The sequence below is a fragment of the Streptomyces sp. NPDC050161 genome (assembly GCF_044460025.1).
Classification (GTDB): domain Bacteria; phylum Actinomycetota; class Actinomycetes; order Streptomycetales; family Streptomycetaceae; genus Streptomyces.
Genome location: NZ_JBITJM010000001.1, coordinates 114137 through 226416, shown reverse-complemented (window position 1 = coordinate 226416; position 112280 = coordinate 114137). Strand labels below are relative to the sequence as shown.

The window sequence follows — 112280 nt, the reverse complement described above, 5'->3', positions numbered from 1 at the left end:
GCGACCCGGTCGCTGGCCGCACGGACGACCGCCAGGTCGTGGGCGATGAACACCATGGAGAGGCCCAGGTCACGGCGGAGTTCGCCGAGCAGGGCCATCACCTGGGCCTGGGTCGTCACGTCGAGCGCGGAGACCGGTTCGTCGCAGACCAGCAGCCGGGGCGAGGGGGCCAGGGCGCGGGCGATGCCGACGCGCTGGCGCTGGCCGCCGCTGAACTCGTGCGGGTAGCGGTGGTACCACGCCGGGTCGAGGCCGACCCGCTCCAGCAGTTCCCGTGCCCGGCGCCTGATCTCGGCGTCGTCGGTGCCGCCCGCCGCGCGCAGCGGGTCGGCGACCGATTCGCCGATGGTGCGCCGGGGGTTGAGCGAGGAGACCGGGTCCTGGAAGACCATCTGGAGGTCGCCGCGGAGCGGGCGCAGGGCGCGCTCGCCGAGACCGCCGATGTCGCGGCCTTCGTAGTGCAGTGTGCCAGCCGTGGGGTCCAGGAGGCGGACCAGCATCCGGCCGACGGTGGTCTTGCCGCTGCCGGATTCGCCGACGAGCCCGAGGGTCTCGCCCGCCCGTACCGTCAGCGAGACGTCCGCGACGGCGGTGGTGCGGTGGCCCCGGCGGCCGAACTCCCGGCGCAGCCCGGCCGCTTCGAGCAGCGGCAGGGCGGCGTCGGGGGTGCCGGGGCCGGGAGCCGCGGCCGGCCGGTCGGTGGCCCGCAGGGTGGCGGTGCGCGGCGCGGGCACCGCCGCCGGTGGCCGCGCCCCGGCATCCGCTCCCCCGCGCGCCGTCTCGATGCGGGGCACGGCGGCGAGCAGGTCCTTGGTGTACGGCTCCCGGGGCGCGCCCAGCACCTCGCCGACCGGGCCGCGTTCGACGGCCCGCCCGCCCCGCATCACCAGGACCTCGTCGACGCTGCCCGCGACCACGCCGAGGTCGTGGGTGACCAGCAGCAGTCCCATGCCGGTCTCGGCCCGCAGGGTGTGCAGCAGGTCGAGGATCTGGGCCTGGACGGTGACGTCGAGCGCGGTGGTCGGCTCGTCGGCGATCAGCAGGCGCGGCTCGCAGGCCAGCGCCATCGCGATCAGGGCGCGCTGCCGCATCCCGCCGCTGAACTCGTGCGGCCTGCTGCGGGCGCGCCGGGCGGCGTCCGGGATGCCGACCCGGTCGAGTGCGGCGGTCGCGCGGGCCCGTGCGGCGCGGCGTGAGGTGCCGGGCCGGTGGATCCGGTGCACCTCGGCGATCTGGTCGCCGATGGCGTAGTAGGGGTCGAGCGAGGACAGCGGGTCCTGGAAGATCATCGCCGCGGTGCCGCCGCGCAGCGTGCGCAGGGCGGCGTCCGGGGCCGTGAGGACGTCGGTGCCGTCGACCCGTACGGTGCCTTCGACCCGGGCGCCGGTGCCCCGGTGCAGGTCGAGCAGGGCCGCGGCGGCGGTCGATTTGCCGGAGCCCGACTCCCCCACGATGCCCAGGGCGGCGCCGGGCGCGAGGGTGAACGACAGGCCGTCGACGGCCCGTACGCCGTCGCCGGTGTCCCCGGGGAAGGTGATCGCGAGGTCGCGGACCTCGACCAGGTCGGCGGTCATGACAGGGTCACCCTTCGGTCGGCGAGTGCGTACAGGACGTCGGCGATGGCGCCCGCGATGACGACGGCGGCGCCGATGCCGAGGACCGCGCCGACCACCACCGGGAGGTCCACGGTGCGCACCGACTGGACGGTGAGCCGGCCGATGCCCGGCAGGCCGAAGAGGGTCTCGGTGAGCATCGCGCCGCCGAACATGGTGCCGAGGTCGATGGCGTTGAGCGCGATGACCGGGGGCAGGGCGCCGCGCAGCGCGTGCTTGCCGATGACCGTGCGCTCGCGCAGACCGTAGGCGCGGAAGGTGCGGATGTGGTCTTCGGCCAGCGTCTCCAGGGTGGCGGAGCGGGTCAGCCTGGCGTACTTGGCGGATTCGAGCAGGGCCAGCGCCGTCCAGGGGAGCAGCAGGTTCCAGGCCCACTGTTCGGGGTCTTCGGTCAGCGGCACGTACGTGGGGAACGGCAGCCACTGGAGGGCGGCGCAGAACACCATCAGGAGCAGCAGTCCGGTGATGAAGACGGGGGTGGCGGTGCCGGCCAGCGTCAGCACGGTCAGGACCCGTTCGGTGGTGCCGCCGCGGCGCAGGGCGGAGAGCAGTCCGGTGCCGACGCCGAGCAGCAGCCACAGCACCATGGCGCCGAGCGCGAGGGATGCGGTGACCGGCAGCCGGGACGCGAGGAGCGTGGTGACCGGCTGGTCGTTCTGGTACGAGAGGCCGAGGCAGGGTGCCTGGCAGTGCAGGACGCCGGTGCCGGTGGAGTAGTCGCGGCCGGCGACGATGCCCTGGAGGAAGTGCAGGTACTGCTGGAGCAGCGGTTCGCCGAGGTGCAGTTGTTCGCGGACCTGGCGGATCTGTTCGACGTTGCAGCGGGGCCCGCAGGCGAGCTTGGCGGGGTCGCCGGGCGCGACGTAGAAGAGGAGGTAGACCAGGGCGGAGAGCAGGAAGAGGACGATCAGTGCGCCGCCCAGTCGGCGCAGCACGTAGCCGGTCATCGGGCGGCTCCCTTCGTCGTGTCCGGTGCCGCGGCGGCGGCCGGTTTGCGGGTCCGGCGCGGGCCGGGGCCGCGGACGCCCACCCGCAGGCGGGAGCGCTCGCGCGGGTCGAGTGCGCCGCGCACCGCGTCGCCCAGCACGGTGAACGCGAGCACGGTCACGAACAGGCAGGCGGCGGGCAGCAGGACGTACGTCGGGTCGGCGCGGAACCACGTGGTGGCGGTGGACAGCATCTGTCCCCAGGAGGAGGTGGGGGGTTTGACGCCGATGCCGAGGAACGACAGGGACGCCTCGACGACGATGTTGGACGGCACCAGGATCGCCGCGTAGGTGATCACCGGCGCGGCGAGCGCGGGCAGCAGTTCGCGGCGGGCCACCCGCCAGGGCCCCGAGCCGCCGAGCCGGGCCGCCGCGACATGGTCGAGCTTCTTCAGGGACAGCGTCTGGGCCCGCACGATCCGGGACATGCCGCCCCAGTTGAGCAGTCCGATGACGACGATCAGCAGCAGCGGGCGGGGGAATTCCGCGGGGACGACGGCGGTCAGCCCGACGGCGAAGACCAGCATCGGCAGCGCCACCAGCACGTCGGTGAAGCGGCTGAGGACGGAGTCGAGGAACCGGTTGCCGAGGCCGGCGGCCAGGCCGACAACGACGCCGATCACCACCTGCACGACGGTGGCGCCGAGCGCGACCAGCAGGGAGACCTGGGCGCCGTACAGCAGCCGGGAGAACAGGTCGCGGCCGGTGCCGGGTTCGACACCCAGCCAGTGGTCGGCGCTGATCCCGCCCAAGGAGCCGGTCGGGACGCCGCCGCGGGCGGAGTCGATGAGCTGGTCGTGGTAGGTGGTGGGGTCCTGGCCCTCCAGCGCCGACAGCAGCGGTGCGCCGATGGCGAGGAGGGCGAGGACCGCGAGCACGGCGGCGGCCACGACGGCCGACGGGCGGGCGCGCAGCCGCCGCCATGCTCCGGATTCCTGGGTGTCGCTCACGTTCTTCCTGCCGGCCTTACTTGACCGCGACCTGCGAGATGTCGAGGACGCCATCCCAGTCGCTGATCACGATGTTCTTGATGTTCTTGCCGTAGAGCCGCTTGTAGACGGGGTGGAAGAGCGGTACGGACAGCGCCTGTTCGCCGATCTTCTTGTCCAGGGCGCCCCAGCGCCCGGCCGCCGCGTCGAGGTCGGTGAGCTTGTTGATCTCGTCGATCTCGTGGTTGACCGCCGGGTCGTCGAGCCGCGCGTGGTTGAAGTTGTAGGCGTCCTTGACGATCTGCCGGCCGTCGTAGATGGGCGCGAGGAACGGGCCGCCGGAGGGCCAGTCGGCGCCCCAGCCGCCGATGAACAGGCCGGGTTCGTCCTTGAGGGTGTGGACCTTGTCCTGGTAGTCGTTGTCCTCAAGACCGGCGAGTTTGACGGTGATGCCGGCCTTTTTGAGGGCTTCCTGGACGGCGGTGGCGATTTCCGGGCTGGTTTCGAAGTTCTTGGCCGTGGAGTGGGTGAGGGTGATGCTCAGCCCGTTCTTGTAGCCCGCTTCCTTGAGGAGTTCCCTGGCCTTTTCCGGATTTCCGGTCTTCCCCGCGGGGAAGGGGTCGGCTCCGGTGTAGCCGAAGGTCTTCTGGTTCGGCAGGAAGGTGGTGGCGGGCTCGGCGAGCGAGGAGCCGCCCGCCGCGTTGACGACGCTCTGCCGGTTGACCGCGTAGGAGATCGCCTGCCGGACCTTCGGATTGTCGAAGGGCTTCACCTTCGGGTTGAAGGCCAGGTAATTGGTGTAGCCGAAGTGGCCGGTGCCGACCCGCTTCTGGAGGTCCTTGTCCCCGGCGATCTGGGCGAGTTCGGCGGGCCCGAGGTTGGTGTCGGTGGTGACCGCGGCGGCGTCGGCGCCGGCTCCGGTGGACAGCCGCTGGTTGATGACGGCGGAGTCGAGACCGGACTTCACGTCGATGGTGTCCGGGTAGGCGTGCCGTTCCTTGTCGGTCTTCTCCGACCAGTGCTCGTTGCGCTTCAGCAGAATGCGCTCGCCGTCCCCGGTGTTCTTGACGACCTTGTAGGGGCCGGATGAGATGGGGTGTTCCTCGTATTTCGTGCCGGTGTCCTTCTTCTTCGGCACCGGTGCGAACTGAGTCTGCGTCGCCAGCAGCGGGAATTCACCTTCGGGCTTCTTCAGGTGGAACACCAGGGTCTTGTCGTCCGGCGTCTCGATGGACTTCAGACCGTCCTTCGACGTGTCCTTGTAAGGCCCCTGGTATTTCTCGCCGCCGACCAGCCAGTCCCGCAAATAGGGCGCGCCGCCCGACAGTTCGGCGGCGAAGGACCGCTCGATGCCGTATTTGATGTCCGCGCTGGTGATCGGCGACCCGTCCTCGAACTTCAGGCCGTCCTTGAGGGTGTACGTCCACACGGTGGCGTTCTTGCTGGGCCGCCCGGTGTCGGTGGCGAGGTCGGGTACGGCCTTGGCGCCCGCCGCGCCGTTCTCGCGGTGGCGGGTGGTGAGCGTGCGGAACACCAGGGTCGGGACCTTGCCGCCGCCCGATGTGTACTGCCGGGCGGGGTCGAAGTTGCTCTGCGGCTTGGAGTTGAGGACGGTCAGCGTGCCGCCCTTCTGCGGCGCTCCTGCCTGCGCGCCACCGTCCTCGGGGCCGCAGGCCACGGCACCGCCGGCCAGCGCGACACCCACCGCGGCCGCGGTGACACGGCGCGCGGTGCGGGGGGCACGGCGGGGCCTGGGTTCGGGATGGGAGTGGGCCGCTTCGGCCATGACGGGTTTCGCCTTTCACAGCGGGGCACCCGCAGAAGGCGGCAGGGAAGGCGCGTGACGCGCGAGGCCGCCCCTGCGGAGGCGTGGACGGATCGGTCACGCGGATACGCGGGGAAGGGGCCCGGCCACAGAGGTGCCCGCCGCCGCGCAGGGTGAACTGCGTGGTTGCTGCGGTGCTCTGCGGAACCGGGGAGGGCCTCAGCGACAGTCGATGTCGGCGACGGACTGCACGGACACGCCGATCAGCGCCAGTTCTATGGCGGCGAGGGTGACGGCGTGACGGTGCGGCATGGGCAGATCATTGAACGAATTTGCGATTCCTGGCAAGGCATCTCGCCATGAGAGACACCTCGTCTCATACCCGCCCGGATGCCACTCCACGGCGCGCCCCGCCGCCTGACGCCCGGCCGCTCAACGGACCCGGCACACCCGCCCGTCGGCTCACTTCCCGGTGGGATACGGCCAGGCGTTGGGCCGGCAGGTCACACCGTCCGTCGTCAGGAACTTCGTCTGCTGCATCATCACCGGCGCCAGTGCGCCCGGCGCGCCGCAGACCTCGTGATCGTGCCCGAGCCGGTGGCCGACCTCGTGGTTGATCAGCATCTGCCGGTAGGCGAACAGCTTGTCCGGGCCGTACGTCTTCGCGCCCTGCGCCCAGCGGTAGGCGTTGATCATCACGCGGTCCGTCGCCGCCGAGTCGCAGGAGACGTTCTCCTCGGACGTGTCGAGGCCGGACTTCGCGCACCACTTCGCGGTGGTACCCGGGCTCGCCAGCGAGATCACGAAATCGGCGTCGCCGGACGCGACCCGCTCGAAGGTCCGCGTCCCGCCGTGCGCCCAACTCCGGTCGTCGTTGAGGGTCTTGTGCACCGCGTCGGCGAACAGCGCGCCGTCCAGCGGCATGCCGTCCTCGACGTCCACGCGGTAGCGGAGCACCTTGCCGCGCCCGGGGGCCTTCGCGGCGCCACCGGCCGGCGTGAAGTGCCCCGAAGCGGTCAGCTGCGCGTCCAGCGGCAGGGGCTTGGCCATCCGCTGCTCGTACGAGGCGGGCTTGGCGTCCTGCGGCGGGCGGGCCTGCGACCGCGATCCCGACGGGTCGGCCGGATCCTGGCCGCTGTTCGCCTGGGGACCGCCGCCGTCCCGCTGGTCGGCGACCTGGCCCGCGACGACCACGGCGAGCACCGTCGTCACGGCCGCAGCCGCCACACCGGTGAGCGTACGGCCCATACCGCCCTTCCTGCCTTCCTCGGTCCGCGCGGCCTCCCCCGCGCCGGCCGGTACCGCGACCCGCTCCGCTTCCTCGCCTTCGCCCCCGGGCCCCCCGTCCTGCGCCGTTCCGCCGTCCACGGCCCCGTCCCCCGGCCGGGGCGCGCCGGGCGCCTCCCGGTCGAAGACCACCGAACGCCCGGTGAACCGCCCGCCGTCCGGTATCCCGCCCGCCGGCAGCCGGCCGCCCGGCGCCGCCTCGTCCGGCTCCGCGCCGTCCGGCTCCGCCGCCGCTCCCCGGCCGCCGCCCGCGGCGTCCGTGCCCTCGTCGGCGGGGAACGCCTCCAGGTACTCGCGCCGCGGTCCGGGTGTCGCCCCGTCCGCGCCCGGCGGCGTACCGAGCACAGGGCACCCGCCGACATCGTCCGAACTCCCGCTCACCGCACCGGTGTTGACCGTCCCCGCCGCGGGCGCGCCGGGCCTGCCGTCCGGTTCCGCGGCACGCGGGCGCGGCACCCTCGGGGCGCCCTGCACGGACCCCCGGCGGGCGGCGGGCGGCCCCGGCGCCGAGGCACCTGGCACCGAAGGGGGCAGCCCCCAGCCGCCGCCCGGCTCACGCTGTTCGGGATGGCCGCCGCGCACCGTCTCGCGCCACGGCCCGCGGGGTGCCCGCACCGCGCTCTGCGGCCGGCCGCCTCCGGGGCGCGGCTGCTCGGCGTCGTCGGGCCCGCGCCTGCGGCGGCCGGTGCCAGGACCCGCCGCCGGCGCGTGGTCCTGCGGACCCGCCGCCGCGGCGCCGTGCGGCCCGGCCGTCCCCGTGGTGTCGTCCCCGTTCTGTGCCCCTGTGCGGCTGTGGCGTCCCACCGGTCGTGTCAGCTCCTGCCCGCGTCGGCGGTCGTCTCGTCGAGCAGCTCGCGGATGGCACGGGCCACCGTCTTCGGGTATTCCATCATCGCCACGTGGCCCGCCTCCGGAAGTGTCAGCAGCCGCGAGCCGCCGAACGCCCTGGCCGCCCGTCGCGCCATCCGGCAGGAGACCAGACGGTCGCGCCCACCGTAGACGAGAAGGGTGGGCGCCATTACCCGCTCGGCCTGACGCCACAGATTGTGCTGCCCGCCGAGCGTGTACGCGTTCACCAGGCCGCGCGCGGAACGCTCCATCACGTCCCAGAAGTAGGGGAGTTCGAGCCGCCTGGCGTACTCGGTGACGGCGGCGCGGAACCCGTCGGGCGTGATCCGCGCGGGGTCGCCGTAGCAGAGCGCCAGCACTTCGCGGGTGCGGCGCTCGGGTGTCCATTCCCGGGTGAGGCGGCAGAACAGACCGGCCGCGCCGGGGACCGCGAGCAGCGCGGTGGGCACGGCCGTCAGCTGCGGTCGCAGCTCGGGCAGCGCGGGCGAGATCAGCGTCAGGGTGCGGACCAGGTCGGGGCGGGCCGCCGCCACCCGGGTCGCCGCCGCGCCGCCCATGGAGTTGCCGACGAGGTGGACGGGGCCGCGCCCGGAGGCGTCGAGGTAGCGGATGACGGCGCGCGCCTGCGCGAAGACGGAGTAGTTGCCGTCGTCCGGCGGCGGGGCCTCGCCGAAGCCCGGCAGATCGAGCGCCTCGCCGTCCAGCCGGTCGGCGAGCAGCGGCATCAGCGCCGACCAGTTCTGCGAGGAGCCGCCGAGACCGTGGAGGTAGAGGGCGGGCTCCCGCTCGCCGCCGCCCGCGCCGGCCGTCTGCGGCGGGCCGTCCCCCGGGGTCGCGACCGGCGCGCGGACGGTCAGCGTCAGCCCCGGCAGGGTCACGGTGCGCACCGCCTCGTCGGCCTCATCCGGTCCGCCGGGGCCAACTGGCGGCACCGGGAGGGCGGCGGTCCCGGTGCCCGGCGACTCGGTCGAAGACATGCCGTCGATGTTACGAGATGATCACGCACGTGCCCGTGTGTCCGCCGTCACACATCGCATCGCGCCCGGGGGGCCACTCTCCTACGCTCATACCAAGGGCGTTCCCGGCCCCTGACGCGCACCAGGCGCCGCCCGGCAGTGCCGGCCGGCGGGAAAGGGAGCGATCATGCCCGTCGACCCGACAGATCCGGACACCTTCGAGGACGAGGAGACCGCACAGAACGGCACGGAGTCCGGCATGGAATCACCGGAGGCCGACACCGCCGAGCAGCACGCGGACGTCACACAGCACCGCGACATCACCCCGGCGGGCTCCGACCCGGACTCCGCGAACGAGGCGGACCGCGCCGAACAGTCCCGCATCGTGGACCTCAACGAAGACGAATACCGATGAGCTGGGGGGTTATGTCAGCTTCTGACAAGGGTCCGGACCAGATTTTCTCGGCTCCGACCACGCACAGCCGGGTTACCCAAAAGTACGATGGCGGGCGCGGTGCACCATCTTGCGCGTGCCGCGTACGGAACGACTTCTGGGAGGCAGCGTGAGCGCCATCGAGCAGACCGAGGCGGCACGCCCGCGGGGCACACGCCTGCCACGCCGAGCACGGCGCAACCAGCTTCTCGGCGCGGCACAGGAAGTGTTCGTCGCGCAGGGCTACCACGCCGCCGCGATGGACGACATCGCCGAACGGGCCGGGGTGAGCAAGCCGGTCCTCTACCAGCACTTCCCCGGCAAGCTCGACCTCTATCTCGCGCTCCTCGACCAGCACTGCGAATCGCTGCTGCACTCGGTGCGCACGGCGCTGGCGTCGACGACCGACAACAAGCAGCGCGTCGCGGCGACGATGGACGCCTACTTCGCGTACGTCGAGGACCCGGGCGGCGCGTTCCGGCTGGTCTTCGAGTCGGACCTGACCAACGAGCCGGCCGTGCGCGAGCGGGTGGACAAGGTCTCGCTGGAGTGCGCCGAGGCGATCAGCGCGGTGATCGCCGAGGACACCGGCCTCTCGCGCGACGAGTCGATGCTGCTGGCCGTGGGCCTGGGCGGGGTCTCGCAGGTGGTGGCCCGCTACTGGCTGTCGTCCGAGAGCAAGGTGCCGCGCGACACCGCGGTCGGCCTGCTGACCTCGCTCGCCTGGAAGGGCATCGCGGGATTCCCGCTGCACGGCATCGACACACACTGACCGTGTTCGCTCCCGGCGTGCTCCGGGGTGCCCTGCGCGTCCCCGTGCCGGGCTAATGTGGCTGCGTACGGCGCGGATGGCCGCGCACCCAACTGACCGTCGGAGGGACATCAGCCGTGGAGGTCAAGATCGGCGTGCAGCACGCGCCCCGCGAGATCGTTCTGGAGAGCGCGCAGTCTGCCGAAGAGGTGGAGGGCGCCGTAGCCGACGCCCTGGGCGGCAAGTCGCCGCTGCTGAGCCTGGTGGACGAGCACGGCCGTAAGGTTCTGGTCCCGTCGGACCGGCTGGCCTACGTGGAGATCGGCGAGCAGTCGGTCCGCAAGGTCGGTTTCGGGGCGCTCTGAACCGGGGCGCCGTACAGGCGCCCGCAGGACACCGGCGGCGGCCGGGAGGATTTCCTCCCGGCCGCCGCTCGCTGCTGTTCAGGCCCGCTCCCGCCGCCCGGCCGGGATCCAGGACACAGGCTCTGCTCCGATCAGGCAGCCGATCGTGGCCATGAGGGTTGCTCTGGGTGGCCCCTGGGTACGACCGCCTACGACCGGATTTGTTCGTCCGATCGGCCTTGTCACGCGGGAGGGAACAGCATGATCTGGGAAGCGCTCGGCGCCTTGATCGCCGGATTCGCCATCGCCCTGGTCGCCACGCGCCGTCTGCCGGACCGCTTTCCCTCGCGCACCCTGACGCTGGCCACCGGACCCGGTGCCGCACTCCTCGGCGCACTGCTGACCCGGTCGATCCTCGGCCCCGGTCACCCCGTCCAGGTGATGGCCGCCGCGCTCGCCGTGGGCGCGGCGCTGCTCTCGGTCCTGGTGCGCCCGCCGCGCAGCGGGCTCGGCAGATCCGCCGCCGTCTGAAACGCAGCGGCGCGGCCCCGGACCTTGAAGGTCCGGGGCCGCGCCGTGTGCCGTGCCGTCACCGCTACGCGGCGAGCCCCAGGGCCGCCATCCGCTTGGTGTGCGCCTCGGTGATCCGCGAGAACATCCGGCCGACCTCGGCCAGGTCGAAGCCGTCGGCCACCCCGCCGACCAGCATCGTGGAGAGCGCGTCACGGTCCGCGACCACCCGCTGCGCCTGCGACAGCGCCTCCCCCATCAGCCGCCGCGCCCACAGCGCGAGCCGCCCGCCGACCCGCGGCTCCGCCTCGATCGCGGCCCGCACCTTCTCGACGGCGAACGACGCGTGCCCGGTGTCGTCGAGGACGGCCAGCACCAGATCCCGGGTGTCGGAGTCCAGCCGGGCCGCGACCTCCCGGTAGAAGTCACTGGCGATCGAGTCGCCGACGTACGCCTTGACCAGGCCCTCAAGCCAGTCCGACGGCGCGGTCTGGCGGTGGAACTCGTCCAGCGCGGCGGCGAACGGCTCCATCGCCTCGTTCGGCTCCGCCTCGATGTCGGCGAGGCGCTGCCGCAACCGCTCGAAGTGGTGGAATTCCGCCGATGCCATCTTGGCCAGTTCGGCCTTGTCGTCCATCGTCGGCGCGAGCTTGGCGTCCTCGGCCAGCCGCTCGAAGGCGGACAGCTCGCCGTACGCGAGCGCGCCCAGCAGGTCGATCACGGCGGCGCGGTAATGCGGCTCGGCGGATGCCTGCGCCCAGTTCTGGGCGGCGATACCGGTCGGTTCCTGCGCGTCGGCAGCGGCGTTGTCTGGCGTCTCCATGACCGGCACAATAGCCCGCCGCGCGGCCCGGGAAAGCCCTGGGCAGCCGCCCGGTACCAGCCGTCGGGCGGCTCCGGCGACCCGGCTCGCCGGGGCAACCAGGGGGCGTGTTCCGTTTGTCACTCATACAAGCCTTCGGATGCCACGCCGCATCCGGGGTACAGTGGTATTGGGCCCGCCGAGTATCGGTGGGTCGTTCCACGAATGCGGATGCCCGGTCGGTGGCCCGATCGGCTCCAAACCGACCGCCCTCCCCTGTGGCGCGTAGCGAGAAGACGTACGCGCAAGCAGGAGGGACACCGCTCGCGGCAGGAGTGCCTGAGCGTTGGCAGTGGTCCCGCGCCATCCGGCTGTGTCAGGCCGGTCCCGTACGAACCCGTACGACGGTGCGGTACGACCCCCTTCGCCGCCTCACGCCGCGTCTCACAGAAGAGGCAAGATTCTGTCTACGTTCCGAGACCTCGGGATTTTCCCCGAGACCGCCGAGGCCCTTGAAGCCGTCGGCATCGTTTCCCCCTTTCCCATTCAGGAGCTGACGCTCCCCGTCGCCCTCTCCGGCAGCGACGTCATCGGCCAGGCCAAGACCGGCACCGGCAAGACCCTGGGCTTCGGCCTGCCGCTCCTGGAGCGCGTCACGGTCCCGGCGGACGTCGAGGCCGGCCGGTCCAGGCCCGAGCAGCTGACCGAGGCGCCGCAGGCCCTCGTCGTCGTCCCCACCCGCGAGCTGTGCCAGCAGGTCACCAACGACCTGCTCACCGCCGGCAAGGTGCGCAACGTCCGGGTCCTGGCGATCTACGGCGGCCGTGCCTACGAGCCGCAGGTCGAGGCGCTGAAGAAGGGCGTCGACGTCGTCGTCGGCACCCCGGGCCGGCTGCTCGACCTCGCGGGCCAGAAGAAGCTCGACCTCTCGCAGGTCAAGAGCCTGGTCCTGGACGAGGCCGACGAAATGCTCGACCTCGGCTTCCTGCCGGACGTCGAGAAGATCATCCAGCTGCTGCCGGCGAAGCGGCAGACGATGCTGTTCTCCGCGACGATGCCGGGCCAGGTCATCTCGCTGGCCCGCCGCTACATGTCGCAGCCCACGCACATCCGCGCCACCGCGCCGGACGACGAGGGCCAGACCGTCGCCAACACCGAGCAGCACGTCTTCCGCGCGCACTCCATGGACAAGCCGGAGATGGTCGCCCGCATCCTCCAGGCCGACGGCCGTGGCCTGGCCATGGTCTTCTGCCGCACGAAGCGGACCGCGGCGGACATCGCCGACCAGCTCGCCCGGCGCGGCTTCGCGTCCGGCGCGGTGCACGGCGACCTCGGCCAGGGCGCCCGCGAGCAGGCGCTGCGCGCCTTCCGCAACGGCAAGGTCGACGTCCTGGTCTGCACCGACGTCGCCGCCCGCGGCATCGACGTCGAGGGCGTGACGCACGTCATCAACTACCAGTCCCCCGAGGACGAGAAGACCTACCTGCACCGCATCGGCCGCACCGGCCGCGCGGGCGCCAAGGGCACCGCGGTCACCCTCGTCGACTGGGACGACATCCCGCGCTGGAAGCTGATCAACAAGGCGCTCGACCTGCCGTTCGACGAGCCGGAGGAGACGTACTCCACCTCCCCGCACCTCTACGAGCAGTTGCACATTCCGGCGGGCACCAAGGGTGTCCTGCCGCGCGCCGAGCGCACCCGCGCCGGGCTCGCCGCCGAAGAGGTCGAGGACCTGGGCGAGACCGGGGGCCGCGGGCGCGGTGCCCGGGGGCCCGCGGCGGCGGTCGTCGAGGAGCGCCCGCAGCGGACCAGGACCCCGCGGCAGCGGCGGCGGACCCGTGGCGGCGCGTCGGTGGACGGCACGGCCGTTCCCGCGGCGCGGGCCGATGACGCGCTGGACGCGGCGGAGGGCTCGGCGCCCGCCGAAGGCACCGACGGGCCGCGCCAGCCGCGGCGCCGGCGTCGCACCAGGTCCGGCCAGGGGAACGCGGCGGCCCGCCCGGCCGCCAGGTCCGACGAGGCGCGGGACACCGCGGCCGGGACGGCGGAAGCGGACCGTGCCCTGGACGCTCCGGCCGATGACGCTCCGGCCGCCGAGGCCAAGCCGCGCCGTCGGCGTACCCGGGGCACCAAGGCGGCTGCCGACAGCGCGGTCGTGGCGGATGCCGTGACGGACGCGGCGCCCGCGGCGGATGCGGTGGCCGCGGTCGACACCGCGGAGACCGTGACCAAGCCGCGTCGGCGTACCCGGAGCACGGCCAAGGCCGCTGCGGAGCCGGCCACCGTGGCGGAGGCCGCGCCGGTCGCGCCGTCCGTGGCGGATGCCCCGGCGGACGAGGCCCCGGCCGTGAAGCCGAAGCGGGTCCGCAAGACCGCGGCGCCCAAGAAGACCGCGGCGGCGGACGCCCTGGACACCGCCGAGGGCGCGGACGCCGCTCCCGCCAAGCCGAAGCGGGTCCGCAAGACGGCCGCCGCGAAGGCCGCAGCGGACACCGCCCCGGCCGCCGATGCGGCCGAGGTCAAGCCGAAGCGGACGCGGAAGGCGGCCACCAAGGCCGTCGCGGCGGGCGCCGAAGCCGCCGCCGACGAGGCACCGGCCGCCAAGCCGAAGCGGGTCCGCAAGACCGCGGCGAAGAAGGCCGCGCCCGCCGAGGCCGCGCCGGAGAGCTGATCCGTTGCCGGTGGCCCGGTCCCTGCCCGAGTGGCGGGGGCCGGGCCATCGGCATGCCGGGGACGGGCGCCGCCCCGGCCGGCCGCCCGCCGGTGGAGTGCCTGCCGGGGGCGGGTGGCGGGTGTCCGGCTGCCGGGCGGATAGCCTCGGGGCATGAGCAGGCCCCCCACGTTGACGTTGCCCCGGTGCGCCGAGGCGTACCGACTCTCCACCCGGCGCGGGGAGTTCGCCGTGCACGAGGCCGGGCCGGACGGTGCACCCGTGGGGGTGGCGCTGCTGGTGCCCGGGTTCACCGGCAGCAAGGAGGACTTCATCGGGCTGCTCGCTCCGCTCGCCGCCGCCGGGTTCCGGGTGGTCGCCGTCGACGGGCGCGGGCAGCACGAGACCGGCGGGCCGCGCGCCGAACCGGCTTACGCGCAGGCCGAGTTGGCGCAGGACGTACTGGCGCAGGCGCGGGCCCTGGACGCGTCGCGCGGGGTGCATCTGCTGGGGCATTCGTTCGGCGGTCTGGTGAGCCGGGCCGCCGTGCTGGAGGATCCGTCGCTCTTCGGGTCGCTGACGGTGCTCAGCTCGGGGCCCGCCGCCATCGACGCGGCGCAGCAGGTCCGGGTGCAGATGCTCATCGACGCGCTCGGCAGCATGGCGATGGAGGAGGTCTGGCAGGCGATGCAGCTGCTGGACCCGCCGGAGGCGCCGGAGGCGCAGACCCCCGCGGAGATCGGCGCGTTCCTGCGCCGTCGATGGCTGAACACCGTCCCCGAGCAGCTGATCGCCACCGGGCGGCAGATGATCGAGGAGCCGGACCGGGTCGACGAGCTGGCCGGTGTTCCGCTGCCCAAGCACATCGTGTCCGGCGCGGTCGACTACGCCTGGCCGGTGCCGCTGATCGACAAGATGGCCGTCAGGCTGTCCGCGCGCCGTACGGTCATCGACGGCGCGGAGCACTCTCCCAACGCGCAGCGCCCGGAGCGGACCGCCGCCGCGCTGGCCGATTTCTGGCGCACGCTGCCCGAGGGGTGACCTGCGCGCTCAGCACTGCGGCTGTACGGACTCCCAGAAGCCGTCCCGCAGGGAGCGGCGCAGTCCTGAGTGGCCGCGCAGGGAGTGGTGCAGCAGGGCCTCGGCCGCGGTCAGGAGTTCCTGGTCGACGGCGGCGGGCAGGTAGGGGTGGTGCGGAAGGATCCCGGCGCCCCAGGCGTGGCCGCGTTCGGCGAGCCACTGGGCGGCGACCTGCGCGCCGATGAGGCGCACCTGATCGCGGGTGGGCACGGGACCGCCTTCGCCCGGCGCTTCGGACGGTTCCACGCCGGCCCGTCGGGTGACGTACGGCTTGCAGAATTCGCGGTCGAAGGTGCGCTGGCTGTCGACCTCCCACAGCAGGGGTTCGGCCTGGTTGCGGCCACCGGGGGCCTCGATGCCCCACAGGTGGACGCGGGCGCCGTAGCCCTGTGCGGCTTCGACGGCGGACACCAGGTCCTCGTCGCCGCCGATGAGGACGGCGTCGCTGATGGCGCGGTGCCTGGCGAGTGACTCCAGGTCGGTGCGGATGAGGGAGTCGACGCCCTTCTGCTGGTTGTTGGCGTTGAGGTTGCCGAGCCTGACCTTGACGTCCGGCAGTTCCGCGATGCGCTGCTGTTCGGCGGTGTGGATGCGGCGGCGGGCGCCGTCGTACCAGTAGACGCGGAGCAGCCTGCTGTCCGGGAAGATCGTCCGGGCCTTGTCGATGAAGGCTTCGATGATGCCCTCGGCGTCGAGTCCGAACGTCCTGCGGTCCTCGGTCCCGGTGACCAGCCGCCCGGCGGCGGCGTAGACGTAGCCGGCGTCGACGAACGCGGCGTGGGTGGACGGGGTCGTGGCGACCTCGGCGAGCACCCGGGTCAGCAGTTCGTTGGTGCGCGCGATACCGGCGGCGAGGACGGCGAGGTCTGAGGGGCCCGGGGGCTGGAGGTCGTTCATACCCGGCCCATTCTTCCGGCGGCCACTCGGCGGGGACAACCGCGCTCCCACCAGGCAATATTTAGACCGTCGAAAGTTTTCTTTAGCGTAGGGAATGTTTGCACCCTGCCATGACGTTCTTCCAGAGGAACGCCGGCCACCGTCGCCTGGCGTTCGCCATCCATCAGTTCTCCGCAGGAGGATCAGACGAAGGGAGAAGCCGTATGCGCTTCGAGATCATGCGCCTGGACGACGTCGACGGCAACGCCGTGGACAGCACCGTCGTGGACGCCGCCTCCGTCAACCGGATCGTGCAGCAGGCCGCCGCAATCGGCCAGCGCATCTACATCCGCCCGGCCGACACCGCCGCCCGGTAACGCCATGACCGCCGCCTGAGTCACACCGCGGCACGCACGGAACGCCCCCGTACGGACATGCCGTACGGGGGCGCTCATATGCCCTGGTCAGGAGCCCTGCACGACCTGGGTGACGCCGTTGATGATCTGCTGCACGGCCAGCGCGGAGAGCATCATGCCCGCCAGCCGCGTCACCAGCACCACTCCCCCGTCCTTGATGACGCGGATGATCACCAGCGAGAACCGCATCACCAGGTAGAGCACGACATGGATCGCGACGATCGCCGTCCAGACGGAGAACTGCGCGGTGAATCCGTGCGCGTGCTGCACCGCGAGGATCACCGACACGATCGCGCCGGGACCGGCCAGCAAGGGCATCCCGAGCGGCACCAGCGCGACGTTGACGTCCTTGGTCTGGGTCGGCTCCTCCGACTTCCCGGTGAGCAGATCCAGCGCGACGAGCAGCAGCAGCAACCCGCCCGCGATCATCAGTGCGGGGGTGGAGATGTGCAGGCGCCCCAGGATCTGGCGGCCGAAGATCCCGAAGACGGCGATGACACAGAAGGCGACGGTGGCCGCCTGCCAGGCCATCCGGCGCTGGACCTTGGCGGGGCGCCCTGAGGTCAGCGCAAGGAAGATCGGGGTGATCCCCGGGGGATCCATGATCACAAAAAGCGTGACAAAGAGGGTACTGAAGACAGCGACGTCGAACACGGTGATGAGTGGCCTTGCAGGAGGAGCGGAGCGGAGGGCAGGGCGGTCCCGTCACGGCAGCGCCAGGGCGCGGACGCACCGCGGTGTGCGGTACGCCGGACGGGGCCGCCGGGGTGGGCGGGCGGACTCAGCCGCCCGCGCCGGGTACGGGGAAGGCGCCGGTGGCCCGGCGCACGATCTCGCCGTAGATCTCGGGGTCGGTGGTGTACTCACCGAGCCGGCAGGTCTTGCGGCTGCCGTGGTAGTCGCTGGATCCGGTGGCCAGCAGCCCGAGGTCGGCGGCGAGGCCGCGCAGCCTGGCGCGGGTGGGACCGTCGTGGTCCATGTGGTCGACCTCGATGCCGTCGAGGCCGGCGGCGGCCAGTTCGGCTATGGCGCTCTCCGGCACGCAGGCACCGCGCTTGACGGCCTGCGGGTGCGCGAAGACGGTGACCCCGCCGGCGGCCTTGACCAGCCGCAGCGCGTCGAACGGGTCGAGTTCGTGCTTGTCGACGTAGGCCCGGCCGTCGTTGGCCAGCCACTGCGGGGTGAAGGCGTCGGACACCGTCGGGACGACACCCAGCTCGACCAGGGCGCTGGCGATGTGCGGCCGTCCGACGGCGCCGTCCCCGGCGATCGCGGCGACCCGTTCCCAGGTGACCGGCACCCCCAGCTCCTGGAGCTTGGCGACCATGCCCTGCGCGCGCGGCACCCGGTCGTCGCGGACCAGCTCCCGCTCACGGGCCAGCTCGGGCTCATCGGGGTCGAAGAGGTAGGCGAGCAGATGCAGGCTCACGCCGTCGATACGGCAGGAGAGTTCGGCTCCGGTGACCAGCGTCAGCCCGTCGGGCAGCGCCGCACGCGCCTCGGCGTGGCCGCCGACGGTGTCGTGGTCGGTCAGCGCGACGACGTCGAGGCCGCAGGCTGCGGCGTTGCGCACCAGCTCGGCGGGGGTGTCCGTGCCGTCGGACGCGGTGGAGTGGGTGTGCAGATCGATGCGCACGACGCTGACTCCCAACTGCGGTGGCGGTGACGGGTGGACCGGACGGCGCCCCCGCGGCGGCCGTGGCGCACCGTCAAGGGGGTCATCAGAAGGATACCGGCCGCCGGAGGCCCGCCCGCCGGACCGTCCGCGCGGGCGGCCTGGCACCCCGCGTCAGGACAGGATCCGCGGCGACAGCGCGCCGCACGGCAGCAGGTCCACCTCGGCGCCCGCCTCTCGCAGATCGGTGAGCACCAGGTGGTCGTACATGATCAGGCCGGTCGGCTCGGGCCAGACGATCGCCCACAGCCACAGCCCGCGCGCCTCGCCCGCGAAGACCGCGCGGTCGTCGGGTGCGCCCCCGACGTGCCACAGGGGCGTCGGCCGGCCGGCGGCCAGGACCTTGGTGTGCGGCGCGCGGTCCACCCGCATGCCGGGGCCGGGGTCGGGCCCCTCGATACCCGCGTAGTGGGCGCCGAGCCCGACCCCCGGCTCCTCGGCGACCAGCAGGAGTTCACCGGGCCCGCCCAGCGGCCCCGGCCCGGAACAGGCCACCGCGGTGGCCCGGCCGCCGCTGCGCTCGTCGCCCGCGCAGGCCACGCCGGTGAAGAGCCAGCCCACCGGGAGGGGCCAGGGCATCCACACGGGCACCTGCGCGCGGTGCACGACGACGCCGAGCGCCTCGACGCTCGGCGGGACGACCGGCTGGAGTGGCTGCACGGTGCCGTGCACGGCGCACTGCCAGGAGTCGGAGAAGAGACCGGGCGCCCGGACCCGGCCACCGCACTTCGGGCAACTGGGTTCGCCCCTCATAAGGACCAACGGTCCTCCGTACACGCCGCCGCGTCAAGGACGATCACCCGACCGGTGGGGCCGCGGAACGCGCACAACTGCCGGGCCCCCGTGGGGCGGTAGGTCACCCCGGCAGGTCAGGCACAACTAGTTGTAACTTGCATTCTTTAGGTCGGCTAACTTAATGTGTGTATACATCAACGATCTCGCGGATCGCGGAACCGGCAACGGAAGGGGCTGCGGCATGCAGAACAGCGGACACGGCAGAAGTGTCGACGACGACCCGTTCGACGAGGGCGCGGGCGGCCTGCTGCGCCAGCCGAAGGCGGTATGGGCCACGGCGGGCGCCTCGGTCGTGGCCTTCATGGGCATCGGACTCGTCGACCCGATCCTCCCCTCGATCGCCAAGGGCCTGAACGCCTCCAACAGCCAGGTCTCCCTCCTCTTCACCTCCTACTTCCTGATCACCGCCGTCGCGATGCTGGTCACCGGCTTCGTCTCCAGCCGGATCGGCGGGCGCAAGACGCTGCTGGCCGGCCTCGCGCTCGTGGTGGTCTTCGCCGCGCTCTCCGGCACGTCCTCGTCGGTCGGCGAACTCGTCGGCTTCCGCGCCGGCTGGGGCCTGGGCAACGCGCTCTTCGTCTCCACCGCGCTCGCGGTGATCGTCGGAGCGGCAGCCGGAGGCAGTGCGGCGGCGATCCTGCTCTACGAGTCCGCGCTCGGCCTCGGCATGGCCTGCGGGCCGCTGCTCGGCGCGATACTCGGCGACCTGAAGTGGCGCTACCCCTTCTTCGGCACCGCCGCCCTGATGGCCATCGGCTTCATCGCCATCACCGTCTTCCTCAAGGAACAGCCGAAGCCGGCCCGCAGGACCTCACTGCTCGACCCGCTCAAGGCGCTCGGGCACGGCGGTCTGGCCTCCGCCGCCGTCTCCGCGTTCTTCTACAACTACGCGTTCTTCACGGTGCTGGCCTTCACCCCGTTCGTGCTGAACATGTCGCCCTACAAGTCGGGCGGCGTCTTCTTCGCCTGGGGTGTGCTGCTGGCGGTCTTCTCGGTGATCGTGGCGCCCCGGCTCCAGCGCCGCTTCGGCTCGCTGAAGGTGCTCGGCGGCTCACTGCTGCTGCTCGCCGCCGACCTGCTCGTCCTGGGCTACGGCGACCACACCACCGCGATCGTCTGCACCGTCCTGTCCGGCGCCTTCATCGGCCTGAACAACACCGTCTTCACCGAACTGGCGCTGGGCGTGTCCGACGCACCGCGGCCGGTGGCCAGCGCGGGCTACAACTTCGTACGGTGGTTCGCCGCGGCAGCCGCGCCGTTCCTCGCGCCGAAGATCGAGGAGTGGACGGACCTCCACATGCCGTTCGTGGTCGCGGCGGTGGCCGCGGCGATCGGCGCCGTGATCGTCGCCGTCCGCCGCCGGGCGCTGACCGTCCGGGCCGGGGAGTTGGAGCCGCAGCACGCCACGGAGGACGGTGTCACGGTCTTCGCCGGCTGACCGCCGCGCGCTCCGCACGGCGCCGCGCCCGCCCTCTCCCGTGGAGGGCGGGCGCGGACGCGGCGGTCAGGCGTCGAGCGGCACGCCCTTGCGCAGCGGGTCGCGCAGGTCCGTGCCGTGCTGGAGCCAGCGGTCCTGCAACGCCTCGGCGCCGTGCACCCGCTTCCAGGCCGCCTCGTTGGGTGTCATCGGCAGCAGCGGCAGGAAACGGACCGGCTCCATGGGGGCGTCCAGATCCAGGTCTTCGACGAGGCCGCCGGACGCCGCGACCAGCACGGAGGTGAAGGCGGCGCCGGGCCACAGCGGCTCGCCGACGTCCAGGGAGGCGCCCGGCGCCACAACAAGCCCCTCGACCTGCGGGGACGCGGCGAGCACGGCGAGCGGCCTGAGCATCTTGTCGGTGTCGGCGAGCCCGGCGCGCACGGAGAGGACCAGTTCGGCCCGGGGCCCGGTGAGCGGGTCGGCGATCACCGCGGCCGGATCGGTCATCGGCTGACCTGACATCCCGAGCGTGGCGTAGCGCACCACCCCGCCGTCGATGAAGCGGAGGACCTCGATACGGTCGGTCCCGAGGAAGGTGACGGCGGCGCGTGCGTCCGGCTCGCCCAGGCTCGTGCGCAACCGGGCTTCGACCAGCTCAAGAACGTCAGACATGCCGCGAGCATAAAGCCGGCCCCGTGCCCGGCCGCCACCTGTCGGCGGGCGGCTGTGCGGCGTCCGGCACGTTCCGTATCGAACGGGCAAAAGGGTGCCGTGGGACCGCACGGCCCTTCGTATCGAACAGGCAAAGCGGCACTGCAGGACCACAGGCGGCTGATAGCCTTGCCGTCTGGTCAGGGAATGACGTCGTCCCCCAACGGGGACCGGCCGGAGGAGGTGGGGCTGCGGTGGATCCGAGTCGACCGTGCAGTACCGATAGTTCTCCTGTCATCCCTCTCGCGCAGCGAATCTTCTGAGCCGAAGGCTTCCGTACCCCGCCGCATTGCGGCGAAACCCGTGAAGTGCCTTTGCGCCGGATGGAGATGACGGAAGAGCGCCTTCGCCTCTTTGTTCCGTGTCTTCTGCGTTATCCGCGAACTGCCGTCAGCACCACCGCACGGAGCGCCGCCCGCTTTGCGGACGTACGGCCAACGACGCCTCGTACGCCCACGTTCCGGGCAGCGTTGCGCCCCGCGCCCGCTGCTGACGGCCGGCCCGTGAAGGAGCCAGCCATGTCGATGATCCGCGACCTGCGCGCCGCCGTCCGCCCCTCCCGCCGCCGCGACGGCGATCCGTACAGCTACGAGAAGTCCGCTCCCGCCTGCGTCAACAGCGCCATCGTCGACTGCGGCGTCTACCGCGAGGGCCGCCGGGTGCGCGCGCACCTCACCCCCGCCGAGGCGATGGCGAGCGTGCGGGAGGAGGGCGGCTTCGCCTGGATCGGCCTGCACGAGCCGTCCGAGTCCGAATTCGCCGGTATCGCCGCGGAGTTCGGGCTGCACCCGCTCGCCGTCGAGGACGCGGTCCACGCCCACCAGCGGCCCAAGCTGGAGCGCTACGACGACACGCTGTTCACCGTCTTCAAGACGGTGCACTACGTCGAGCACGCCGAACTGACCGCGACCAGCGAGGTCGTGGAGACCGGCGAGGTGATGTGCTTCACCGGCCGGGACTTCATCGTGACCGTCAGGCACGGCGGCCAGGGCTCGCTGCGCGCGCTGCGGCACCGCCTCCAGGACGACCCGGAGCTGCTGGCCAAGGGCCCGTCCGCGGTGCTGCACGCCATCGCCGACCAGGTCGTGGACGGCTACATCGCGGTGGCCGGCGCGGTCCAGGACGACATCGACGAGGTGGAGATCGACGTCTTCAGCTCGGGCACCAACGGCAAGGCGTCGGCCAAGGGCGGCGACGCCGGCCGGATCTACCAACTCAAGCGCGAGGTCCTGGAGTTCAAGCGCGCGGTGTCCCCGCTGCTGCGGCCGATGCAGCTGCTGAGCGAGCGCCCGATGCGGCTGGTCGACTCGGACATCCAGAAGTACTTCCGCGACGTCGCCGACCACCTGGCGCGCGTCAACGAACAGGTGCTCTCCTTCGACGACCTGCTGAACTCCATCCTCCAGGCCAACCTCGCGCAGGCGACCGTCGCGCAGAACGAGGACATGCGCAAGATCACGTCGTGGGCCGCGATCTTCGCCGTGCCGACGATGATCGCCGGGATCTACGGCATGAACTTCAAGTACATGCCCGAACTCAACTGGAAGTACGGCTACCCGGCGGTGCTGCTGCTGACGGTCACCATCTGCTTCGGCATCCACCGGGGCTTCAAGCGCAACGGCTGGCTGTAGGGGCCGTCCCGGAGGCCGTCCCGCGCCGCCCATTAGGCTGAGCGGCATGACTCAGGACGTGCCGCAGGCCCTGCAGGATCGGGCGCTCATCGAAGAGGCCACCAAGAAGTCCGGCCTGATCTGGGTGCGGGGCACGGCCGGTCCCGCGCGGGCGCTGTGGCACCTGTGGGTGGACGGCGCGGCCTGCCTCGTCGGCGACGGACCCGACGAACAGCCGCTGGCCGACCTCGGGCTCACTGACGGCGGCACCGCGACGGTCACCGTACGCAGCAAGGACAAGGGCGGCCGGCTGGCCGCCTGGACGGCCCGGGTCGTCGAGCCCGAGCCGCGGAGCGAGGCGTGGCAGACCGCCGTCGACGAGCTGAAGGGCAAGCGGCTCAACGCGCCGGACGCGGAGACGATCACGGAGCGCTGGGCCCGCGAGTGCCGGGTGCTGCGCCTGGAGCCCACCGGGGAGACGGCGCAGCGGCCCGGCGCCATGCCGGACGGCGCGCACGCCGCGCCGCCACTGCCGAGCCCCGCGATCACCCGCAGGCCGGTCCCCGCCGGACTGCCGAAGCTGCTGCGCCGCGGGCGCAAGGGCTGAGCCGGGCGGGCCTCAGCCCTTGCCCGACACCTGCTTTCCGTAGTCGACGACCTGGCTCTTGTCCGGGGCCTTGAGGTCCACGGCCTTGTCCCAGTCGGCGAGCGTGACGGTGCCCGCGTCGCCGGCCCGCTGGAGCCGCAGCGGATACGGCGTGCCCTCCAGGGAGACGTCGAGGGTGCCGCCCGAACCCGCGCCCGCGGTGAGGCGGACGGTGCGGACGCCGTCGACGGTGTTGCGGCCACCGGTGGCGAGCTTGCCGTGCAGACCGAGCACGCTGCCGAGCAGGACGTCCTTGTCGGTGAAGCCGCTGAAGCGCTTGTAGACGGGGTCGGCGGCGGGCACCTTGACGTATTTGCCGCCGAGCTTCTCGGCGGCGGACGCGTCGTGGCCCGAGCCCGAGCCGTCCTTCTCGCCGGCCCAGAAGGCGGCGTCCGCCTTGAGGTAGAGCGCGTCGTCGACCCGCAGGAGGCCGAAAGCCGACTGCTTGGTGGTGAGCCGGCCCTTGGCGCCGTTCGCGGCAAGACGCATGTCGAGCTTGTACGTACCGCCCTGGCTGACGACGCTGCCGGAGAGCCGGACGGTACGGGCCTGCGCGGCGGCGGCCCGCGCCTTGGACTCGATCTTCGCGGCGGGCAGCTTGCCGACGCCGTTGGTACCGGCGTCCGGATCCCCCTCGGAGCAGCCGGCCAGCGCCGCGGCGAGGCCCGCGCACGCCGCCCCCACGGCGAGCACCCGTCCCGCGCGACGGGGTACGGCCAGGGTTCGGGGGCTGGTCCCCGAGGGGATTGCACTCACGTCGGCTCTGCCTCCTGATACGGGTGACCTCGACAGCAGTCGGCAGCGTACCCGGATCGCGCGCCCCGCTCGGCGCCCCGTCGGCGGACGCCATACGGGCGTCCCCGCCGGGGCGCGGGAGAGCCGGGCGGGTTAGCCTGAACCCGAAATCAGCCCTCATATCGGGTATTTCAGGCACGCCGCGAGGAAGGGAGGCGCGCCGCATGGCAGTGGTGACCCCCCGGGTCTTCGTCTCGCATCTCTCCGGCGTCGCCGTCTTCGACCCCAACGGCGACCAGGTCGGCCGGGTACGCGATCTCGTCGCGATGCTGCGCACCAAGGGCAGCGGGACCGGCGCGGGCGGCGAACGGCAGGTGGGGCGACCGCCGCGGCTGCTCGGTCTGGTCGTCGAGGTGGTCAGCAGGCGGCGGATCTTCCTGCCCATGACCCGGGTGACGGGCGTGGAATCCGGCCAGGTCATCACCACCGGCGTGGTCAACATGCGGCGCTTCGAGCAGCGCGCGTCCGAGACGCTGGTGCTCGGCGAGCTGCTCGACCGGCGGGTGCGGCTGGTCGAGACCGACGAGGAGGTCACCGTCCTCGACATCGGCATCACCCAGCTCCCCGCCCGCCGCGACTGGGAGATCGACAAGGTCTTCGTCCGCAAGGGCAAGGGCGGGGCGCTGCGCCGCAAGGGAGAGGTGCTGACCGTCGAGTGGTCGGCGGTGACCGGCTTCTCGCTGGAGGAGCACGGGCAGGGCGCCGAGAACCTGCTGGCCACCTTCGAGCAGCTGCGCCCCGCCGACCTCGCCGGTGTCCTGCACCACCTGTCGGCCAAGCGGCGCGCCGAGGTCGCCGCGGCGCTGGACGACGACCGGCTGGCCGACGTCCTGGAGGAGCTGCCCGAGGACGACCAGGTCGAGATCCTCGGCAAACTCAAGGAGGAGCGGGCCGCCGACGTCCTGGAGGCGATGGACCCGGACGACGCCGCCGACCTGCTCTCCGAACTGCCCGAGGAGGAGAAGGAGCGCCTGCTGGCCCTGATGCGCCCCGAGGAGGCCGCCGACGTCCGCCGGCTGATGGCGTACGAGGAGCGCACCGCGGGCGGCTTGATGACCACCGAGCCGATCGTGCTGCGCCCGGACGCGACGGTCGCCTACGCGCTCGCCCGGGTGCGCGACCCCGACCTCTCCCCCGCGCTGGCCGCCCAGGTGTACGTCTGCCGCCCGCCCGACGAGACGCCGACCGGCAAGTTCCTCGGCCTGGTGCACTTCCAACGGCTGCTGCGCGACCCGCCGTTCACCCTCGTCAGCTCGATCGCCGACACCGATCTGCCGCCGCTGCCCCCGGACACCCCGCTGCCCGATGTGACCCGCTATCTGGCGACGTACAACCTCGTGTCCGCGCCCGTCGTCGACGAGAGCGGCGCGCTGCTGGGCGCGGTCACCGTCGACGACGTGCTCGACCACCTGCTGCCCGACGACTGGCGGGAGACGGAGATGCACGGCGCCCCGGAGGCGGGCGGCGATGCCTGAGGAGCGGGAGGGCGGTAGGGAGCGGTCGCGGGCGAACGGCGCGTCGGCGCTGCGGCGGTCCGCGCCGGAACGCCCGCGGGTGCGCCTGGACCAGCCGCGGGCGCCGCGCCGCACGTTCCTGCCGGAGTACGACCCGGACGCGTTCGGGCGGCTGTCGGAGAAGATCGCCCGCTTCCTGGGGACCGGCAGGTTCATCGTCTGGATGACGGTGATCATCATCCTGTGGATCGCCTGGAACATCGCGGCGCCCGGCAGCCTGAAGTTCGACGAGTACCCGTTCATCTTCCTGACCCTCGCGCTGTCCCTCCAGGCGTCGTACGCGGCACCGCTGATCCTGCTGGCGCAGAACCGGCAGGACGACCGCGACCGGGTCACCCACGAACAGGACCGCTCGCAGAACGAACGGTCCATCGCCGACACCGAATACCTGACCCGGGAGATCGCGGCGCTGCGGCTCGGCCTGGGCGAGGTCGCCACCCGTGACTGGATCAGGGCCGAGCTGGCGGACCTCATCAGGGATCTGGAGCCGCGGCAGCCGGATGCGGAGGCCGCGGAACGCGACCGCTGAGGGTGTTTCCGGAGGCCGCCTCACCCGCTGTGGTGCCTGGCCACCGCCCCTTGGGGACGCGCTCGGCACGGCCGTAGTATCTGAGGCATGGCTACCGACACGCACCGAGGCGCCGCGCCGAGCGAGGACGCGATCCGCGACGCGCTCGCGACGGTGAACGACCCCGAGATCCACCGCCCCATCACCGAACTGGGGATGGTCAAATCGGTGGACATCGCGGCGGACGGCACGGTGGCGGTCGTGGTCTACCTCACCGTTTCCGGCTGCCCGATGCGCGAGACCATCACCAGCAACGTGCGCGAGGCCGTCGCACGCGTCGAGGGTGTCACCGCCGTCACCGTCGAACTGGACGTGATGAGCGACGAGCAGCGCAAGGAGCTGGCGGCTTCGCTGCGCGGCGGCACCGCCGAGCGTGAGGTCCCGTTCGCCCGGCCCGGCTCGCTGACCCGGGTCTACGCCGTGGCCTCCGGCAAGGGCGGCGTCGGCAAGTCGTCGGTGACGGTCAACCTCGCGGCGGCGATGGCGGCGGACGGCCTGAAGGTCGGTGTCGTGGACGCCGACATCTACGGCCACTCCGTGCCCCGGATGCTGGGCGCCCACGGCAAGCCCACCCAGGTCGAGAACATGATCATGCCGCCGTCGGCGAACGGCGTGAAGGTCATCTCCATCGGCATGTTCACGCCGGGCAACACCCCCGTCGTCTGGCGCGGCCCGATGCTGCACCGCGCCCTCCAGCAGTTCCTCGCCGACGTCTACTGGGGCGACCTCGACGTCCTGCTCCTGGACCTGCCGCCCGGCACCGGCGACATCGCCATCTCGGTGGCGCAGCTCGTCCCCAACGCCGAGATCCTGGTCGTGACGACGCCCCAGCAGGCCGCGGCCGAGGTCGCCGAGCGCGCCGGTTCGATCGCCGTGCAGACCCACCAGAAGATCGTCGGCGTGGTCGAGAACATGTCGGGGCTGCCCTGCCCGCACTGCGACGAGCTGGTCGACGTGTTCGGCACCGGCGGCGGCGAGCGGGTCGCCGACGGCCTGACGAAGACCACCGGCACCCAGGTCCCGGTCCTCGGCTCCATCCCGATCGACGTGCGGCTGCGCGAGGGCGGCGACGAGGGCAAGCCGGTCGTGCTGACCGACCCCGGATCGCCCGCCGGATCGGCGATCCGCTCGATCGCGGGCAAGCTCGGCGGCCGTCAGCGCGGTCTGCAGGGCATGTCGCTCGGCATCACCCCGCGCAACAAGTTCTGAGCCGCGGCGGAACCACGCAAAGGGGCGGACCGGATCGATCCGGTCCGCCCCTCCGTCGTCCGCGCGGCGCAACCGCCGCAGGTCAGCCGTCGTACGCGGCGAGATCCTTGACCACACCGAAGCCCAGGCCGTACGCGCTCATGCCGCGCCCGTACGCGCCGATGTGCACACCGTCGGATCCTTCATCCGCCGAGCCTGCCAGCACCCAGCCGTACTCGGACTCGCGGTAGCGGAACGGCGTCGGCTCGCCGTCGACCGGCAGCAGCAGCTCGCTCCACGCCTCACCGCCGAGGTCGTCGGCCAGTTCCCAGGCGAGCATCGTCTGCTGGTCCAGCCAGTCCTGGCGCAGCGCCCGGTCCATCTGGGACGGCCAGGTGTGGGCCAGCAGCCCGGATCCGGCGAGCCAGGCGGCCGTCGAGACCGAGGTGGCGTCCAGGACGCCGGTGCCGTCCGCGCTGCGCCGCACGGGCCGGCCCGCGACCGTCACCACGACGGCGAACCGCTCGCTCTCCCTGGGGGTCTCCACCCGTATGGTGGGCTCTTCGCCGTGGCCGGTCCCACCGTGTTCCACGGTGCCGTCGGCGGCGGCGCCGACCTGCATCAGCCAGCGGGGCCCGGTGAACGCCTCGTCGAGGCCGTACCACGGGAACGCGGCCAGCAGATAGCCGTCGACCTTCCGTCCGGCGCCGGCCGAATCCGCCTGGGCCGCTGCCCGACTCGTCGTCTCCATCTGCGCGGAGCCTCCTTGTTGCCCTGTGTCGTGGGCGGCCCGCCCCCCTCAGGCGTCCTCACCCCGGACACCGGGAGCATAGCCATTGGGCGCGCGCAGCCGGGCATAGGGAAGGATCAGGTGGCGTCTGCGTCGAACGGAGGGTGCTCGCGGGCCGCCGGGGCGGCGCCGCCCTTCGTCAGGTCGATGCGGCCGGATGCGGCCGGGGACTCCTTCGACAGGTTCAGCCGGCCACCGCTGTGCGCCGCGTCGGCCGGGTCTTCACCGGCGGTTTTGACGGCGTCGGTGACCTCGGCCATCTCCTTCTTCAGGTCGAATCCGTCGCGGATCTCCTGAAGGTCCTTGAGGCCGTACTCGTCCTTGTCCAGAACGTGCTTGTCCAGCACGTGCTTGCGGACGAAGTTCTGCGGCTTGAGGTCCTCGAATTCGAAGTCCTTGAACTCCGGGCCCAGCTCGCTGCGGATGTCTTCCTTGGCGTTGTCGGAGAACGCCCGGACCTTGCGGATGAAGCTCGCCACATCCTGGATGACCTTGGGAAGCTTGTCAGGGCCGAAGATGAGCACGCCAAGGATCGCGAGCGCCGCCAGCTCCGGGAGTCCTATGTCGAGGAACACCGTTCAGCTCCTTGGGGTATCCGCAGGCGTCAACGGCCCGGGGCCAGGCCGCCCCTCACGGTACCTGGCCCGGGGCGTCACACGGGAGTCACCCGCAACAACACCGTACAAACGATCAGCTCGTGCTCGACGAGCCGAGCGTGAGGCGCACCGTCCGTTCCTTCCCGCCGCGACGCACCGTCAGCGTCAGGGTGTCGCCGGGCCGGTGGCTGCGGATCTTGACGATCAGCTCCTCGCTGCTGTGCACCGGGGCACCGTCGACCCTGGTGATCACGTCCCCGCCCTTGATGCCCGCCTTGGCGCCCGGCCCGCCCGCGGTGACCGGCTCCTTGCCGTCCCGGCTCAGGTCGCTGACCCGCGCACCGTCGCCCGGGTACCCCATCTCCAGGGTGACGCCGATCACCGGATGGGTCGCCCGCCCGGTGTTGATCAGCTCCTCGGCGACCCGCTTGGCCTGGTTGATCGGGATGGCGAAGCCGAGCCCTATGCTGCCGCCCTGCCCGGCCGCGCCGCCGTCGGGCCCGCCGCCGCTGTCGGCCGCCCGGATCGCGCTGTTGATGCCGATCACCCTCGCCCTGGCATCCACCAGGGGCCCGCCGGAGTTGCCCGGGTTGATCGGCGCGTCCGTCTGCAGCGCGTCCACGTAGGACACGTCGCTGCCGTCGGCCTTCTCGCCGCCCGCCGTGATCGGCCGCTGCTTGGCGCTGATGATGCCCGCGGTGACGGTGTTGGCCAGGTCGTACGGTGCGCCGATCGCCACCACCGGGTCGCCGACCCGCACCGCGTCGGAGTCGCCCAGCGCCAGCGGACGCAGGCCGGACACGCCGTCCACCTGGACGACGGCCAGGTCGTAGCCGCCGTCCTGCCCGACGACCCGGCCCTTGGCGGTCTGCCCGCCGCTGAACGTCACCGAGATCTCGCCGCCGTTGCCGGCCGGCTCGACGACGTGGTTGTTGGTGAGGATGTGACCCTGCCCGTCGAGGACGAAGCCGGTGCCGGTGCCCTGCTCGGAGTTGCCGCGCACGTGCAGGGTGACCACGCCGGGCAGCGCGGTCTGCGCGATCCCGGCGATGCTGTGCGGATCACGGGCCGGGGGCTCGCCGCCGTCCTGCGGGAGGGTGATGTCGTTGATGCCGCCGTGCCGCTCGGCGTACGCGCCGATGCCGCCGCCCGCCGCGCCCGCGAGCAGGGCCAGCACCACGGCGCCCACCACCAGCAGACCGCGGCGGCTGCGCCGGGCCGGCGGCGGTACGGCAGGACCGCTCTGGACGGGCGGGCTCCAGGGGTCGTACTGCCCCCAGGCGCCCTGCGGAGGCGGCGGGGTGGCGGGGTGACCTGCGGGGTGACCCGGAGCGTGCTCGGGCGCGTGTCCGGCGAGGGGCTGGGCTCCGGGGGCGGGCCGGTCCGTCCCGGCGGCCCGTGCGGCGGCAGGGCGGGGACCGCCGTCGCCGGGCTGCGGCATGAACCCGCCTTCCGGAACGGGCCGTTCGGTGTGCGGCGGAAGGGCGGCGTCGGCGCGCTGCGCCATGGGGCGCTCGGCCGGCAGCGGGTGCTCCCCCGGTGCCCGGCCGGGCACCGGCTGCTCGTCCGCGGCGGCACCGGGCCCCTGCGGCGCGGGCGGCGCGGCGGCCGGCAGCGGCACCGGGGCCTGCCGCTGCGGCGCCTCCGGGTACGCGGAGTTCGGCATCGGGGCCTGCGGGGGCATCGCTCCCGGGACGGCCGCACCGTAGGCGGGCAGCGGGCCCGGGGGCGTACCGCCACCGGGCGCGGGCGCCGTGACCGGACGCTGGACCGGCGGCGCCGGGGCCCACGGCCCGGGACCGCCGTACGGCGGCGTGCCGTACGGATCCTCGGCGTGCAGCGGCTGCGGGCGGGCGGGCGGAGCTTCCGGGGCCGGGGCCGGGGTCAGGGCCGCCGACGAATCGGTGCGCGGGGCCGCGTCGGGGGCAGGCGGGACGGTGCCCGTACCGGGCGGCGGGGCTGCCGCGTCGTCACTGCCGGGACCGGCAGCATCCGCGCCATCCACTCCGTCCACGCCCACCGCGCCGTCCCCCTGAACGGCCGTCTGCGGCCCTGTCGCGGGTGCGCCGGACCCCTCGGGCGTGGCGGGGGCGGCAGCGGGTGTGACGGCCGTGGAGGGAGCGGCGACGGGCATCTGCGTCGTCATCTCGGGGGCCGAGTCAGGTGTCGTGCCCTGGCCGGGTATCTCCGGGTGCGCCCCGGGGGCGGCCTCGTCCGGCTGCCGTCGTGTCTCCGGTTCGGCGGGAGGCAGGGGCTGATGCGGGCCGGTATCGGCGGCCGGCTGCGTCTCCGGGGCGCGTCCCTGGCGGCTCCACCACTTCGGCTTCGACCCGGCGACCGTACCGTCGTCCATGCTCTCCCCACACATTTCGCCCGCGGCTCCCCACGGGCCACCGCCACCTCGCGGTCCGCGCCCCCGGCAGGGGTGCGCGCCGCCCACAGGGATTCAATCAGCTCTCTGTGACAGGGCGCAGCGGACGGTCAGCGTCGGGCGGCAGCGGAGCTCCGGCCCGCGGGGTCGGGCGAGGAGGCGGAGCCGAACAGCGGGCGCTCGTGCTCCAGCGGTGGGGTGTGCGCCCGTGGGTAGTGGACGCTGCCGACGGCGAGCGGCGCGAGGTGCACGTCGACCGCGCGGTCCGTGGGGGACATCAGGGGCGCGGAGCCGAACCTGCCGTCCGTCGAGACGCGTGCGGACGGGGAAACCGGGGGCCGGGGCGATGACGGGCCGTACAGGCCCATGGAGCTGGGGGCGGGCGCCACGGTCGGGCCGCCGACCGCGGAACGGGCGTCCCCCGCGGTGAGGAAGCCGCCGCTGCGCAGCGGGTCGCTGCCGTCCTCCGCGCTGAGCGGGGTGACGGCCGTGCCGCCCTCCTGGCGGTTGGGTGCGTCGACCGCGGCCTCCAGCGGCAGGGCGCCGCCGAGCGCGATGGCCGCGAGCGAGACGGCGCCGGCCGCGGCGAAGGCGAACCGCCGCCGCTGGGGCGCGGGGCGCTCGGTCTCATGTATCCGGAAGCCGCGTCGGCGCGGCTGTGCGACCGCGCCGTGCAGCCCGTGCCCGTCGGACGGCAGGTAGCCGAAGGAGCCGCCGCTGCTCAGCTCGGCCCGTCCGAATCCGCCGCTGCCCAGCCTGCTTCCCGGGCCGTCCTGGCCGCCGCCGGGGAGGCCCTGCAGACGCGCCAGCAGCCCCTCGGAGGGACCGGGGGGCGCTGTCCTGGCGAAGACGCTCTTGAGCCGCCGCTGGGCGTCGGCCTCCGCCTTGCACTTTCCGCACGTCGCGAGATGCGCGAGCACCCGCTCGCGCGCGTCATGGCCCAACTCGCCGTCGACCAGGGCCGCGAGGCGGTCGCCGAGATGCTGCTCGGCGGGGGACGCACCGCCACTGCCGCTCACGCGATTCCGACCTCCCCTGTGGACACCGCGGCCAGCGACCGCTGCTGCTGCTCGCGCTCCTCGGCGCGGGCGGCCGGCGAGCGGTGCTTGAGCGCCTTGCGCAGGTGCGAGCGCCCGCGGTGGATCCGGCTGCGGACGGTGCCGAGCTTGACGCCCAGGGTCGCCGCGATCTCCTCGTACGAGAGGCCCTCGATGTCGCAGAGCACGACGGCGGCACGGAACTCGGGCGCGAGGGTGTCCAGCGCCTGCTGCACGTCGGCGTCGAAGTGGGTGTCGTTGAAGTGCTGCTGCGGGGACGGCTCGCGGCTGGGCAGCCGCTCGGCTGCGTCGTCACCCAGCGCGTCGAAGCGGATGCGCTGCTTGCGGCGGACCATGTCCAGGAAGAGGTTGGTCGTGATGCGGTGCAGCCAGCCCTCGAAGGTGCCGGGGGTGTACGTCGACAGCGAACGGAAGACGCGGACGAACACCTCCTGGGTGAGGTCCTCGGCGTCGTGCTGGTTGCCGGTGAGGCGGTAGGCGAGGCGGTAGACGCGTGCACTGTGGGTGCTGACGATCTCCTCCCAGCTGGGCGGAGTCCACGCCTGCGCATCCGCGTCTGCGGCGAAGCTCGCGGTGGGTGCGGATTCGTGGGCGCGGCGACGGTCAGCGGTGTATGTCACGGATTTCGGCTCGGCGAACGACCATCTGAAGCGCCTCGGCGCTCTTCGGTCACCCGGCGCAGCCGCACCTCCCCTGGTGGCTCTGGTGGTGTCCAGTAGAGCCCCTACCATATCCACCTCGCCCGTTAGCTCCGGATAAGCAGTTTTGACCTGCATTTGGTCCGGCTTCTGGTCTTGCTTCGCGTCTCGATCGGTCTTCACCGGTGCATCCCCCCTGCCCCTTGTTAACGCCCGGTCCCATCTGCGGGTTCCCGCACGCAGCGGATACAGTCACGGTTGCGTCAACTACGGGGACAGGAGAGGGCCATTACCGGCAACCGGCAGACGGGCTTGGCATTCGCCGAGGCGTACGGCGCCGGGACCATCAACGACACCACCGACGTCGCCCTGCGCTGGTCCCGTGACTGCGCACGCGATGCCGGAATCCGTACGGTGTCGACCGGTACCGGCGCCGCGCTGCGCATGCTCGCCGCCACCGCCGACGCCAAAGCCGTCGCCGAGATCGGCACGGGCACTGGCGTGTCGGGCATCTACCTCCTGCACGGCATGCGGCCCGACGGCGTACTCACCACCGTCGACCTCGAACCGCAGCGGCAGACCTTCGCCAAGCAGGCGTTCCGCGAGGCGGGCTTCGCGGGCAACCGCGCCCGCTTCATCCCCGGGCGCGCCCTGGACGTCCTCCCCCGCCTCGCCGACGGCGGCTACGACCTGGTCTTCTGCGACGGCGACCTCATGGAGTGCATCGAGTACCTGGCCGAGGCGCTGCGGCTGCTGCGCCCGGGGGGCCTGGTCTGCTTCGAAGGCGTCTTCGCCGACGGGCGCACCGTCGACTCCTCGGTGCAGCCGGCCGAGGTGCTGCGGCTGCGTGAACTGCTGCGCGCCATCCGGGAGAGCACCACGCTGGTGCCGTCCCTGCTGCCGGTCGGCGACGGGCTGCTCTGCGCCGTCAAGCGCGGCTGAACGACCGCGGGCGGGGCCGGGAGCGACGGCACATCCCCACGCGGGACGCGGGAAACGAAGCGGCCCCGGCACACGGCGCGCGGTGAACGCGTGCCATCTGCCGGGGCCGTCGTATCGGCTGGGGATACCGGGGGTCAGCTCCCCGGGGACCGCAGCAAGTCGGGCCGCCCTCTAGACGGTGACCTTTTCCAGGGCCTCACCCAGGGCCTTGGCTTCGTCGGGTGTCAGCTCGACGACGAGTCGCCCGCCGCCTTCGAGCGGAACGCGCATGACGATGCCCCGCCCCTCCTTGGTCACCTCGAGCGGGCCGTCACCCGTCCGCGGCTTCATGGCCGCCATGCTCGTTCCCCTTCCTGAAACCAGCTCATCGTCCGCCGACGGCCAACGGCCCCTGTAGGCACGCGTCACCGGCATCGAACACATTGCTTCCAGGCCATTATCCCGCATCGAACGACCCGATGACCAACATCGGACAGCATCCCTTCACCGACTCCCTCCCCCAAAACCACTCAATTCGGGGAGGGGACTGCGATACTGCGCCACCCTTCGGCACCGGTTCCGCCTCCTTTCTTTGATGTACGTCACATGCCGGGGGCCGTTGATCTCCGGCATCCTGAGCGCTGACTGCCACTGCCGAGCAGCCCGAGCCACGACGGAGGGATCCCCCACTTATGGCCGACACCGTGCTCTACGACGTGACCGACGGACTCGCGACGATCACTCTCAACCGCCCCGAAGCGATGAACGCGCTGAACGTCGAGGCGAAGGTGCGGCTGCGGGACGTCGTCCAGGAAGCCGCGGCCGACCCCGCCGTGCGCGCCGTACTGCTCACCGCCACCGGGCGCGCCTTCTGCGTCGGGCAGGACCTCAAGGAGCACATCGGGCTGCTGGGTGCGGACCGGGCGAACGGCACCGGCAGCACCATGAGCACCGTGCGCGAGCACTACAACCCCATCGTCACCGCGCTGACCGAGATGCCCAAGCCGGTCGTCGCGGGCGTGAACGGGGTCGCGGCGGGCGCCGGAGCGGGCTTCGCGCTCGCCGCCGACTACCGCGTCGTCGCCGACTCCGCGTCGTTCAACACCTCCTTCGCCGGGGTCGCGCTCACCGCCGACTCCGGGATGTCCTGGACGCTGCCCCGGCTGATCGGCCGCAGCCGCGCCGCCGACCTGCTGCTCTTCCCGCGCAACGTCAGCGCCCAGGAGGCGCAGGAACTGGGCATCGCCAACAAGGTCGTGCCCGCGGGTGAGCTGGCCGCCGAGGCGGCGGCCGTCGCCCGCCGCCTCGCCGAGGGGCCGACCGTCGCCTACGCCGCGCTCAAGGAATCGCTGGCGTACGGCGCCGGGCACTCGCTCGCCGAGACGCTCGGCAAGGAGGAGGAACTCCAGGCGCGGGCCGGGGCGTCGGAGGACCACCACATCGCCGTCGAGGCATTCGTCAAGAAGGAGAAGCCGGTCTATCTGGGGCGGTAGGCGCGCCCCGACAGGTCTCCCGGGGGTGCCGGTCGGCGCCCCCGGGGAGCGCGGTCACCGCGCTGCCGCCTCCGCCTCCGCCTCCGTCGCCGCCGCGTCCGCCGCCGCGCGGGCGTGGCAGTCGGCGAGGTGGTCGTTGACCAGGCCGCACGCCTGCATCATGGCGTACGCGGTCGTCGGGCCGACGAAGCGGAAGCCGCGCTTCTTGAGGTCCTTGGCCAGCGCCGTCGACTCGGGCGTGGTCGGTTGTACGTCGGTGATCCGCCGCGGTACCGGGCGGCCGGCCCGGTCGGGCGCGTACGACCAGATGAGGCTGTCCAGTTCACCGGGTGCCAGGGTGGCCGCGACCTGGGCGTTGTTGATGGCCGCTGCGATCTTGGCGCGGTTGCGGATGATCCCGGGGTCGGCGAGCAGCCGTGCCGCGTCCTCGTCCGTGAACCGCGCCACCGCGGCGATCCGGAAGTCCGCGAACGCGGCGCGGAAGCCTTCCCTGCGGCGCAGGATCGTGATCCAGGAGAGGCCGGACTGGAACGCCTCCAGGCACATCCGCTCGAAGAGCGCGTCGTCGCCGTGGACCGGCAGGCCCCACTCGCTGTCGTGGTAGACGCGGTAGTCGGCCATCTTCTCGGACTCCATGCCCCACGGACAGCGCGGGACGCCGTCCGGAGCCGTCACCACATCTGTCATGCCCGGTCCTCCCCCTTGTGTGCGCCGGACGCGGGCCGTGCTGCCTCGTCCTGCCGCCCGTCCCCGTCGTCCGTCCCGTCGGCTGTGTCCGGCGCGTCCGCCGCGTCCGCGCCGGAGTCCTGCGGCGGCTCGGGCGCCGCGTCGGCGATCAGCTCGGGGCCGCCGATGGCCGCCGCGTGCGCGCCCGCGAGCGCCGCCTCCAGTTCGGCGATCCTGGCGTCCCGCTCGGCCAGTTCGGCGCCCAGCCGGTCCAGGACGTCGTCCACGTCGTTCATGCAGTAGCCGCGGACGGTCACCGGGAAGCGCACCGCGTCCACGTCGGCACGGGCCAGCGGCCGTTCCGGGGGCAGCGGGTCGTACAGCCGGTCCGGTTCGGCGTCGCGCAGGCCACCGCTGTCCCCGCCGACGACGACGAGGGTGACCGCGGCGACCACCACGACCATGGCGATCAGCAAGAACCAGAACACGACCAACTCCCCGGAAGATGCACCTGCCCCGATCGTGCCATGCGGCTGTGACAGTTAGGGTCGCTGGCGGGCCACGGAGAAGGAGTTACCAATGTTGCGGCTGGGGAATCGCGAGTTCGACGCGCACGAGCCGGTGATCATGGCGATCGTGAACAGAACCCCGGACTCCTTCTACGACCAGGGCGCCACGTTCCGGGACGAACCCGCGCTCGCCCGCGTCGAGCAGGCGGTCGCCGACGGCGCCGCGATCATCGACATCGGCGGCGTCAAGGCGGGCCCCGGCGAAGAGGTCACCGCCGAGGAGGAGGCGCGCCGCACGGTCGGGTTCGTCGCGGAGGTGCGCAAACGTCACCCGGACGTGGTCATCAGCGTCGACACCTGGCGGCACGACGTCGGCGAGGCGGTCTGCGAGGCCGGTGCGGACGTGCTCAACGACGCCTGGGGCGGGGTCGATCCCCGGCTCGCCGAGGTCGCCGCACGCTACGGCGCCGGCCTGGTGTGCACCCACGCGGGCGGCGCCGAACCGCGTACCCGCCCGCACCGGGTGACGTACGAGGACGTGATGGCCGACATCCTCCGGGTGACCGTCGGACTGGCCGAGCGCGCCCTGGAGTTGGGCGTACGGCGCGACGCGATCATGATCGACCCGGGGCACGACTTCGGGAAGAACACCCGGCACAGCCTGGAGGCGACCCGCAGGCTCGGCGAGATGACGGCGACCGGCTGGCCGGTGCTGGTCTCGCTGTCCAACAAGGACTTCGTCGGCGAGACCCTCGACAAGCCGGTCAAGGAGCGGGTGCTCGGCACCCTGGCGACCACCGCGGTGTCCGCCTGGCTCGGGGCGCAGGTCTACCGCGTCCACGAAGTCGCCGAGACCCGCCAGGTGCTGGACATGGTGGCCTCGATCGCCGGCCACCGGGCGCCCGCGGTCGCACGGCGGGGGCTCGCCTGAGGCCCCGGCGGGCCCCGGCGTGCGCCCCCGCCGGCCGGTCCGCCCCTACCGGGCCCCCGGCCCCACTTCCTTCGTCACCAGGGCGACGGCCTCGTCCACGTCATCGCTGAGGTGGAAGAGTTCCAGGTCGTGCAGGGACGCCTTGCCCTCGGCGATGAGGGTGTCGCGCAGCCAGTCGACCAGGCCGCTCCAGTAGGACGTGCCGAACAGCACGATCGGGAAGCGGGTGACCTTGCGGGTCTGGACCAGGGTGAGGGCCTCGAACAGCTCGTCCAGGGTGCCGAGTCCGCCGGGCAGCACGACGAACCCTCGCGCGTACTTCACAAAGCATGTTTTCCTCACGAAGAAGTACCGGAAGTCCACGCCGAGGTTCACGTACTCGTTGAGGCCCTGCTCGAAGGGCAGCTCGATGCCGAGGCCCACGGAGGTCCCGCCGGCTTCGCTCGCCCCCTTGTTGGCCGCCTCCATGGCGCCGGGGCCGCCCCCGGTGATGACCGAGAAACCGGCCTCCACCAGGGCGGCTCCGAGCCGTACGCCGGATTCGTACTCGGCGGAGCCACGGGGTGTGCGGGCGGAGCCGAAGACGCTGACGGCCGGGCCCAGCTCGGCGAGCGCGCCGAAGCCCTCGACGAACTCCGACTGGATGCGCATCACGCGCCAGGGGTCGGTGTGCACCCACTCGGAGGGGCCTTCGGAGTCCAGCAGCCGCTGGTCGGTGGTGCCGGCCTGCACCTGGTCGTGACGGCGCAGTACGGGGCCGAGCCGCTGCTCCTCGGGGGGCGGTGCTCCCTCGGGACTGGCCATGATGTGCTCCCTCCGCTGGCAGATCGTTACCGGTCAAGCGTAGATCCAGCCGCGTGAAGCCCAGGGGAATGCGGCTGGTATGCGGAGGGACGGCGGCCGGTCCGGCGGCGGCTCGGACGGACTTACCCGTCTCAGGCCGTCAGCCAGGCCCGCATCCGCTCCTCGCAGTGCAGGATGCGGTCGGTCTCGACGCGTTCGTCCTTCTTGTGGGCGAGCAGCGAGTAGCCGGGTCCGTAGTTGACGGCGGGGACGCCGAGTGCGCTGAAGCGGGAGACGTCGGTCCAGCCGAACTTGGGCATCGCGCTGCCGCCGACGGATTCCATGAACGCCTTGGCCGCCGGGTGCGAGAGGCCGGGCAGCGCGCCCGGGGAGTGGTCGTCGACGACGAACTCGTCCACCCGGCAGTCCGCGAAGACCTCGCGTACGTGGGCCAGCGCCTCTTCCGGGGTGCGGTCGGGCGCGTAGCGGAAGTTGACGGTGACCGTGCAGGCGTCGGGGATGACGTTGTTGGCGACACCCGCATCGACGCGGACGGCGTTGAGGCCCTCGCGGTACTCCAGGCCGTCGATCACCGGGCGGCGCGGGGTGTACCCGGCGAGCACCGACAGGATGGGAGCGGCGGCGTGGATCGCGTTGGCGCCCATCCAGCTGCGCGCGGAGTGGGCGCGCTCCCCTGTGGTGCGCAGCAGGACCCGGAGGGTGCCCTGGCAGCCGCCCTCCACCTGGCCGTCGGACGGCTCCAGGAGGACGGCGAAGTCGCCTTCGAGCCAGTCGGGGTGGGCGTCGGCGACGTGGCCGAGGCCGTTGAGGTGGGCGGCGACCTCTTCCTGGTCGTAGAAGACGAAGGTCAGGTCGCGGTTGGGCGCCGGGACGGTGGCGGCCATCCGGAGCTGGACGGCGACCCCCGACTTCATGTCGCAGGTGCCGCAGCCCCACAGGACGCCGTTCTCGTCGAGCCGGGACGGGACGTTGTCCGCGATCGGCACGGTGTCGAGGTGTCCGGCGAGCACCACCCGCTCGGCGCGGCCCAGGTGGGTGCGGGCCACGACGTTGTTGCCGTACCGGTCGACGGTCAGGTGGTCCAGCGCGCGCAGGGCGTGCTCGACGGCGTCGGCGAGGTCCTTTTCGTTGCCGCTCTCGGACGGGAAGTCGACGAGCTGCGCGGTGAGCGCGGCGGCGTCGAGCGAGAGGTCGAGGGCGGGGTGGTCGGGGGAGCGCTCCATGCGGCCGACCCTATCGCCCGGCTCCAGTACGGTTGGCCCGTGTCAGCTCAGCCCTCCGTTTCCCCGCGCCGCAGGCGCCTGTGGCGTCTCACCGCGGCCTTCGCGGTACTCCTCGGTCTCGCCGTCTATCTGGTGGTGCAGTACGTGACCGGCGGCCCCGGTGCTCCGCGGTGCACCGTGCAGGCGGAAGGCGAGGGGCAGCCGTACGAGCTGACACCGGAGCAGGCGGCGAACGCGGCGACGATCGCCGCCGTGGGGTCCTCGCGGAAGCTGCCGGAGCGGGCCGTGACGATCGCGCTGGCGACCGCGATGCAGGAGTCCCAGCTGCGCAACATCGATTTCGGCGACCGGGATTCGGTGGGGCTTTTCCAGCAGCGGCCTTCGCAGGACTGGGGCACCGTGCGGGAGATCATGGATCCGGTCTATTCGGCCGGGGAGTTCTATACGCATCTGGTGAAGGTGCACGGGTATACCGAACTGCCGTTGACGGAGGCGGCCCAGCGGGTGCAGCGCAGCGCTTTTCCGCTGGCCTACGCGCAGCACGAGGGGAATGCCGCGCAGCTGGCACGGGCGCTCACCGGCCGGGGCGGGGCGGCGATGACGTGCACGCAGACCCGGCCGGTGGACGGCGGCTCCGGCAGCGGGGCGCAGGTGCGGGAGAAGCTGGTCCGTGAGTTCGGCGCAGGTGTCCTGCCGCACGGGCAGGCCGCGGGCGGCGGCGCGCGGACGGTGCGGGTGCCGGCCGAGGGGACGCGGCGCGGCTGGGAGGTGGCCATGTGGGCGATGGCCCACTCCGGCGAGCTGCGCATCGAACAGATCTCTTATGCCGGGCGGACCTGGCGTGCGGCGGATTCGGGTGAGGGCTGGGTGCGCGGGGAGGCGGCGGACGACGCGGTTCCCGGCCGGGGGCCTGGCGACGTTCGTCTCATCGCCGGGCAGTAGTCGGCACCGTCCCCCGACAGGGTTACGGGCGAATTCCCTTTGCCGTGACGGGAGTTCCCGCCGAAGCGTCGGCGTTTTCCCTCATCTCCCCTGCGCGCAAAGGGCCGTGGCCTTTCCGGCGGGCGCCGTGCGGTGCACATATTGCCCGTCTTTAGCGAGTCCGGATTATGTGACGCGTTACCAACTCTTTGCCAATGTTCACCGCAACCTTCGGGGGTCTGACGCGGTAGTCAAGGCGTCCGTCCGCCCGGCGGACATGGCACATCTGTCAGAAGTACGCGCCCTTTCCGTAGAAGGAGCACCATGTCCCTCCCCGTTTCGCGTCGGATCGCCCGAGCCGCCCTGCTCATCGCAGCGAGCGCGGCTCCTCTGGTGGCCGCGGCCGGCTCCGCGAGCGCCGTGGATCTGTCCAAGGCATCCGACCTGGGCGGACTGACCGGCCTGGACTCGCCGCAGACCAGCGAGACGCTCGACCACACCGCCCGCGACGGTGTCGACGTGGTGAACAGGACCGGCACCGCTGCCGTCCAGAAGCTGGCCCCGGCGCTCGTGGAGACCGCGGGCCCGGCGGTCGAGAAGGCCGCTCCGACCACGCAGCGCGCCGCGGAGGGCGCCGGGGATCTGCTCGGCAAGACCGCCAAGCACGGCCTGTCGACCGACACGCTGGCCACCGACGCGGTCAAGGGCGTGGCGGGCAGCGCCCCGGCCAAGGGCCTGCTCGGCGGTCTGCCGATCGGCCGCTGACCGGCACCACGACCGCGCAGGGGCCCGGGGAGTGCGCTCTCCCCGGGCCCCTGTGCGTGCGCGTCGTGCCGTCCCGGACGGGCCGGGCGGCGCCGTCAGTCCGCCAGGCGCCGTACCGCCGCCTCGACCCGCTCGTCGGTCGCGGTGAAGGCGATCCGTACGAACCGCTCCCCCGCCGTGCCGTAGAAGTCGCCGGGGGCGACGAGGATGCCGCGGTCGGCGAGGGATCCGACGGTGTCCCAGCAGGGCTCGTCGCGGGTCGCCCAGAGGTAGAGCGACGCCTCGCTGTGCTCGATGCGGAAGCCGGCCGCTTCGAAGGCGGTGCGCAGGGCGGCGCGCCTGCGGGCGTAGCGCTCGCGCTGTTCGGCGACGTGCCCGTCGTCGCCCAGGGCCGCGACGGTGGCGGCCTGGACGGGCGCGGCGACCATCATGCCGCCGTGCTTGCGGATCTGGAGCAGCTCGCCCAGGACGGCGCTGTCGCCCAGCAGGAACGCGGCGCGGTAGCCGGCGAGGTTGGAGCGCTTGGAGAGCGAGTGGACGGCGACCAGGCCCTCGTAGGAGCCGCCGCAGACGTCCGGGTGCAGCACGGAGACCGGGTCGGCCTCCCAGCCCAGTTCGAGGTAGCACTCGTCGCTGGCGATCAGGACGCCGTGCTCCCTGGCCCAGGCGACGATGCGGCGCAGCTCGTCGGCGTCGAGCACCCGTCCCGTCGGGTTGGACGGGGTGTTGAGCCAGAGCAGCTTCAGGCCGTCCGGGTCGAGGGTGGTCGGGTCGTCGTACACGACCGGTTCCGCGCGGGCCAGCCGGGCGCCGACCTCGTAGGTCGGGTAGGCGAGGCGGGGGTAGGCCACCTTGTCGCCGGGGCCCAGGCCGAGCTGGGTGGGCAGCCAGGCGACGAGTTCCTTGGAGCCGACGATCGGCAGCACGTTGGTGTGCGCGAGGCCGCGGGCGCCGAGGCGGCTGCCGGCCCATGCGGTGAGCGCGTCGCGCAGGGCCGCGGTGCCCCACACCGTCGGATAGCCGTGGCTGTCGGCCGCGTCGGCCAGTGCCTTCTGGATGAGGTCGGGCACCGGGTCGACGGGGGTGCCGACGGACAGGTCGACGATGCCGTCGGCGTGTGCCGCCGCGGTGGCCTTGTAGGGCTCCAGCCGGTCCCAGGGGAATACCGGCAGGAGGGAGGAGACTGCGCCCACGATGCTCTCTTTCTGGGACGGGGCCGGCGCCCGGAGCGCCGGCACAAACGCCTGGGGCGTGTCCGGTGAACAGGGGCCCGCCCTGCTCACCGGACACGCCCCGGATCCCGTACGACGGACGGGGCCGTACGGGAACGATGCTGCCGTGCGACCGCTTACTGGTTCTGCGGCGGCAGGCCGGCGATGAAGGAGTGGTCGCGCTCGATCAGACCGAGCTTGCTGGCGCCGCCGGGCGAGCCCAGCTCGTCGAAGAACTCCACATTCGCCTTGTAGTAGTCCTTCCACTCATCCGGAGTGTCGTCTTCGTAGAAGATCGCCTCAACCGGGCAGACCGGCTCACAAGCCCCGCAGTCGACGCATTCGTCCGGGTGGATGTACAAGGACCTGGAGCCCTCGTAGATGCAGTCGACGGGGCACTCCTCGATGCATGCCTTGTCCTTGACGTCGACACAAGGCTGCGCGATGACGTAGGTCACGCTGTCGTTCCTCCTCGGTAGGGCCGGCGGACCGATTGGCAGTACCGCCGCTGGGCGCGCGGGAGCGCGGCGTCGTCGATGTGCCCACACCTAGTATCTCCGTTCCCGGGCACGAGACGAACAAGAGGGGCGGGAAGATCGTTGGAATTCATGACCGGTGGTCGCGCTGAAGTCCGCATCACCCCTGCTGACGTGGGCAAAAGGGTATCTGTCCGGCGCCGTACGGATGCCGGGGAGGGTCAGTGGGCGTTCACGGACGCGGTGGGGGTTCTCACATCGTGGAATAACGGTGTGTTGAGCATCACACGTCGGGACGGTGGGACGGTGCGGGTCGAGGAGGCGTCACTGGTCGCGGCCAAGGTGGTGCCGGCGCAGCCGGCCCGCCGGCGGGGTCCTGCCGCGGACGTACGGGAGCTGACGGAGGTCGCGGCGCGCGGCTGGCCGGCCATCGAGACGGAGCGGCTCGGCGGGTGGCTGCTGCGCGCGTCCGGTGGGTTCACACGGCGGGCGAACGCGGCGCTGCCGCTCGGCGACCCGGGACTGCCGCTCGACGAGGCGCTGGCGCGGACCACCCGCTGGTACGGGGAGCGCGGCCTGCCCGCCCGCATCGTCGTCACCACCGGCCGCCCGGACACCGGCGAAGAGCTGGACGGGGAGCTGGCGCGGCGCGGCTGGCGGACCGAGGCGCCCACCCGGGTGCGGACGGCGGCGCTGGCCCCGCTCGCCGACACCGGGGCGGACACCACGCCCGTCCGGCTGACCCGTGAGCCGGACGCGGCCTGGCTGGGCCTGTACCACCGGGTGGGCGGGCCGCCGGGGCCCGAGGTGCACCAGGTGCTCACCGGCGGGCCTTCGGTGTGGTTCGCGACGGTGACCGGGGCGGACGGTGCGCCGGAGGCGATCGGGCGCTGTGTGATCGACGGCCGGTGGGCCGGGTTCGCGGCGATCGAGGTGGCTCCCGAGCTGCGGCGGCGCGGTCTCGCCACGGTGGTGATGGCCGCGCTCGCCGAGCGCGCCCTGGACGAGGGGGCGTCCGCCGCCCACCTCCAGGTCGAGGCGGACAACGACACTGCCCACGCGCTCTACGACCGGCTCGGGTTCACCGACCACCACGGCTATCACTACCGGCTCGCTCCCCAGGGCGGTGCGCGCTGAACGGGGGCGCGGCGCGCAGGCCGCGGGGACCTGAGCCGGAGGGTGTGCGGGCCGCCAGGCGCCGGCGGTTCGCGGCGGCTGCGCGCGAGGAGCGGCCCGATCTCGCCCTGCTGTGCCTGCTGATCGCGGCGGAGGCCGACCCGGATCTTGACGAGGCGGGCATCGACGCGGCGCAGATCGAACTGGACCGGCTGGCGGGGCTGTTGCCGTTCCGCCCTGCCGCGGGCCCGGTGAGCGCCACCGGTCGCGCCGCGCACCGCCCGTCCGCCTTCGGGCCCGCCGACTGGGCCCGTCATCTCGCCGCCCTGCTGGGCACCCGCTGCGGCTTCGGCGGCTCCCCCGCCGACTACCGGCGGCTGGAGTCGTCCCTGCTGCACGAGGTGCTGCGGCGGCGGCGCGGGCTGCCGATCCTGCTGTCGGTGGTGTGGACGGAGGTCGCCAGGCGGGCCGGGGCCCCGGTGTACGGGGTGGCGCTGCCGGGGCATTTCGTCGTCGGCTTCGGCGATCCGCACGGATCGCACGTGCTGGCCGATCCGTTCGACGGCGGGCGGACGCTGACGGGCGAGGACGCGGCGGCGCTGGTCGCCGGGGCGACCGGGGCGCGGCTCGACCGGCGGATGCTCCAGCCGGCCGACCCGCTGGATGTGGTGCTGCGGATCCTGAACAACATCCGGGCGTGGGCGCAGGCCAGGCCCGAGCACAGCGCGGTCGGGCTGTGGGCGGTCGAGCTGTCGCTGCTGCTGCCGCGGCATCCGGCGCAGTTGCGGCGGGAGCACGGTGAACTGCTGGTGCGGTGCGGGGAGTTCGCCGCGGGGGCGGCCGAACTTGAGGAGTACGCGCGGGTGGTGGACACGGTCGATCCGGCCGTGGCCGCCGCGGTGCGCGGTCAGGCGGCGGAGGCCCGCGCGCTGCTCAACTGAGGCCCGGGGCGCGGGCCCTCAGAGCCAGCCCTTGTCGCGTGCGGTACGGACCGCTTCGGCGCGGTTGCGGGCGCCGGTCTTCTGGATGGCGGTGGAGAGGTAGTTGCGGACGGTGCCCTGGGAGAGGCTCAGGGTGCCGGCGATCTCGGCGTTGGTGGCGCCGCCCGACGCGCAGCGCAGCACGTCGCGTTCGCGGTCGGTCAGCGGGCTGGCGCCGTCGGCGAGCGCCGCGGCTGCCAGCACCGGGTCGATGACCCGCTCGCCGCGCAGCACCCGGCGTACCGCGTCCGCGAGCCGGGCGGCGGGGGCGTCCTTGACCAGGAAGGCGTCGGCGCCCGACTCCATGGCGCGGCGCAGATAGCCGGGGCGGCCGAAGGTGGTGAGGATGACGATCTTCACGTGCGGCTGCTCGGCGCGAAGCGCGGCGGCTGCGTCCAGGCCGCTCATCCCGGGCATCTCGATGTCCAGCAGGGCCACGTCGACGGCCCTGGCGCGGGCCGCGGGCAGCACTTCGTCGCCGCGGGCGGCCTGGGCGACGACCTCCAGGTCGTCCTCCAGGGACAGCAGCGCGGCCAGCGCCTCGCGGACCATGGACTGGTCCTCGGCCAGCAGCAGGTGGATCATGCGGGCCAGCTTAGAGCGTGTGTCCGGCCCGGTCGGGGGTGGGGAACCCACGTCTACGCGGGGTCGTTGAGGGGCGCGGGCGAGGCCACCGGTTCGGTGCCGGCGCCGTCCGGCGGGCCGCCCGCCGCGCACGGGACGAAGGCGCGCAGCGCGAAGCCGTGGCCGTGCGGCGCGGGCCCGGTCTCCAGGCGTCCGTCGGCCAGGGCGAGGCGCTCGCGCAGCCCGGTCAGGCCGTTGCCTTCGTGCGGGACGCGGGGCGGTCCTGTGCCGTCGTCGAGCACGGTCAGGCACAGGTAACGGCGTTCGTCGGCCTCCCACTCCTCGGCCAGCAGCACCTCGCAGCGCCGGGCCCCGCTGTGCCGTACGACGTTGGTGACGGACTCGCGCAGCGCCCAGGCCAGCGCGCCTTCCCCGTCGGCCGCGAGGCCGTGGTGCCCGGACTCCAGGGCGGGGTCGACGGTGGCGGTGATGCCGGCGGTGCGCAGCGCGGCGCGGGCCCCGGCCAGCTCGACGGCCAGCCGGGGCCTGCGGTAGCCGGTGACGGCCTCCCGCACGTCCACCAGCGCCTGTCTGCTGACCCGTTCGATGTCGGCGACCTGGGACGCCGCCGCGTCGGGCTTGTCCGGCAGCATCCGGCCCGCCAGTTCGCTCTTGAGCGTGATCAGGGAGAGCGAGTGCCCCAGGAGGTCGTGCAGGTCGCGGGCGAGCCGCAGCCGCTCCTCGTTGGCGGCGAGCCTGGCGACCTCCTCGCGGGCGGCGCGCAGTTCCTTGGTCGTACGGATCAGGTACTGCACGCCGACCATGGTGTAGCCGCTGCCCATCGCCGGGAGTCCGTAGGCGAAGAGGTAGTAGCCGCGGATCTCGGGGAAGCGCGCGCCGACGGCGAGCAGCACGAGGGTGGCGACCGGTACGGCCCAGCGGGCGTGCTGCCAGGGCAGGACGACGCCGGACACCACCGACGTGAAGATGAACAGCACCAGCCAGCTGAAGCCGAGTGTCCAGGAGAGCACGGTGGACAGCGTCAGCAGGAGGGCGAGCACGCCGTAGATGAAGGACAGCGACACCCCGCGCCACATGTGCCGGAAGACCAGCGCGAAGTAGGCCACGACGAAGAGGGCGAGGCCCGCGCCGCCCAGGACGCGGGCGGCGGCGGACGTGCCGCTGCGGAAGAGCTCGGCCACCGGCCCGGCGAAGTAGACCAGCCAGATGGCTGTCCAGAACACCTTCGCGACGACCTGGCGCCGGGTGGTGGGCGCCTGCCCGATCCTGACCGGGTTGGGGTCGTCCGGCGTGCTCTTCGTCGTCACCGTCCTCATGCCTTCCGGGTGTCCTTGCGGTACAGCCAGGCCGCGCCGCCGGCGAAGACCAGCAGGTAGCCGAGCAGGATCGCGATGTCCTTCACGTGCGGGGCGCTGCCGGCTTCGACGGCGGTGCCCAGGGCAGCGTACGCGTGGGTCGGTATCCACTCGGCGATGTTCTGCACCCACTGGGGCAGGATCGTCAGCGGCATCCACAGGCCGCCGCAGACGGCCAGGCCGAAGTAGCAGATCATGCTGACGGGGCGGACCGCGTCGCCGGAGACGAGGTAGCCGATGGCGACGCCCAGTGCGGCGAAGACGAAGCTGCCCAGCCAGGTGCCGATGGCGATGGCGGCCCACTGCCAGGCTTCGAGCCGTACGCCCTTGACGGCGGCGCCCATGACCAGCACCAGGACGATGGAGGGCAGGCTGACGGTGGCCGCCGCGGCGATCTTGGCGGAGACGTAGCCGCGTCCGGGCAGCGAGGTCAGCCGGAGCTGGCGTACCCAGCCCTTCTCGCGTTCCTTGGCGATCTGCTCGCAGTTGCCGAGCAGGACGGCCGTCATGGCGCCGAACGCGGCCATGGAGACCATGAAATAGAGGCCCATGTCCAGCTTCGTGCCGGGGATCGGCGTGCTGTCGGCGCCGCCCGCGATGATCATGTAGAGCGCCGGCGGGTAGATCACCGAGAAGAACATGAACTTCTTGTTGCGCAGCGCGCGGAGGATTTCCAGCTTGATCAGGGTGGTCATCGTGCCGTCTCCTCGGCGGTGGTGGCGGTCGCTTCGGACGCCGTGGTGATGGCGATGAACGCCTGCTCCAGGCCGAGTCCCGCGACCTCCAGGTTGTGCGGGTAGAGGCCGAGGCCGTAGACGGCGTGCACGGTCGCGTCGGCGTCCTGGGACTGGATGCGGACGGTGCGTCCCGAGACCTCCAGGGAGGTCAGGCACGGCAGGGCGCCGAGGGTGTCGCGGTCGATGGTGCCGTCGAGGTCGAAGGTGACCCGGCGGGCGCCGGCCTTGGCCTTGATCTCGGCGGACGTGCCGTCGGCGAGCACCCGGCCGCGCTGGAGCACGATGACGCGGTCGGCGATGGCGTCGGCCTCTTCGAGGTAGTGCGTGGCGAAGAGCACCGTACGGCCCTCGTCGGCCTGCCGGCGCATCGTTCCCCAGAAGGTCTGGCGGGCCGAGACGTCCATGCCGGTGGTGGGTTCGTCCAGCACGATCAGGTCGTTGGCGCCCGCGGTGGCGAGGGCGAACCGCACCCGCTGCGCCTGGCCGCCGGAGAGCTTGCCGACCATCCGGTCGGCTATGTCGCTGATCCCCGCGGTCTCCAGGATCCGGTCGAGCGGGTAGCCGCGGGGGTGCAGGTCGCGGGCGAGGCCGACCAGTTCCCTGACCTTGACCCCCTCCATCAGGCCGCCGCTCTGCAGCATCGCACCGACCTTGCCCTGCTCGATGGCGCGCTGCGGGGTGGTGCCGAACAGCGTCAGGCTGCCGGAGTCCGGGGTGCGCAGCCCGAGGAGCAGGTCGAGGGTGGAGGATTTGCCCGCGCCGTTGGGCCCGAGGAGGGCGACGGTTTCGCCCGGGTACAGCTCCAGGTTCAGGTCGGCCACCGCGCGGACCGCGCCGTAGCTCTTGTTGATCTGCTGAAAGCTGACCACGGGCGCCGGGGCCGCGCGGCGCGCGGTGGCTGTGGTGGTGGCTGTCGTCGTCATGCCCTCAAGGATTCCTGGGCCGCCGCCCGCGCGGCAGTGTCGACTGTCCGCAGTCAGCCATGACATCTGTCATGGGGGAAGGCCCCTAGGGGATCCCCCAGGGGCCTTCCACCAGCGGTTTTCCGTCCGGCTCAGCTCGCGTCGGCGCCGATCGTCTGCACCCGCTCCGCCGGGGTCTTGCCCTGGAGTGCGAGCTGCACGGCGCTCGCCACCTCCTTGGGGCCGACCGGCTTCTTGGTGCCGTCGCCCTTGGTGAGCAGGACGCCGTTGAAGGTGTCGCCGTAGAGCGCCTTCAGGGCCGCCTGGTCGTAGTACGGCACGAGGGTGCCGCCCTCGGCGACCTTGAAGGACAGGAACTTCGGGATCGACTTCTGCGGGCTGAACGAGACCGCGTGCGTGGCGTCCGTACGGACCGTGATCAGGCCGGACATGGCGGGCTCGGCGAACTGCTTGAGCGCCTGGTCCACGGCGTCCTTGCCGACCTTCGGCTGCTGGGTACTGGCGGCCAGCACCACCGGGGTGCGGGTGTCGGACGTGACCCGGTCACGGTAGGCGTCGGTGACCTTGGTCCTGGACGCCGCGACGTCGACCGCCTTGTGCGGCTTGCCGTAGTGCGGCACCGCCCGGCCGTTCTCGAAGGTGATCCCGCCGTCCTCGCTCGCGCCCGATGACCCGGCGACCTGCTGGAGCGCGATCTCCAGCTTCTCGTCGTCGACGACCATCGCGGGCTTGGCCGCGCGGGTGCCGCCGAAGAGCGAACTGATGACGGCCACGGGGTTGTATTCCCGTCCCGCCGCGTCGCGCACCGTCGCCTGGATGTCGATGTCCAGGCCCGCCTTGCCCGGGTCGAGCGACTTGTCCTTGCCGTCGACGGTCAGCTTCAGCGGCTGGTGGCGGCGGTCCTTGACGGCCCCTTCGAGCTTCTTGACGGCGTCTTCCTTGGCCATGCCGCCGATGTCCACGCCCAGCGCGGTGGTGCCGTTGGGCACATCGGCGTGGTCGAGCAGCAGGCCCGCGCCGTACGCGAGGCCGGCCAGCACGACGACGCCGACACCGGCCAGCACGATCTTGCTGCGGCCCTTCTTGGGCGGGTTGATCGGCTCGGGGATCTTGGGGCGCGGGGCCGGTGCGGCGTCACCCGCGGGCTTGCCCTTGGGCGCGGGCGCGGCGGGCGCGGGGCCTTCCGTGCCCGGCACCTTGGGGATGCCGCTGACGAGGGTGTCGCCCGAGAGGCGGTCCCGTGCGGCGCCGCCGCTCACGCCGTCGGGCCCGCCCTTCGGCCCCTTGGGCGCCGGTCCGTTCGGGCCGCCGGGCACCCCGCCCGCGATGCCGCCGCCGACGCCGCTGCCGGGGCCTGCCAGGGGCGGCGCCGGGGGCTGCGGGGTCAGCTCGGCGGTGTCGTCGCGGACGCCGGGGTCGCTGAAGCCGGGCGGGAGGTTGAGCGGGGTCGAGCCCTGGGCCGGTCCCGTGGTGGGGCCGCTGGGGCCGCGGCCCGTGGGTGCGTCGAACGGGCTGAGGTCGGAGCTGGGGCCCGCGGCACCGTCGAACGGCGAGCCGCCGAGGGGTGCGGCGCCGTCGAAGGGCGAGCCGCCCCGGGGCGCCGGGTTTCCGGTGTCGAACGGCGAGGCGCCCTGGGAGGCGCCACCGTCCGGCCGCGGCCCGCCGAGCGGGTCCTGGCCGAGCGGGTCCTGGCCGAGCGGGTCCTGGCCGCCGTCGAGGGGCGAGGCGCCCTGGGGTTCCCGGCCGTCGGAGAAGTACGGCAGGTCGGGGCGGGGCGGCGGGGTGGTGCCGGAGCCGCGCGGGGCGGCGGGCGCGCCCGGTGCGGGCGGCGCCGGGTGTGAGCCGGTGGTCGATGAGGCGCCCGGTGCGGGCGGGACCGGATGCGAGCCGGTGGTCGATGACGCGCCCTTGCGCGGCGCGAACCAGTCGCTGGTCTTCTCGCCGGGTCCGCCCTTGGCCGCGCCGTCGGCCGGGGCATCGGGGCGCGGACCGCTGCCGGTGCGCTCGGTCCGCTCCGGCCGGCGGGGAAGCCCGCTCGACGTCCCCGCGGAACCGCGGCTGTCAGCCGATCCGTTCATACCGGACTCCTCACCGACGGGCTTACGCACGACGACCGGCGGGATGGGGCGCGAGCCCGGAATGTTGATCTTGATCCGCGTCGTCAGCGTGGTCTCGGTCTTCGGCTCATCGGGCTCCGCCGCCCCACCGGGCGCCGCCGCTCCCTCGGCCGCCCCCCGGGGCGTGCCGTACGGCGGCGTCCCCGAGGGATACGCGGCATTGCCGCGGCCCTGGAGGCCGGAGGACGAACTGTCAGATTCACGACTCAAAGCAGGTTCTCCCGGTTGGCTCCGCCGCTCGTCAGAGATGATCCCGGGCGTCGGACCGGGGGGCGCCCCCAGGGCGGCGCGGCGGCGCGCACCACCATACTGTCCGCCGCAGAGGGCCGCCCGAAGAGCGTACGAAGACCGCCGCCGCGGGCGAACCCCCGATACCGGGGGCGTTCACCCCGGTCGGCGCACCTTGTGTCCCGGTATGGGACACGTCATCCGCCAACTCGGCCCGGTCGCGCACCGCTGGCCCGCAACTGGGTCGCGGTGGCACAGATCACAGCCACCACGATGCCGCCCAGCAGGAAGAGATACGAGCCGAGCCCCGCGCCGAACAGGAAGTCACCCTCCGGCCGCTCGTCGCTCAGCAGCAGGAAGACGGTGACCAGCCAGGCGGCGCCGGGCAGCAGCACTCCGGCGGCGGTGCCGCTCGCGCGGGCGCCCCCGTAGAAGAGGCCGCCGAGCCCCAGCAGCGCCAGCAGCAACCCGCCGGGGAACCAGGCGGCTTGGACCAGCGCACCGGCGGGCGCCACCAGCACGCCGAGCACCAGCAGCAGGACGTAGAGCGCGACCCGGCCCGGGGTCAGCGGCCGTGCCTGCGCCGGGCCGGACCCGGCAGGCGGCCCCGGGGTGCGGGCACCGGACGCGCCGCCCGCGCCCGCCCGCGCGCGGGAAGCGCCGGGGCCCCCGCCGCTCTTCGCCGCACCCCCGCCGTTCTTCGCCGCGCTCATCGGGCCACCTCCTGGCTCACGGCACCGTCCGGACGGGCCGCCGTGTCCGCCGCCGTGCCCGCGAAGAGGTCGTCCTCGCGGGCGCCGGCCGCCGCGCCCGACGTGCCGTGCACCAGTTGGTAGTGCTCGGTGCCGAACAGCGGCTGTCCCAGGTCGTTGGAGAGCGCGAAGAACGGGCCGTCGACCGCGATCTGCGTGTAATGGGCCCGCATCGCCGCGGTCTTGGCCGCCCGCGACGCGGCGTCGCCCTCGATGGACGCCGTGACGTCGGCGTCCGGCACCACACCGGGGACGTCGTCGACGGCTGCCACCCCGGGGAAGGTGTGCCCCGCGGCGCGCAGCCGGGCGAAGCCCTCCTCGACCACCGAGCGGGGGCTGCAGTTCCAGTAGATCTTCCCGATCGCATACGCCGCGCCCAGATCGGCCCTGAAGGACGCGTCACCGGCGAGTTCGGCGGCCCGCATCGCGACGCGGTGCGCCTGGATGTGATCGGGGTGGCCGTATCCGCCGTTCGGGTCGTACGTGACCAGGACCTGCGGTCTGACCTCGCGGATCACCGCGACGAGATGGGCAGCCGCCTCGTCGACGGGCGCCTGCCAGAACGCCTCGGTCCTGTCGTTCTGGGGCGCGCCCATCATCCCCGAGTCGCGGTAGCGGCCGGGCCCGCCCAGGAAGCGGTGGTCGGTGACGCCCAGCGCCTTCATCGCGGCGGCCAGTTCGCCGACGCGGTACGGGCCGAGGCTGTCGTCGCGGTCGGGCGCGAGGTGGGCCAGCTCCGGCGGGATGACCTCGCCCTCTTCGCCACGGGTACACGTCACCAGCGTGACCTGGGCGCCCTCGGACGCGTACGTGGCCATCGTGACGCCGTTGTTGATCGACTCGTCGTCCGGGTGCGCGTGCACCAGCAGCAGACGACGGGCCCCGGCGGGGCGCGCGGCGCTCCCTTGGGCGGAGGGGAGCGGGGAACGGGCGGGCAGGTCGGTCATGCCCACAGCCTACGAGCCGCCCCGCCGGGCCCGCACAGGCGCTCAGGGGCGCGCGGGCGCGTCCGGTGGCCCGCCCCCGCTCCGGGCCACCGGACGCCACGCGCTACGCGCCGCACCTCAGAATTCGCACCTCAGAATTTGATCCCTCCGAGCATCCCGGCGACGTTCGTCGTCAGCTGCTTGATCGTCGGGGCCACGGACGAGCTGGCGAGATAGAAGCCCAGCAGCATGCACACGAATGCATGCCCGCCCTTCAGCCCGGACTTCTTGACCAGCAAGAAGACGATGATCGCCAGCAGCACCACCGCCGAAATCGAGAGTGCCACGGCGGCTCACCTCCAAGTACGCACGGACCGGACAGAGTTGAGGGCGCGGAACCGCCGCTGCGGAACCGCTCCCCGGGTATGCCAAGGGCTCTTTACCCCGTACCCACTACGCGCAAGGGATCATAACTTTCCGGGCGCGCGCATATGTCGGTGCACGGGAGCAGAACAGGGGCGCACGCGATCTTCGCTAGTGCGACCACCGTGAGCCCCACCCACTGCGGGCCGCTCCGCACGCCCCTCGCCCGCCCGGGGGACGAATTCGCGCCGTACGCCGACGACTTGGGGCGTATCGGCCGGTCCCCGCCCGGCCGCGCGGAATTCATGTCCTCTCGTCCGGATCATGCCGTACCGGCCCGGCACGAGACTCTAGGCTCGCCCGTATGACCGGACAGCTTCCCTTCCCTCGGCAGCACGCCCGCACCCAGCGCTTCACCCTGGGCGCCCCGCGCGGCTACGCCATCTCCCCGGACGGCACCCGTGTCGTCTTCATCCGATCCGGCGACGGCACCGACCGCACCCAGCAGTTGTGGGTCCTCGACCTCGGCACGGGGCGGGAGTTCACGGCCGCCGAACCGCGGGCGCTGCTCGCCGGCGCGGAGGAGGAACTGTCCGCCGAGGAGCGGGCCCGCCGCGAACGCACCCGGGACGGCTCGGCAGGCATCGTCGGCTACGCCGTGGACGCCGCGGTCGAGTTGGCCGCCTTTGCGCTCTCCGGGCGGCTGTTCGTCTCCGAGCTGCGGGCCGGCACCGCGCGCGAACTGCCCGCCCGCGGTCCCGTGGTCGACCCCCGCCCGTCCCCCGACGGACGGCACGTCGCCTACGCCGCGGCCGGTGAACTGCGGGTGACCCCGGCGGACGGCGGCGACGGGGGCGAGGGCGACCGTGCGCTGGCGCAGCCGGACGGGCCCGAAGTCACCTGGGGGCTCGCCGAGTTCATCGCCGCCGAGGAGATGGGGCGCCACCGCGGCTTCTGGTGGTCGCCGCAGAGCGACCGACTGCTGGCCGCCCGGGTCGACAACGCACCGGTGCAGCGCTGGTGGATCGCCGACCCCGCGCACCCGGACCGGGCGCCCGCCGAGGTCGCTTACCCGGCGGCGGGCACCGCCAACGCCGAGGTCACCCTCGCCCTGCTCGGCCTCGACGGCTCCCGCACCGACGTCACCTGGGATCACGATCGCTTCCCCTACCTCGCGCGGGTGCACTGGTCGGCGTCCGGGCCGCCGCTGCTGCTCGTCCAGAGCCGTGACCAGCGCACCCAGCACTACCTGACGGTCGACACGGAGACCGGCGCGACCCGCACGGTGCACAGCGAGGAGGACGCGACGTGGGTCGAGCTGTTCCCCGGCGTCCCTGCCTGGACGCCGGACGGGAAGTTGGTGCGGATCACCGACGAGGGCGGCGTCCGGCGGCTGTTCGCCGGTGACCGTCCGCTGTCCTCCGCGCCGTTGCACGTCCGCGCCGTCCTGGACATCGGCGATGACGACGTCCTCTTCTCCGCGAGCGGCGACGACATGCACGACATCGGGGTCTACCGCGCCCGGTACGAGGGCGGCTGCGAGCGGGTCGGGCAGCGCCCGTACCCGACCGTCTCGTCCGCGGTGCGCGGCGGGCGGGTGGCCGTGCTGTCCCAGGCGTGCCTGGAGCGGCCCGGCACCCGGGTCGAGGTGGTCGGGCTCGGCGCGGACGGCGCGGAGCGGGCACTCGCCGCCATCGGTTCGTACGCCGAGGAGCCGCGGCTGACCGCGCGTCCCCGGCTGGTGCGGGCGGGCGAGCGGGAGATCCCGTGCGCGGTGCTGCTGCCGGACGGCTACACGGAGGGCGACGGTCCGCTTCCGGTCCTGATGGATCCCTACGGCGGGCCGCACGGCCAGCGGGTGGTCGCGGCGCACAACGCGCATCTGACCTCGCAGTGGTTCGCCGACCAGGGGTTCGCGGTGATCGTCGCGGACGGCCGCGGCACCCCGGGCCGCTCCCCCGCCTGGGAGAAGAGCGTCTCCCGGACGATCGCCGACGTCACCCTGGAGGACCAGGTCGACGCGCTCCAGGCGCTGGCCGGCCGATTCCCGCTGGATCTGGGGCGGGTGGCCATCCGCGGCTGGTCGTTCGGCGGCTATCTGGCGGCGCTCGGGGCGCTGCGCCGCCCGGACGTCTTCCACGCCGCGGTGGTGGGCGCCCCGGTCACCGACCTGCGGCTGTACGACACCCATTACCAGGAGCGGTACCTCAGCCACCCGGACGAGGAGCCCGCGGCGTACGCGGCGAACTCGCTGGTCACCGACGAGGGGCTGTCGGGGGCCGCGCAGCCGCACCGCCCGATGCTGATCGTGCACGGGCTCGCGGACGACAACGTCGTGGTGGCGCACTCGCTGCGGCTGTCCTCCGCGCTGCTGGCCGCCGGCCGCCCGCACGAGGTGCTGCCGCTGTCCGGCGTGACTCATATGACGCCTCAGGAGCAGGTGGCGGAGAACCTCCTGCTGCTCCAGGTGGACTTCCTCAAGCGGTCGTTGGGGATGGTCTGAGCCGCGACGGGAGCGGGCGCGTCCGGTCTCCGGGCGCGGCTCCCACGGGAACCGGCCGGGGTGCTGTAGGGCATCCCCGGCCGGTCGACGGCACCCGCACGGCCGTACGCAGTTCAGCATGGCGCGTCCGTATATCGGTGTCGCGACAGTGAAGTTGCCTTTATGTTAAGGCAGTTGGCGCTGATATGTCCCTCATGCCGTACATCTCCGACGCGTGTCAAGCACGCCCGTGCACCGATCTGCGTAATCTTCGCTCAAGAAGCGACCGACCTGCACGACAGCACCCCCGAATCCCTTGACTCCGCCATAAATCACTTGCGAAAGTCCGCTCATCCAGCGGTGCGAATCGGTGCCGCTTCACGTTCCAAGAGAACTCGGCGCGGGGGCACTTCGCGATGACTAGTCCATCCCAGACCGCGGCTGCACAGTCCGAAACCCCTGGACTGGAGCCGGGGGATCTGAAGAAGGAAAAGAAGGGCAAGGGCGGTGAGCTCGTCGGCCGCTCCCCCGGCCAGCTGATGTGGACGCGCTTCAAGCGCGACCGCACCGGCGTGATCTGCGCCATCGTCGTCCTCGCCTTCTTCGTCATCGCCGCGCTGGCACCGGTCATCGCGTCGATCTACGGCAAGGACCCGTACACGCTCTACGGGAGCAACGACCCCACGCTGTTCGACGACTTCGGCTTCCCCGCAGGCCCCAACGGCGGCATGTCGGGCGACTTCTGGTTCGGCATCGAACCGCAGCTCGGCCGGGACCTGTTCACGCAGCTGCTGTACGGCATGCGGACCTCGCTGGGGATCTCGGTGGTGGTGACCGTCCTGGTCGTCATCACCGGCACCATCCTCGGCGTCACCGCCGGCTACGTGGGCGGACGTGCCGACTACTGGCTCGGCCGGGTCATCGACTTCCTGCTCGCCTTCCCCAGCCAGCTGACGTTCGTGGCGTTCATGCCCGTCGTCGTGGCCATCTTCGTCCCGCCGAGCGACGAGACCCCCACCTACGTCCGTGTGGTGGCGCTGATCCTCGTGCAGTGGGCGCTGGGCTGGATGGGGCTCGCGCGACTGCTGCGCGGACAGGTGCTCTCGCTGCGTGAGCGGGAGTTCGTGGAGGCGGCGAAGATCACCGGAGCCTCGCCCTGGCGGATCATCCGCAAGGAACTGCTGCCCAACGTGGTCACGCCGATTCTCGTCCAGAGCACCTACATGCTGCCGCTGTTCGTCACCGCGGAGGCCGGCCTGTCCTACCTGGGCGTCGGCATCATGGAGCCGACGCCGGACTGGGGCCGGCTGTTCCGTACGGCCGGCGACATCTACGAGAACGACCCGACCTTCTTGCTCTTCCCCGGCGCCGCGATGGTGATCTTCGTGCTGTGCTTCAACCTGCTGGGGGACTCGGTCCGGGACGCCTTCGATCCCAAATCCGGGCGCTGACCGTCCACTTGAGGGGGGCTGCTGTCGCCCCCGCACCGGGATCGCACCGGATGCGTCAGGCAGCACATCTGGACACCAACTGACAGGCAGGTGCTTGGACCTCATGAACGCACTTTCTACGCGCAGAGCTCGCGCGGTGATCGTGGCCCTGGCGGCCGGCTCGCTCGCGCTCACCGGTTGCAGCAGCGGCAGCGGCAGCAACAAGGGCAAGTCGCAGACGGACGCGGACGCCGCGACCCAGTCGAAGGCGGTGCCGCTCGGCACGGCCGCCGACTCCACGGGCCCGGCCAAGGCCGTCAAGGACGCCAAGTCCGGCGGCACCATCCGCGTCTACCAGCGTGACAGCTACAACCACCTGGACCCGGCGCAGATGTACGTCAGCGACATGAAGTCGCTGTCGCAGCTGATATTCCGCGGGCTCACCAGCTTCCAGCAGGACGACAAGGGCAACGAGAAGGTCGTCGGCGACCTCGCCACCGACTCGGGCACCATGTCCGACGGCGGCAAGACCTGGAAGTACACGCTCAAGGACGGCATCAAGTTCGAGGACGGCACGCCGATCACCTCGAAGGACATCCGCCACACCGTCGAGCGCATGTACGCGAAGTTCATCACCGACGGCCCCACCTACATCCAGCAGTGGCTGTCGGGCGGCGGCACCAGCTACCGCAAGGCGCTGCCGGACGGTCCGTACAAGGGTGACCACCTGCCCAAGACCGTCCTGGACACCCCGGACGACAAGACCATCGTCTTCCACTTCAAGCAGCCGCAGTCGCAGCTGCCGTACGCGCTGACGATGCCGGGCTACAGCGTGGTGCCGGACAGCGCGAAGGACACCAAGGACAACTACGACGTCGCACCGGTCTCCTCAGGCCCGTACAAGATCGCGTCGTTCAAGTCCGGCAAGTCCATGCACCTGGTGCGGAACAAGAGCTGGGATCCGAAGACGGATGCCATGCGCCACCAGTACCCCGACGGGTACAACATCACCTTCAACCACCAGGCTTCGGACTCCACCAAGCGCCTGCTGGCCGACAAGGGCGAGGCCAAGAACGCGGTCAGCCTCACCAACCAGGTGGACACGAACGCGACCAAGCAGGTGCTGGAGGACGCGAGCGCCAGCAAGCGCCTGGTGCAGGGTTACCAGCCCTACGTCTGGCAGATGAACTTCAACATGGACCGCATCAAGGACAAGAAGATCCGCGACGCGATCACCTACGCGCTGCCCAACAGCCAGATCGTCCGGATCAACGGCGGCACCTACGGCGGCGAGATCGCGGGCGGCCTGCTCGCCCCGACCGTCGCGGGCTACAAGAAGGGCTACGACCCCTACGGCAAGCTGACGCACCCCAACGGTGAGCCGGAGAAGGCCAAGAAGCTCCTCCAGCAGGCCGGCAAGACGGGGATGAAGCTCGTCTACGCGTACTCCAACACCGAGGCCCGCCAGAAGGAAGCCGTCGTCATCGAGGACGCGCTGAACAAGGCCGGCTTCAACGTGCAGAAGAAGGAGGTCGACGCGGCCTCCTGGTACCAGCAGATGGGCAAGGTCGACAACGGCTTCGACATCTACATGACCGGCTGGGGCCAGGACTGGCCGGACGCCTCCACGGTGATCCCGCCGTCGTACGACGGCACCACCATCCAGGACGGCTCGTCGAACTACTCGCACGTGGACGACAAGCACGTGAACTCCGAGATCGCCCGCATCAGCAAGATCGCGGATGTGGACAAGGCGACGGCGGAGTGGCAGAAGCTGCACCACTACATCGTGGAGAAGGTCAACCCGGCCGCCCCGGTCTTCTACACCAAGACGCTCCAGCTGTACGGCTCGAACATCGGCGGCGCGCGGTACAACACCGACGTCAGCTACCTCGACCCGAACACGCTGTTCCTCAAGAAGTAAGCAGCACAGAAGGCATTCCGGAGCGCGCGCGCACGGCGGAGCGCGCGCCCTCCGGGGCCTTCGCCGCCACCTCACGCCCACAGCCGCCGCCGTCCTGAGAGCAGCGAACTGTCATGCTTCCCTTTCTATTTCGCCGGACGTTCGGCGCGATCGTCACCCTCATCCTGCTGAGCGCCGTCACCTTCTTCGTGTTCTTCGCCGTCGGCGACCCGGCCCTGATGTCCTGCGGCAAGAACTGCACCGCTGACAACGTCGCGCTGATCCACCAGAACCTCGGGCTCGACAAGCCCCTGCCGACGCAGTACTGGGACTTCCTCTCGGGCATCTTCGTCGGCCGTGACTACACCATCGGCCACTGCAGCGCCCCCTGCTTCGGCTACTCGTTCGCCACCAAGCAGGACGTCTGGTCGACGATGATGGACCGGCTGCCCACCACGGCCTCGCTGGCCATCGGCGGCGCCATCGTCTTCCTCGTCATCGGTCTGGGTGCCGGTCTGCTCGCCGCGTGGAAGCGCGGCACGGTGCTGGACAAGGCCGTCACCGGTGTCTCGATGGTCCTCAGCTCGGTGCAGATCTACATCCTCGGGCCGATCGTGCTCGGCATCTTCGTCTACAGCGGCGTGCTGGCGTCCCCGAAGTACGTGGACTTCACCAGCAACCCCGGCGGCTGGTTCATGGGCCTGCTGCTGCCCTGGCTCGTGATGTCGACGATCTTCACCGCGCAGTACACCCGTATGTCGCGCTCGACGATGATCGAGCAGCTCCAGGAGGAGCACGTCCGCACCGCCAAGGCCAAGGGCATGCCGGCGCGTTACGTCTTCCTGCGCTACGCCTGGCGCGGCTCGCTGATCCCCATCGTCACCATCCTCGGCATGGACCTCGGCTCGCTGTTCGGCGGCGCCATGATCACCGAGTTCACCTTCTCGCTGGCGGGCATCGGCCGGCTGGCGATCAATTCCGTCACCACACTTGATCTGCCCATGGTGCTGGGCGTGCTGATCTTCAGCGCGGCCCTGATCCTGGTGTTCAACATCATCGTGGATGCGACGTACGCCTTCATCGACCCGCGCGTGCGCCTGTCCTAGGAGAGCCTGAAGTGACCACACTCACCACGACCGAGGGCACGCCGGTCCCGACCGGGTCGGACCCCTTCCTCTCCGTACGCGACCTGCACGTGCGGTTCTCCACCGAGGACGGCATCGTCAAGGCGGTGGACGGCCTCTCCTTCGACCTCGAACGCGGCCAGACGCTCGGCATCGTCGGCGAGTCGGGGTCCGGCAAGTCCGTCACCAACCTCGCCGTCCTGGGGCTGCACAACCCCAAGGCGACCGAGATCACCGGCGAAATTCACCTGGACGGCCAGGAGTTGACCGGGGCCAGGGAGAAGACCCTGGAAAAGCTCCGCGGCAACAAGATGGCCATGATCTTCCAGGACGCGCTGACCGCCCTGTCGCCGTACTACACCGTCGGCCGGCAGATCGCCGAGCCGTTCATGAAGCACACCGGCGCCTCCAAGCGCGAGGGCAGGCAGCGCGCCGTCGAGATGCTGACGAAGGTCGGCATCCCGCAGCCGACCCTGCGGGTGGACGACTACCCGCACCAGTTCTCCGGCGGCATGCGCCAGCGCGCGATGATCGCGATGGCGCTGGTCTGCAACCCCGAGCTGCTGATCGCCGACGAGCCGACCACCGCCCTGGACGTCACCGTCCAGGCGCAGATCCTGGACCTGCTCAAGGACCTCCAGCAGGAGTTCGGCTCCGCCATCATCCTGATCACCCACGACCTCGGCGTGGTCGCGAACACCGCCGACGACCTGCTGGTGATGTACGCGGGCCGGGCCGTGGAGCGCGGCTCCGTCAAGGAGATCCTCACCCAGCCCCAACACCCGTACACCTGGGGCCTGCTGAGCTCCATGCCGCGGCTCTCCTCCGACGTCAACGAGGCGCTGCACCCGATCCCCGGCTCGCCGCCGAGCCTGCTCAACCCCCCGTCGGGCTGCGCCTTCCACCCGCGCTGCGGCTTCACCACCGAGGTCGGCGGCGGGCGTTGCACCGAGGACCGGCCGCTGCTGCCCGACGGCCGGGCCGCCGCCTGCCACCTCGGGCCCGAGCAGCGTCACACCTTCTTCACCGAGCAGATCAAGCCCCGGCTGGGCTAGGGAGCCATCACCATGACAGACCACGTCACACTCCCCGCGCCCCGGGACGCCGCGCCCACCCCGGGCGAGCCGCTGCTCGTCGCCGAGGGGGTGACCAAGCACTTCCCGATCTACGGCGGTTTCCCGTTCAAGCGGAAGGTCGGCGCGGTCCAGGCGGTCGACGGCGTCGACCTGACCGTGCACGCGAGCGAGAGCTTCGGCCTGGTCGGCGAGTCGGGCTGCGGCAAGTCGACCACCGGGCGGCTGCTGACCCGGCTGATGGAGCCGACCTCCGGCAAGATCACCTACGCGGGGCAGGACATCACCCACGCGAACCGCAAGGAGCTGGCTCCGGTCCGCTCCGAGATCCAGATGATCTTCCAGGACCCGTACGCCTCGCTGAACCCGCGGCAGACCGTCGGCACCATCATCGGCGGCCCGATGGAGATCAACGGGATCAATCCGCCCGGTGGCCGGGAGAAGCGGATCCGGGAGCTGCTGGAGACCGTCGGCCTCAACCCGGAGCACTACAACCGCTTCCCGCACGAGTTCTCCGGCGGCCAGCGGCAGCGCATCGGCGTCGCCCGCGCGCTCGCCCTGGAGCCGAAGCTGATCGTCGCCGACGAGCCGGTGTCGGCGCTGGACGTCTCGATCCAGGCGCAGGTCGTCAACCTCCTCCAGGACCTCCAGCGGGAACTGGACATCGCGTTCCTGTTCATCGCGCACGACCTCGCGGTGGTACGGCACTTCAGCCAGCGGGTCGCGGTGATGTACCTCGGCAAGATCGTCGAGGTGGGCACCCGCGACGAGATCTACAACCGGCCGCGCCACCCGTACACGCACGCGCTGCTCTCGGCGGTGCCCGAGGCGAAGTTCGTCGAATCGGAAGAGGAGGACCGCGAGCGCATCCGGCTCGCCGGTGACGTCCCCTCCCCCGTCAACCCGCCGTCCGGCTGCCGGTTCCGTACCCGCTGCTGGAAGGCGCAGGACAAGTGCGCGACGGATGAGCCGCCGCTGCTCCAGATCGCCGGGAACGACGCGGGCCACCTCACCGCCTGCCACTTCCCCGAAGAACCGACGACCGCGGCGCGCGACGAGGCCATCGTCCTCGATCCCGCACTGGCCGCGGCCGAGGAGGCAGCGCAGGAGGGGCCGGCCGATGACGCCGGCTCCACCGGCAAGACCCTTTGACCCGGTCTCAATCGCCTCCGCTCGGAGCCGGAGCCCGCTTCCCACACCCCAGCACCACGGGAGGCGGGCTTCGGCCTGTGCGCTACTCCTGGCCGTCCGGCCGCTCCTCCGCGAAGTGGCAGGCCGACGGGTGCCCGGCAGGTCCCGCGCCGGCGAACCACTCCGGGACGTCCAGCGGCGGCACCACATCGGCACACACGTCCTGGGCCTTCCAGCAGCGGGTGCGGAAGCGGCAGCCGGACGGCGGATCGGCGGGCGAGGGCACGTCACCGGCCAGCAGGATCCGCCCCCGCCGCTCCCGCGCCGCCGGGTCGGGCACCGGCACGGCGGAGAGCAGCGCCTGGGTGTACGGATGCGTCGGGTGCTCGTAGATCTGCTCGTCGGTGCCGGTTTCGGCGAGTCTGCCGAGGTACATCACGGCGACCCGGTCGGAGATGTGCCGGACGACGGACAGGTCGTGGGCGATGAAGACGTAGCTGAGGTCGAACTCGTCCTGGAGGCGCTCCAGGAGGTTGACGACCTGGGCCTGGACGGAGACGTCGAGGGCGGAGACCGGTTCGTCGGCGACGATGATCTCCGGGCGGAGCGCGAGGCCGCGGGCGATGCCGATGCGCTGGCGCTGGCCGCCGGAGAACTGGTGCGGATACCGGTTGATGTACTCCGGGTTGAGCCCCACCACATCCAGGAGTTCACGCACCTTCTGCCGCCGCGAACCCTTGGGGGCCACCTCCGGGTGAATCTCGTACGGCTCCCCGATGATGTCCCCGACCGTCATCCGCGGATTCAGGGACGTATACGGGTCCTGGAACACCATCTGGATGTTGCGGCGCACCGCCTTCAACGCCCGCCCCGACAGCTTGACGATGTCCTCGCCCTGGTAGCGGATCTGCCCGGCCGTCGGCCGCTCCAGGCCGACCAGCATTCTGGCGACGGTCGACTTGCCGCAGCCCGACTCGCCGACGATGCCGAGCGTCTCGCCCTTGTAGAGGTCGAACGAGACACCGTCGACCGCCTTGACCGCACCGACCTGCTTCTTGAACAACACGCCCCGGTGCAGCGGGAAGTACTTGGCCAGGTCGCGGATCTCCAGGATCGCCTCGCCGCGGGCGGCCCGCGTCCCGACCCCGGCCACCGCGGCGCCGGGCGTGTGCCCGCCGCCGGGTCGTGGCTCCTGGTCATCGGGCTCCATCAAGGGTCTCCTTCCAGAAGTGGCAGGCGCTGGTCCGCCCCGGGCCCGCCTCGTAGAGCGGCGGCAGGTCGGTGCGGCAGACGTCCCGGGCCAGCGGGCAGCGGGGGTTGAAGGGGCAGCCCGGCGGGATGGCCGTCAGGTTGGGCGGCAGGCCCTTGATCGCGTACAGCGTGCGGCCCTTCTGGTCCAGGCGCGGGATGGAGTCGAGGAGTCCGCGGGTGTACGGGTGGGCCGGGGCCTTGTAGAGCTGGTGGACGGGGGCGGTCTCGACGATCCGGCCCGCGTACATCACCGCGATGGTGTCGGCGACGTCGGCGACCACACCCAGGTCGTGGGTGATGAGGATCAGGCCCATGTGGAACTCACGCTGGAGCTGCGCGAGCAGGTCCATGACCTGCGCCTGGACGGTGACGTCCAGGGCCGTGGTCGGCTCGTCCGCGATGATCAGCTCGGGCTCAAGGGCGAGCGCCATCGCGATCATGATGCGCTGCCGCATACCGCCGGAGAACTGGTGCGGGAAGTCCCCCACCCGGGCACCGGCCGCGGGGATGCCGACCCGTTCCATCAGCTCGACGGCCTTGCCGCGGGCCGCCTTGCGGGACAGTCCGCGGTGCACCTGGTACATCTCGCCGAGCTGCGCGCCGACGGAGAGCACCGGGTTCAGCGAGGACAGCGCGTCCTGGAAGATCATGGCCATCTTCGCGCCGCGGACCCGGCGGCGCTCCTCCCTGCCCAGCGTCAGCAGGTCGCGCCCCTGGAAGAGGATCTCGCCGCCGGTGACGAATCCCGGTGGCGAGTCGAGGATGCCCATCACGGCCTGCGCGGTGACCGACTTGCCGGATCCCGACTCGCCGAGCACCGCCAGCGTCTGACCGGCGGCGACCTGGTACGTGACGCCGTTGACGGCCTTGGCGATGCCGTCCCTGGTGCGGAATTCGACCTTCAGGTCGCGGACGTCGAGGAGTTTCGGCTGTTCCGGCTGTTCCGGCTGTTCCAGCTCCGGGTTCGTCGTCATCTGCCCGCTCCTCAGCGCAACTTGGGGTCGAGGGCGTCGCGCACCGCGTCGCCGAGCATGATGAACGCCAGCACCGTGATACTCAGGGCCCCCGCGGGCCACAGCAGCATGTGCGGGGCGTTGCGGATGGACGTCGAGGCGGCGGAGATGTCGATGCCCCAGGACACGGTGGGCGGTTTGAGGCCGGCGCCGAGGTAGGACAGGGTCGCCTCCAGCGAGATGTAGGTGCCCAGCGCGATGGTGGCGACGACGATGACGGGCGCGACGGCGTTCGGCGCGATGTGCCGCAGCAGCATCCGGCCGTTGCCGGCGCCCAGTGCCCGTGCGGCCTGGACGTAGTCGTTCTGCTTGGCGGTGAACACGGCGCCGCGGGCGATACGGGCGATCTGCGGCCAGCCGAGCAGCACGATGAAGCCGACCACGGGCCAGACGGTGGAGCTGGTGACGACGGAGAGGAAGACCAGTCCGCCGAGGATGACCGGGATGCCGAAGAAGATGTCGGCGAGCCGGGAGAGCAGGGTGTCCCACCAGCCGCCGAAGAACCCGGCCAGGCCGCCCAGCAGGCTGCCCAGGAGCGCGACACCCGCGGTGGCGCAGACGCCGACGGTGATGGAGGCGCGGGCGCCGTAGACCACCCGGGTGTAGACGTCCCGGCCCTGGGTGTCGAAGCCGAACGGGTGGCCGGGCTCGGGCCCCGCCTGGGCCTTGGCGAGGTCGGCGCGGTACGGGTTCCCGTCGGCGATCAACTGCGGCCGGATGGCGATGACCACCAGGAACAGGATGATCAGCGCGGAGACCACGAAGACCGGGTTGCGGCGCAGGTCGTGCCAGGCGTCGCGCCACAGGCTGCGGGCCCGGCCGGTGGGGGCGCCGCCGGGACCGGTGCCCGGGGTGCGCTCCAGGGATTCGGCCTCGCCGATGGCCAGTGCGGCGGCGCCGCCGTCGCCGTGGGTGATGGCTTCGTTCGGTACGTGATCAGGCATAGCGGATCCTCGGGTCGAGGACGGCGTACAGCAGGTCGACGAGGAGGTTCGCGAGGAGGAAGACCAGCACGAGGATGGTCACGAAGCCCACCACGGTGGGTGAGTTCTGCCGCAGGATGCCCTGGTAGAGCTGGAATCCGACGCCGTGGATGTTGAAGATGCGCTCGGTGACGATCGCGCCGCCCATCAGGGCGCCGATGTCGGTGCCGATGAAGGTGACCACCGGGATCAGCGAATTGCGCAGCAGGTGGCGGGTGATGACGCGGTGCCGGGGCAGTCCCTTGGCGATGGCGGTGCGGACGTAGTCGGCGCGGGTGTTCTCGGCGATGGAGGTGCGGGTCAGCCGGGTGACGTACGCCAGGGAGACCAGTGCCAGCACGAGCCCCGGCAGCAGGAGTTCGTCGAGCGGTGCCTCGATGGAGACGGCGGGTTTGACCCAGCCCCATTTCACGCCCAGCAGGAATTGCAGTACATAGCCGCTGACGAAGGTCGGGACGGAGACCACGACGAGCGTGAAGACCAGCACCGATGTGTCCACGGCCCGGCCGCGCCGCAGCCCGCTGAAGACGCCCAGCAGAATTCCGGCGGTCATTTCGATGACGATCGCGACGAGGGTGAGCCGCAGGGTGACGGGAAAGGCCGCCGCCATCAGTTCGGTGACCGGCTGGCCGTTGAACGCGGTGCCGAAATCCCCTTGGAAGATCTGCCCCATGTAGTGCAGGTACTGCTTCCACAGCGGCTGGTCGAGATAGAGGTCGGCGCGGATCTGGGCGGCGGTCGCGGGGTCGGGGGCCCGGTCGCCGAACATCGCGGCCACCGGGTCACCCAGCGCGTACACCATGAAGAAGATCAGGAACGTGCTGCCGATGAACACCGGGATCATCTGGAGCAGCCGCCGGATCACATAGCGTCCCATGAGGGCTCCGGATTCTGTGGAACGAGCCGGGGGAATGCGGTGGCGGTACGGGCGGGCCGGTGTGCGGGCCCGCCATGTGCCGCCGCCGGCCGGTCAGTTGACCTTGATCTCGTTGTAGACGGGGACGCTGAACGGGTTGAGTGACACGTGGCCGATCCGCTCCGAATAGCCGCCGCTGCCGTTCTGGTACCAGAGCGGAACGGCCGGCATCTGGTCGGCGAGGATCTTCTCCGCGTCCTGGAATTTCCCGATGGCGGCCGGTACGTCCGTCGCGGCGTTGGCCTCGTTGACGAGTCTGTCGAATTCCGGGTTGCTGAACTTGCCGTCGTTGGATGAGGCGTCGGTGTAGTACATCGGCTGGAGGAAGTTCTGGATGAGCGGGTAGTCCATCTGCCAGCCGGCCCGGAAAAGGCCGGTCATCTTCCGTGCCGAGATGCGGTTGCGGAAGTCAGCGAAGGTGCCGACCGGTGCGCCCACGCACGCCTTGTCGTCGCCCAGCGTGTTGTTGATGCTGTTGCAGATCGCGTCGATCCAGTCCTTGTGCGAGCCGGTGTCGGCGTTGTAGGCGATCGTCATCTTCCCGCCGGGCAGGCCGCCGCCCTCCTTGATCAGCGCCTTGGCCTCCTTGGGGTGGAATTCGCAGGCCGTACCGCACAGTCCGGCCTTGTAGCCGCCGTCCGCCTTGAGTACCGGAGAGGTCCAGTCGGTGGCCGGGGTGCGGGTGTCCCGGAAGATTTCCCTGGTGATCGACGCCCGGTCGATGGCCATCGAGACGCCGCGGCGCACCTTGTCCATACCGGGCTTGTTCCACGCCTTGTCGTATATCGGGACGGTGAGGGTCTGGATGACGCCGGCCGGCAGATTGAGATACCGGTCACCGAGGTCCTGCCGGACGTTTTTGAGCTGTGTGGCCGGGATGTCGTCGACGAGGTCGAGGTTTCCCGCCTGGAGGTCGGTGTAGGCGGAATTGTTGTCGGTGTAGACCCGCAGGTCGATGCCGTCGTTCCTGGCCTTGTCGGCGCCCGGGTACTTCGCCCGTTTCCGGAGCTTCATCGCGGAGCCCTTGGTGTAGGACTCCACGACGTACGGGCCGTTGCCGATCGGTTTCTTCACCCAGGCCGCGTGGTCCGTGTAGAACGCCCGGGGCAGCGGCATGAAGGCGCTGTAGCCGAGGGTGTCGGGCCAGCTGGAGAATTTCTGGTTGAGCTTGACGGTGAATTCTGTGGGGCTGACGACCTTCAGTCCCGACATCGTCTTCGCCTTGGCCGTGCCGTTTTCCGGGTGCACCCGGTCGTATCCGTCGATGTACTGGAAGAACGACGCGTTCCGCTGGCTGTTGTCGAGCAGGGCGCCGTAATTCCAGGCGTCGACGAAGGATTTCGCGGTGACCTTCTCGCCGTTGCTGAAGGTCCAGCCGGGTTTGAGGGTCACCGTGTAGTGCTGCGAGTCCGTGGTCTCGATGCGGTCCGCGATGACGTTCTGCGCGGCCCCGGTCTTCGAGTTGTACCGCTTGAGCCCCCGGAAGATCATCTCCAGGACCTTGCCGCCCTGCACCTCGTTGGTGTTCGCCGGCTCCAGCGGATTCTGCGGATCACCCCAGGAGGCGCTGACGACCCCGGGGTCGTCGGACCCGCTGCCCACGCCCCCTCCGCAGGCCGTGGCCGCCAGCGCGACGGACACGGCACCTACGGCCCACTTCGCGTGCGTGGCTGCGCGCATGGGGTGCCTCCTCAGCTCTCCAGTCATACGTAAACGACATAAGAGCTGATACCGGTCACCGCCGCATGCCCAGGGCAGCCGCATTGCTCCGGGCGCGGGGGAAAACCCCCGGATGCCAGGACGGCGACCGCGACGCCCCGGTAACGGGCGCCCCGGCCGCCGGGGAGGGGACCTCGCCTAGGCCGCCCCCACCACGTCCTTCACCTCGGCGAAGTGGCAGGCCGACGCGTGCGCTGCCGGGGAGTCGGAGCCCTGGAAGCGCTCCGGCACCGCGAGGACGGGGGACTCCGTCGCGCACCGGTCCTCGGCCTTCCAGCAGCGGGTGCGGAAGCGGCAGCCGGACGGCGGATCGGCGGGCGAGGGCACGTCACCGGTGAGGATGATCCGCTCCCGCCCCTCGCGCGCCGCCGGGTCGGGCACCGGCACGGCGGAGAGCAGGGCCTGCGTGTACGGGTGCGTCGGGTGGTCGTAGATCTGCTCGTCGGTGCCGATCTCCGCCATCCTGCCGAGGTACATCACGCCGACCCGGTCGGAGATGTGCCGGACGATCGACAGGTCGTGCGCGATGAAGAGGTACGACAGGTCGAACTCGTCCTGGAGCTGCGCCATCAGGTTGATGACCTGGGCCTGCACGGACACGTCGAGGGCGGAGACCGGCTCGTCGCAGATGATGACCTCGGGGTTGAGCGCGAGGCCGCGGGCGATGCCGATGCGCTGGCGCTGGCCGCCGGAGAACTGGTGCGGATACCGGTTGATGTACTCCGGGTTGAGCCCCACCACATCCAGGAGTTCACGCACCTTCTGCCGCCGCGAACCCTTGGGGGCCACCTCGGGGTGGATCTCGTACGGCTCCCCGATGATGTCGCCCACCGTCATCCGCGGATTCAGGGACGTATACGGGTCCTGGAACACCATCTGGATGTTGCGGCGCACCGCCTTCAACGCCCGCCCCGACAGCTTGGTGATGTCCTCACCGCGGTAGAACACCTCGCCCGCGGTGGCCCGTTCGAGGTTCATCAGCAGCTTGGCGACGGTCGACTTGCCGCAGCCCGACTCGCCGACGATGCCGAGCGTCTCGCCCTTGTAGAGGTCGAACGAGATGCCGTCGACGGCCTTGACCGCGCCGACCTGCTTCTTGAACAGCACGCCCTGGGTGAGCGGGAAGTGCTTGACGAGGTCGCGCACCTGGAGGATCGGCTCGCGCTCCCCGGCCGGGGCGGCGCCGGCCGCCTTCGTCGGCTCAGCCATGGACCGTCTCCTTCCAGAAGTGGCAGGCGCTGCGCCGGCCTTCGCCGATGGTGTGCAGCGCCGGGGAATCCGTCCCGCAGATGTCCTGGGCCTTGGGGCAGCGCGGGTGGAAGGCGCAACCCTGCGGCACGTGCAGCAGGTTGGGCGGCAGGCCCTTGATCGCGTACAGCTCCTGGCCCTTCTGGTCCAGGCGCGGGATGGAGTCGAGGAGTCCGCGGGTGTACGGGTGCGCGGGATTCCGGTACAGCTCGTGGACGGGGGCGGTCTCGACGATCCGGCCCGCGTACATCACCGCGATCTTGTCGGCGACGTCCGCGACCACACCCAGGTCGTGGGTGATCAGGATGAGCCCCATGTGGAACTCACGCTGGAGTTCCGCGAGCAGGTCCATGACCTGCGCCTGGACGGTGACGTCCAGGGCCGTGGTCGGCTCGTCCGCGATGATCAGCTCGGGCTCCAGGGCGAGCGCCATCGCGATCATGATGCGCTGCCGCATACCGCCGGAGAACTGGTGCGGGAAGTCGTGCACCCGGTTCTTCGCCGCCGGGATCTTCACCTTGTCCATCAGCTCGACGGCCTTGGCGAGTGCGGCCTTCTTGGACAGGCCCTGGTGGACGCGGAACATCTCGCCGAGCTGGTAGCCGACGGACAGGACCGGGTTCAGCGAGGACAGCGCGTCCTGGAAGATCATGGCGATCTTGGCGCCGCGGAGCTTGCGGCGGGCCTCGCCCGACATCGTCAGCATGTCCTGGCCGCGGAAGCGGATCTCGCCGCGCGGGATCTTCGCGGGCGGCATGTCGAGGATGCCCATCACGGCCTGTGCGGTGACCGACTTGCCGGATCCCGACTCGCCGAGCACCGCCAGCGTCTCGCCCGCCGAGACGCTGTAGTTGACGCCGTTGACGGCCTTGACGACGCCGTCGCGGGTGTGGAATTCCACGTGCAGGTCGCGGACCTGGAGCAGCGGGCTGTCCGGTTCGCGGGGCGCGGGGACGGCCGGGGTCTTCTCTGTGCTGGTCATGAACGCCTCCCTCAGCGCAGCTTGGGGTCGAGGGCGTCGCGGACCGCGTCGCCGAGCATGATGAACGCCAGCACGGTGACCGACAGCGCGCCGGCCGGATACAGCAGCATGTGCGGCGCGTTGCGGATCTGGGTGGCGGCCGACGAGATGTCGATGCCCCAGGAGACCGTCGGCGGCTTCAGGCCGACGCCGAGGAACGACAGGGTCGCCTCCAGCGAGATGTAGGTGCCCAGCGCGATGGTCGCCACGACGATGACGGGCGCCAGCGCGTTGGGCGCGATGTGCCGCAGCAGCATCCGCGGGGTGCTCGCGCCGAGTGCCCGTGCCGCCTGGACGTAGTCCTGCTGCTTGGCGGAGATCACCGCGCTGCGCGCGATGCGGGCGATCTGCGGCCAGCCCAGGATCGCCATCAGGAGCACGACGGTGAAGATCGAGCCGCCCTTGATGACGGAGAGGAAGACGATGCCGCCGAGCAGGATCGGGATGCCGAAGAAGATGTCGCCGATCCGCGACAGCAGCGAGTCCCACCAGCCGCCGAAGAATCCGGCGAGCCCGCCGAAGAGGCAGCCGATGACCGCGGCGAGGACGGTGGTGCAGATGCCGACGGTGACCGAGGCGCGGGCGCCGTACACGGTACGCGCGTAGACGTCACAGCCCTGGGTGTTGAAGCCGAAGGGGTGCCCTGGTGCGGGCCCCTGCTGGGAGCGGCCGAGGTCGCAGGCGTACGGGCTGGTGCCGGTCAGCAGGCTCGGCCAGATCGAGATGACGACCAGGAAGAGGATGAGGACGGCGGAGATGTAGAAGACGGGGTTGCGGCGCAGGTCGCGCCAGGCGTCGCCCCACAGGCTGCGCGGCGCGGCCTGCGGTTCGGGGCCGTTGCCTCCGGGTGCGGCGGCCCCCTCGGTACGGTCCGTGGCGACCGGTTCGGTCATCTCAGGCATAACGGATCCTCGGGTCCAGGACCGCGTAGAGCAGGTCGACGATCAGGTTGGCGGCGAGGAAGACGACCACGAGGATGGTCACGAAGCCCACCACGGTGGGCGAGTTCTGCCGCAGGATGCCCTGGTAGAGCTGGAATCCGACACCCTGGATGTTGAAGATCCGCTCGGTGACGATCGCGCCGCCCATCAGGGCGCCGATGTCGGTGCCGAGAAAGGTGATGACGGGGATCAGCGAGTTGCGCAGCAGGTGCACGCCGACGACCCGGCGCCGCGGCAGGCCCTTGGCGGTGGCGGTCCTGATGTAGTCGGAGCGGATGTTCTCCGCGATCGAGGTGCGGGTCAGCCGGGCGACGTACGCCAGCGAGACACCGGCCAACACGATGCCGGGCAGCAGCAGTTCACCGATGTGGACGTCCGCGGAGACCGCCGGGGCGGCCCAGGCGAACTTCACGCCGATGAAGTACTGGAGCAGGTAGCCGGTGACGAACGTCGGGATGGAGATCACCAGCAGCGTGAAGACCAGTACGCCGGTGTCGACGAGCCGGCCGCGCCGCAGGCCGGCGACGACGCCGAGACCGACCCCCACCACGACCTCGATGGCGAACGCCACCAGCGTCAGCTTGATGGTGTTCGGGAAGGCCGACGCCATCAGTTCGGAGACCGGGGTGCCGTTGAAGGCGGTGCCGAAGTCGCCGCGGAAGATGCCGGCCATGTACTGCAGATACTGGCTCCACAGCGGGTCGTTGAGGTGCAGGGACTCCCGGATCTGGGCGGCGGTGGCCGGATCGGGGGCCCGGTCTCCGAACATGGCGGCGACCGGGTCGCCCAGTGCGTAGACCATGACGAAGATCAAGAAAGTGGTGCCGATGAAGACGGGCACCATCTGGAGCAGTCGTCGTATGACGTAGCGCCCCATGTGTCCTCCAGAAAAGCGCCGACGCGGGGGCAGCCGGGCCCGGCGCCGGACCGGGTGGGTCCGGCGCGGGCGGGCCGGCTGCTCCTGCCGCCGTGAGCGGTCGGATACGAAGCCCCGCTCGGGAGACCGGCGAAGTACGCCGGTCTCAGGGGCAGTTGCGTCGGGTCAGCTGCTGACCTTGATCTTGGTGAAGACCGGGAAGCTGAAGGCGTTGAGCTGGACGCCGGAGACGTGCTCGGACCAGCCGGCGGTGCCGTTCTGGTACCAGAGCGGGATGCTGACCATCTTGTCGAGGACGATCTTCTCGGCCTGCTTGTAGAGGTCGGTCGCCTTCTTGGTGTCCGGCTCGGCGCCGGCCTGCTTGAGCAGCGCGTCGAACTTCGGGTCGCTGAACTGGGCGTCGTTGGAGGCGCCGCCGGTGGCGTACAGCGGGGTCAGGAAGTTCTCGATCTGCGGGTAGTCCATCTGCCAGCCGGACCTGAAGGGCTGGGTCATCTCCCGCTTGGTGATCTGGTTGCGGAAGTCACCGAAGGTGCCGACGGGGTTGCCGACGCAGGCGGTGTCGTTGCCCAGCACCTTGTTGATGCTGTTGCAGACCGCGTCCACCCACTGCTTGTGGGAGTCCTTGTCGGCGTTGTACCCGATGGTCATCTTGCCGCCGGGGATGCCGCCGCCTTCCTTGATGAGCTTCTTGGCCTCGGTGGGGTTGTACGTGCAGGCGTCGCCGCAGACGTCCTTGCTGTAGCCGTTCGCGTCGCCGAGGACCGGCGAGGTCAGGTCGGTGGCCGGCGTGCGGGTGCCGTTGTAGACCTTGTCGGTGATCGCCTTGCGGTCGATCGCCATCGACAGGCCCTTGCGGACCTTCTCCATGCCGGGCTTGTTCCACCCGTCCTGGTAGAGCGGGAAGGTGACGACCTGGTTGATGCCGGCCGGCTGCGAGAGGTAGCGGCCCTTCAGGTCCGACTTGGCGTTCCTGATCTGCTCCGCCGGCACGTCGTCGTCCACGTCGAGGTTGCCCGACTGGAGGTCGGCGTAGGCGGCGTTGGAGTCCGTGTAGACCTTGAGCAGGACGCCCTTGTTGTGCGGCTTGTCCTCGCCCGTGTAGTACTTGTTCGGGACAAGCTTCATCTGCTTGCCCTTGTCGTACGAGTCGACGGTGTAGGGACCGTTGCCGACCGGCTTGGCGAGGTAGGCGTCGTGCTTGCTGAAGAACGCCGTCGGCAGCGGCGCGAACGCCTTGTAGCCGAGACGGACCGGCCAGGTCGACATCTTCTCGTTCAGCTCGACGGTGAAGGTGTGGTCGTCGACGACCTTCAGCCCGGAGAGGGTCTTGGCGGTCGGCTTGCCCTTGGCGGGCGCGACCTTGTCGTAGCCCTTGATGTCGGCGAAGAAGTACGAGTTCTTCTGCGCGTTGGTGCTCAGCGCACCGTAGTTCCAGGCGTCGACGAACGAACGGGCGGTGACCGCCTCTCCGTTGGAGAACTTCTCGCCCTTCTTCACCTTGATGGTGAAGTTCTGCTGGTCCTTGGTGTCGATCGACTGGGCGACGTCGTTCTTGGCCTCGCCGGTCTTGGGGTCGTAGCTCTTCAGGTTGCTGAAGATCATGTCCAGGACCTTGCCGCCGAGCACCTCATTGGTGTTGGCCGGCTCCAGCGGGTTCTGCGGGTCGCCCCAGTTCGCCCGAACCACACCGGGTTCGGCACTCGCACTGCTGCTGCCGCCGCCACAGGCCGTCGCCCCCAGGGCCACGACTATCGCTCCTGCGACCCAGGTGGCGCTCTTGGCACCGCGCATGGGACTGCCTCCTCATGAGTCCATTTCCTGATATGGAAAGGAGCCGGCCCGCGACTGACACCCCTGACAGTCCGCAACCAGCCCCCGATGCTCGTGAGTCGGCGCTTCTTACGGCGCTTGACCCATTGACCCGAGCTCAATACCGCCCAGTCTCAGTCACGTTCCCGCCATAAGTCACGCGTAAGTGGTTGCGATTAAGTCACATCTACCCCTGCCACCGTTCGGAATCCGGACAAAACAAACTATCCACACGGTCATGAAACGGACGAGGTGGGCAGCGGAACCACAGATTCCTTCCGCAATACGGACACCGGCCAATTAGGTAGAGACCAAAGCCCCGTTGACAATCACCCGCGCCACGGATAAGCGATCGCCCCCCCTGCACACACGACAGCGCCCCGCCGGACAGCAGAGTCCGGCGGGGCGCTGGGTGACGCGGGTGGCGCGTGCCCTGGAGGGTCAGCGCTTGGCGCGCGAAGCGGAGCGACCGCGCTCCTTCTGGTCCAGGACGACCTTGCGGATACGCACGGTCTCCGGGGTGACCTCGATGCACTCGTCGTCGCGGCAGAACTCCAGCGACTGCTCCAGGGAGAGCTTGCGCGGCGGCACGACGTTCTCGGTCGAGTCCGCGGAAGCCGCACGCATGTTGGTGAGCTTCTTCTCCTTGGTGATGTTCACGTCCATGTCGTCGGCGCGCGAGTTCTCACCGATGATCATGCCCTCGTACACCTCGGTGCCCGGCTCCGTGAAGATCACGCCGCGCTCCTGGAGGTTGATCATCGCGAACGGCGTGACCGAACCGGAGCGGTCGGCGACCAGTGAACCGTTGTGACGGGTGCGCAGCTCACCGAACCACGGCTCGTGACCCTCGAAGAGGGAGTGCGCGATGCCGGTGCCGCGGGTCTGGGTCAGGAACTCCGTACGGAAGCCGATCAGGCCACGTGAAGGAACGATCCACTCCATGCGGATCCAGCCGGATCCGTGGTTGGTCATGGTCTCCATGCGGCCCTTGCGGGTCGCCATCAGCTGCGTGATCGCGCCGAGGTGCTCCTCGGGGGAGTCGATCGTCAGGCGCTCGATCGGCTCGTGCAGCTTGCCGTCGACCTCCTTGGTGACGACCTCGGGCTTGCCGACGGTCAGCTCGAAGCCTTCCCGGCGCATGGTCTCGACGAGGATCGCCAGCGCCAGCTCGCCACGGCCCTGGACCTCCCAGGCGTCGGGACGCTCGGTGTCCAGCACGCGCAGCGAGACGTTACCGATCAGCTCGCGGTCGAGGCGGTCCTTGACCTGGCGGGCGGTGACCTTGTGGCCCTTGCCGCCCTTGCCGACCAGCGGCGAGGTGTTGGTGCCGATGGTCATCGAGATGGCCGGCTCGTCGACCGTGATCAGCGGCAGCGCGATCGGGTTCTCGGGGTCGGCCAGCGTCTCGCCGATCATGATGTCCGGGATACCGGCGACCGCGCAGATGTCACCGGGGCCCGCCTTCTCGGCCGGCTTGCGGGTGAGCGCCTCGGTCATCATCAGCTCGGTGATGCGGACGTTGGACATCGTGCCGTCACGCTTGATCCACGCGACGGTCTGGCCCTTCTTCAGCTCGCCCTGCTCGACGCGGCAGAGCGCGATACGGCCGAGGAAGTTGTCGGCGTCCAGGTTGGTGACGTGGGCCTGGAGGGGGGCCTCCTCGTCGTACTCCGGAGCGGGGACGTGCTCCAGGATCGTGGAGAAGAACGGCTCCAGGTTCTCGCTGTCGGCCGGGACGGTGCCGTCCTCCGGCTTGGTCAGCGAGGCGATGCCGTCACGGCCGCAGGCGTAGACGATCGGGAACTCGATCTGGTCCTCGTCGGCGTCCAGGTCGAGGAAGAGGTCGTACGTCTCGTTGACGACCTCGTCGATCCGGGAGTCCGGGCGGTCGGTCTTGTTGATGCACAGGATGACCGGCATCCGGGCCTGGAGGGCCTTGCGGAGCACGAAGCGGGTCTGCGGCAGCGGACCCTCGGAGGCGTCGACGAGCAGGACGACCGCGTCCACCATCGACAGACCGCGCTCGACCTCACCACCGAAGTCGGCGTGGCCGGGGGTGTCGATGATGTTGATGGTGATCGGGTCACCACCATCCTTGGGGTGGTACTTGACGGCCGTGTTCTTGGCCAGGATCGTGATGCCCTTCTCACGCTCCAGGTCGTTCGAGTCCATCATGCGGTCGTCGAGCGACTCGGCTGCGTGCGCGGCGAAGGCACCGGCCTGCTTGAGCATGGCATCGACGATGGTCGTCTTGCCGTGGTCGACGTGGGCGACGATGGCTACGTTACGAATGTCGTGGCGCGTGGGCATACTGGCGGCGCTTCTCCCGGAATCGTGGATGGCGGCGCGTACGGTCCGGTACGCGCGCCCGCCGGGCATGAAGACGCCACGGCCTCACCCCATCGTACGTGGCTGCGGCGGCGTTGGCCGCCCCAGCCCGTACGTACCGCCTCTGACCTGCGCTTTCTTACCGATTGTTCGCCGCTACTTCGTGTATCCGATGTCCTGGAAGCGGGGGGTGGCGAAGCCGAAGGCGCCGATGTTGGCGAGCGGCTTCTTGACGGCGACGAGTTCGGGCTGCTGGTAGAGCGGGATCGATCCGGCGACGGCCCAGATCCGGGCGTCCGCCTTCTCCATCACCTCCCGCGAGCCTTCCGGGTCCAGCTCGGACACCGCCTGGTCGAAGAGCTGGTCGATCCGGTCGGTGCCGACCCGGGTGTAGTTCTGCGCGACGGTCAGCGAGCCGTCCGGCGCGGGCTGCGGCTTGGCGTAGATCGGCCGGGCGTCGGTCGCCGGGTAGGCGGTGCCCGGCCAGGTGTAGAGCGCCAGGTCGTAGTCGCCCGCGGCGATGTGGTCGTCGAAGTAGCTGCGGTCATCGACCTTCTGGACGGCGGTCCTGACGCCGATCCTGCCGAGCATCGCGGCGATCCGGTCGCCCACGGCGCGCAGCTGCTCGGAGCCGGGCCCGTCGGGCAGTACGAAGCGCAGGGTCAGCGCCTTGCCGGCCTTCTTCATGGCGGGGACCTGCGCGGACGCGGCCCGCTCGGCAGGCCGCCCCTCCGCGTCCTCCTTCTTCCCCGCCTTCTCGTCCTGCCCGCCGGCCTGCGGTCCCGGGTGCCCGGCCACCGCCCCGTCGGCGCCCGGCCGACCGGTACCTGCCTGGTCGGTGCCCGCCTGATCGGTACCCGCCTGTCCGGTGCCGACCAGCTCGGCCGCCGCGAGGGCGCGGGCCGCCCACCCGGCGTACACCTTGGACGCGGCGTACACCTCGCCCTCGGTGTCCCCGTCGGCCGCTTCCTCACGGTCGGCCGCGGCGGCCTTGTAGAACGTGGCGCTCTGCCGCAGCAGCGCCGCCTGCTGGACCTCGGCGCCGATCGCGCGGGCCGCCGAGAGCGGGGCGTCCGCGATCGCGGGGCGGGTGCCCGGGGCGTGGTCGTCGTCGGGGCGGGCGGGCGCGTGCTCCGGGTTGCGGCCGTCGGAATCGGCGTGCGCGGCCTTCGATGAGCGGGCCGGTCCCGCCTTCGCCGAAGCGGAGGCGGCGCCGGACGCGGCCCCGCCGCCGGCCGCGTCCTCGTTCGCGGGCTGCGGCGACGCCGGGACGCCACCGCCCTTCCCCGGCCGCCAGCCGGCGTCCGCGAGCAGCGCCTTCGCCGCGCCCGTGTCCTGGCCGCCGATCGCGTCGCTGTGGTCCTCGTAGCCGGGCTGCCCGGCCATCATGAGGTGGCTGCCGAGCGGGCGGGAGGGCAGGTGCAGGGGCTTGAGCACGGTGTCGGCGAGCTTCTGGCGGTCGATGGCGCGGGCCACCGCGCGGCGTACCCGCTCGTCGCTGAGCGGACCGGTGCTGCCGTTGAGCGCGAGCTGCGTGTAGGCGGGCTCCAGGGCCTTGCGCAGGGCGTAGCCGTGCAGGGCCCCCGGGTCGGCCGCGGCCTGCTGTGCCTGCGGTCCCGAGTTGCCCGCGTGCACGCTCTTCGGCCGGCTGCCCGGGGCTCCGCCTCCGGTGGGGTCGACCTTCCGGGCGTCCTTCGGGTCGACCGCCGCCACGTCGACGTCCCCGGCTTCCAGCGCCTCGGCCCGCTGCGCGCGCGGCAGCGCCTGGAACACCATCCGGTCGAGCTTGGCGCGCGCCCCCCACCACTTCGGGTTGCGGACGAGGGTGACGGTGCCCTCGTCGCTGTCGCGGCCCTCGACGGTGAACGGGCCCGCCGCCACCTCCAGACGTTCCCGGGCGCCGTCGTTGAAGGCGTCGGCGCTGCCCATGACGCGCTGCGGGTAGAGCGGTGTGAACAGCGACCGCCAGTCCGCGTAGGGCCGGGCGAAGGTGACCTTGACCTGGTGCGCGTCGGCGCCCTGCTCGACCTTGTCGATGCGGTCGTAGCCGGCGTTGCGCGCGGTCCAGTACGCGTTGTCCTTGCCGCGCAGCGCCTTCCACTGGGCGGCGAAGTCGGCCGCCCCGATCGCCCGGCCGTCGCTCCAGCGCGCCTTGGGGTTGAGCTTGTAGACGACGACCTGCCGGGGCTCGCGCTTGGTGATGTCGGCGGCGGTGAGGTAGTCGGCGTTGCGCTGCGGTGCGCCGCTCTTGTCGAGGGTGAAGAGCGAGGGCAGCACGGCGCCGGTGACCTGCGAGGTGGCCGCGTCGGCGTCGGCGTGGAAGGCGTTGAGGGTGGCGGGCAGGGTGTCCACGGCCCAGCGGACCGTACCGCCGTCCTTGACCCGGCCGCGGGGCGCCGCCGCGATGTCCTGGGCGGTCGATGACGCCCCGCCGTCGTCGTCGGCGCCGCAGCCGGCCAGCACCGGCAGTGGGAGCAGCACCCCCGCCGCGATGAGCGCGGCGCAACGGCGTCTGCGGCACGCCGCGCGGCCTGTGCTGACGTGGTCGGTCATGGCTGTTACCTCCGGGGCTCGCGCGCGCCGCGCCGAGCCGCCGCAACACGTTCGGCCGACTTTGCGGCTCATCACATCTATGGCTCCCCCACTGAAAGCGACCGATCACGGCACCGGTACCCGACACGTCGATCGGCGGGCCAAGGCCACCCACCCGGCCCAACACCCGTGCGCGCGGCGGGCGTACGGGCCTGTGGGGCGGCGGGCCGGGGCGCCCGGCGGCCGGGCGCCGGGGGCGCGGAAAGCGGCGTGGGGACCGAAACGCACCGGTTGGATCCGGTAATCACGACAGATCCCTTCCCAACACCTACTGTGACGCGCGACACTCACGGGCGCATGAGGTCGCCCACCACTCCTTCGGAAATGAGGGCACACCATGTCCCTTCACGACGATCTGACGGCTGTCGAACGGAGCCTGGACGAACTGGTCCGGGCGGTGGGCCGGCTGGAGAAGCGGGTCGGCGGCGGGCTCGACATCCGCCGGGTGCGCAGCGACGCCGACCATCTGGGCGAGAGCCTGCGGCTGCTCAAGGAGAGCGCGGCGCCGACGGGCCGTGCGCAGGACCGTCCGGCCACCGAGGCGGAGGGTGTGGTCACCATCTCCGACGCTCCCTACGACAGCACGCTGTGGACCGACGCCGAGGACGAGGGGCTCGGCGCCAAGGACCGGCACGCACCCTGACCCCGGGGGCCGCGCCCCGCCCCGCCCGCTCAAGACCCGCCCCGACGGAACGCCCTTGACGGAGACCGACGTTGGCCACTGGTACCGAACCCGCACCGCAGTCCGGCACGAGGGGCGTGCACGACGCCTCGCGTGCCGCCATCCCCGCCCGTCACCTGCGGACCGACCGCTGGTGGCTGGCCCCGGCCTGCACCGCGGCCGGGCTCCTCGCGTTCATCGCCTACTCGACCTGGCGGGCCTTCGCGAACGCCGACTACTACCACGCCCCGTACGTCTCGCCGTTCTACTCGCCGTGCCTGGCGCAGAACTGCGCGCCGATGCACGGCGGCCCCAACTGGGAGATCTTCGGGAGCTGGTGGGGCCTGTCCCCCGCGCTGCTGATCCTGATCTTCCCGCTCGGCTTCCGGCTGACCTGCTACTACTACCGCAAGGCGTACTACCGCGGCTTCTGGGCCTCGCCACCCGCCTGCGCGGTCGCCGAGCCGCACGCGAAGTACACCGGCGAGACCCGCTTCCCGCTGATCCTGCAGAACATCCACCGCTACTTCTTCTACGCCGCGGTGCTGGTGGCCTGCGTGCTCACCTACGACACCGTGCTGTCGTTCCGCGACGCGCACCACGCCTGGGGCCACATGGGCCTCGGAACCCTGGTGTTCCTCGCCAACATCGTGCTGATCTGGGCGTACACCCTCTCCTGCCACTCCTGCCGGCACATCGTCGGCGGACGGCTGCGGCACTTCTCCAAGCACCCGGTGCGCTACCGGCTGTGGGGCTGGGTCGGCAAGCTCAACGAGCGGCACATGCTGCTCGCCTGGTCCTCGCTGATCAGCGTGGCCGTCGCGGACTTCTACGTCTTCCTGCTGGCGGCCGGGGTCTTCGACGACCCGCGGTTCTTCTGACGACAGATCGTTCGACCCTTCCGAGGAAAGGTGTGCTCCGCGATGGCGCATGTGGACCGGCAGACGTGGGACGTGGTCGTGGTCGGCGCGGGCGGCGCCGGGCTGCGCGCCGCGATCGAGGCCCGCGAGGCGGGGCTGCGGACCGCGGTGATCTGCAAGTCGCTGTTCGGCAAGGCCCATACCGTGATGGCCGAGGGCGGCATCGCGGCCAGCATGGGCAACGTCAACGACGGCGACAACTGGCAGGTGCACTTCCGTGACACCCTGCGCGGCGGCAAGTTCCTCAACCACTGGCGGATGGCCGAACTGCACGCCAGGGAGGCGCCCGACCGGGTCTGGGAGCTGGAGACCTGGGGCGCGCTGTTCGACCGCACCCCGGACGGCCGGATCTCGCAGCGCAACTTCGGCGGCCACGAGTACCCGCGCCTGGCACACGTCGGCGACCGTACCGGCCTGGAGCTGATCCGCACCCTCCAGCAGAAGATCGTCTCGCTCCAGCAGGAGGACGAGCGGGAGTTCGGGGCGTACGACGCGCGGCTGAAGGTCTTCCAGGAGTGCACGGTCACCCGGGTGCTCAAGGAGGGCGGCGCCGACGGCGGGCGGGTGGCCGGGGCGTTCTGCTACGAGCGGGAGTCCGGCAGGTTCTTCGTCCTGGAGGCGCCCGCCGTGGTGCTGGCCACCGGCGGGATCGGCAAGTCCTTCAAGGTGACGTCGAACTCGTGGGAGTACACCGGCGACGGGCACGCGCTGGCGCTGCTGGCCGGGGCGCCGCTGGTGCACATGGAGTTCGTGCAGTTCCACCCCACCGGCATGGTCTGGCCGCCGTCGGTGAAGGGCATCCTCGTCACCGAATCCGTCCGCGGTGACGGCGGGGTGCTGCGCAACAGCGAGGGCAAGCGCTTCATGTTCGACTACATCCCGGACGTCTTCAAGGAGAAGTACGCGCAGTCCGAGGACGAGGGCGACCGCTGGTACGACGACCCGGACAACAACCGCCGCCCGCCCGAGCTGCTGCCCCGCGACGAGGTGGCCCGCGCCATCAACGCCGAGGTCAAGGCGGGCCGCGGCTCCCCGCACGGCGGCGTCTTCCTGGACGTCTCCACGCGGATGCCGGCCGAGGTGATCAAGCGCAGGCTGCCGTCCATGCACCACCAGTTCAAGGAGCTGGCGGACGTGGACATCACCGCCGAGCCGATGGAGGTCGGGCCGACCTGCCACTACGTGATGGGCGGCGTCGACGTCGATCCTGACACCGCGGCGGCGGCCGGTGTGCCAGGACTGTTCGCGGCGGGTGAGGTCGCGGGCGGCATGCACGGCTCCAACAGGCTGGGCGGCAATTCCCTCTCCGACCTGCTGGTGTTCGGCCGCCGCGCGGGTCTGCACGCCGCCGAGTACGCGGCGGCGACGGCCACCAGGCCACGCGCCGACCAGGCGCAGCTCGACGCGGCGGAGGCGGAGGCGCTGCGCCCGTTCAGCGCCGAGGGCGCCCGCGGCTCGGACCGCGCGCCCGGCCCGTCGGAGAATCCGTACACGCTGCACCAGGAACTCCAGCAGACGATGAACGACCTGGTCGGCATCATCCGCAGGGCGGGCGAGATGGAGCAGGCGCTGGAGCGGCTCGGGGAGCTGCGGGAGCGGGCCGGGCGGGCGGGTGTCGAGGGGCACAGGCAGTACAACCCCGGCTGGCACCTCGCCCTCGACCTGCGCAACATGCTGCTGGTCAGCGAGTGCGTGGCGCGCGCCGCCCTGGAACGCGAGGAGAGCCGCGGCGGGCACACCCGCGACGACCATCCGGAGATGGACCGGCAGTGGCGCACCGTCAATCTGCTGTGCGCGCTGGCCGGACCGGAGGGCGCGGCACAGGACGCGGATCCGGCGCGGGGCCGGATCCGGCTCAGCCGCCGCGAGACCCCGCCGATCCGGCGCGATCTGCTGGAGCTGTTCGACAAGGACGAGCTGGTGAAGTACCTGACGGACGAGGAGCTGAGCCGGTGAGCGGGCAGGAGACGGGGACCACGGGCACGTACACGGCGCACTTCCGGGTGTGGCGGGGCGACGCGGACGACGGTGGTCTGGAGGATTTCCGGGTCGAGGTGCACGAGGGGGAGGTGGTGCTGGACATCATCCACCGGCTGCAGGCCACCCAGGCGCCGGATCTGGCGGTGCGCTGGAACTGCAAGGCGGGCAAGTGCGGTTCGTGCAGCGCGGAGATCAACGGCCGGCCGCGGCTGATGTGCATGACCCGGATGTCGGTCTTCGACCGGTCGCAGACCCTCACGATCACGCCGATGCGGGCGTTCCCCGTCATCCGGGATCTGGTCACCGACGTGTCGTTCAACTACGTGAAGGCGCGGGAGGTCCCGGCGTTCGTGCCGCCCGCCGACCTGTCGCCCGGTGAGTACCGCATGCAGCAGGAGGACGTGAACCGTTCGCAGGAGTTCCGTAAGTGCATCGAGTGCTTCCTGTGCCAGGACACCTGCCATGTGGTGCGTGATCACGAGGAGAACAAGGGGGCCTTCGCCGGGCCGCGCTTCCTGATGCGGATCGCGGAGCTGGACATGCATCCGCTGGATGCGGCGCCCGAGGCCGGTCTCGACCGTAAGCGCACCGCGCAGGACGAGCACGGGCTCGGCTACTGCAACATCACCAAGTGCTGCACCGAGGTCTGCCCGGAGAACATCAAGATCACCGACAATGCGCTGATCCCGCTCAAGGAACGGGCGGCGGACCGCAAGTACGACCCGCTGGTGTGGCTGGGCAACAAGATCAGGCGGCGCGGGGACTGAGCGGCAAAGCCACCAACTCTCTTTCACAGTACGGAAATTGACTTCCCGTCAGTTGGCTGGAACGCGCCTTACCGACGCACGGCCCGCGCACGCTATAAGAACGGAATGAACTTTCCGAAGATATCCAGACGCCGGGTGCTGGCGGGCCTCGGCAGCGTCCCGCTGGCAGCCGCCGCCGGCACACCGGTACGCCGATGCACCGCTCCCCCGGCACCGCCCGAGCCGGACGGCACCCGCCGCACCACCCTCATCCGGGGCGCCGACCAGGTGCTCACCATGGATCCCGCGCTCGGCGACGGGCTGCTGGGCACCCTGGAGGACGGTGTCGACGTCCTGCTGCGCGAGGGCACCATCGCCGCCGTCGGCCGCGGGCTCGACGTCCCGCACGGCGCCCGGGTGATCGACGCACGCGGCAGGCTGGTGCTGCCGGGCTTCGTCGACCTGCACAACCACCTGTGGCAGTCCAGCATCCGCGGCGGCTGCGCCGACCAGGACCTGAACGGCTGGCTTGCCGCCTGCAACCGCGCCACCCTCCCCAAGATCCACCCCGACGACATGTACCGCTTCGTCCACCTCGCCGCCCTCGACGCGCTCCAGACGGGCGTCACCACCGTCGTCGACTGGGTGCACGCCATCCCCTACGACACCAGCGAGCGCTACGTACGGGCCCTGGACGACGCCGGCCTGCGGTTCGTCTACGCGATGACCCAGAACGGCGCCGACCGCCACCTCATCCGCGAGGTCAAGAAGGACTTCATCGACCCGCTGCCGCTGGCCTCCGCGCAGGTGTCGGTGCACGCGAGCAGGTCCGGCATCAAGGACCTGCGACAGCTCCACGAGGTCGCCCGCGAGCTGGACCTGATGGTCAACTCCCATGTCCTGGAACACCGTGACGACCGCAAGGACGAGCAGATCCGTGCGCTGCGCGAGGTCGGCGCGTTCGGCCCGCGGCTCCTGATGAACCATGCCGTCCACCTCACCGACGAGGAGATCGCCCTCACCGGCGACCACGACGTGCGCGTCGCGCACTGCCCGCTCAGCAACATGCGGCTGGCCTCCGGCATCATGCCGCTGCCCGCGCTGCACCGGCACGGCGTACGGGCCGGGCTCGGGCACGACGGCGGGACGAACGACACCTCCGACATGTTCGCGCTGATGAAGGCGGCGGTCGGCCTCCAGCGCGCCCGCCACGAGGACGCCGGCGTCCACCCGACGATCCCCGCCGTCCTGCGGATGGCGACGCTCGGCGGCGCGGAGTGCATCGGAATGGCCGACCGGATCGGCTCGCTGACCCCGGGCAAGCGCGCCGACGTCCTCGTCCTCGACCCCGGCACCCTCAACTTCGCCCCGCGCTACGACTGGACCAGCCAGATCGTCCTCAACGGCCAACCGCCGAACCTCTCCCACGTCTTCGTGGACGGGCGGCTGCGCAAGGAGCGCGGCGAGCTGGCCGGGGTGGACACCGCGCGGGTGGTGCGGGAGGCGGAGCGGGCCGCGGCGCACGTGCGCGCCGGCTGACCCACGGCCCGTCGGCGGCCCCCGTCCGGGCCGCAGGCGACCGCGCCGGGCTCAGAACAGGCTCAGCAGCGCCTCGGCCGGATCCGGCACCTCCGACTCGCCGTCCGGCAGCGCGAGTTCGAACCAGACGGTCTTGCCGCGCGGCGTACGGCGGCTGCCCCAGCCGGAGCTGAGCAGCCCCACCAGCTGAAGGCCGCGCCCGCCCTCGTCGGTGTCCCTGGCCCGGCGTCTGCGCGGCTGGGCGAGGTCGGCGTCCCACACCTCGCAGACCAGCGAACGGTCCCGCAGCAGCCGCAGCCTGATCTCGCCGTGCCCGTGCCGCAGCGCGTTGGTGACCAGCTCGCTCACCAGCAACTCCGTGGTGTCCACCAGGGCTTCGAGCCCCCAGTCCGTCAGCTGGTCGCGGGCCAGCTCGCGGGCGCGGGCCACCGAACGGGCCTCCGGCGCCAGGTTCCAGTCCCCCACCGCGTCCTTGGGCAGCCCGTGCACCCGGGCCATCAGCAGGGCGATGTCGTCCTCGCCGTGCGAGGTGTCCAGCGCGCTCAGGACGTGATCGCAGGCGTCCTCCAGCGGCCGGTCGGCCTCCGACAACGCCCCGCGGAACGCCTGCAGCCCTTCGTCCAGCGGATGGTCACGGGACTCGACGAGCCCGTCGGTGTAGAGGGCGAGCAGCGCGCCGTCCGGCAGCTCGACCTCGATCTCCTCGAACGGCTCGCCGCCGACACCCAGCGGCATCCCCGGCGGCACGTCGAGCAGCAGGGCGTCCTCGCCCCCCTCGACCAGCACCGGCGGCAGATGCCCGGCGTTGGCGAACGTACATCGGCGGGTGACCGGGTCGTACACGGCGTAGACGCAGGTGGCGAGGTAGACCTCGGAGAGGTCGGCGGCGGCGCCGCGCCCGCTCTCGGCGCCCCTGCCGGACTGCGACCGCTTGCCGGTACGCCCCTCGCCGCCGCCGAGCCCCCGCGCGATCTCGTCGAGCGCCGAGAGCACCTCGGCCGGCTCCAGATCGAGCAGCGCCAACGTCCGTACGGCGCTGCGCAGTTCACCCATCGCGACGGCGGCGCGCAGCCCGCGGCCCATGACGTCGCCGATGACCAGGGCCGTGCGGTGGCCCGGCAGCTCGATGACGTCGAACCAATCGCCGCCGACCTCGGTGGCGGTGGTGCCCGGCAGGTAGCGGCAGGCGATGTCCAGGCCCGCCGCCTCCGGGTCGCCGGGCGGCAGCAGGCTGCGCTGGAGTATCAGCGCCCGCTCGTGCTCCCTGCGGTAGAGCCTGGCGTTGTCGATGCAGACCGCGGCGCGGGCCGCCAGCTCCACCGCCAGCGCGGTGTCCCGCTCCCCGAACGGCTCGCTGCCCTTCGTACGGGAGAACTGCACCAGGCCGACGACGGTGTCCCTGGCGACCATCGGGACGGCGAGCGTGGAGTGCACCACCGCGCCCAGCTCCGGCCCTTCGTCGCTCTCCCGGCCGGGGATGATCTGCGCCTGCGCGGTCCGCAGGGCGCCCGCGCAAGGGGAGTTGAAGGGGTAGCGGTGCACCGCGCCGACCGCGACCGGATCGCGCTCGCCTTCGGCGACACAGCAGGCCGTGGTGGCGAGCGGGGCGTCGGACACCGCGCTGGAGAAGGCGACTCTGCGCAGTTCGGCGCTGCCGTCGCTCATGCCGGGCGGGGCTTCGTCACCGGCCAGCAGCCCTTGGAAGAGGTCCACCGACGCCAGGTCGCAGAACTGCGGGACGGCGACGTCCAGGAGGGTGCGTGCGGTGGTCTCCAGGTCGAGGGAGTTGCCTATCCGGGCGCCGGCTTCGTTGAGCAGCGCGAGATTGCGGCGGGCGTTGGCGGCCTCCCGCTCGGCGCGGCGGCGGCCCGTGACGTCGGCGGCGAGCGCGGCCACGCCGATCGGACGGCCGCTGGCGCCGTGCAGCCGGTAGAGCGAGACCGACCAGCGGCGCCGGTCACTCTCGCCCGGCACCACACCCACCAGCTGCATCTCGGTGACCGACTCGCCGGTGTCCAGCACCCTGCGCAGCGCGACGGTCATCCGCTCGGCCTCGGCCCGGGGCAGGAAGTCGTGCGGGGTGCCGCCGCGGTACTTGCTCGCCGGGCCGCCGAAGACCGTGGCGAACCGTTCGTTGACCCGCAGCAGCTTGAGCCGGGTGTCGAACAGGGTGAAGCCCATGGGCGATTGACCGAAAACGGCCTGCGAGGCGGCGAGGTCGGTCTCGATGCCGCGCAGCGCCCGCACGTCGACGACCAGACAGACCGCGGTCCGCTCGCCGGTCTCCGTCTCGGACGGCATGACGTAGATCTCCGCGAGCCCGTCGGCCTCGGCGCTCTCCTCCCGGTGATAGGGCACCAGGCCGGTCCACTCCCGGCCGTCGAGGATCCGGGACACCGCACGGCGGCCGGTCTCACGCAGCTCTCTGGGGACGAACGCCTCGACGGGATCCTTGCCGACCGCGTCCCCTGCGGTGATGCCGAGCATCTCGGCGGCCCGCTCGCTCCACCGGTCGATCCGCCCGTCCGGGCCGAGCGAGAAGGAGGCGACGCGGATGTAGTCGTAGATCGATCCCGGCCTGCTGTTCTGCCACACGGGCGGGGGAGGCGGCGCGGGCACGGGCCGGGCGGCGCCCGGGGCATCCGGTCCGTGCGCACCCCGACCAGCGGTCTGTGCGGGTAGCGTCCCGCCAGATGACATCTCGCTCACGAGCCCCGTCCCCTCCAGCTCATCGTGCCCGGACCGGACAAGCCGAGTAAATCAGCACCACGGCCGTCCGGAACACGGTCTTCACGATCACAGCACAGTCTCGATCGCAGCCCATCCACAGAATGTCGATGAAATGGCAACGATCAGGACTCCACCTGTCTCCTAACCCGCCACCGTCAGCTCGAACCACACTGTCTTGCCGGTCTTTCCGCGCCGGGTGCCCCACCGCCGTGACGTGCACGCCACCAGCTGGAGCCCGCGGCCCCCCTCGTCGTCGGGTGCCGCGGTGCGTTCCTGCGGCGGATCCGGCAGCGGATCGGACACCTCGACCAGCAGACCGCCCCCGCTGAGCAGCACCATGCGCACGCCGATGGGGCCGCTGGCGTAGCGCAGGGAATTGGTGACCAGTTCGCTGACGAGCAGGACGGCGACGTCGACGGAGGACTCCAGGCCCCAGTCGGTGAGCGCCTGGCGGACCATCGCGCGGGCGGTGCGCACAGCACCGGGATCCGCGGGGAAGCTCCATTCGGCGATCGGGGAACCGGAGGCCATGCCGCGGCGGCGGACGTACGTGGAGGCCGAATCCGGGGCCCCTGCCGCTGCGCTGTCGCTCACGCCGATCACTTCCCAGCCCGATGCGATGCCCGTCGACATCACCCAAAAAGAAAAGGGTCAATCAGGACATACCCGATATCGAGGTGCAAGTACCGTCCCCCACCGGGCACTGTTCCACACCCGCCGCACTTCGGCGCGGCGCGACCGGACGGGCAGGTCCGAAGCCATGCCGTCAGGCAGGCGCGACGCCGGACGTCCCCTTCTAGGCGTTGTCCGCGGCGGCCGACCCCACCGCCTCCCGCAGCCGGCGCATCGCCTCGGCGACCGCCGGGCGGTCCTGGTCGAGCCAGTCGACCGACAGCTCCTCGCTCGGCGGCAGCCAGCGCAGTTCGTCGTGGTCCTGGAGGGGCCGCGGCTCACCCGACACCAGCCGGGCGGCCCAGACCCGCAGCACGAACCCGGGACGCAGCGGCCACTCACCGGCGATCCGCTCCCCCGGCTCCACCTCGACACCCAACTCCTCGCGCAACTCGCGCACCAGGGCCTGCTCGGGTGTCTCGCCGTCCTCCACCTTGCCGCCGGGCAGCTCCCAGCGACCGGCCAGCGCGGGCGGCGCGCTGCGCCGCGCGGCCAGCAGCCGCCCCCGGTCGAGCACCGCTCCGCCCACCACCACACGCACCGTCGTCATACGCGGCAGCCTACGGCGCGCACTGCGCCGCGCAACCCGCTCAGCCGGTCGTCCGCCCCACCCGCTCCACCACGTAAAGCCGCTGGTCGCCACGGGCGTCGAGCCCGCCCGCCACCTTCTCGGCCTCCGCGCGGGTGGCGTACCTGCCCACGCGATAACGATTGCCGCCTTCGTCCTGACGGATGACGAGCCAGGGCAGCACGGCCCCACTGTCGCTCATCGCGCCCCTCCGTCCGCCGTGCAGCGCGCCCTTGCGCGCCCCTCCTGTACCGATGCCGAAACCGCATTCTGCATATGCCCGACCCTACGCCCGACCTTCACTCAGCGGATACGGAATGGCACAAAGAGATACCGAACCGGCCACCCGCGGGCCCCCGGAGAACCGGGAGGGCCTGCGAGCGGCCGGTGGAGCCGACGGACGGCTCGGTGGTGCGAAAGCGTTTTTGCGGGACGTCAGGCGCCGGTACGGGCCTTGCCGCCGCCCGCGGGGTCGTCGTCGGACCCCGTGGATTCGCCGGAGCGCTGGGCGCCGATGGTCGCCGCCTCAGCCGCCTCATCGGCCTCGTTCGCCGCCTGGATCTCCGCCTCCACCTGGACCAGCGAGGGGTTGCGCCACGAGCTGCGCACACCCCAGAAGTAGAAGGCGAGGCCGACCAGCGCGACCACGACGATGTCCCAGCCCGCCGGCAGGTAGCCCTTGCCGCCGAACTCCTTGCCGCCCATGTACGAGATGAGGGCCATGACCAGCAGGTACGCCACCATCCAGGCGCCGGCCTTGAGGTGCGGGCGCAGCTCGGCCCACGGCTTGCGGCCCTGGGTGAGCGGCTTGCCGATCTCGTACCAGGCCCAGACCGGCAGTCCGACGGCCATGATCAGGATGACCTTGCCGGTGAGCGGCCAGCGGCCCCAGTAGAGCACCAGCGAGCCGAAGACCATCGCGATCGGCGCGATCACCGGCATCACCCGCAGCTTGACCGGCCGCTTGAGGTCGGGCGAGAGCCGGCGCAGCGACATCACGGCGACCGGACCCGTGATGTACGAGATGACGGTCGCGACCGAGACGATCTCGGCGAGCGAGCCCCAGCCGCGGAAGACCGCCAGGAAGAGGAAGGCGATGACGAGGTTGAGCACCAGGGCGGGCCGCGGCACACCCGTCTTCTTGTCGACCTTGCCGAAGATGCCGGGCAGGTGACCGTTCTCCTGGACACCGTGGATCATGCGCGAGGTGGTGGCCGCGTAGATCATGCCGGTGCCGGACGGGGAGATGAACGCGTCGGCGTAGAGCAGCATCGCCAGCCAGTTCAGGCCCCAGGCGACGGCGAGGTCGGCGAGCGGGGAGTTGTAGCCGAGACCGGCCCAGCCGCCTGCGGCGCCCAGCTTGTCGCCCGGGACCGCCATCAGGAAGGCGACCTGGAGCGCGACGTAGATGACCAGCGCGATCACGATGGACCAGATGACGGCCTTGGGCAGCGAGCGGCCCGGGTTACGCGCCTCGCCCGCGAGGTTCAGCGGCGACTGGAAGCCGTTGTAGGCCCAGACGATGCCAGAGACCGCGACGGCGGTGAAGACCGAGCTCCAGCCGTTGGGGGTGAAGCCGCCGTGGTCCGTGATGTTGCTGGTGTCGAAGTGCGCCACCATCAGCGCGCTCGCGGTCAGGATCGGCACGACGACCTTGAAGACCGTGATGGCCGTGTTGGTCTTCGCGAACAGCGTGATCGCGAACCAGTTCAGGAAGAAGTAGAAGATCAGCAGCACGCTGGCGAGCGCCACGCCGGTGCCCGTCAGCTCCTTGCCGTCGTACAGCCCGTGGGTCCATTCGAAGTCCCAGGAGCTCATGTACTGCACGGAGGCGGTGGCCTCACCGGGGATCACCGAGACGATCGCGATCCAGTTGGCCCAGGCCGCGAGGTACCCGGCGAGCGAGCCGTGCGAGTACTGGCCGTACCGGACCATGCCGCCGGCCTTCGGGAACATCGAGCCCAGCTCGGTGTAGGTGAGGGCGATCGTGAGCGCGACAACCGCGCCGATGACCCAGGCGAGGATGGCGGCAGGACCGGCGATGGCGGCAGCCCGCTCGGCCCCGAAGAGCCAGCCGGAGCCGATGATCGATCCGAGACCAGTGGCGGTCAGGGCGATGGTCCCGAGGGACCGACGGTAATTCGAATGCGAGCCCTGCTCCGCAGTCGTGGGTTTCGTCGTGCTCACGTGCTTGGTCTCCTGGTCTTCCCCCGTGCCGTGCACAAACTTCGCCATCGTAAGAGCGAATCAGATGATCGGTTTCCCTTACTCGGCAAAAATTCCCGCTCGACTGAGGGTCTGTGAGTTTTCCCACGGCACCTTTCAGCCGACAGTTCCGTACGAATACGGACATAGCGACCGCATAACTGGCGCAACGAGCAACAGGAAGAGGACAACTCAGGGCCGCGGAATCACCCAGGGCGCAGAGACGCAGCAGGGGCGCGCACGGCCACCGCCACACCGCCCATCCCCTGGAACCCGCCGGTAACTCCCGTCCCGTTCACGGGCGAACGACAGAAGTCACCAAAAAGCCGGACCAGGGGCTCCGACGCGACTCCACAGCCACCCCGCCGGAAACCCCTCAGCGCACCGGCAGGTGATACGTCACCCGATGGCGGTCGGCGAGCGTGACCACGTCCGCCGTCTCCACGGGCCGCCCGCCCGCGCAGTACGTCCGCGAGATGACCAGCACCGCGTGCCCCGGCACCCCGCCCAGCACCATGACCTCTTCCGCGAGACCGGGCCGCGACCCGACCTCCTCCATGACGTTGTCCACCACGATGTCGATGGCGGCCATCCGCTCGACGACCCCGCGGCCGGCCAGCGGCCCCTCCTCGGGCAGCATCACCGGCGTCCGCCCCGTCACCTCCAAGGGCTCCCAGGAGGTGGACAGCATGGTGGGCTCGCCCTCCGCGCGAAAGACGTAACGCGTCCGCATCACCCGGGCTCCGCGCTGGATGCGCAGCCGCCCGGCAACGGCGGGACCGGCCTCCTCCTGGCCGCTGCTGGACTCCCAGCTCCCCTTCACCCGCTCGTCGGTCTGCTCCTGCCGGAACGGCGTGCACGCCGGACCCGCGTGGTACCCGGCGCGGGCGATGCGGCGCGGGACGGGCCGCTCACGCACGTACGTCCCCGAGCCGGAGCGGCCCTCGACGAGCCCCTCAGCCATCAGGACCTTGCGGGCTTCCAGGGCGACCGTGTCCGATACGCCGTACTCCGCACGGATGCGGGCCTGGGAGGGGAGGCGGGTGTGCGGCGGCAGCGCGCCGTCGACGATCTTCTGGCGCAGGTCGCCGGCGACGCGGAGGTACGCGGGCTGCTCACCGAAAGGCACGTGCCCCTCCCAACAGCTTGACAGTCAGCAACAGCGTGGCAACCCCGCGTCGCCACCCGCAAGTTCGGGCCAGAAAAACACCCAAAGTAATGATCCCCAGCTCACCCGGCATACCGATCAAGGAAAAGCGTCAGATTCCCCTGCTGCCCCACCCCTTTCCTGCCACGATCGAACAGGCGCCGCACCCACCCCTGCCGCCACTCCGGGCCCCCGAGCAAGGAGCACCCATGCCCCCCGAATCCGCACCGGACGCCCCTCCTCCCCTGGCCGCCATGCCCGACGACTGGCGGCGCGCCCTGGCGATCGTCGCGCACCCCGACGACCTCGAATACGGCGCAGCCGCCGCCATCGCCGAGTGGACGGCGGCCGGGCGCGAGGTCGGCTACCTCCTGGTGACCCGCGGCGAAGCCGGCATCGACGGCCTCGCGCCGGAGCGGTGCGCCGCGGTGCGCGAGGCCGAACAGCGGGCCGGCGCCGCCCTGGTGGGCGTCGGCACCGTCGAATTCCTCGACCACCCCGACGGCGTCATCGAGGCGACCACGGCCCTGCGCCGCGACCTGGCAGCCGCCGTCCGCCGCCACCGCCCCGAACTCCTCATCACCATCAACCACCACGACACCTGGGGCGGCGTCCAGTGGAACACCCCCGACCACCGGGTGGTCGGCCGCGCCGCCCTGGACGCGGCGGGCGACGCGGGAAACCGCTGGATCTTCCCCGAACTCACCACGGCACAGGGCCTCACCCCCTGGAACGGCGTCCGCTGGGTGGCCGTGGCGGGCTCCCCCCACCCCACACACGCCGCCGAAGTGGGCCCCGGCATCGACCGCGCCATCAACTCCCTCGCCGCCCACCACACCTACATCCAGGGCCTCACCCCCACCCACCAGGACCCCCACACCTACGCCCGCGCCTTCCTCACCCCCATGCTCCAGGCCGGCGCGGACCGGTACCGGGGGCGGCCTGCGACGCTTTTCGAGGTCTTTCCTCGGTGAACGGAGGGTCGGCGCGGGGCGGGGAACGGGCCGTGCTCCCGTCGGGACCGCCGCCCAGGGACCACATTGTGTACACATGGCACACCCGGTACCTTTGAGCCCATGACACAGATGCCCATAGAGTCCATCCGCGACGTCCGCGCGCACTTGGCCGAGGTCGTCGAACGTGCCGATCGCGACGACCAGCCCACCGTCATCACACGACGCGGCAAGGAAGTCGCCGCCGTCGTATCGATCGACGTCCTGCGCAAGTACCAGCAGTGGGAAGAGCGCGAGATCAACCGCATCATCGACGAGCGCATGGCGAACCGCGCGCCCGCAGTCCCGATCGAGGACGTCATGAGGGAGACCCTGGAGCGCAGTGAGTGAGTACCGCACCGTCTTCCGGCCCGAGGCACAGGCCGAACTCCGCAAGATCCCGCGCGACATGGCGCTGCGCATCCTCACCAAGCTGACGGAGCTGGAGAGCGACCCCCTGGGCTTCCACACCACCGCCCTCGTATCCCAGCCCGAACGCCGCCGTCTACGGGTCGGCGACTACCGCGTGATCTACACCCTCGACAACGGGGAACTGGTGGTGTGGGTCGTCCACATCGGCCACCGCTCGACGGTCTACGGCACCTGAACTCCCTGGACCGGGAGCGGAGGAGCCGGCACCGATCCGGCACGGAAACAACTCAAGGGCCGGCCCTCGCAGGAGCCGACCCCTTCCGAGCTGCCCGTTCGCCGGGTCAGGTCGGTGACGTGGTGTGGTGCCGTCCGGTCACACGTTGAACCGGAACTCCACCACATCCCCGTCCTGCATCACATACTCCTTGCCCTCCATGCGGGCCTTGCCCGCCGAGCGGGCGTCGGCGACCGAGCCGGCTTCCACTAGGTCGGCGAAGGAGATGACCTCGGCCTTGATGAAGCCCTTTTGGAAGTCGGTGTGGATGACGCCGGCGGCCTCGGGGGCGGTGGCGCCCTTCTTGATGGTCCAGGCGCGGGTTTCCTTGGGGCCTGCGGTCAGGTACGTCTGGAGGCCGAGGGTGTTGAAGCCGACGTGGGCGAGGGTGGCGAGGCCGGGCTCTTCCTGGCCGACGGACTGGAGGAGTTCGAGTGCCTCCTCGTCGTCCAGCTCGGCGAGGTCGGCCTCCAGCTTGGCGTTGAGGAAGATGGCCTCGGCGGGGGCGACCAGGGCGCGCTGCTCGTTCTTGAAGTCGTCGTCGGTCAGCTCGTCCTCGTCGACGTTGAAGACGTAGAGGAACGGCTTGGTGGTGAGGAGGTGCAGGTCGCGCAGCAGCTCACCCTTCTCGGACTCCTTGGTGATGCCGGCGGAGAAGAGGGTGCGGCCCTCCTCCAGGATCGCCTTGACCTCTTCGACGGCCTTGACCTGGACGGCCTTGTCCTTCTGGATCCGGGACTCCTTGACCAGGCGCGGCAGCACCTTCTCGATGGTCTGGAGGTCGGCGAGGATCAGCTCGGTGTTGATGGTCTCGATGTCGTCCTTGGGCGAGACCTTGCCGTCGACGTGGACGACGTTCTCGTCCTTGAAGGCGCGGATGACCTGGCAGATCGCGTCGGACTCGCGGATGTTCGCGAGGAACTTGTTGCCCAGGCCCTCCCCCTCGGACGCGCCGCGGACGATGCCCGCGATGTCGACGAAGTCGACGGTGGCGGGCAGGATCTTCTGCGAGCCGAAGATCCCGGCAAGGGTGGCCAGACGGGTGTCCGGGACGCCGACGACGCCGACGTTCGGCTCGATGGTGGCGAACGGGTAGTTGGCCGCCAGCACGTCGTTCTTGGTCAGGGCGTTGAACAGGGTCGACTTGCCGACATTCGGCAGACCGACGATTCCGATCGTGAGCGACACGGTGGCGACTTCCCGGGGCGAGGCGGTGGAGGGCTGACACGGCTCCCGTAGGGGCCGATCCACCAGTCTACGGGGCGGGCGCGGCACTCCGCCCGGCCCGGTGTATTCCGTCGAACGCGCCGTCCACCTCGGGGAAAGCGCGTGTCCCGAAGCCTGTTAATACCACTTAGCGGCCTACCGTTGGCGAGTGGAGCAACACGAAGCGCGCACCCCCCAGCACCGCCCACCCGGGAGCAGCAGGTCGCTCACCGGCCAGGATGCCCGGCTCCCCCGCCCCGCGGCGTCCGTGAACGAGCGTCCGGGCGGGCGACCGCGCGGCGGCCGGGCCGAGGGCTCCGGGGGCGAGCGGGCCGCGCCGGGCTCCGCCGCCGTCTACCGTGCCGGGGTGCGGCGCAGGCCCCCGCTGGCACCGCTGGCCGCCTTTCTGCGCCGGATGCCGGCCCCGAAGCTGACCGGTCTGGGCTGCGGGCTGCTCAGCACCCTCGCCCTGCTCGCGTTCGCCGCGCTCGACCAGTTCCTCTTCGACGGGGCGCAGGCCGCGTACGGCGTGTTCTTCCTGCTGGTCGCGGTGGGTGCGGGCCTGTGGGTGCGGCCCTACGACCTGGTGGCGGCGCCGGTCGCGCTGCCGATCGCCTTCACGCTGGGCGCGGTGCCGATCCACCGTGGTTCCGACGGGTTCGGCGGGCTCCTGATGGGCGTCTTCACGGTGCTGGCGCTGAACGCGGGCTGGCTCTACGCGGGCACGCTGGTCTGCGTACTGCTGGTGCTGGTGCGCAAGGTGGTGCTCATCGTCCGGCGTCGGGCCAGCCGACCGGCGACTCGACCGGCGGGACGGCCGCAGGGCCGGCGGCCCGCGACCGGCCAGGACGCCCCTGCGGGCCGGCCGCGGCAGGACCGGTCTCCGGAGAACCGTCCGCGTCAGGTGGCCCGCCAGCCCGAGCGGCGTGCGCAGCCATCGCAGCCCCCACGATCCCCGCGTCGTTCTGAAGCTGAGCCGGTACGACCTCGGCGTTGATCCCCTCGATCAGCGGCAGGAACTTCTCCGCCTTGCGGCTCACCCCGCCGCCGATGACGAACAGCTCGGGCGAGAACAGCATCTCCACGTGCGCGAGGTACTTCTGGACGCGGCGCGCCCACCGCGACCAGCTCAGCTCGCCGTCCTCCTTGGCGCGGGTCGAGGCCCGCTTCTCGGCGTCGTGGCCGTTCAGCTCCAGGTGGCCGAGTTCGGTGTTGGGGATCAGCCGGCCGCCGGTGAAGACGGCGCTGCCGATGCCGGTGCCGAGGGTGAGCACGATGACCGTGCCCCGGCGTCCGCGGCCCGCGCCGTAGCGCATCTCGGCGAGGCCCGCCGCGTCCGCGTCGTTGAGCAGCGTCACCGGGCAGCCGCCGGACTCGCCGCCGAGCCGGCCGGTGAGCAGTGTGGCGGCTTCGGCGTCGATCCAGCCGGCGTCGACGTTGGCGGCGGTACGGGTGACGCCGCCGGTGACCACGCCGGGGAAGGTCGCGCCGACCGGGCCCGTCCAGTCGAAGTGCGCGACGACCTGCCGGACGCAGTCGGCGACCGCGTCCGGGGTGGCCGGCTGCGGTGTCAGCACCTTGTGGCGCGCGTCGGCCAGCTCGCCGCGTTCCAGGTCGACCGGGGCGCCCTTGATGCCCGAACCGCCGATGTCCACACCGAAGACCTTCATGGGAAAAGGCTAGGTCCCCGGGCGGTCCTGCACCCATCGGACCGGAGAACCGGCCGTCGTCGCGCCGGCCGGTGTGCCCGTCAGCGTTCGGTGGCCGCCTTGGCCTCGGCGCGCAGGTCGCGGCGGAGTTCCTTGGGCAGCGAGAAGGCGATGGACTCCTCGGCGGCGGTGACCGTCTCGACGTCTTCGTAGCCGCGCTCGGCCAGCCAGTCCAGGACGCCGTGCACCAGCACGTCCGGGACGGAGGCGCCGGAGGTGACGCCGACGGTGCCGACGCCCTCCAGCCAGCTCTCGTCGATCTCGTCGGCGTAGTCGACCAGGTGGGCGTCCCTGGCTCCGGCGCCCAGGGCGACCTCGACGAGGCGGACGGAGTTCGAGGAGTTCTTGGAGCCGACGACGATGACGAGGTCGGCGTCGGCGCCCATCTGCTTGACCGCGATCTGGCGGTTCTGGGTGGCGTAGCAGATGTCGTCGCTGGGCGGCGAGAGGAGGTTGGGGTAGCGGCCCTTGAGGGCGTCGACCGTCTCCATCGTCTCGTCGACGGAGAGGGTGGTCTGGGAGAGCCAGACGACCTTGTCCGGGTCGCGGACCTCGACGTTGGCCACGTCATCGGGCCCGTCGACGATGGTGATGTGCTCGGGCGCCTCGCCGCTGGTGCCGACGACCTCTTCGTGGCCTTCGTGGCCGATGAGGAGGATGTCGTAGTCCTCCTTGGCGAACCGGACCGCTTCCTTGTGGACCTTGGTGACCAGCGGGCAGGTCGCGTCGATGGTGGCGAGCTTGCCGCGCGCGGCCTCGTCGTGGACGGCCGGGGCGACGCCGTGCGCGGAGAAGATGACGATGTTGCCCTCGGGTACCTCTTCCGTCTCCTCGACGAAGATGGCGCCCTTCTTCTCCAGGGTCTTCACGACGTACTTGTTGTGCACGATTTCGTGGCGCACGTAGACGGGCGCGCCGTACTGCTCAAGGGCTTTCTCGACGGCGATCACGGCGCGGTCGACACCCGCGCAATAGCCGCGGGGGGCGGCGAGCAGGACACGGCGCTCCGCACGCGGGGCCGGGGCGTTCGAGGTGCTGGCGGGCGACGGTTGGTCACCGTGACGCGGGGCGTCTCCGCTCGGGGCGGTGGCGGGTGACGGGCCGGGCGTAGCAGTCATGCGTCCCATCGTACGGGCGTACCGGGGCTCACAAAGATCGCGGCGGTGGCCCAGACTGAGGGCCGACGCACGGAGGAGGCAGCATGCCGGGCACGATCGGCGAAACCAGCGGCGGCGACGGGAAGGGCACCGGGGAGGGCGCGGCGTCCGTCGGGGGCTCCGGCAGCCGGCCCGCGTTGCGGCGCACGCTGACCTTCCGGGATCTGATCGTCTACGGACTGCTGTTCATCGCCCCGATGGCGCCGGTCGGCATCTTCGGCACGCTCCAGGCCAAGTCGCACGGTGCGATCACCCTCGTCTACCTGGTCGCGACCGTCGCGATGGCCTTCACCGCGTACTCGTACGCCCAGATGGTGCGGGTCGCGCCGCAGGCCGGGTCGGTGTACACGTACGCCAGGGTGGGTCTCGGCGAGGGGGCAGGGTTCATCGCCGGGTGGATGGCGATGCTGGACTATCTGCTGATCCCGGCGGTGGCGTATCTGTTCTCCGGGATCGCGATGCACGCGCTGGTGCCCGGGGTGCACCAGTGGGTGTGGACGGCGATCGCGGTGGTGGTGACGACGCTGCTGAACCTGTGGGGCGTGCGGACCGCGGCCGTCGTCGGGTTCGCGGTGCTGGCCATGGAGATCGCGGTGCTCGGCGTGTTCGTGGTGTCGGCGGTCGTGGAGCTGGCGCTGCACGGCGCGCAGCGGGGCTGGGCCGAGCCGCTGACCGGCGAGGGCGCGTTCTCCATGACGGCGGTGCTGGCCGCGGTGTCGGTCGCCGTGCTGTCGTATCTGGGCTTCGACGCCATCGCGGCGTTCGCGGAGGAGGCACGGGGCACACACGACGGGCAGGCGCGCGGGAAGGGCCGGGGGCTGCGCGGCTCGGACCGGGTGGCGCGGGCGGTGCTCACATGCCTGGTGGTGGCCGGTGTGCTGTTCGCCGTGCAGACGTACCTGGCGGCGCTGCTGGCTCCGATGACGGCGGCCGAGCTGGCGGCGAAGCCGGGTGAGCAGGGGGACGCGTTCTACGCCACGGTCGATGCGGCGGTGGGCGGCTGGCTGCACGACCTGGTGGCGGTGAGCAAGGCGATCGGCGCGGCCTTCGCGGCGCTGGCGGGGCAGGCGGCGGCCGGCCGGCTGCTGTTCGCGATGGCGCGGGACCGGCGGCTGCCGGGGGCGATGTCGAAGGTGGACGCGGGCAGCGGGGTGCCGCGCCGGGCGCTGCTGGGGGCGGCGGCGGTGACGCTGATCGCGGCGGTGTGGGCAGCCCGCAGGGACGACGGGCTCGATCATCTGTCGTCGATCGTCAACGTCGGTGCGCTGACCGCGTTCGGGCTGCTGCACGCTTCGGTGATCGGCTGGTTCCGGATCCGCAAGCGGGCCGAGGTGCCGAGCGTGCTGCGGCACGTGGTGGCGCCGGTGCTCGGTCTGGCGGTGGTGGTCGCGGTGATCGTGGAGGCGTCGGGGACGGCGCAGGTCATCGGGGCCTGCTGGCTGGTGGTGGGCTTCGTGGTGCTGGCGTTGCAGTACCGGGGCAGGCGGCGGGGGGCTCGGCCGGACGCCTGACGCCGTCGGCGGGGGCTGTTGTCAGTGCCCGCCGCTACGCTCCTTCCCATGGCTCTCTCCACGTCCCCGGAAGCGCCGATCCCGGTCGGCCAGGTGTCCCGGCTCATCGGCGGCTGGATCGACCGGCTCGGCGCGGTGTGGGTCGAGGGGCAGATCACCCAGCTCTCCCGGCGGCCCGGCGCGGGGGTGGTCTTTCTGACCCTGCGCGATCCGTCGCACGACATCTCGATCAGCGTGACGTGCTACCGCCAGGTCTTCGACCGGGTGTCCGAGGTGGTGGGCGAGGGCGCCCGGGTGGTGGTGCACGCCAAACCGGAGTGGTACGCGCCGCGCGGCCAGCTCTCGCTGCGGGCCGCCGAGATCAAGCCGGTCGGCGTCGGTGAACTCCTCGCGCGCCTGGAGCAGTTGAAGAAATCCCTGGCGTCCGAAGGGCTCTTCGCCCTCGACCGCAAGCGGACGCTGCCGTTCCTGCCGCAGCTGATCGGCCTGGTCTGCGGCCGGGCGAGCGCCGCCGAGCGCGATGTGCTGGAGAACGCCAGGCACCGCTGGCCCGCCGTCCGCTTCGAGGTGCGCAATGTGCCGGTACAGGGGGTGCACGCGGTCCCGCAGGTGATCGCCGCGGTCCAGGAGCTGGACGCGCTGCCCGAGGTCGACGTGATCATCGTGGCGCGCGGCGGGGGCAGCGTGGAGGACCTGCTGCCGTTCTCCGACGAGCAGCTCGTACGGGCCGTCGGCGCCGCCCGCACCCCCGTCGTCTCGGCGATCGGCCACGAACCGGACACGCCGCTCCTCGACCTCGTCGCCGACCTGCGGGCCTCGACCCCCACCGACGCGGCGAAGAAGGTCGTCCCCGACGTCGGCGAGGAACTGGCCCGCGTCCAGCAGATGCGCGAGCGGGCGCTGCGGGCGGTCGGCGGTTTCCTGGAGCGGGAGGAGCGCGGTCTGGCCGCGGCGCTGAGCCGGCCGTCGATACGGCATCCGCAGCGGATGGTGGAGGAGCGCGCCGAGCAGGTCGAGGCGCTGGCCGGGCGGGCCCGCCGGACGCTGGGGCACCTGCTGGACCGGGCCGATTCGGAGCTGGCGCACACCCGGGCGCGGGTGGTCGCGCTCTCCCCCAAGGCGACGCTGGAGCGCGGTTACGCCGTCCTCCAACGGCCGGACGGTACGGCGGTGCGCTCGCCCGACGAGGTCGGCGCGGACGAGGAGTTGCGGGCCCGGGTGTCCGATGGCGAGTTCCGGGTGCGGGTCACGGACGCGACGGGCGCTGTCACCGACAGCCCCTAGGGTCGCGCCGGGCAGGACTGTGCGGACACACACTTAGGGTGGGAGACATGGCGAAGGCGAAGACGGACGAGGTGGCGGGCCCGGAGAGCGGGGCGGCCGGCGCGGAGGCGGAGCCGGAGTCGGTGGACTCCACGCTCGGCTACGAACAGGCGCGGGACGAGCTGATCGAGGTCGTCCGCAGCCTGGAGGCGGGGGGCACGACGCTGGAGGAGTCGCTCGCCCTCTGGGAGCGCGGTGAGCGGCTGGCGAAGGTCTGCCGCCGCTGGCTGGACGGCGCCCGCGCCCGGCTGGACGCGTCACTCGCCGAGTCGGATGGCGCGGCGGAGGACGAGGCGGACCGCGGGTAGCGGTTCCGGCGGCGGGGTACGGAGCGCGCCCAGCACCGGGCGTCCGGCCATCCAGGCAGCTCAGGCACGTGTGAACGGCATGTGAACCCTCTCACCCTGAGCCCATTTTAGTTGAAGTTTAATCTAATTCAGCTACAGTTGACATCACCACCACAGGATCGGCAGACCCTGAACCCCCATCTGACTCACCGAGGTGCTCCACATGTCTCTCGCCCTTGACGCCGCCGCTCAGGACCTCCTGTTCCGCGAGGCCCAGACCGCCAACACGTTCACGGACGAGCCGGTGACGGACGAGCAGGTCCAGGCCATCTACGACCTGGTGAAGTACGCCCCGACCGCGTTCAACCAGTCGCCGCTGCGGATCACCCTGGTCCGTTCCGAAGACGCCCGCGAGCGCCTGGTCGGCCACGCCATGGGCGCCAACGGCCCGAAGACCCTGGCCGCGCCGCTGACCGTGATCCTCTCCGTGGACCTGGACTTCCACGAGAAGCTGCCGCAGCTCTTCCCGCACGCCCCCGGCATCAAGGACGCCTTCTTCTCGGAGGCCACCGCCCGCGAGGCCGCCGGCACCCAGAACGCCACGCTTCAGGCCGGCTACTTCATCCTCGGCATCCGCGCGGCCGGCCTGGCCGCGGGCCCGATGACCGGCTTCGACTTCGCCGGCGTCGACAAGGAGTTCTTCGGCGACGGCAAGCAGAAGTCCTTCCTGGTCATCAACGTCGGCAAGCCCGGCGCCGACGCCTTCTTCCCGCGCTCGCCGCGCCTGGAGTTCGCCGACGCCGCGACCACCGTCTGAGCCACCGCCGTCCGAGCCGCACCCGGCCCGTACGACGCCCGAGGCCGCCGCACCCCTGAGGGATGCGGCGGCCTCGTCCGTTCGTGTCGGGGCGCCCGTCGCGGGGCGGTCAGCCCTTCTTCGCCACCAGGGCTGCGGCCAGGTCGGCGAGCCGGCCGTAGGGCGCGGTGCCGGTGACGACCGTGGTCACCCCCGGCTCCTCGTGCACCAGCGCGTTGTACTTGTCGCCCTTGTAGCGGTCCCACTTCTTGCTGCCGACGGCCTGCTTGCCCTTGACCTTCGTCGCGCCCAGCGTCACGTCCTTGATGAACTTCTCCGCCGGGGCGTCGCTCTGCTCCACCGCCGCGTAGTCCTGCTCCGGGTCGAGCAGCCCCAGATGCCAGGCGCCGCCCTTGCCGTCCTCGGTCGCCTTGTACGAGACGGAGGTGGCGCGCCAGCCCTTGGACAGCCCCTCGGGCGCGGCGACCGGGTACGGCGCCGCGCGCCTGGCCGTGGTCACCTCGACGCGGTAGTCGACGGTCTTGACCGCGCTCTTCTCCGCCGAGCCGCTGTCGTCGTGCGGGATGAAGATGTAGATCGCCGCGACGAGCACGCCGATCACCGCCAGCGACAGGACCATGTCCCGTACCGTTTGCCTGCCTCGCATACCTGCCACGCCCCTATCGTCCCCCATGCCCCGGACGTTCAGGACATGACCCCCGGGAAGGCCCCGCGGGCCGGGAACCGGCCGGATCCCGCCGCCGGGAGGTTGCTCATGCGAAGGCCCCCCTGCTCAATCTCGCGGCGTACCGATAAAGTCGTGGTCACCCTCAGGATTGCGGCCGTCGCCGTACAGAAAGGTGCGCTCGATGACCGAGCATCAGCTCCCGTCCCCCCTCGAAGTCAGCCCCGAGGCCCCCGATCGCAACCTCGCCCTGGAGTTGGTCCGGGTCACCGAGGCCGGCGCCATGGCGTCGGGCCGCTGGGTGGGACGAGGTGACAAGAACGGCGCGGACGGTGCGGCGGTCAAGGCCATGCGCGCCCTGATTCACACCGTGTCGATGAACGGTGTGGTGGTCATCGGGGAGGGCGAGAAGGACAACGCCCCGATGCTCTACAACGGCGAGCGGGTCGGTGACGGCACCGGACCCGAGTGCGACGTGGCCGTGGACCCGGTGGACGGCACGACGCTGACCGCCAAGGGCATGGCCAACGCGGTCTCCGTGATGGCCGTCGCCGAGCGCGGCTCCATGTTCGACCCGTCCGCGGTCTTCTACATGGACAAGCTCGCGACCGGCCCCGAGGCCGCCGACTTCGTCGACATCAACGCCCCGGTGGCGGTGAACATCAAGCGGATCGCCAAGGCCAAGCGCTCGGCCGTCGAGGACGTCACCGTCGTCATCCTGGACCGGCCGCGCCACGACGGCCTGGTCAAGGAGGTCCGCGAGGCCGGCGCCCGGATCAAGTTCATCCAGGACGGCGATGTGGCCGGCGCGATCATGGCTGCCCGCGAGGGCACCGGCGTCGACCTGCTGCTCGGCATCGGCGGCACCCCGGAAGGCATCATCGCGGCCTGTGCGCTCAAGTGCCTGGGCGGCGCCCTTCAGGCCAAGCTGTGGCCCAAGGACGACACGGAGCGGCAGCGCGCCCTCGACGCGGGCCACGACCTGGACAAGGTCCTGCAGATCGAGGACCTCGTACGGGGCGACAACGTCTTCTTCGTCGCCACCGGCATCACCGACGGCGACCTGCTGCGCGGCGTCCGCTACCGCGCGGAGACCGCCTACACCCAGTCCCTGGTGATGCGCTCCAAGTCGGGCACCATCCGCCAGATCGACTCGCAGCACCGGCTGTCCAAGCTCCGCGCGTACAGCTCGGTGGACTTCGAGCGCCCCAGCTGACCGTCGCCGCTCCGGGCTGACCATCGCCGCTCCGGCACAAAAACGCCGCCCGGCATACGTCTCGCCCCGCCGAAGAGGCTGCCCTCTCCGGCGGGGCGAGCGCCGTGTCGTCGTCCGTGCGCCGAGCGCCGCCGCCCGGCCGTCATCCGCGCGTACGGGCCGCTCCGGGAACGCTCCCGGCTCAGCCGGCCGCCGGTACCGGAGCCGTGCGCTGCAGTTCGGCGTCCCGCCTGCGCCGGCGGGCCAGCACCACGCGCCGCTCGGCCGCCGTCAGCCCGCCCCAGACGCCGTACGGCTCGGGCTGGAGCAGGGCGTGCTCGCGGCATTCGATCATCACGGGACACCGGGCGCAGACCCGCTTCGCGGCCTCTTCCCTGGCCAGCCGCGCGGCGGTCGGCTCCTTGGAGGGCGCGAAGAAGAGCCCGGCTTCGTCCCGACGGCACACCGCCTCCGAATGCCAGGGGCCGGCCTCCTCGCGAGACGGCACCCGCTGGGACGGCACGACAGCGGCGGTCTGCAGGGGCTGATGCGGTAGCAGCACGGTCTACTCCTGACGACGGCTTCGGCGAGCAAATCACCCTTGCCCGTCCCTCTACGCACGGCGTTACGCACCCCGCGGCCGTACGAGAGACGATGCCCCAGCCCTACCCGCTGTACCCACGCTTATGCACACCGTGGCCGTGGGTTGAAAGCCGCTTTCGGCCGTCACGGGCCTGTCGTTCGGGCCCTACCGGAGACGGTCTCGGCGTTCCCGTCGGCCGTTCCGCAACTCCGCCTGCCGCTCGCGCCGGTCCTGCCGCTCGGCGCGCAGCCGGTCGCGCAGGTCGCGGATGAGGGCGCCGCGCTTGGGCTTGGCCTCCACGCTGCCCAGGACGGCATAGCCGTTGACCTGCACCACCGGGGCGTCCGCCGCGAGCGCGTCGTTCGTCTCGACCTCGAAGGCGCCCAGCACGCCGGAGCCGTTGCTGCGCAGCGTGAGGTTCTCCGGGACGAGGATCTCGACGCTGCCGAAGATCGCGGTGACGTTGATCAGGATCTGCTGCTGCGGGAACAGGGCCTCGGTCAGGTCGATCTCCACGCTGCCGAAGATCGCGGTGGCGTTGATACGGGCCGGGACCTGCCAGCGCCCCTTGCGCTTCGACTCGCTGAAGACCGCGACCAGATTCTGGTCAGGCGGCGGCGTGCCGGCGTACGCCCCGGAGCCGGACGGCGGCGGGGACGGCTGCCCGACAGCGGGCAGATCCCGCACCACAGGCTCCAGTTCGCCCATCGTCTTGGCGCGGTAGACGGCGTCGATCCGCTCGGAGTGCTCCTCGGGATCGAGCCGCCCCTCGGCCAGTGCCTCGCGCAGGATCTCGGCGATCCGGTCACGGTCGGCGTCGGACGCGCGGATCTCCGCGCCGGCGACGGGCTTGACCATGTCCACCGGCCGCGGGTCCTGGTGCACCGGCTGCCGGTCCGGAGGGCCGGGCGGGGTCGCGGGGTCCGACCCCGGGTTGTCTGCAGCATCCACGGCCCCAGCCTACCCAAACGCGATACATCGCGACCAGGGATTGACGGTTCGGATCTCGGCGGACCTCCCGGGAGACGGCGGCGCACCCGGGGCACGGATCAACTGAGCCTTACCTCACCACAGCACCGCCCCGCCCGGGTTCTACGCTGTTGTGGTGCTGCCACAGATGCCAGCCATCATCCCTGTCGAGTGAGGAATGCCCGTCATGCCGGAATTCGCCTATACCGACCTGCTCCCCGTGGGCGAGGACAACACCCCGTACCGTCTGGTCACTTCGGAGGGTGTGAGCACCTTCGAGGCCGACGGCCGTACGTTCCTCAAGGTCGAGCCGGAGGCCCTGCGCAAGCTGGCCGCCGAGGCGATGCACGACATCGCGCACTACCTGCGCCCGACGCACCTCGCGCAGCTCCGCAAGATCCTGGACGACCGGGAGGCCAGCGCCAACGACCGCTTCGTGGCGCTCGACCTGCTCAAGAACGCCAACATCGCGGCGGCAGGCGTGCTCCCGATGTGCCAGGACACCGGCACCGCCATCGTGATGGGCAAGCGCGGCCAGCAGGTCCTCACCGAGGGCGGCGACGAGGAAGCGCTCTCCCGCGGCATCTTCGACGCGTACACGCAGCTCAACCTGCGGTACTCGCAGATGGCCCCGCTGACGATGTGGGACGAGAAGAACACCGGCTCCAACCTTCCGGCGCAGATCGAGCTGTACGCGACCGACGGCGGCGCTTACAAGTTCCTGTTCATGGCCAAGGGCGGCGGCAGCGCCAACAAGTCCTTCCTCTTCCAGGAGACGAAGGCGGTCCTCAACGAGGGCTCGATGATGAAGTTCCTGGAGCAGAAGATCCGCTCGCTCGGTACGGCCGCCTGCCCGCCGTACCACCTGGCGATCGTCGTCGGCGGCACCAGCGCCGAGTACGCCATGAAGACCGCCAAGTACGCCTCCGCGCACTACCTGGACGAGCTGCCCGCCGAGGGTTCCCCCACCGGCCACGGCTTCCGGGACAAGGAGCTGGAGGAGAAGGTCTTCGAGCTGACCCAGAAGATCGGCATCGGCGCGCAGTTCGGCGGCAAGTACTTCTGCCACGACGTCCGCGTCGTCCGCCTCCCCCGCCACGGCGCGTCCTGCCCGGTCGCCATCGCCGTCTCCTGCTCGGCCGACCGCCAGGCCGTCGCGAAGATCACCGCGGACGGCGTCTTCCTGGAGCAGCTGGAGACCGACCCGGCGCGCTTCCTCCCGGAGACCACCGACGACGAGCTGACCGAGGGCGCGGGCCCCGACCTCGACGCCGTGGCCGTCGACCTCAACCGGCCGATGGACGAGGTGCTCGCCGAGCTGACCCGGCACCCGGTCAAGACCCGTCTCTCCCTCACCGGCACCCTCGTCGTGGCCCGCGACATCGCACACGCGAAGATCAAGGAACGCCTCGACGCGGGCGAGGAGATGCCGGAGTACCTCAAGAACCACCCGGTGTACTACGCCGGTCCCGCCAAGACCCCCGAGGGCTTCGCCTCCGGCTCCTTCGGGCCGACGACCGCGGGCCGGATGGACGCGTACGTCGAGCAGTTCCAGGCGGCCGGCGGCTCCAAGGTCATGCTCGCCAAGGGCAACCGCTCCCAGCAGGTCACCGACGCCTGTGCCGCTCACGGCGGCTTCTACCTCGGCTCCATCGGCGGCCCGGCGGCCCGCCTCGCCCAGGACTGCATCAAGAAGGTCGAGGTCCTGGAGTACGAGGAACTCGGCATGGAAGCGGTCTGGCGCATCGAGGTCGAGGACTTCCCGGCCTTCATCGTCGTCGACGACAAGGGCAACGACTTCTTCCAGGACCCCGCCCCGGCCCCGACGTTCACCAGCATTCCGGTGCGCCAGGGGGCGTAGGCCCTGCCGGGATTCCCTTCCCGACCACCCGAGAAATACCGTCACGGCACACGGCCCTCACCCCTATCACGGGGTGGGGGCCGTGTCCCTTTTTCCGCTCTTCTCCTCGGCTGCCGATTCCGGCAAATCCCCGCCGCTGCATGCCCGATGCGCCGGCCGCGCGAGTAAATGCCGTGTGGCCACGGCAGGTTCGCGGGCCGAAAGCGTGACATGTTAGCCTCGGACGACTCGATGATCACCATGCCGCTAGGAGTACGCGTGCCCGGTTCGGGGGAATTCACGGTCGATGTCGAGGAGTTGGGGAGCCTGAGCACCCGGCTCGACCGGTGCACGGAATCCATGAAGCACGCCGGCAGTGATCTGCGCAGCGCTTCGGTCGGCGATCTCGGGAACGGCCGGATCGACAAGGCGGGGGCCCAGTTCAAGAGTTCCTGGGAATACGGCATCTCCCAGATCGCCGAGATCACCGACGCCATTCGGCAGGGCCTCCAGGTCACGGCCCGCGCGTACAACGACACGGACAGCGCCATTTCGCAGGCGTTCGCCAAGGGCAACCAGGGTGGCGGATCCTCGGGAAAAGACGCCCAGGCGAGCCCCTTCGGGTAACGCGACCTCTCTCGGCACGGAGGCCGGATTTCCTGGAATTCCGGCCTGCTGGGACAGCGGAAATTCTTCGGTTCACAGGCAATCAGGGGTAGGCCAGGAATGTCGCTCGGCGAGCAGCTGTGGGGGTACGGCGGCGGAGATCCGTACGAGGACAACGGGCATTTCTCGGGGCTGCAGTTCAACCCCGCGCCCGGGGTTCCGCAGGCGGTCAACGACCTCGTCGGGGATCTGAGCCGCGCGCACAAGAACCTCACCAGCGCGTCGGACACGATGCGCGGCATCAACGACGGTTCCTGCTGGACCGGCGAGGCGGCGGAAGGCTTCCGCGCCAAGACCGGAACCCTGCCGAAGCTGCTGGACACCGCCGGGAAGAGCTTCGAGAAGGCGCACGGCGCGCTGAACTCCTGGCACTCCGACCTGGGCACGCTGCAGGCGAAGGCGAGTTCGTACGAGAGCGAGGCCAAGGCCGCCCGTAAGCGGGCCGAGAGGGCCGAGAGCGACCCCGATCTGGATATTTTCCGCGACGGTGGCATCGGAATGACCGATGACCAGCTGGAAGTGGCGAAGACGCGCTACTCGAACGCCGTCGCCGAGATGAACGCGGCGCGGTCGCAGCTCGCCGGGATCATCAAGCGTGCGGAGACGCTGCGTTCGCAGCACGAGGAATTGGCCGCGGCGGCAGCGTCCGCGCTTTTGGACGCCGGGGAACAGGCCCCCGACAAGCCGGGCATGTTCGACAGTCTGCTCAACGGCCTGAAGGATCTGGCGAAGGGCATCGCCGATCTCTCCCGGGATATCGGGCAGTGGGTCAAGGAGCATGCGAATGCGATTGCGGCGATCGGGGACGTACTGGCGGCCGTCAGCACCGTGACGGGGCTGATCGGCTTCTGCTTTCCGTCGTCCGAGATGTTCTTGGGCCCCATTTCCGGCGTCACGTCAATGGTGGCACTCGGCCTGCACGGGTTTGCGCGGGTGGCCGGCGGCGAGGATGTCGTCAGCGACAGGACGCTGACCGAGGACGGTCTTGGCGCGGTCTCCTTCGGACTGGGAAAGGTGGCGGGCCGCGTGGAGAAAATCAGCGAGGCTGCCATCGTGGGAGGAAAGATCACTGATGTCGGCAAGGCATCGGGACTGGGCAGCAGCGGTATGACCCTCTGGGACTGGGCGAAGGACCAGACGGGGCTCGGTTATTTCCTTCCTGACGACAAGAAGGAATCCGCCATTCTCGGTGGATCCATGCTTTTCGGCGGTCCTGCGGGGCCGGTGGTCGGTCTGGGAATGGCCTTCGAGCACGCGTGGAAAAAGGGCAGCGAGAAGGACGCGGCTGCGGCCGATTCCTCGGCGAACTGAAGGAGTTGAGATGGAATCCCTGCTGTGGCTTCTCCTCCCTGTCGTCGCTCTGGCGGGTGTCATCGGCCTGATCTTCGTCGGGTACTCCGACGTCATCGGAACGAAAGCACAGCGCAGGCGGCGCCACGAGGAAATGGTCCGCTCCTTCGACGGGCGCCCGGAGGTCAAGGTCCGGGTGAGCGGCACGGGCCTGTCCCCGGTGCAGACGGCGTGGCTGGCCCGGCAGTACGGGTACGGCGTGCAGCGGTGGGAGACCGACCGGCACAAGCCCCGGTATCTGGTGGTGCGACGGATCGATCAAAGCCCCCCGCCCGCCGGTCCCGGCTTCGGGCCCCCGCCGCCGCCCTTCTCCGGCCCGGTTCCCAGCCCTGCGGACCACTCGGCGGATCAACTGCGCGCAGAACTCCGCAGAGCCCCCGACCCCGTAGCGCGGCGCAATCAGTTCATGGCGCTCCTGGTCCTGGGAGCCGGCGCGGCGGTGGGCGCGGTCAGCAACTACCGTTCGGGCGGCCCCTACGTCCTGCCCGCCGTCGCCGCGGTCGTCCTCCTGGCGGGCGCGACAGTCCTCCGGTGGTACTCCCGACGAGCCGCCCGGCACCCGCACACCTCTCCCCCGTCGGACCGGCGAAAGCAGTGAATGCAGTGAGTTCCGTACACGTCACCTTCGAGATTCCGTCCGCCTTCCGCGGGACCACACCCGGGCTGGACGCCGAGGAGGCACGGGCCGAGGTCACTGCGCGTGCGCAAGCGCAGGGCAGGGAACTGCCGGACGGGGTGATCGAGGAACTCACCGCGGAATACCGGAAGGTTTCCGCCCTGCTCGCGGAGAGCGGCGTCCGTTACTCCGCCACCTGCTTCGGCCAATTCAACGACGAGTGGTCCATGGGGACCTTGACCATCGGGATGACCCCGCTCGCCTACCGCGACACCGAGATCGCCGTAGTCGGCATGACCAAGATCTTCGCCGCCAAGCACGGCCCGAACGCCGAGGTCAGCTCCCTGCCGCTGCCCTGCGGCCTGGCGACCCTCGTCATCCAGCAGCCGACGGCCCTGCGCATGCCGGCCGAGTTCACCGCTTCCGGTGAGGACGTCCCCATCGACGTCGCCCAGTTGCAGGCGTTCATCCCCGTGCCGCAGAGCGCCGTTCCCGGGGCGCAGACGCTGGTCACGGTGACGTTCAGCACGCCGAGCACCGACCACTGGGCGGACTACTGCGAGCTGCTGGTTCCGTTTCTGCAGAGCCTGCGCTTCCTGCCGGACGGGGACGCCACGCAGGACGGTGGCGCGCACGCGCCCGCCGAGGTCCCGGCGCCGCTTGCGGCCACGGGTGGCCCGGCGCTCCCGTCCTTCGGCTGATCCGCCCCGTACACAGAACGGTGCCCCTCCCGCGCGACGCAGGTGGGGCACCGTTCATGTTCCCGCGGGAACCGGCTCAGGACTGCGGCCGGCTGCCGTGGTTGGCACCGTTCTTGCGGCGTGCCTTCTTCTTACGGCGTCGCTTCGACGACATGCCATCTCCCTTCACCGAGGTGCTTTTGGACGAGTTTCCACCCTTACATACCGGTGGCAGGATCGACGACCCCGGGTCGGTGTGCTGAAGGCACCTGACTCGCTCGGGCCGCCTGCCCCGTGTGTCCGGTCCGTATGCACCGGACGCATGCCGTCTTCCGCCCGCCCGGCCGCCTGCCTACGCTCGGGTGGTCCGGGAGGCCCGCGGAGCGCAGGGAGAAACCGTGCCACAGGAGCGACGCGAGGGACCTGAGCGGCGGGAGGGCGGACGGCCACGGGGCGGCGGGCCGGAGCCGGCCCCGGGGTTGCGGCGCGATGCCATCGGGCTGCGGGACGTGCTGTTCCAGAGCGTGACGTCGATGGCGCCCGCAGCGGCCGTCGCCGTGTCCATTCCGGCCGGTGCCGCCTTCGCGGGCGGCGCGCTGCCGCTGTCCGTGCTGATCGCCCTGGTGGCGTGCCTGTTCACGGCCTCGTCCGTGGCCGAGCTGGCCCGGCACCTGCCGTCCGCGGGGTCGGTGGCCACCTACAGCACCCAGGGCCTGCACCCCGTCGTCGGGTTCCTGGTGGCCTGGGCGTATCTGCTCGTCGAGGCGCTGGTGCCGGCGCTGCTCCTGCTCCAGCTGGGCTTCACGGTCGCCGGCACCCTGCATCAGGAGTGGCCCGGGTATCCGGCGGGCCTCTGGTGGCCGTGGGCGGTCGGCGGCGCGGTGCTGATCGCCGTGACGGGCTTCTACGGAATACGGGCCTCCGCCCGCCTCGGCACCGTGCTCGGCGTCTTCGAGGTGCTGGTCTTCGTGGTCCTCGCCGTCCTGCTGATCGTGAGCGCGGGCGGTCACAACACCCTCTCGGTGTTCGGCACTTCGCACACCCCGGCGGCCCACGAGGGCATCGGCGGCGTCATCGCGGGGTCGGTCTACACGGTGCTGGCCTTCGCCGGGTTCGAGGCGGCGGCGCCGCTCGCCGAGGAGGCCCGCGATCCGCGCCGTACGCTGCGCCGCGCGGTGCTCGGTGCGGCGCTGTCGATCGGGCTGCTGTTCGTCCTGACGACGTACGCCATCACCGTCCACTACGGGCCGGACGCGTTCGCCGGGTTCGGCGCGTCCGGTGCCGCCTCCTGGGACGGTGTGGCGCGTGCTTCCTTCGGCATCTTCTGGGTCCTGATCTTCCTTGCGGTGGTCAACTCCACCGTCGCCAACGCCAACGCGGCCACCAACGCCTCCACCCGCACCGCCTTCGCGCTGGGCCGGGCCGGGGTCTTCCCGCGCGCCTTCACCCGCGTGCACCCCGTGCACAGGTCGCCGGTGGTGGGACTGCTCGTCCAGTTCGCCGTGGCGCTGGGCGCGGCCATCGGCCTCGGCCTCGCGTTCGGCCCGAACACCGCGTTCCTGCTGCTCGCCACCCTGGTGGTGACCGCGATCATCTCCGTCTACCTGCTCACCAACCTCGCCTGCGCCGGCTACTTCCTGCGCCGCCGCCGCGCCGAGTTCCGCCCCGTCCGGCATCTCCTCTTCCCGGTCCTCGGCATCGCGGCCTTCACCCCCGCGCTGCTCACCGCCGCCGGGATCCCGGCCTTCTCCTTCGTCACGGAACTCACCGCGCCCGTCTCGTACGCGGGCCCGGCCGCCGCGGTGTGGATGCTGGCCGGGCTCGCCGTCGTCGCCTTCCTGCGGCGCCGGCACCCGGACCGGCTCGCGGCGACCGGCCTCATCCACCTCGACGCGCCGCCCGGCGCCGGACCCGCCGCGGCCCCCGCCACCGCTCCTTCGCCCCGTCCCGTCACCCCACTCGACCAGGAGTCGCCATGACCGACCCGGCATCCGATCCGCGCATCCTCACCGTCAGGCCCGGTGACCACGACTACGTCTGGACGTTCGGCGGCGCCGCCCCGGTGGCGCGCATCGCCCCCGGCACGGTCCTCGACGTCTTCACCGAGGACTGTTTCAGCGGCCGGGTGCGGTCGGAGCGTGACCTGGTCTCGCAGGTCTGCGAGTACCCGTTCGTCAATCCGCAGACGGGCCCCTTCCACATCGACGGCGCGGAGCCCGGCGACACCCTGGCGGTGCACTTCGTCTCCATCGAGCCCCGCAGGGACTGGGCCGCGTCGTCGACCGTGCCGCTCTTCGGGGCGCTGACCGCCACCCACACCACCGCCGCGCTGCACCCTCCGCTCCCGGAGGCGGTGTGGATCTGGCAGCTGGACCGCGCCCGGCGGCTGTGCCACTTCAGCGCCAGGGACAGCGACGTGGCGCTGACGCT

105 protein-coding genes and 1 pseudogene (2 of these 106 running past the window's edge) are annotated in these 112280 nt (G+C 71.4%); 47 read left to right on the top strand and 59 right to left on the bottom strand.

All coding sequences use genetic code 11. The features are described from left to right. The 7 genes from ACIBK8_RS01015 to ACIBK8_RS00985 form a co-directional block, all read right to left on the bottom strand. Positions 1-1574, bottom strand: partial view of a dipeptide ABC transporter ATP-binding protein gene (locus ACIBK8_RS01015; protein ID WP_399039390.1) — the 5' portion only. Its footprint begins 154 nt before the window's first position; 1574 of the gene's 1728 nt are visible here — the first part of the coding sequence; the start codon lies at positions 1572-1574; its stop codon lies off the left edge, out of view. Next, on the bottom strand, positions 1571-2560 hold the full coding sequence (locus tag ACIBK8_RS01010) for an ABC transporter permease (protein WP_399039389.1): 990 nt from the start codon (positions 2558-2560) through the stop codon (positions 1571-1573). The genes ACIBK8_RS01015 and ACIBK8_RS01010 overlap by 4 nt, the downstream gene beginning before the upstream one ends. After that, positions 2557-3549, bottom strand: coding sequence for an ABC transporter permease (locus ACIBK8_RS01005; protein ID WP_399039388.1), 993 nt, complete (start codon positions 3547-3549; stop codon positions 2557-2559). The genes ACIBK8_RS01010 and ACIBK8_RS01005 overlap by 4 nt, the downstream gene beginning before the upstream one ends. Before the next feature lie 16 nt (positions 3550-3565). Continuing rightward, positions 3566-5314 (bottom strand): ABC transporter substrate-binding protein, encoded by a 1749-nt coding sequence (locus ACIBK8_RS01000; protein ID WP_399039387.1) that lies wholly within the window; start codon positions 5312-5314, stop codon positions 3566-3568. A gap of 198 nt (positions 5315-5512) precedes the next feature. Further along, positions 5513-5605 carry an Ms4533A family Cys-rich leader peptide gene (locus tag ACIBK8_RS00995; protein WP_399039385.1) on the bottom strand — a complete coding sequence of 31 codons (93 nt, stop codon included), beginning with the start codon at positions 5603-5605 and terminating at the stop codon, positions 5513-5515. A gap of 150 nt (positions 5606-5755) precedes the next feature. Beyond that, positions 5756-7384 (bottom strand): DUF3152 domain-containing protein, encoded by a 1629-nt coding sequence (locus tag ACIBK8_RS00990; protein ID WP_399039384.1) that lies wholly within the window; start codon positions 7382-7384, stop codon positions 5756-5758. A gap of 8 nt (positions 7385-7392) precedes the next feature. Then, on the bottom strand, positions 7393-8406 hold the full coding sequence (locus ACIBK8_RS00985; protein ID WP_399039383.1) for an alpha/beta fold hydrolase: 1014 nt from the start codon (positions 8404-8406) through the stop codon (positions 7393-7395). A gap of 166 nt (positions 8407-8572) precedes the next feature. On the opposite strand from ACIBK8_RS00985, the gene ACIBK8_RS00980 reads away from it, so the two are divergent. From ACIBK8_RS00980 to ACIBK8_RS00965, 4 genes are all read left to right on the top strand, one after another. Next, on the top strand, positions 8573-8800 hold the full coding sequence (locus tag ACIBK8_RS00980; RefSeq protein ID WP_399039382.1) for a hypothetical protein: 228 nt from the start codon (positions 8573-8575) through the stop codon (positions 8798-8800). A 148-nt stretch (positions 8801-8948) separates the two neighbouring features. Then, positions 8949-9590, top strand: a complete 642-nt coding sequence (locus tag ACIBK8_RS00975) for a TetR/AcrR family transcriptional regulator (RefSeq protein WP_393682709.1) — start codon at positions 8949-8951, stop codon at positions 9588-9590. Between the two features lie 116 nt (positions 9591-9706). Next, on the top strand, positions 9707-9934 hold the full coding sequence (locus tag ACIBK8_RS00970) for a DUF3107 domain-containing protein (protein WP_227050846.1): 228 nt from the start codon (positions 9707-9709) through the stop codon (positions 9932-9934). A gap of 240 nt (positions 9935-10174) precedes the next feature. Beyond that, positions 10175-10444, top strand: coding sequence for a hypothetical protein (locus ACIBK8_RS00965; RefSeq protein WP_399039381.1), 270 nt, complete (start codon positions 10175-10177; stop codon positions 10442-10444). Positions 10445-10508: 64 nt separating this feature from the next. Here ACIBK8_RS00965 and ACIBK8_RS00960 read toward each other — a convergent pair whose 3' ends face one another. Then, positions 10509-11246, bottom strand: coding sequence for a ferritin-like fold-containing protein (locus ACIBK8_RS00960; RefSeq protein WP_227050605.1), 738 nt, complete (start codon positions 11244-11246; stop codon positions 10509-10511). A gap of 352 nt (positions 11247-11598) precedes the next feature. Here ACIBK8_RS00960 and ACIBK8_RS00955 point away from each other — a divergent pair, with 352 nt between their 5' ends. Beyond that, complete coding sequence (locus tag ACIBK8_RS00955; protein WP_399039379.1) at positions 11599-13896, top strand: DEAD/DEAH box helicase; 2298 nt, start codon at positions 11599-11601, stop codon at positions 13894-13896. A 153-nt stretch (positions 13897-14049) separates the two neighbouring features. Beyond that, a complete protein-coding gene (locus ACIBK8_RS00950; RefSeq protein WP_399039377.1) occupies positions 14050-14916 on the top strand; it encodes an alpha/beta fold hydrolase in 867 nt (288 codons plus the stop codon). Positions 14917-14925: 9 nt separating this feature from the next. On the opposite strand, the gene ACIBK8_RS00945 is transcribed toward ACIBK8_RS00950, so the two are convergent. After that, a complete protein-coding gene (locus ACIBK8_RS00945) occupies positions 14926-15852 on the bottom strand; it encodes an NYN domain-containing protein (RefSeq protein ID WP_399039376.1) in 927 nt (308 codons plus the stop codon). A 203-nt stretch (positions 15853-16055) separates the two neighbouring features. On the opposite strand from ACIBK8_RS00945, the gene ACIBK8_RS00940 reads away from it, so the two are divergent. Further along, complete coding sequence (locus ACIBK8_RS00940; protein ID WP_169795174.1) at positions 16056-16208, top strand: hypothetical protein; 153 nt, start codon at positions 16056-16058, stop codon at positions 16206-16208. A gap of 87 nt (positions 16209-16295) precedes the next feature. Here ACIBK8_RS00940 and ACIBK8_RS00935 read toward each other — a convergent pair whose 3' ends face one another. The 3 genes from ACIBK8_RS00935 to ACIBK8_RS00925 form a co-directional block, all read right to left on the bottom strand. Further along, complete coding sequence (locus tag ACIBK8_RS00935; protein ID WP_393682716.1) at positions 16296-16901, bottom strand: MarC family protein; 606 nt, start codon at positions 16899-16901, stop codon at positions 16296-16298. Between the two features lie 127 nt (positions 16902-17028). Next, positions 17029-17883 carry a PHP domain-containing protein gene (locus ACIBK8_RS00930; protein ID WP_399039375.1) on the bottom strand — a complete coding sequence of 285 codons (855 nt, stop codon included), beginning with the start codon at positions 17881-17883 and terminating at the stop codon, positions 17029-17031. 153 nt (positions 17884-18036) lie between these two features. Continuing rightward, a complete protein-coding gene (locus ACIBK8_RS00925) occupies positions 18037-18675 on the bottom strand; it encodes a DUF6758 family protein (protein WP_399039374.1) in 639 nt (212 codons plus the stop codon). Between the two features lie 223 nt (positions 18676-18898). On the opposite strand from ACIBK8_RS00925, the gene ACIBK8_RS00920 reads away from it, so the two are divergent. Continuing rightward, positions 18899-20155: an MFS transporter gene (locus tag ACIBK8_RS00920; RefSeq protein WP_399039373.1), complete on the top strand. Its 1257-nt coding sequence runs from the start codon at positions 18899-18901 to the stop codon at positions 20153-20155. A gap of 66 nt (positions 20156-20221) precedes the next feature. On the opposite strand, the gene ACIBK8_RS00915 is transcribed toward ACIBK8_RS00920, so the two are convergent. Then, on the bottom strand, positions 20222-20809 hold the full coding sequence (locus ACIBK8_RS00915; protein ID WP_399039372.1) for a suppressor of fused domain protein: 588 nt from the start codon (positions 20807-20809) through the stop codon (positions 20222-20224). Positions 20810-21366: 557 nt separating this feature from the next. Here ACIBK8_RS00915 and ACIBK8_RS00910 point away from each other — a divergent pair. After that, the gene (locus ACIBK8_RS00910; RefSeq protein WP_399039371.1) at positions 21367-22479 is read left to right on the top strand and encodes a magnesium and cobalt transport protein CorA; all 1113 of its coding nucleotides are present in this window, start codon (positions 21367-21369) and stop codon (positions 22477-22479) included. A gap of 46 nt (positions 22480-22525) precedes the next feature. Further along, complete coding sequence (locus tag ACIBK8_RS00905; protein WP_399039370.1) at positions 22526-23065, top strand: hypothetical protein; 540 nt, start codon at positions 22526-22528, stop codon at positions 23063-23065. A 12-nt stretch (positions 23066-23077) separates the two neighbouring features. Here the strand turns inward: ACIBK8_RS00905 and ACIBK8_RS00900 are convergent, their stop codons facing one another. Then, positions 23078-23860, bottom strand: a complete 783-nt coding sequence (locus ACIBK8_RS00900; RefSeq protein ID WP_399039369.1) for a hypothetical protein — start codon at positions 23858-23860, stop codon at positions 23078-23080. A gap of 203 nt (positions 23861-24063) precedes the next feature. On the opposite strand from ACIBK8_RS00900, the gene ACIBK8_RS00895 reads away from it, so the two are divergent. The 3 genes from ACIBK8_RS00895 (at position 24064) to ACIBK8_RS00885 (ending at position 27190) form a co-directional block, all read left to right on the top strand. Continuing rightward, positions 24064-25374 (top strand): magnesium transporter MgtE N-terminal domain-containing protein, encoded by a 1311-nt coding sequence (locus ACIBK8_RS00895; protein WP_399039368.1) that lies wholly within the window; start codon positions 24064-24066, stop codon positions 25372-25374. Further along, positions 25367-25942: a DUF1003 domain-containing protein gene (locus ACIBK8_RS00890; RefSeq protein ID WP_393682732.1), complete on the top strand. Its 576-nt coding sequence runs from the start codon at positions 25367-25369 to the stop codon at positions 25940-25942. Before ACIBK8_RS00895 ends, ACIBK8_RS00890 begins: the two co-directional genes overlap by 8 nt. Before the next feature lie 87 nt (positions 25943-26029). Then, positions 26030-27190, top strand: coding sequence for an Mrp/NBP35 family ATP-binding protein (locus ACIBK8_RS00885; protein WP_399039367.1), 1161 nt, complete (start codon positions 26030-26032; stop codon positions 27188-27190). 82 nt (positions 27191-27272) lie between these two features. Here ACIBK8_RS00885 and ACIBK8_RS00880 read toward each other — a convergent pair whose 3' ends face one another. From ACIBK8_RS00880 to sigE, 5 genes are all read right to left on the bottom strand, one after another. Beyond that, complete coding sequence (locus ACIBK8_RS00880) at positions 27273-27920, bottom strand: hypothetical protein (protein WP_399039366.1); 648 nt, start codon at positions 27918-27920, stop codon at positions 27273-27275. 116 nt (positions 27921-28036) lie between these two features. Next, positions 28037-28534, bottom strand: coding sequence for a sec-independent translocase (locus ACIBK8_RS00875; protein WP_399039365.1), 498 nt, complete (start codon positions 28532-28534; stop codon positions 28037-28039). A 115-nt stretch (positions 28535-28649) separates the two neighbouring features. Next, positions 28650-30908, bottom strand: coding sequence for a trypsin-like peptidase domain-containing protein (locus ACIBK8_RS00870; protein ID WP_399039364.1), 2259 nt, complete (start codon positions 30906-30908; stop codon positions 28650-28652). Between the two features lie 128 nt (positions 30909-31036). Then, positions 31037-31945, bottom strand: a complete 909-nt coding sequence (locus ACIBK8_RS00865; RefSeq protein ID WP_399039363.1) for a zf-HC2 domain-containing protein — start codon at positions 31943-31945, stop codon at positions 31037-31039. Then, positions 31942-32715 carry an RNA polymerase sigma factor SigE gene (gene sigE, locus ACIBK8_RS00860; RefSeq protein WP_399039362.1) on the bottom strand — a complete coding sequence of 258 codons (774 nt, stop codon included), beginning with the start codon at positions 32713-32715 and terminating at the stop codon, positions 31942-31944. Before sigE ends, ACIBK8_RS00865 begins: the two co-directional genes overlap by 4 nt. Positions 32716-32880: 165 nt before the next feature. Here sigE and ACIBK8_RS00855 point away from each other — a divergent pair, with 165 nt between their 5' ends. Further along, entirely contained in the window at positions 32881-33564 is a 684-nt protein-coding gene (locus ACIBK8_RS00855; RefSeq protein WP_393682746.1) for an O-methyltransferase, read from the top strand. A 171-nt stretch (positions 33565-33735) separates the two neighbouring features. On the opposite strand, the gene ACIBK8_RS00850 is transcribed toward ACIBK8_RS00855, so the two are convergent. Further along, a complete protein-coding gene (locus tag ACIBK8_RS00850) occupies positions 33736-33903 on the bottom strand; it encodes a DUF3117 domain-containing protein (protein ID WP_003985072.1) in 168 nt (55 codons plus the stop codon). Positions 33904-34235: 332 nt separating this feature from the next. On the opposite strand from ACIBK8_RS00850, the gene ACIBK8_RS00845 reads away from it, so the two are divergent. Beyond that, on the top strand, positions 34236-35036 hold the full coding sequence (locus ACIBK8_RS00845) for an enoyl-CoA hydratase/isomerase family protein (RefSeq protein ID WP_399039361.1): 801 nt from the start codon (positions 34236-34238) through the stop codon (positions 35034-35036). A gap of 54 nt (positions 35037-35090) precedes the next feature. Here ACIBK8_RS00845 and ACIBK8_RS00840 read toward each other — a convergent pair whose 3' ends face one another. Next, a complete protein-coding gene (locus ACIBK8_RS00840) occupies positions 35091-35723 on the bottom strand; it encodes a DNA-3-methyladenine glycosylase I (RefSeq protein ID WP_399039360.1) in 633 nt (210 codons plus the stop codon). After that, positions 35720-36196, bottom strand: coding sequence for a DivIVA domain-containing protein (locus ACIBK8_RS00835; protein WP_399039359.1), 477 nt, complete (start codon positions 36194-36196; stop codon positions 35720-35722). Before ACIBK8_RS00835 ends, ACIBK8_RS00840 begins: the two co-directional genes overlap by 4 nt. An 85-nt stretch (positions 36197-36281) precedes the next feature. On the opposite strand from ACIBK8_RS00835, the gene folP reads away from it, so the two are divergent. After that, the gene (folP, locus tag ACIBK8_RS00830; protein ID WP_399039358.1) at positions 36282-37142 is read left to right on the top strand and encodes a dihydropteroate synthase; all 861 of its coding nucleotides are present in this window, start codon (positions 36282-36284) and stop codon (positions 37140-37142) included. Positions 37143-37187: 45 nt separating this feature from the next. Here the strand turns inward: folP and ACIBK8_RS00825 are convergent, their stop codons facing one another. Together ACIBK8_RS00825 and dapE are read right to left on the bottom strand one after the other, a co-directional pair. Then, the gene (locus ACIBK8_RS00825) at positions 37188-37946 is read right to left on the bottom strand and encodes a TIGR00730 family Rossman fold protein (RefSeq protein ID WP_399039357.1); all 759 of its coding nucleotides are present in this window, start codon (positions 37944-37946) and stop codon (positions 37188-37190) included. A gap of 131 nt (positions 37947-38077) precedes the next feature. Then, on the bottom strand, positions 38078-39169 hold the full coding sequence (dapE, locus tag ACIBK8_RS00820) for a succinyl-diaminopimelate desuccinylase (RefSeq protein WP_399039356.1): 1092 nt from the start codon (positions 39167-39169) through the stop codon (positions 38078-38080). A 39-nt stretch (positions 39170-39208) separates the two neighbouring features. On the opposite strand from dapE, the gene ACIBK8_RS00815 reads away from it, so the two are divergent. Together ACIBK8_RS00815 and ACIBK8_RS00810 are read left to right on the top strand one after the other, a co-directional pair. Next, a complete protein-coding gene (locus ACIBK8_RS00815) occupies positions 39209-40111 on the top strand; it encodes a heavy metal transporter (RefSeq protein WP_399039355.1) in 903 nt (300 codons plus the stop codon). Between the two features lie 303 nt (positions 40112-40414). Next, complete coding sequence (locus ACIBK8_RS00810) at positions 40415-40855, top strand: ATP-binding protein (protein ID WP_399039354.1); 441 nt, start codon at positions 40415-40417, stop codon at positions 40853-40855. 95 nt (positions 40856-40950) lie between these two features. Here the strand turns inward: ACIBK8_RS00810 and dapC are convergent, their stop codons facing one another. Together dapC and fdxA are read right to left on the bottom strand one after the other, a co-directional pair. Next, positions 40951-42048, bottom strand: coding sequence for a succinyldiaminopimelate transaminase (gene dapC, locus ACIBK8_RS00805; RefSeq protein WP_399039352.1), 1098 nt, complete (start codon positions 42046-42048; stop codon positions 40951-40953). 155 nt (positions 42049-42203) lie between these two features. Next, positions 42204-42524 (bottom strand): ferredoxin, encoded by a 321-nt coding sequence (gene fdxA, locus ACIBK8_RS00800; protein ID WP_399039350.1) that lies wholly within the window; start codon positions 42522-42524, stop codon positions 42204-42206. A 141-nt stretch (positions 42525-42665) separates the two neighbouring features. On the opposite strand from fdxA, the gene ACIBK8_RS00795 reads away from it, so the two are divergent. Both ACIBK8_RS00795 and ACIBK8_RS00790 read left to right on the top strand, forming a co-directional pair. Next, positions 42666-43679, top strand: a complete 1014-nt coding sequence (locus ACIBK8_RS00795; RefSeq protein ID WP_399039348.1) for a GNAT family N-acetyltransferase — start codon at positions 42666-42668, stop codon at positions 43677-43679. Between the two features lie 44 nt (positions 43680-43723). Further along, complete coding sequence (locus ACIBK8_RS00790) at positions 43724-44599, top strand: tetratricopeptide repeat protein (protein WP_399039346.1); 876 nt, start codon at positions 43724-43726, stop codon at positions 44597-44599. An 18-nt stretch (positions 44600-44617) separates the two neighbouring features. On the opposite strand, the gene ACIBK8_RS00785 is transcribed toward ACIBK8_RS00790, so the two are convergent. From ACIBK8_RS00785 to ACIBK8_RS00750, 8 genes are all read right to left on the bottom strand, one after another. Next, entirely contained in the window at positions 44618-45223 is a 606-nt protein-coding gene (locus tag ACIBK8_RS00785; RefSeq protein ID WP_399039345.1) for a response regulator transcription factor, read from the bottom strand. 53 nt (positions 45224-45276) lie between these two features. Next, on the bottom strand, positions 45277-46539 hold the full coding sequence (locus tag ACIBK8_RS00780) for a sensor histidine kinase (RefSeq protein WP_399039344.1): 1263 nt from the start codon (positions 46537-46539) through the stop codon (positions 45277-45279). Then, positions 46536-47273, bottom strand: coding sequence for an ABC transporter permease (locus ACIBK8_RS00775; protein ID WP_399039343.1), 738 nt, complete (start codon positions 47271-47273; stop codon positions 46536-46538). Before ACIBK8_RS00775 ends, ACIBK8_RS00780 begins: the two co-directional genes overlap by 4 nt. Continuing rightward, the gene (locus tag ACIBK8_RS00770; RefSeq protein ID WP_399039342.1) at positions 47270-48238 is read right to left on the bottom strand and encodes an ABC transporter ATP-binding protein; all 969 of its coding nucleotides are present in this window, start codon (positions 48236-48238) and stop codon (positions 47270-47272) included. The genes ACIBK8_RS00775 and ACIBK8_RS00770 overlap by 4 nt, the downstream gene beginning before the upstream one ends. A 131-nt stretch (positions 48239-48369) precedes the next feature. Continuing rightward, positions 48370-50565, bottom strand: a complete 2196-nt coding sequence (locus tag ACIBK8_RS00765; protein WP_399039341.1) for a hypothetical protein — start codon at positions 50563-50565, stop codon at positions 48370-48372. 215 nt (positions 50566-50780) lie between these two features. Beyond that, on the bottom strand, positions 50781-51296 hold the full coding sequence (locus tag ACIBK8_RS00760) for a DUF6113 family protein (protein WP_399039340.1): 516 nt from the start codon (positions 51294-51296) through the stop codon (positions 50781-50783). Continuing rightward, entirely contained in the window at positions 51293-52282 is a 990-nt protein-coding gene (mshB, locus tag ACIBK8_RS00755) for an N-acetyl-1-D-myo-inositol-2-amino-2-deoxy-alpha-D-glucopyranoside deacetylase (protein ID WP_399039339.1), read from the bottom strand. The genes ACIBK8_RS00760 and mshB overlap by 4 nt, the downstream gene beginning before the upstream one ends. 131 nt (positions 52283-52413) lie before the next feature. Then, the gene (locus tag ACIBK8_RS00750; protein WP_227048305.1) at positions 52414-52608 is read right to left on the bottom strand and encodes a hypothetical protein; all 195 of its coding nucleotides are present in this window, start codon (positions 52606-52608) and stop codon (positions 52414-52416) included. 380 nt (positions 52609-52988) lie between these two features. Between ACIBK8_RS00750 and ACIBK8_RS00745 the strand changes: the two genes are divergently transcribed. The 6 genes from ACIBK8_RS00745 (at position 52989) to ACIBK8_RS00720 (ending at position 61788) form a co-directional block, all read left to right on the top strand. Beyond that, a complete protein-coding gene (locus ACIBK8_RS00745) occupies positions 52989-55127 on the top strand; it encodes a prolyl oligopeptidase family serine peptidase (protein WP_399039338.1) in 2139 nt (712 codons plus the stop codon). A 395-nt stretch (positions 55128-55522) separates the two neighbouring features. Then, the gene (locus ACIBK8_RS00740; protein WP_399039337.1) at positions 55523-56557 is read left to right on the top strand and encodes an ABC transporter permease; all 1035 of its coding nucleotides are present in this window, start codon (positions 55523-55525) and stop codon (positions 56555-56557) included. A gap of 103 nt (positions 56558-56660) precedes the next feature. Beyond that, on the top strand, positions 56661-58460 hold the full coding sequence (locus ACIBK8_RS00735; RefSeq protein ID WP_399039336.1) for an ABC transporter substrate-binding protein: 1800 nt from the start codon (positions 56661-56663) through the stop codon (positions 58458-58460). Positions 58461-58573: 113 nt separating this feature from the next. After that, positions 58574-59545, top strand: a complete 972-nt coding sequence (locus ACIBK8_RS00730) for an ABC transporter permease (RefSeq protein WP_393682804.1) — start codon at positions 58574-58576, stop codon at positions 59543-59545. A gap of 11 nt (positions 59546-59556) precedes the next feature. Further along, a complete protein-coding gene (locus ACIBK8_RS00725) occupies positions 59557-60618 on the top strand; it encodes an ABC transporter ATP-binding protein (protein ID WP_399039334.1) in 1062 nt (353 codons plus the stop codon). Positions 60619-60630: 12 nt separating this feature from the next. Further along, the gene (locus ACIBK8_RS00720) at positions 60631-61788 is read left to right on the top strand and encodes an ABC transporter ATP-binding protein (protein WP_393682807.1); all 1158 of its coding nucleotides are present in this window, start codon (positions 60631-60633) and stop codon (positions 61786-61788) included. A gap of 82 nt (positions 61789-61870) precedes the next feature. On the opposite strand, the gene ACIBK8_RS00715 is transcribed toward ACIBK8_RS00720, so the two are convergent. The 12 genes from ACIBK8_RS00715 to ACIBK8_RS00660 all read right to left on the bottom strand — a co-directional run bounded on the left by ACIBK8_RS00715 (position 61871) and on the right by ACIBK8_RS00660 (position 78432). After that, positions 61871-62977, bottom strand: a complete 1107-nt coding sequence (locus ACIBK8_RS00715; protein WP_399039333.1) for an ABC transporter ATP-binding protein — start codon at positions 62975-62977, stop codon at positions 61871-61873. Beyond that, on the bottom strand, positions 62964-63992 hold the full coding sequence (locus tag ACIBK8_RS00710; RefSeq protein ID WP_399039331.1) for an ABC transporter ATP-binding protein: 1029 nt from the start codon (positions 63990-63992) through the stop codon (positions 62964-62966). The genes ACIBK8_RS00715 and ACIBK8_RS00710 overlap by 14 nt, the downstream gene beginning before the upstream one ends. An 11-nt stretch (positions 63993-64003) precedes the next feature. After that, complete coding sequence (locus ACIBK8_RS00705; protein WP_393682812.1) at positions 64004-64975, bottom strand: ABC transporter permease; 972 nt, start codon at positions 64973-64975, stop codon at positions 64004-64006. Further along, positions 64968-65891, bottom strand: coding sequence for an ABC transporter permease (locus tag ACIBK8_RS00700; protein ID WP_399039330.1), 924 nt, complete (start codon positions 65889-65891; stop codon positions 64968-64970). Before ACIBK8_RS00700 ends, ACIBK8_RS00705 begins: the two co-directional genes overlap by 8 nt. A 93-nt stretch (positions 65892-65984) precedes the next feature. Next, entirely contained in the window at positions 65985-67610 is a 1626-nt protein-coding gene (locus tag ACIBK8_RS00695) for an ABC transporter substrate-binding protein (RefSeq protein WP_399039328.1), read from the bottom strand. 177 nt (positions 67611-67787) lie between these two features. Continuing rightward, positions 67788-68858, bottom strand: coding sequence for an ABC transporter ATP-binding protein (locus ACIBK8_RS00690; RefSeq protein WP_399039327.1), 1071 nt, complete (start codon positions 68856-68858; stop codon positions 67788-67790). Continuing rightward, complete coding sequence (locus tag ACIBK8_RS00685; protein WP_399039326.1) at positions 68851-69879, bottom strand: ABC transporter ATP-binding protein; 1029 nt, start codon at positions 69877-69879, stop codon at positions 68851-68853. The genes ACIBK8_RS00690 and ACIBK8_RS00685 overlap by 8 nt, the downstream gene beginning before the upstream one ends. Before the next feature lie 11 nt (positions 69880-69890). Further along, positions 69891-70820, bottom strand: a complete 930-nt coding sequence (locus tag ACIBK8_RS00680; protein ID WP_399039325.1) for an ABC transporter permease — start codon at positions 70818-70820, stop codon at positions 69891-69893. Then, entirely contained in the window at positions 70813-71736 is a 924-nt protein-coding gene (locus tag ACIBK8_RS00675) for an ABC transporter permease (RefSeq protein ID WP_399039324.1), read from the bottom strand. The genes ACIBK8_RS00680 and ACIBK8_RS00675 overlap by 8 nt, the downstream gene beginning before the upstream one ends. A gap of 165 nt (positions 71737-71901) precedes the next feature. Further along, positions 71902-73530, bottom strand: a complete 1629-nt coding sequence (locus ACIBK8_RS00670; RefSeq protein WP_399039323.1) for an ABC transporter substrate-binding protein — start codon at positions 73528-73530, stop codon at positions 71902-71904. Positions 73531-73989: 459 nt separating this feature from the next. After that, on the bottom strand, positions 73990-75861 hold the full coding sequence (gene typA, locus ACIBK8_RS00665) for a translational GTPase TypA (RefSeq protein WP_399039322.1): 1872 nt from the start codon (positions 75859-75861) through the stop codon (positions 73990-73992). 174 nt (positions 75862-76035) lie between these two features. After that, a complete protein-coding gene (locus ACIBK8_RS00660; protein WP_399039321.1) occupies positions 76036-78432 on the bottom strand; it encodes an ABC transporter family substrate-binding protein in 2397 nt (798 codons plus the stop codon). Positions 78433-78808: 376 nt separating this feature from the next. Here ACIBK8_RS00660 and ACIBK8_RS00655 point away from each other — a divergent pair, with 376 nt between their 5' ends. From ACIBK8_RS00655 to ACIBK8_RS00635, 5 genes are all read left to right on the top strand, one after another. Further along, positions 78809-79114, top strand: coding sequence for a hypothetical protein (locus ACIBK8_RS00655; RefSeq protein WP_399039320.1), 306 nt, complete (start codon positions 78809-78811; stop codon positions 79112-79114). A 71-nt stretch (positions 79115-79185) separates the two neighbouring features. Then, the gene (locus ACIBK8_RS00650) at positions 79186-80013 is read left to right on the top strand and encodes a hypothetical protein (protein WP_399039319.1); all 828 of its coding nucleotides are present in this window, start codon (positions 79186-79188) and stop codon (positions 80011-80013) included. Between the two features lie 42 nt (positions 80014-80055). Continuing rightward, entirely contained in the window at positions 80056-82008 is a 1953-nt protein-coding gene (locus tag ACIBK8_RS00645; protein WP_399039318.1) for a fumarate reductase/succinate dehydrogenase flavoprotein subunit, read from the top strand. Continuing rightward, a complete protein-coding gene (locus ACIBK8_RS00640; RefSeq protein ID WP_399039317.1) occupies positions 82005-82799 on the top strand; it encodes a succinate dehydrogenase/fumarate reductase iron-sulfur subunit in 795 nt (264 codons plus the stop codon). The genes ACIBK8_RS00645 and ACIBK8_RS00640 overlap by 4 nt, the downstream gene beginning before the upstream one ends. Positions 82800-82904: 105 nt before the next feature. After that, positions 82905-84317 (top strand): amidohydrolase family protein, encoded by a 1413-nt coding sequence (locus ACIBK8_RS00635; RefSeq protein ID WP_399039316.1) that lies wholly within the window; start codon positions 82905-82907, stop codon positions 84315-84317. Between the two features lie 51 nt (positions 84318-84368). Here the strand turns inward: ACIBK8_RS00635 and ACIBK8_RS00630 are convergent, their stop codons facing one another. From ACIBK8_RS00630 to ACIBK8_RS00605, 6 genes are all read right to left on the bottom strand, one after another. Then, positions 84369-86912 (bottom strand): SpoIIE family protein phosphatase, encoded by a 2544-nt coding sequence (locus ACIBK8_RS00630; RefSeq protein WP_399039315.1) that lies wholly within the window; start codon positions 86910-86912, stop codon positions 84369-84371. Positions 86913-87188: 276 nt separating this feature from the next. Then, positions 87189-87578, bottom strand: coding sequence for an ATP-binding protein (locus ACIBK8_RS00625; protein ID WP_393683047.1), 390 nt, complete (start codon positions 87576-87578; stop codon positions 87189-87191). Between the two features lie 265 nt (positions 87579-87843). Then, positions 87844-88269 (bottom strand): (deoxy)nucleoside triphosphate pyrophosphohydrolase, encoded by a 426-nt coding sequence (locus ACIBK8_RS00620; RefSeq protein WP_399039314.1) that lies wholly within the window; start codon positions 88267-88269, stop codon positions 87844-87846. Positions 88270-88309: 40 nt separating this feature from the next. Continuing rightward, positions 88310-88489, bottom strand: coding sequence for an SPOR domain-containing protein (locus ACIBK8_RS00615; protein WP_393682843.1), 180 nt, complete (start codon positions 88487-88489; stop codon positions 88310-88312). 233 nt (positions 88490-88722) lie between these two features. Then, positions 88723-90474 (bottom strand): APC family permease, encoded by a 1752-nt coding sequence (locus ACIBK8_RS00610; RefSeq protein WP_399039313.1) that lies wholly within the window; start codon positions 90472-90474, stop codon positions 88723-88725. Positions 90475-90868: 394 nt separating this feature from the next. Further along, positions 90869-91621, bottom strand: a complete 753-nt coding sequence (locus ACIBK8_RS00605) for a GntR family transcriptional regulator (protein WP_399039311.1) — start codon at positions 91619-91621, stop codon at positions 90869-90871. A gap of 227 nt (positions 91622-91848) precedes the next feature. Between ACIBK8_RS00605 and ACIBK8_RS00600 the strand changes: the two genes are divergently transcribed. The 3 genes from ACIBK8_RS00600 to ACIBK8_RS00590 all read left to right on the top strand — a co-directional run bounded on the left by ACIBK8_RS00600 (position 91849) and on the right by ACIBK8_RS00590 (position 93238). Beyond that, a complete protein-coding gene (locus ACIBK8_RS00600; protein ID WP_399039310.1) occupies positions 91849-92613 on the top strand; it encodes a PIG-L deacetylase family protein in 765 nt (254 codons plus the stop codon). A 102-nt stretch (positions 92614-92715) separates the two neighbouring features. Further along, positions 92716-92982: a type II toxin-antitoxin system Phd/YefM family antitoxin gene (locus tag ACIBK8_RS00595; RefSeq protein ID WP_399039309.1), complete on the top strand. Its 267-nt coding sequence runs from the start codon at positions 92716-92718 to the stop codon at positions 92980-92982. Beyond that, a complete protein-coding gene (locus ACIBK8_RS00590) occupies positions 92975-93238 on the top strand; it encodes a type II toxin-antitoxin system RelE/ParE family toxin (RefSeq protein WP_393682853.1) in 264 nt (87 codons plus the stop codon). Before ACIBK8_RS00595 ends, ACIBK8_RS00590 begins: the two co-directional genes overlap by 8 nt. 138 nt (positions 93239-93376) lie before the next feature. Here ACIBK8_RS00590 and ychF read toward each other — a convergent pair whose 3' ends face one another. Next, the gene (ychF, locus tag ACIBK8_RS00585; protein WP_399039308.1) at positions 93377-94465 is read right to left on the bottom strand and encodes a redox-regulated ATPase YchF; all 1089 of its coding nucleotides are present in this window, start codon (positions 94463-94465) and stop codon (positions 93377-93379) included. Between the two features lie 433 nt (positions 94466-94898). Between ychF and ACIBK8_RS00580 the strand changes: the two genes are divergently transcribed. Next, positions 94899-95480, top strand: a complete 582-nt coding sequence (locus ACIBK8_RS00580) for a DUF6542 domain-containing protein (protein ID WP_399039776.1) — start codon at positions 94899-94901, stop codon at positions 95478-95480. On the opposite strand, the pseudogene ppgK reads toward ACIBK8_RS00580, so the two are convergent. Both ppgK and ACIBK8_RS00570 read right to left on the bottom strand, forming a co-directional pair. Further along, a pseudogene (gene ppgK, locus ACIBK8_RS00575) lies at positions 95413-96153 on the bottom strand (polyphosphate--glucose phosphotransferase); the annotation flags it as partial. The gene ACIBK8_RS00580 and the pseudogene ppgK overlap by 68 nt on opposite strands. Positions 96154-96233: 80 nt before the next feature. After that, the gene (locus tag ACIBK8_RS00570) at positions 96234-97310 is read right to left on the bottom strand and encodes a 4-hydroxy-3-methylbut-2-enyl diphosphate reductase (protein ID WP_393682858.1); all 1077 of its coding nucleotides are present in this window, start codon (positions 97308-97310) and stop codon (positions 96234-96236) included. 83 nt (positions 97311-97393) lie between these two features. Here ACIBK8_RS00570 and ACIBK8_RS00565 point away from each other — a divergent pair, with 83 nt between their 5' ends. The 4 genes from ACIBK8_RS00565 to ACIBK8_RS00550 all read left to right on the top strand — a co-directional run bounded on the left by ACIBK8_RS00565 (position 97394) and on the right by ACIBK8_RS00550 (position 101287). Beyond that, positions 97394-98860 carry an APC family permease gene (locus tag ACIBK8_RS00565; RefSeq protein WP_399039307.1) on the top strand — a complete coding sequence of 489 codons (1467 nt, stop codon included), beginning with the start codon at positions 97394-97396 and terminating at the stop codon, positions 98858-98860. Positions 98861-98908: 48 nt separating this feature from the next. Beyond that, entirely contained in the window at positions 98909-100144 is a 1236-nt protein-coding gene (gene xseA / locus ACIBK8_RS00560; protein ID WP_399039306.1) for an exodeoxyribonuclease VII large subunit, read from the top strand. A gap of 47 nt (positions 100145-100191) precedes the next feature. Continuing rightward, the gene (locus tag ACIBK8_RS00555) at positions 100192-100491 is read left to right on the top strand and encodes an exodeoxyribonuclease VII small subunit (protein WP_399039305.1); all 300 of its coding nucleotides are present in this window, start codon (positions 100192-100194) and stop codon (positions 100489-100491) included. Positions 100492-100693: 202 nt separating this feature from the next. Continuing rightward, on the top strand, positions 100694-101287 hold the full coding sequence (locus tag ACIBK8_RS00550; protein ID WP_393682864.1) for a malonic semialdehyde reductase: 594 nt from the start codon (positions 100694-100696) through the stop codon (positions 101285-101287). Between the two features lie 109 nt (positions 101288-101396). On the opposite strand, the gene ACIBK8_RS00545 is transcribed toward ACIBK8_RS00550, so the two are convergent. Beyond that, entirely contained in the window at positions 101397-101933 is a 537-nt protein-coding gene (locus tag ACIBK8_RS00545) for a DUF4245 domain-containing protein (protein ID WP_393683051.1), read from the bottom strand. Between the two features lie 202 nt (positions 101934-102135). Between ACIBK8_RS00545 and glpX the strand changes: the two genes are divergently transcribed. Then, entirely contained in the window at positions 102136-103167 is a 1032-nt protein-coding gene (glpX, locus tag ACIBK8_RS00540; protein WP_393682866.1) for a class II fructose-bisphosphatase, read from the top strand. A gap of 181 nt (positions 103168-103348) precedes the next feature. On the opposite strand, the gene ACIBK8_RS00535 is transcribed toward glpX, so the two are convergent. Together ACIBK8_RS00535 and ACIBK8_RS00530 are read right to left on the bottom strand one after the other, a co-directional pair. Next, positions 103349-103708, bottom strand: a complete 360-nt coding sequence (locus tag ACIBK8_RS00535; RefSeq protein WP_393682868.1) for a WhiB family transcriptional regulator — start codon at positions 103706-103708, stop codon at positions 103349-103351. A 186-nt stretch (positions 103709-103894) separates the two neighbouring features. Then, on the bottom strand, positions 103895-104680 hold the full coding sequence (locus tag ACIBK8_RS00530; protein ID WP_399039304.1) for a DUF1707 domain-containing protein: 786 nt from the start codon (positions 104678-104680) through the stop codon (positions 103895-103897). A gap of 205 nt (positions 104681-104885) precedes the next feature. Here ACIBK8_RS00530 and ACIBK8_RS00525 point away from each other — a divergent pair, with 205 nt between their 5' ends. From ACIBK8_RS00525 to ACIBK8_RS00505, 5 genes are all read left to right on the top strand, one after another. Further along, positions 104886-106559 (top strand): fumarate hydratase, encoded by a 1674-nt coding sequence (locus ACIBK8_RS00525; protein ID WP_399039303.1) that lies wholly within the window; start codon positions 104886-104888, stop codon positions 106557-106559. Between the two features lie 258 nt (positions 106560-106817). Then, the gene (locus tag ACIBK8_RS00520; RefSeq protein ID WP_399039302.1) at positions 106818-107165 is read left to right on the top strand and encodes a WXG100 family type VII secretion target; all 348 of its coding nucleotides are present in this window, start codon (positions 106818-106820) and stop codon (positions 107163-107165) included. A 99-nt stretch (positions 107166-107264) separates the two neighbouring features. Further along, positions 107265-108515 carry a putative T7SS-secreted protein gene (locus ACIBK8_RS00515; protein WP_399039301.1) on the top strand — a complete coding sequence of 417 codons (1251 nt, stop codon included), beginning with the start codon at positions 107265-107267 and terminating at the stop codon, positions 108513-108515. A 10-nt stretch (positions 108516-108525) separates the two neighbouring features. Next, positions 108526-109152 carry a hypothetical protein gene (locus tag ACIBK8_RS00510; protein WP_399039300.1) on the top strand — a complete coding sequence of 209 codons (627 nt, stop codon included), beginning with the start codon at positions 108526-108528 and terminating at the stop codon, positions 109150-109152. 5 nt (positions 109153-109157) lie between these two features. After that, complete coding sequence (locus tag ACIBK8_RS00505) at positions 109158-109871, top strand: hypothetical protein (RefSeq protein ID WP_399039299.1); 714 nt, start codon at positions 109158-109160, stop codon at positions 109869-109871. Positions 109872-109947: 76 nt separating this feature from the next. Here the strand turns inward: ACIBK8_RS00505 and ACIBK8_RS00500 are convergent, their stop codons facing one another. Beyond that, positions 109948-110025 carry a 50S ribosomal protein bL37 gene (locus ACIBK8_RS00500; protein WP_370443954.1) on the bottom strand — a complete coding sequence of 26 codons (78 nt, stop codon included), beginning with the start codon at positions 110023-110025 and terminating at the stop codon, positions 109948-109950. 223 nt (positions 110026-110248) lie between these two features. On the opposite strand from ACIBK8_RS00500, the gene ACIBK8_RS00495 reads away from it, so the two are divergent. Both ACIBK8_RS00495 and ACIBK8_RS00490 read left to right on the top strand, forming a co-directional pair. After that, positions 110249-111829, top strand: a complete 1581-nt coding sequence (locus tag ACIBK8_RS00495; RefSeq protein WP_399039298.1) for an APC family permease — start codon at positions 110249-110251, stop codon at positions 111827-111829. Then, positions 111826-112280 carry the 5' end (the start) of an acetamidase/formamidase family protein gene (locus tag ACIBK8_RS00490; RefSeq protein WP_399039297.1) on the top strand. 568 nt of this gene lie beyond the right edge of the window, so the window shows 455 of its 1023 coding nt (coding positions 1-455); its start codon is at positions 111826-111828; the stop codon falls past the right edge of the window. The genes ACIBK8_RS00495 and ACIBK8_RS00490 overlap by 4 nt, the downstream gene beginning before the upstream one ends.

Bases quoted from the DNA above. Each gene is read 5' to 3' on its own strand.
- ACIBK8_RS00915 (WP_399039372.1), bottom strand. From the start codon at position 20,809: ATGTCTGACGTTCTTGAGCTGGTCGAAGCCCGGTTGCGCACGAGCCTG.
- ACIBK8_RS00510 (WP_399039300.1), top strand. From the start codon at position 108,526: ATGGAATCCCTGCTGTGGCTTCTCCTCCCTGTCGTCGCTCTGGCGGGT.
- ACIBK8_RS00635 (WP_399039316.1), top strand. From the start codon at position 82,905: ATGAACTTTCCGAAGATATCCAGACGCCGGGTGCTGGCGGGCCTCGGC.
- ACIBK8_RS00965 (WP_399039381.1), top strand. From the start codon at position 10,175: ATGATCTGGGAAGCGCTCGGCGCCTTGATCGCCGGATTCGCCATCGCC.
- ACIBK8_RS00690 (WP_399039327.1), bottom strand. From the start codon at position 68,858: ATGGCTGAGCCGACGAAGGCGGCCGGCGCCGCCCCGGCCGGGGAGCGC.
- ACIBK8_RS00710 (WP_399039331.1), bottom strand. From the start codon at position 63,992: ATGACGACGAACCCGGAGCTGGAACAGCCGGAACAGCCGGAACAGCCG.
- ACIBK8_RS00885 (WP_399039367.1), top strand. From the start codon at position 26,030: ATGGCTACCGACACGCACCGAGGCGCCGCGCCGAGCGAGGACGCGATC.
- xseA (WP_399039306.1), top strand. From the start codon at position 98,909: ATGGCTCTCTCCACGTCCCCGGAAGCGCCGATCCCGGTCGGCCAGGTG.
- ACIBK8_RS00625 (WP_393683047.1), bottom strand. From the start codon at position 87,578: ATGGCCTCCGGTTCCCCGATCGCCGAATGGAGCTTCCCCGCGGATCCC.
- ACIBK8_RS00740 (WP_399039337.1), top strand. From the start codon at position 55,523: ATGACTAGTCCATCCCAGACCGCGGCTGCACAGTCCGAAACCCCTGGA.
- ACIBK8_RS00720 (WP_393682807.1), top strand. From the start codon at position 60,631: ATGACAGACCACGTCACACTCCCCGCGCCCCGGGACGCCGCGCCCACC.
- ACIBK8_RS00600 (WP_399039310.1), top strand. From the start codon at position 91,849: ATGCCCCCCGAATCCGCACCGGACGCCCCTCCTCCCCTGGCCGCCATG.
- ACIBK8_RS00995 (WP_399039385.1), bottom strand. From the start codon at position 5,605: ATGCCGCACCGTCACGCCGTCACCCTCGCCGCCATAGAACTGGCGCTG.
- ACIBK8_RS00705 (WP_393682812.1), bottom strand. From the start codon at position 64,975: ATGCCTGATCACGTACCGAACGAAGCCATCACCCACGGCGACGGCGGC.
- dapE (WP_399039356.1), bottom strand. From the start codon at position 39,169: ATGGAGCGCTCCCCCGACCACCCCGCCCTCGACCTCTCGCTCGACGCC.
- ACIBK8_RS00570 (WP_393682858.1), bottom strand. From the start codon at position 97,310: ATGACTGCTACGCCCGGCCCGTCACCCGCCACCGCCCCGAGCGGAGAC.
- ACIBK8_RS00760 (WP_399039340.1), bottom strand. From the start codon at position 51,296: ATGAGCGCGGCGAAGAACGGCGGGGGTGCGGCGAAGAGCGGCGGGGGC.
- ACIBK8_RS00680 (WP_399039325.1), bottom strand. From the start codon at position 70,820: ATGCCTGAGATGACCGAACCGGTCGCCACGGACCGTACCGAGGGGGCC.
- ACIBK8_RS00985 (WP_399039383.1), bottom strand. From the start codon at position 8,406: ATGTCTTCGACCGAGTCGCCGGGCACCGGGACCGCCGCCCTCCCGGTG.
- ACIBK8_RS00700 (WP_399039330.1), bottom strand. From the start codon at position 65,891: ATGGGACGCTATGTGATCCGGCGGCTGCTCCAGATGATCCCGGTGTTC.
- ACIBK8_RS00810 (WP_399039354.1), top strand. From the start codon at position 40,415: ATGTCCCTCCCCGTTTCGCGTCGGATCGCCCGAGCCGCCCTGCTCATC.
- ACIBK8_RS00645 (WP_399039318.1), top strand. From the start codon at position 80,056: ATGGCGCATGTGGACCGGCAGACGTGGGACGTGGTCGTGGTCGGCGCG.
- ACIBK8_RS00780 (WP_399039344.1), bottom strand. From the start codon at position 46,539: ATGAGGACGGTGACGACGAAGAGCACGCCGGACGACCCCAACCCGGTC.
- ACIBK8_RS00500 (WP_370443954.1), bottom strand. From the start codon at position 110,025: ATGTCGTCGAAGCGACGCCGTAAGAAGAAGGCACGCCGCAAGAACGGT.
- ACIBK8_RS00735 (WP_399039336.1), top strand. From the start codon at position 56,661: ATGAACGCACTTTCTACGCGCAGAGCTCGCGCGGTGATCGTGGCCCTG.
- ACIBK8_RS00980 (WP_399039382.1), top strand. From the start codon at position 8,573: ATGCCCGTCGACCCGACAGATCCGGACACCTTCGAGGACGAGGAGACC.
- ACIBK8_RS00545 (WP_393683051.1), bottom strand. From the start codon at position 101,933: ATGCGAGGCAGGCAAACGGTACGGGACATGGTCCTGTCGCTGGCGGTG.
- ACIBK8_RS00910 (WP_399039371.1), top strand. From the start codon at position 21,367: ATGTCGATGATCCGCGACCTGCGCGCCGCCGTCCGCCCCTCCCGCCGC.
- ACIBK8_RS00515 (WP_399039301.1), top strand. From the start codon at position 107,265: ATGTCGCTCGGCGAGCAGCTGTGGGGGTACGGCGGCGGAGATCCGTAC.
- ACIBK8_RS00620 (WP_399039314.1), bottom strand. From the start codon at position 88,269: ATGACGACGGTGCGTGTGGTGGTGGGCGGAGCGGTGCTCGACCGGGGG.
- ACIBK8_RS00655 (WP_399039320.1), top strand. From the start codon at position 78,809: ATGTCCCTTCACGACGATCTGACGGCTGTCGAACGGAGCCTGGACGAA.
- ACIBK8_RS00905 (WP_399039370.1), top strand. From the start codon at position 22,526: ATGACTCAGGACGTGCCGCAGGCCCTGCAGGATCGGGCGCTCATCGAA.
- ACIBK8_RS00845 (WP_399039361.1), top strand. From the start codon at position 34,236: ATGGCCGACACCGTGCTCTACGACGTGACCGACGGACTCGCGACGATC.
- ACIBK8_RS00580 (WP_399039776.1), top strand. From the start codon at position 94,899: ATGCCGGCCCCGAAGCTGACCGGTCTGGGCTGCGGGCTGCTCAGCACC.
- ACIBK8_RS00895 (WP_399039368.1), top strand. From the start codon at position 24,064: ATGGCAGTGGTGACCCCCCGGGTCTTCGTCTCGCATCTCTCCGGCGTC.
- ACIBK8_RS00555 (WP_399039305.1), top strand. From the start codon at position 100,192: ATGGCGAAGGCGAAGACGGACGAGGTGGCGGGCCCGGAGAGCGGGGCG.
- ACIBK8_RS00775 (WP_399039343.1), bottom strand. From the start codon at position 47,273: ATGACCACCCTGATCAAGCTGGAAATCCTCCGCGCGCTGCGCAACAAG.
- ACIBK8_RS00880 (WP_399039366.1), bottom strand. From the start codon at position 27,920: ATGGAGACGACGAGTCGGGCAGCGGCCCAGGCGGATTCGGCCGGCGCC.
- ACIBK8_RS00940 (WP_169795174.1), top strand. From the start codon at position 16,056: ATGCGCTTCGAGATCATGCGCCTGGACGACGTCGACGGCAACGCCGTG.
- ACIBK8_RS00840 (WP_399039360.1), bottom strand. From the start codon at position 35,723: ATGACAGATGTGGTGACGGCTCCGGACGGCGTCCCGCGCTGTCCGTGG.
- ACIBK8_RS00675 (WP_399039324.1), bottom strand. From the start codon at position 71,736: ATGGGGCGCTACGTCATACGACGACTGCTCCAGATGGTGCCCGTCTTC.
- ACIBK8_RS00890 (WP_393682732.1), top strand. From the start codon at position 25,367: ATGCCTGAGGAGCGGGAGGGCGGTAGGGAGCGGTCGCGGGCGAACGGC.
- ACIBK8_RS00565 (WP_399039307.1), top strand. From the start codon at position 97,394: ATGCCGGGCACGATCGGCGAAACCAGCGGCGGCGACGGGAAGGGCACC.
- ACIBK8_RS00670 (WP_399039323.1), bottom strand. From the start codon at position 73,530: ATGCGCGGTGCCAAGAGCGCCACCTGGGTCGCAGGAGCGATAGTCGTG.
- ACIBK8_RS01010 (WP_399039389.1), bottom strand. From the start codon at position 2,560: ATGACCGGCTACGTGCTGCGCCGACTGGGCGGCGCACTGATCGTCCTC.
- ACIBK8_RS00785 (WP_399039345.1), bottom strand. From the start codon at position 45,223: ATGATCCACCTGCTGCTGGCCGAGGACCAGTCCATGGTCCGCGAGGCG.
- ACIBK8_RS00550 (WP_393682864.1), top strand. From the start codon at position 100,694: ATGTCTCTCGCCCTTGACGCCGCCGCTCAGGACCTCCTGTTCCGCGAG.
- ACIBK8_RS00850 (WP_003985072.1), bottom strand. From the start codon at position 33,903: ATGGCGGCCATGAAGCCGCGGACGGGTGACGGCCCGCTCGAGGTGACC.
- sigE (WP_399039362.1), bottom strand. From the start codon at position 32,715: ATGGTAGGGGCTCTACTGGACACCACCAGAGCCACCAGGGGAGGTGCG.
- ACIBK8_RS00695 (WP_399039328.1), bottom strand. From the start codon at position 67,610: ATGCGCGCAGCCACGCACGCGAAGTGGGCCGTAGGTGCCGTGTCCGTC.
- ACIBK8_RS00925 (WP_399039374.1), bottom strand. From the start codon at position 18,675: ATGAGGGGCGAACCCAGTTGCCCGAAGTGCGGTGGCCGGGTCCGGGCG.
- ACIBK8_RS01000 (WP_399039387.1), bottom strand. From the start codon at position 5,314: ATGGCCGAAGCGGCCCACTCCCATCCCGAACCCAGGCCCCGCCGTGCC.
- ACIBK8_RS00595 (WP_399039309.1), top strand. From the start codon at position 92,716: ATGACACAGATGCCCATAGAGTCCATCCGCGACGTCCGCGCGCACTTG.
- mshB (WP_399039339.1), bottom strand. From the start codon at position 52,282: ATGACCGACCTGCCCGCCCGTTCCCCGCTCCCCTCCGCCCAAGGGAGC.
- typA (WP_399039322.1), bottom strand. From the start codon at position 75,861: ATGCCCACGCGCCACGACATTCGTAACGTAGCCATCGTCGCCCACGTC.
- ACIBK8_RS00870 (WP_399039364.1), bottom strand. From the start codon at position 30,908: ATGGACGACGGTACGGTCGCCGGGTCGAAGCCGAAGTGGTGGAGCCGC.
- glpX (WP_393682866.1), top strand. From the start codon at position 102,136: ATGACCGAGCATCAGCTCCCGTCCCCCCTCGAAGTCAGCCCCGAGGCC.
- ACIBK8_RS00660 (WP_399039321.1), bottom strand. From the start codon at position 78,432: ATGACCGACCACGTCAGCACAGGCCGCGCGGCGTGCCGCAGACGCCGT.
- ACIBK8_RS00770 (WP_399039342.1), bottom strand. From the start codon at position 48,238: ATGACGACGACAGCCACCACCACAGCCACCGCGCGCCGCGCGGCCCCG.
- ACIBK8_RS00715 (WP_399039333.1), bottom strand. From the start codon at position 62,977: ATGGAGCCCGATGACCAGGAGCCACGACCCGGCGGCGGGCACACGCCC.
- ACIBK8_RS00745 (WP_399039338.1), top strand. From the start codon at position 52,989: ATGACCGGACAGCTTCCCTTCCCTCGGCAGCACGCCCGCACCCAGCGC.
- ACIBK8_RS00615 (WP_393682843.1), bottom strand. From the start codon at position 88,489: ATGAGCGACAGTGGGGCCGTGCTGCCCTGGCTCGTCATCCGTCAGGAC.
- ACIBK8_RS00685 (WP_399039326.1), bottom strand. From the start codon at position 69,879: ATGACCAGCACAGAGAAGACCCCGGCCGTCCCCGCGCCCCGCGAACCG.
- ACIBK8_RS00730 (WP_393682804.1), top strand. From the start codon at position 58,574: ATGCTTCCCTTTCTATTTCGCCGGACGTTCGGCGCGATCGTCACCCTC.
- ACIBK8_RS00950 (WP_399039377.1), top strand. From the start codon at position 14,050: ATGAGCAGGCCCCCCACGTTGACGTTGCCCCGGTGCGCCGAGGCGTAC.
- folP (WP_399039358.1), top strand. From the start codon at position 36,282: ATGTTGCGGCTGGGGAATCGCGAGTTCGACGCGCACGAGCCGGTGATC.
- ACIBK8_RS00825 (WP_399039357.1), bottom strand. From the start codon at position 37,946: ATGGCCAGTCCCGAGGGAGCACCGCCCCCCGAGGAGCAGCGGCTCGGC.
- ACIBK8_RS00525 (WP_399039303.1), top strand. From the start codon at position 104,886: ATGCCGGAATTCGCCTATACCGACCTGCTCCCCGTGGGCGAGGACAAC.
- ACIBK8_RS00960 (WP_227050605.1), bottom strand. From the start codon at position 11,246: ATGGAGACGCCAGACAACGCCGCTGCCGACGCGCAGGAACCGACCGGT.
- ACIBK8_RS00945 (WP_399039376.1), bottom strand. From the start codon at position 15,852: ATGAACGACCTCCAGCCCCCGGGCCCCTCAGACCTCGCCGTCCTCGCC.
- ACIBK8_RS00920 (WP_399039373.1), top strand. From the start codon at position 18,899: ATGCAGAACAGCGGACACGGCAGAAGTGTCGACGACGACCCGTTCGAC.